The organism is Rhodococcus sp. NPDC003383, from assembly GCF_053589115.1.
Genome location: NZ_JBSFRG010000029.1, coordinates 1 through 83,222 on the forward strand (window position 1 = coordinate 1; position 83,222 = coordinate 83,222).

At 69.1% G+C, this 83,222-nt stretch carries 77 protein-coding genes; 27 read left to right on the plus strand and 50 right to left on the minus strand.

From position 1 onward, the window contains the following. Positions 1 to 143 precede the first annotated feature (143 nt). The 6 genes from ACWDTS_RS21890 to ACWDTS_RS21915 form a co-directional block, all read right to left on the minus strand. A complete protein-coding gene (locus tag ACWDTS_RS21890) occupies positions 144 to 458 on the minus strand; it encodes a DUF2469 domain-containing protein (protein ID WP_068160521.1) in 315 nt (104 codons plus the stop codon). A 37-nt stretch (positions 459 to 495) separates the two neighbouring features. Then, positions 496 to 1,194 carry a ribonuclease HII gene (locus ACWDTS_RS21895; RefSeq protein WP_450119022.1) on the minus strand — a complete coding sequence of 233 codons (699 nt, stop codon included), beginning with the start codon at positions 1,192 to 1,194 and terminating at the stop codon, positions 496 to 498. Between the two features lie 2 nt (positions 1,195 to 1,196). Then, positions 1,197 to 1,934 (minus strand): signal peptidase I, encoded by a 738-nt coding sequence (gene lepB / locus ACWDTS_RS21900; RefSeq protein ID WP_248673561.1) that lies wholly within the window; start codon positions 1,932 to 1,934, stop codon positions 1,197 to 1,199. Between the two features lie 199 nt (positions 1,935 to 2,133). After that, positions 2,134 to 2,475, minus strand: coding sequence for a 50S ribosomal protein L19 (gene rplS / locus ACWDTS_RS21905; protein WP_197251248.1), 342 nt, complete (start codon positions 2,473 to 2,475; stop codon positions 2,134 to 2,136). Between the two features lie 84 nt (positions 2,476 to 2,559). Next, complete coding sequence (locus tag ACWDTS_RS21910; protein ID WP_248673519.1) at positions 2,560 to 3,465, minus strand: hypothetical protein; 906 nt, start codon at positions 3,463 to 3,465, stop codon at positions 2,560 to 2,562. Between the two features lie 86 nt (positions 3,466 to 3,551). After that, the gene (locus tag ACWDTS_RS21915; RefSeq protein WP_450119023.1) at positions 3,552 to 5,915 is read right to left on the minus strand and encodes a Tex family protein; all 2,364 of its coding nucleotides are present in this window, start codon (positions 5,913 to 5,915) and stop codon (positions 3,552 to 3,554) included. A 109-nt stretch (positions 5,916 to 6,024) separates the two neighbouring features. Between ACWDTS_RS21915 and ACWDTS_RS21920 the strand changes: the two genes are divergently transcribed. Next, positions 6,025 to 7,020: a hypothetical protein gene (locus ACWDTS_RS21920; protein WP_450119024.1), complete on the plus strand. Its 996-nt coding sequence runs from the start codon at positions 6,025 to 6,027 to the stop codon at positions 7,018 to 7,020. 78 nt (positions 7,021 to 7,098) lie between these two features. Here ACWDTS_RS21920 and trmD read toward each other — a convergent pair whose 3' ends face one another. The 13 genes from trmD to ACWDTS_RS21985 all read right to left on the minus strand — a co-directional run bounded on the left by trmD (position 7,099) and on the right by ACWDTS_RS21985 (position 22,528). Beyond that, positions 7,099 to 7,812 carry a tRNA (guanosine(37)-N1)-methyltransferase TrmD gene (gene trmD, locus ACWDTS_RS21925; RefSeq protein ID WP_197256129.1) on the minus strand — a complete coding sequence of 238 codons (714 nt, stop codon included), beginning with the start codon at positions 7,810 to 7,812 and terminating at the stop codon, positions 7,099 to 7,101. Between the two features lie 4 nt (positions 7,813 to 7,816). Next, positions 7,817 to 8,437 (minus strand): ribosome maturation factor RimM, encoded by a 621-nt coding sequence (gene rimM, locus ACWDTS_RS21930; protein ID WP_450119025.1) that lies wholly within the window; start codon positions 8,435 to 8,437, stop codon positions 7,817 to 7,819. A gap of 10 nt (positions 8,438 to 8,447) precedes the next feature. Continuing rightward, the gene (locus tag ACWDTS_RS21935; RefSeq protein WP_068160502.1) at positions 8,448 to 8,690 is read right to left on the minus strand and encodes an RNA-binding protein; all 243 of its coding nucleotides are present in this window, start codon (positions 8,688 to 8,690) and stop codon (positions 8,448 to 8,450) included. Then, positions 8,690 to 9,145 carry a 30S ribosomal protein S16 gene (rpsP, locus tag ACWDTS_RS21940; RefSeq protein WP_197256133.1) on the minus strand — a complete coding sequence of 152 codons (456 nt, stop codon included), beginning with the start codon at positions 9,143 to 9,145 and terminating at the stop codon, positions 8,690 to 8,692. The genes ACWDTS_RS21935 and rpsP overlap by 1 nt, the downstream gene beginning before the upstream one ends. A gap of 210 nt (positions 9,146 to 9,355) precedes the next feature. Continuing rightward, positions 9,356 to 10,942, minus strand: a complete 1,587-nt coding sequence (gene ffh, locus ACWDTS_RS21945; RefSeq protein WP_197256135.1) for a signal recognition particle protein — start codon at positions 10,940 to 10,942, stop codon at positions 9,356 to 9,358. A gap of 96 nt (positions 10,943 to 11,038) precedes the next feature. Next, entirely contained in the window at positions 11,039 to 13,564 is a 2,526-nt protein-coding gene (locus ACWDTS_RS21950; RefSeq protein ID WP_450119026.1) for a [protein-PII] uridylyltransferase, read from the minus strand. Continuing rightward, on the minus strand, positions 13,554 to 13,892 hold the full coding sequence (locus ACWDTS_RS21955) for a P-II family nitrogen regulator (protein WP_068160495.1): 339 nt from the start codon (positions 13,890 to 13,892) through the stop codon (positions 13,554 to 13,556). The genes ACWDTS_RS21950 and ACWDTS_RS21955 overlap by 11 nt, the downstream gene beginning before the upstream one ends. A gap of 50 nt (positions 13,893 to 13,942) precedes the next feature. After that, a complete protein-coding gene (locus tag ACWDTS_RS21960; RefSeq protein ID WP_450109515.1) occupies positions 13,943 to 15,250 on the minus strand; it encodes an ammonium transporter in 1,308 nt (435 codons plus the stop codon). 275 nt (positions 15,251 to 15,525) lie between these two features. Further along, positions 15,526 to 17,094 (minus strand): signal recognition particle-docking protein FtsY, encoded by a 1,569-nt coding sequence (gene ftsY, locus ACWDTS_RS21965; protein WP_450119027.1) that lies wholly within the window; start codon positions 17,092 to 17,094, stop codon positions 15,526 to 15,528. Positions 17,095 to 17,125: 31 nt separating this feature from the next. Continuing rightward, complete coding sequence (gene smc / locus ACWDTS_RS21970; RefSeq protein ID WP_450119028.1) at positions 17,126 to 20,806, minus strand: chromosome segregation protein SMC; 3,681 nt, start codon at positions 20,804 to 20,806, stop codon at positions 17,126 to 17,128. A 22-nt stretch (positions 20,807 to 20,828) separates the two neighbouring features. Continuing rightward, positions 20,829 to 21,122 carry an acylphosphatase gene (locus ACWDTS_RS21975; protein ID WP_307846536.1) on the minus strand — a complete coding sequence of 98 codons (294 nt, stop codon included), beginning with the start codon at positions 21,120 to 21,122 and terminating at the stop codon, positions 20,829 to 20,831. Positions 21,123 to 21,139: 17 nt separating this feature from the next. After that, complete coding sequence (locus ACWDTS_RS21980; protein ID WP_450119029.1) at positions 21,140 to 22,057, minus strand: SMP-30/gluconolactonase/LRE family protein; 918 nt, start codon at positions 22,055 to 22,057, stop codon at positions 21,140 to 21,142. A 33-nt stretch (positions 22,058 to 22,090) separates the two neighbouring features. Continuing rightward, on the minus strand, positions 22,091 to 22,528 hold the full coding sequence (locus ACWDTS_RS21985; protein ID WP_197256146.1) for an OsmC family protein: 438 nt from the start codon (positions 22,526 to 22,528) through the stop codon (positions 22,091 to 22,093). A gap of 261 nt (positions 22,529 to 22,789) precedes the next feature. Here ACWDTS_RS21985 and ACWDTS_RS21990 point away from each other — a divergent pair, with 261 nt between their 5' ends. Then, on the plus strand, positions 22,790 to 23,146 hold the full coding sequence (locus tag ACWDTS_RS21990; protein ID WP_450119030.1) for a hypothetical protein: 357 nt from the start codon (positions 22,790 to 22,792) through the stop codon (positions 23,144 to 23,146). Positions 23,147 to 23,166: 20 nt separating this feature from the next. Here ACWDTS_RS21990 and mutM read toward each other — a convergent pair whose 3' ends face one another. The 10 genes from mutM to ACWDTS_RS22040 form a co-directional block, all read right to left on the minus strand. Next, positions 23,167 to 24,033, minus strand: a complete 867-nt coding sequence (mutM, locus tag ACWDTS_RS21995; RefSeq protein WP_197256148.1) for a bifunctional DNA-formamidopyrimidine glycosylase/DNA-(apurinic or apyrimidinic site) lyase — start codon at positions 24,031 to 24,033, stop codon at positions 23,167 to 23,169. A 6-nt stretch (positions 24,034 to 24,039) separates the two neighbouring features. After that, positions 24,040 to 24,813 carry a ribonuclease III gene (gene rnc / locus ACWDTS_RS22000; RefSeq protein WP_197256191.1) on the minus strand — a complete coding sequence of 258 codons (774 nt, stop codon included), beginning with the start codon at positions 24,811 to 24,813 and terminating at the stop codon, positions 24,040 to 24,042. 28 nt (positions 24,814 to 24,841) lie between these two features. Next, complete coding sequence (rpmF, locus tag ACWDTS_RS22005; protein ID WP_003939052.1) at positions 24,842 to 25,024, minus strand: 50S ribosomal protein L32; 183 nt, start codon at positions 25,022 to 25,024, stop codon at positions 24,842 to 24,844. 2 nt (positions 25,025 to 25,026) lie between these two features. Then, positions 25,027 to 25,641 carry a YceD family protein gene (locus ACWDTS_RS22010; protein WP_248673533.1) on the minus strand — a complete coding sequence of 205 codons (615 nt, stop codon included), beginning with the start codon at positions 25,639 to 25,641 and terminating at the stop codon, positions 25,027 to 25,029. Positions 25,642 to 25,748: 107 nt separating this feature from the next. Further along, a complete protein-coding gene (locus ACWDTS_RS22015; protein WP_197256154.1) occupies positions 25,749 to 26,507 on the minus strand; it encodes a DivIVA domain-containing protein in 759 nt (252 codons plus the stop codon). 153 nt (positions 26,508 to 26,660) lie between these two features. Continuing rightward, positions 26,661 to 27,152 (minus strand): pantetheine-phosphate adenylyltransferase, encoded by a 492-nt coding sequence (gene coaD, locus ACWDTS_RS22020; RefSeq protein WP_197256156.1) that lies wholly within the window; start codon positions 27,150 to 27,152, stop codon positions 26,661 to 26,663. Further along, a complete protein-coding gene (rsmD, locus tag ACWDTS_RS22025) occupies positions 27,149 to 27,715 on the minus strand; it encodes a 16S rRNA (guanine(966)-N(2))-methyltransferase RsmD (RefSeq protein WP_197256158.1) in 567 nt (188 codons plus the stop codon). The genes coaD and rsmD overlap by 4 nt, the downstream gene beginning before the upstream one ends. Then, positions 27,712 to 31,113 carry a pyruvate carboxylase gene (locus ACWDTS_RS22030; RefSeq protein ID WP_450119031.1) on the minus strand — a complete coding sequence of 1,134 codons (3,402 nt, stop codon included), beginning with the start codon at positions 31,111 to 31,113 and terminating at the stop codon, positions 27,712 to 27,714. The genes rsmD and ACWDTS_RS22030 overlap by 4 nt, the downstream gene beginning before the upstream one ends. Positions 31,114 to 31,328: 215 nt before the next feature. Next, positions 31,329 to 33,668 carry an ATP-dependent DNA helicase RecG gene (gene recG / locus ACWDTS_RS22035; protein ID WP_450119032.1) on the minus strand — a complete coding sequence of 780 codons (2,340 nt, stop codon included), beginning with the start codon at positions 33,666 to 33,668 and terminating at the stop codon, positions 31,329 to 31,331. A gap of 41 nt (positions 33,669 to 33,709) precedes the next feature. Further along, the gene (locus ACWDTS_RS22040) at positions 33,710 to 35,386 is read right to left on the minus strand and encodes a DAK2 domain-containing protein (RefSeq protein ID WP_450119033.1); all 1,677 of its coding nucleotides are present in this window, start codon (positions 35,384 to 35,386) and stop codon (positions 33,710 to 33,712) included. Between the two features lie 193 nt (positions 35,387 to 35,579). Here ACWDTS_RS22040 and rpmB point away from each other — a divergent pair, with 193 nt between their 5' ends. After that, entirely contained in the window at positions 35,580 to 35,771 is a 192-nt protein-coding gene (rpmB, locus tag ACWDTS_RS22045) for a 50S ribosomal protein L28 (protein ID WP_197256166.1), read from the plus strand. 89 nt (positions 35,772 to 35,860) lie between these two features. Further along, the gene (locus tag ACWDTS_RS22050) at positions 35,861 to 36,670 is read left to right on the plus strand and encodes an enoyl-CoA hydratase-related protein (RefSeq protein ID WP_450109505.1); all 810 of its coding nucleotides are present in this window, start codon (positions 35,861 to 35,863) and stop codon (positions 36,668 to 36,670) included. Positions 36,671 to 36,699: 29 nt separating this feature from the next. On the opposite strand, the gene ACWDTS_RS22055 is transcribed toward ACWDTS_RS22050, so the two are convergent. From ACWDTS_RS22055 to ACWDTS_RS22065, 3 genes are read right to left on the minus strand one after another with little or no spacing between them, the layout of a single operon-like run. Then, positions 36,700 to 37,410: a uracil-DNA glycosylase gene (locus ACWDTS_RS22055; RefSeq protein WP_450109504.1), complete on the minus strand. Its 711-nt coding sequence runs from the start codon at positions 37,408 to 37,410 to the stop codon at positions 36,700 to 36,702. 9 nt (positions 37,411 to 37,419) lie between these two features. Beyond that, positions 37,420 to 37,941: a gamma carbonic anhydrase family protein gene (locus ACWDTS_RS22060; protein WP_197256170.1), complete on the minus strand. Its 522-nt coding sequence runs from the start codon at positions 37,939 to 37,941 to the stop codon at positions 37,420 to 37,422. A gap of 10 nt (positions 37,942 to 37,951) precedes the next feature. Beyond that, positions 37,952 to 38,911 (minus strand): thiamine-phosphate kinase, encoded by a 960-nt coding sequence (locus ACWDTS_RS22065; protein WP_450119034.1) that lies wholly within the window; start codon positions 38,909 to 38,911, stop codon positions 37,952 to 37,954. Positions 38,912 to 39,010: 99 nt separating this feature from the next. Here ACWDTS_RS22065 and ACWDTS_RS22070 point away from each other — a divergent pair, with 99 nt between their 5' ends. Then, positions 39,011 to 39,619 (plus strand): DUF3515 domain-containing protein, encoded by a 609-nt coding sequence (locus ACWDTS_RS22070; RefSeq protein WP_197256174.1) that lies wholly within the window; start codon positions 39,011 to 39,013, stop codon positions 39,617 to 39,619. A gap of 25 nt (positions 39,620 to 39,644) precedes the next feature. Here the strand turns inward: ACWDTS_RS22070 and ACWDTS_RS22075 are convergent, their stop codons facing one another. Beyond that, positions 39,645 to 41,192 (minus strand): acetyl-CoA hydrolase/transferase family protein, encoded by a 1,548-nt coding sequence (locus tag ACWDTS_RS22075; protein WP_450109501.1) that lies wholly within the window; start codon positions 41,190 to 41,192, stop codon positions 39,645 to 39,647. A 330-nt stretch (positions 41,193 to 41,522) separates the two neighbouring features. On the opposite strand from ACWDTS_RS22075, the gene ACWDTS_RS22080 reads away from it, so the two are divergent. The 5 genes from ACWDTS_RS22080 to ACWDTS_RS22100 all read left to right on the plus strand — a co-directional run bounded on the left by ACWDTS_RS22080 (position 41,523) and on the right by ACWDTS_RS22100 (position 47,064). After that, positions 41,523 to 43,625, plus strand: a complete 2,103-nt coding sequence (locus tag ACWDTS_RS22080) for a RecQ family ATP-dependent DNA helicase (protein ID WP_450119035.1) — start codon at positions 41,523 to 41,525, stop codon at positions 43,623 to 43,625. 141 nt (positions 43,626 to 43,766) lie between these two features. Then, on the plus strand, positions 43,767 to 44,309 hold the full coding sequence (ectA, locus tag ACWDTS_RS22085; protein ID WP_197256195.1) for a diaminobutyrate acetyltransferase: 543 nt from the start codon (positions 43,767 to 43,769) through the stop codon (positions 44,307 to 44,309). A gap of 46 nt (positions 44,310 to 44,355) precedes the next feature. Further along, a complete protein-coding gene (gene ectB, locus ACWDTS_RS22090) occupies positions 44,356 to 45,633 on the plus strand; it encodes a diaminobutyrate--2-oxoglutarate transaminase (protein WP_197256178.1) in 1,278 nt (425 codons plus the stop codon). Positions 45,634 to 45,682: 49 nt separating this feature from the next. After that, positions 45,683 to 46,078, plus strand: coding sequence for an ectoine synthase (locus ACWDTS_RS22095; protein ID WP_197256180.1), 396 nt, complete (start codon positions 45,683 to 45,685; stop codon positions 46,076 to 46,078). Positions 46,079 to 46,128: 50 nt separating this feature from the next. Then, complete coding sequence (locus ACWDTS_RS22100) at positions 46,129 to 47,064, plus strand: D-isomer specific 2-hydroxyacid dehydrogenase family protein (RefSeq protein ID WP_450119036.1); 936 nt, start codon at positions 46,129 to 46,131, stop codon at positions 47,062 to 47,064. On the opposite strand, the gene ligD is transcribed toward ACWDTS_RS22100, so the two are convergent. Next, positions 47,058 to 48,020 (minus strand): non-homologous end-joining DNA ligase, encoded by a 963-nt coding sequence (ligD, locus tag ACWDTS_RS22105; RefSeq protein ID WP_450119037.1) that lies wholly within the window; start codon positions 48,018 to 48,020, stop codon positions 47,058 to 47,060. The genes ACWDTS_RS22100 and ligD overlap by 7 nt on opposite strands. A 71-nt stretch (positions 48,021 to 48,091) precedes the next feature. Here ligD and ACWDTS_RS22110 point away from each other — a divergent pair, with 71 nt between their 5' ends. Next, entirely contained in the window at positions 48,092 to 48,919 is an 828-nt protein-coding gene (locus ACWDTS_RS22110) for an NAD-dependent protein deacetylase (protein ID WP_197256184.1), read from the plus strand. A gap of 1 nt (position 48,920) precedes the next feature. Here the strand turns inward: ACWDTS_RS22110 and proB are convergent, their stop codons facing one another. The 10 genes from proB to ACWDTS_RS22160 all read right to left on the minus strand — a co-directional run bounded on the left by proB (position 48,921) and on the right by ACWDTS_RS22160 (position 61,515). After that, on the minus strand, positions 48,921 to 50,021 hold the full coding sequence (gene proB / locus ACWDTS_RS22115; protein ID WP_450109496.1) for a glutamate 5-kinase: 1,101 nt from the start codon (positions 50,019 to 50,021) through the stop codon (positions 48,921 to 48,923). 35 nt (positions 50,022 to 50,056) lie between these two features. Continuing rightward, positions 50,057 to 51,514, minus strand: coding sequence for a GTPase ObgE (gene obgE / locus ACWDTS_RS22120; RefSeq protein ID WP_248673544.1), 1,458 nt, complete (start codon positions 51,512 to 51,514; stop codon positions 50,057 to 50,059). Between the two features lie 172 nt (positions 51,515 to 51,686). Then, the gene (gene rpmA, locus ACWDTS_RS22125) at positions 51,687 to 51,950 is read right to left on the minus strand and encodes a 50S ribosomal protein L27 (RefSeq protein ID WP_197250142.1); all 264 of its coding nucleotides are present in this window, start codon (positions 51,948 to 51,950) and stop codon (positions 51,687 to 51,689) included. A gap of 37 nt (positions 51,951 to 51,987) precedes the next feature. Continuing rightward, positions 51,988 to 52,299 carry a 50S ribosomal protein L21 gene (gene rplU / locus ACWDTS_RS22130; RefSeq protein ID WP_197250141.1) on the minus strand — a complete coding sequence of 104 codons (312 nt, stop codon included), beginning with the start codon at positions 52,297 to 52,299 and terminating at the stop codon, positions 51,988 to 51,990. A gap of 313 nt (positions 52,300 to 52,612) precedes the next feature. Further along, positions 52,613 to 55,735: a translation initiation factor IF-2 N-terminal domain-containing protein gene (locus ACWDTS_RS22135; RefSeq protein ID WP_450119038.1), complete on the minus strand. Its 3,123-nt coding sequence runs from the start codon at positions 55,733 to 55,735 to the stop codon at positions 52,613 to 52,615. Positions 55,736 to 56,121: 386 nt separating this feature from the next. Further along, entirely contained in the window at positions 56,122 to 56,541 is a 420-nt protein-coding gene (gene ndk / locus ACWDTS_RS22140; protein WP_420753510.1) for a nucleoside-diphosphate kinase, read from the minus strand. Positions 56,542 to 56,559: 18 nt separating this feature from the next. Further along, on the minus strand, positions 56,560 to 56,970 hold the full coding sequence (locus ACWDTS_RS22145) for a DUF4233 domain-containing protein (protein ID WP_450109494.1): 411 nt from the start codon (positions 56,968 to 56,970) through the stop codon (positions 56,560 to 56,562). Continuing rightward, positions 56,967 to 58,388, minus strand: a complete 1,422-nt coding sequence (gene folC, locus ACWDTS_RS22150; protein WP_450109493.1) for a bifunctional tetrahydrofolate synthase/dihydrofolate synthase — start codon at positions 58,386 to 58,388, stop codon at positions 56,967 to 56,969. Before folC ends, ACWDTS_RS22145 begins: the two co-directional genes overlap by 4 nt. Further along, the gene (locus tag ACWDTS_RS22155) at positions 58,385 to 61,075 is read right to left on the minus strand and encodes a valine--tRNA ligase (RefSeq protein ID WP_248673563.1); all 2,691 of its coding nucleotides are present in this window, start codon (positions 61,073 to 61,075) and stop codon (positions 58,385 to 58,387) included. The genes folC and ACWDTS_RS22155 overlap by 4 nt, the downstream gene beginning before the upstream one ends. A gap of 71 nt (positions 61,076 to 61,146) precedes the next feature. Continuing rightward, a complete protein-coding gene (locus ACWDTS_RS22160) occupies positions 61,147 to 61,515 on the minus strand; it encodes a cupin domain-containing protein (RefSeq protein WP_248673546.1) in 369 nt (122 codons plus the stop codon). 73 nt (positions 61,516 to 61,588) lie between these two features. On the opposite strand from ACWDTS_RS22160, the gene ACWDTS_RS22165 reads away from it, so the two are divergent. Both ACWDTS_RS22165 and ACWDTS_RS22170 read left to right on the plus strand, forming a co-directional pair. Next, positions 61,589 to 62,029, plus strand: coding sequence for a MarR family winged helix-turn-helix transcriptional regulator (locus ACWDTS_RS22165; RefSeq protein ID WP_248673547.1), 441 nt, complete (start codon positions 61,589 to 61,591; stop codon positions 62,027 to 62,029). A 76-nt stretch (positions 62,030 to 62,105) separates the two neighbouring features. Then, on the plus strand, positions 62,106 to 62,369 hold the full coding sequence (locus tag ACWDTS_RS22170; protein WP_450119039.1) for a hypothetical protein: 264 nt from the start codon (positions 62,106 to 62,108) through the stop codon (positions 62,367 to 62,369). Positions 62,370 to 62,397: 28 nt separating this feature from the next. Here the strand turns inward: ACWDTS_RS22170 and ACWDTS_RS22175 are convergent, their stop codons facing one another. Further along, positions 62,398 to 64,389: an alpha/beta fold hydrolase gene (locus tag ACWDTS_RS22175; RefSeq protein ID WP_450119040.1), complete on the minus strand. Its 1,992-nt coding sequence runs from the start codon at positions 64,387 to 64,389 to the stop codon at positions 62,398 to 62,400. A gap of 126 nt (positions 64,390 to 64,515) precedes the next feature. Here ACWDTS_RS22175 and thiD point away from each other — a divergent pair, with 126 nt between their 5' ends. From thiD to ACWDTS_RS22210, 7 genes are all read left to right on the plus strand, one after another. Further along, complete coding sequence (gene thiD / locus ACWDTS_RS22180) at positions 64,516 to 65,307, plus strand: bifunctional hydroxymethylpyrimidine kinase/phosphomethylpyrimidine kinase (RefSeq protein ID WP_248673549.1); 792 nt, start codon at positions 64,516 to 64,518, stop codon at positions 65,305 to 65,307. A gap of 139 nt (positions 65,308 to 65,446) precedes the next feature. After that, positions 65,447 to 65,959 carry a hypothetical protein gene (locus ACWDTS_RS22185; protein WP_450119041.1) on the plus strand — a complete coding sequence of 171 codons (513 nt, stop codon included), beginning with the start codon at positions 65,447 to 65,449 and terminating at the stop codon, positions 65,957 to 65,959. 375 nt (positions 65,960 to 66,334) lie between these two features. After that, positions 66,335 to 66,526, plus strand: a complete 192-nt coding sequence (locus ACWDTS_RS22190; RefSeq protein ID WP_450119042.1) for a ferredoxin — start codon at positions 66,335 to 66,337, stop codon at positions 66,524 to 66,526. A gap of 51 nt (positions 66,527 to 66,577) precedes the next feature. Beyond that, the gene (locus tag ACWDTS_RS22195) at positions 66,578 to 67,924 is read left to right on the plus strand and encodes a cytochrome P450 (RefSeq protein ID WP_450119043.1); all 1,347 of its coding nucleotides are present in this window, start codon (positions 66,578 to 66,580) and stop codon (positions 67,922 to 67,924) included. A gap of 50 nt (positions 67,925 to 67,974) precedes the next feature. Further along, entirely contained in the window at positions 67,975 to 69,246 is a 1,272-nt protein-coding gene (locus ACWDTS_RS22200) for an amidohydrolase family protein (RefSeq protein ID WP_450119044.1), read from the plus strand. 49 nt (positions 69,247 to 69,295) lie between these two features. Further along, positions 69,296 to 70,057, plus strand: a complete 762-nt coding sequence (locus tag ACWDTS_RS22205; protein ID WP_450119045.1) for an SDR family oxidoreductase — start codon at positions 69,296 to 69,298, stop codon at positions 70,055 to 70,057. A 40-nt stretch (positions 70,058 to 70,097) separates the two neighbouring features. Beyond that, the gene (locus ACWDTS_RS22210) at positions 70,098 to 70,424 is read left to right on the plus strand and encodes a hypothetical protein (RefSeq protein WP_450119046.1); all 327 of its coding nucleotides are present in this window, start codon (positions 70,098 to 70,100) and stop codon (positions 70,422 to 70,424) included. A gap of 54 nt (positions 70,425 to 70,478) precedes the next feature. Here ACWDTS_RS22210 and ACWDTS_RS22215 read toward each other — a convergent pair whose 3' ends face one another. From ACWDTS_RS22215 to ACWDTS_RS22235, 5 genes are all read right to left on the minus strand, one after another. Next, positions 70,479 to 71,504, minus strand: a complete 1,026-nt coding sequence (locus ACWDTS_RS22215) for a heme-dependent oxidative N-demethylase family protein (protein ID WP_450119047.1) — start codon at positions 71,502 to 71,504, stop codon at positions 70,479 to 70,481. Then, on the minus strand, positions 71,501 to 72,496 hold the full coding sequence (locus tag ACWDTS_RS22220; RefSeq protein ID WP_450119048.1) for a PDR/VanB family oxidoreductase: 996 nt from the start codon (positions 72,494 to 72,496) through the stop codon (positions 71,501 to 71,503). Before ACWDTS_RS22220 ends, ACWDTS_RS22215 begins: the two co-directional genes overlap by 4 nt. After that, the gene (locus ACWDTS_RS22225; protein ID WP_197250126.1) at positions 72,496 to 72,996 is read right to left on the minus strand and encodes a dimethylamine monooxygenase subunit DmmA family protein; all 501 of its coding nucleotides are present in this window, start codon (positions 72,994 to 72,996) and stop codon (positions 72,496 to 72,498) included. Before ACWDTS_RS22225 ends, ACWDTS_RS22220 begins: the two co-directional genes overlap by 1 nt. A gap of 20 nt (positions 72,997 to 73,016) precedes the next feature. Then, positions 73,017 to 73,397, minus strand: a complete 381-nt coding sequence (locus ACWDTS_RS22230) for a cupin domain-containing protein (protein ID WP_197250125.1) — start codon at positions 73,395 to 73,397, stop codon at positions 73,017 to 73,019. Between the two features lie 192 nt (positions 73,398 to 73,589). Next, positions 73,590 to 74,207 carry a TetR/AcrR family transcriptional regulator gene (locus ACWDTS_RS22235; RefSeq protein ID WP_450119049.1) on the minus strand — a complete coding sequence of 206 codons (618 nt, stop codon included), beginning with the start codon at positions 74,205 to 74,207 and terminating at the stop codon, positions 73,590 to 73,592. A 186-nt stretch (positions 74,208 to 74,393) separates the two neighbouring features. Here ACWDTS_RS22235 and ACWDTS_RS22240 point away from each other — a divergent pair, with 186 nt between their 5' ends. The 7 genes from ACWDTS_RS22240 to ACWDTS_RS22270 all read left to right on the plus strand — a co-directional run bounded on the left by ACWDTS_RS22240 (position 74,394) and on the right by ACWDTS_RS22270 (position 83,172). Beyond that, entirely contained in the window at positions 74,394 to 76,793 is a 2,400-nt protein-coding gene (locus tag ACWDTS_RS22240; RefSeq protein ID WP_450119050.1) for an alpha/beta fold hydrolase, read from the plus strand. A 51-nt stretch (positions 76,794 to 76,844) separates the two neighbouring features. Further along, entirely contained in the window at positions 76,845 to 77,606 is a 762-nt protein-coding gene (locus tag ACWDTS_RS22245) for an SDR family NAD(P)-dependent oxidoreductase (protein ID WP_450109484.1), read from the plus strand. Beyond that, positions 77,599 to 78,984 carry an amidase gene (locus ACWDTS_RS22250; RefSeq protein WP_197250122.1) on the plus strand — a complete coding sequence of 462 codons (1,386 nt, stop codon included), beginning with the start codon at positions 77,599 to 77,601 and terminating at the stop codon, positions 78,982 to 78,984. Before ACWDTS_RS22245 ends, ACWDTS_RS22250 begins: the two co-directional genes overlap by 8 nt. Then, positions 78,981 to 79,730, plus strand: coding sequence for an enoyl-CoA hydratase/isomerase family protein (locus ACWDTS_RS22255; protein WP_450119051.1), 750 nt, complete (start codon positions 78,981 to 78,983; stop codon positions 79,728 to 79,730). The genes ACWDTS_RS22250 and ACWDTS_RS22255 overlap by 4 nt, the downstream gene beginning before the upstream one ends. Before the next feature lie 26 nt (positions 79,731 to 79,756). Continuing rightward, positions 79,757 to 80,551, plus strand: a complete 795-nt coding sequence (locus ACWDTS_RS22260) for a MaoC/PaaZ C-terminal domain-containing protein (RefSeq protein ID WP_450119052.1) — start codon at positions 79,757 to 79,759, stop codon at positions 80,549 to 80,551. Between the two features lie 82 nt (positions 80,552 to 80,633). After that, entirely contained in the window at positions 80,634 to 81,989 is a 1,356-nt protein-coding gene (locus tag ACWDTS_RS22265) for an MFS transporter (protein ID WP_450119053.1), read from the plus strand. 34 nt (positions 81,990 to 82,023) lie between these two features. Then, positions 82,024 to 83,172, plus strand: coding sequence for an acyl-CoA dehydrogenase family protein (locus ACWDTS_RS22270; RefSeq protein ID WP_197250117.1), 1,149 nt, complete (start codon positions 82,024 to 82,026; stop codon positions 83,170 to 83,172). Positions 83,173 to 83,222 lie beyond the last annotated feature (50 nt).

Here is an 83,222-nt window from a genome sequence, read left to right on the forward strand (position 1 = left end):
ACGGTTTCACCGTCGCCCGCTCGCGCCACAGCTCCCCGTCCTCACCGGAATCAACATCAACCACTACCTGTCTCAGGCAGGTTGACAACTACCGTACAGCGTGAGCGGATTCCGAATCGCGTCGTGGATCGGAACGAGCGCCGTCAGCCCAGCTTGTCGGGCAGCCGCAGTTCCGGCTTGTCCAGCTCCTCGATGTTGACGTCCTTGAACGTGATGACTCGGACGTGCTTGACGAAGCGAGCGGGGCGGTACATGTCCCACACCCACGCATCCGACATGCGCACTTCGAAATAGACTTCGCCACCGACGTTCTGCGGGATCAGCTCGACGGCGTTCGCCAGGTAGAAGCGGCGCTCGGTCTCCACCACGTAGGCGAACTGACCGACGATGTCCCGGTACTCCCGGTAAAGCGAGAGTTCCATCTCGGTTTCGTACTTCTCGAGATCCTCGGCACTCATCGGTCTCGGTGTCCTCCCGTTCTGGTGTGTCCTGCCATCATCCCGCATCCGCCTCGTCGGAATCGAATCGCCGGGAATTCTCCCGCGCGCCGACGACCGCCCGGACGTTCGCCCAGGACCGCCGATGCTCGTGGCTCGGTCCCAGCTCGCGCAGCGCGGCCATGTGGAAGGCGGTGCCGTAGCCCTTGTGGACGGCGAACCCGTAGCCGGGCAGTTCCTCGTCGAGTTCGATCATCATCCGGTCACGGGTGACCTTCGCGAGGACACTCGCCGCGGCGATGCAGGCCGCGGCCGCGTCCCCACCGATCACCGGCAGCGACGCCGCCGGGAGGCCCGGCACCCGGAAACCGTCGGTGAGGACGTACCCGAGCGGGGTCGCCAGTCCCGCGACCGCGCGGCGCATGCCCTCGATGTTCGCGACGTGCACGCCGATGGCGTCGACCTCCGCCGCGGGAACCACGACGACGCTGGACGCCACCGCACGACGCTGGATGATCGGGAACAGTTCCTCGCGCGCCTTCTCGGTGAGCTTCTTCGAGTCGTCGAGCCGCGCGAGCGACGGGTGCGGTTTCGGTCCGAGGACGCAGGCCGCGATGACCAGCGGGCCGGCGCACGCGCCGCGACCGGCCTCGTCGACGCCGGCGACGGGTCCGAGACCGCAGCGGGTCAGCGTCGATTCCATCGTCCACAGGCCCGAGGACCGGCGGACGACGGGGCGAGGTGGCCAACCGTTCACGATTACTGGATCTCCGGTGAGTCGATCATGCCCCAGCGACCGGGCGGCAGCACGATCATGCGGGCCTTGCCGATCACATTGTCCAACGGAATGGTGCCCTGGTTTTCGTCTCCGACGTGCCAGCGCGAATCCGCCGAGTTGCTGCGGTTGTCGCCCATGACCCACACGTGGCCTTCGGGAACGGTGACCGGGCCGAAGCAGCGGCCGGACTTCATCTCGGTCTCGCAGGTGAGCACGCCCGGGGTGAACGGGAAGTCCATCTTGACGTACGGCTCGTCGAGCGGCTTGCCGTCGACGAGGACCCGGCCCTGGTCGTCGCAGCATTCGACGGTCTGTCCGCCGACGGCGATGACACGCTTGACGAGGTCGTTCTCGTCCGGCGGGACGAGGCCGACCAGCGAACCCACCTCCTGGATCCCGCGGATGACGACGTTGTCCGAGCGCGTCGACTTGTATCCGGTGGACCACGAATCCGGGCCCTTGAAGACGATGACGTCGCCGGGCCGCGGGTCCCCGAACCGGTAGCTGATCTTCTCGACGACGATGCGGTCGCCGGTACACCCCTCGCAGCCGTGCAGTGTCGGTTCCATCGACTCCGAGGGAATCAGGTAGACCCGCGCGATGAATGTCTGGAGAAGGAAACTCAGGACGAGTGCGACGACGATCAGCAGTGGCAGTTCTCGCCAGAACGACTTCTGCTTCTTGGTTTCCCCCGAATCCTTCCGCTCTCGGGAACCGATGGTCTGTCGATCTCCGGATCCCCGCTGGGCGAGGCGGTCCTGCGACTCCGGCGCGGCCGGATCCTGCGGTGTTTCTGCCACCGGATCAGACTAGCGTCTGGGCTCCACTCGACTGCGCGGACACCACACACGCCACGAAGCCCGGTCCGGGAATGTCCGGACCGGGCTTCGTGTGAACCGCGGGATCAGGCGTGAGCGCTCAGCGCTTTTCCTTGATCTTGGCGGCCTTGCCGCGCAGGTCGCGCAGGTAGTACAGCTTGGCGCGACGCACGTCACCGCGGGTGACGACCTCGATCTTCGCGAGGTTGGGGCTGTGGACCGGGAAGGTCCGCTCGACGCCGACGCCGAACGACACCTTGCGAACGGTGAAGGTCTCGCGGACACCGCCGCCCTGACGCCGGATCACGACGCCCTTGAAGACCTGCACGCGCTCCTTCGAGCCCTCGATAACCTTGACGTGCACGTTCAGCGTGTCACCGGGACGGAACTCCGGGATGTCGTCGCGCAGGGACTTGGCGTCCAGAAAGTCCAGGGTGTTCATCGGTTGTTCATCCTCTTGTTCGCTCGAGCAGAGGAACCGAGCGGCGGCCGCCTTCGGGCGGGGCTCGACTGGTTCGTACCCAGGTCAGGTAGGCGTGCCCGATCCGGGCAACCCGTCAATTGTGCCAGATGCAACGCCGGTCGATGAAATCGGTGGGGGCGCTGCGTGCACGGTGCGGTCGAGTTCGGCTTCCGCGGCGACCCGCGAATGCTCCACGCTGTCCCGCACGGTGTCGAGCGTGGGCTGCCCGGCGACGAGGTCCTGCACGAAGATCTTCGCCCGGATCATCGGCCGGCGGTAGCGGCGTTCACGGGCGATCGAGCGGCGCATCTTGCGAGGCCTGCCCTGATACCGCCACCGCGCCCACGGAGCTCCCGGCCGCGACAGGCGGATCGCGCCGACGAGCAGCAACGGCAGGAAGAACAGCCCGATCAGCCCTGTCCAGATCTTGCCCTTGAGCAGCACGATCGCCGCGAGCGCCAGGTTGATCAGCGCCGATGCGATGATGCCCGCGCGAACACCCCACGAGGTGCTTTCGTTGAAATCGGTGACGTCGGCCAGCTCCAACGGCTGCACGCCGAGCAGCACCAGACCGGTCACGGCCAATGCGACGAACACCGCGTCGACCGAGACCCGCCCCTCCTCCTCCCAGTAGACGTCGTTCAGGTAGAAGATCAGCGCGAACTCGTCGAGGGTCAGGGCGGTGCCGATCCCGAAGCACGTCGCCAGCGCGGCACCGGTGACCTGGCTCCCGTTCTCGTAGACGGCGATGAGCGCACCGCCGGAGATCACCATGGTGACCACACCGAAAACGACGTGGTGCACGTGCTGACCACCCGGCGTGACGTTCCCGGGCCACCAGCGCACCTGGGCGCGGATCAGTCGCACGCTGAGCCGGATGAACAGGAACGCAGCGAGGAACCCCAGGAGGAAGAAGAGCAGGGGCAGCCGCCCTCTGTCGATGATCTCGTGCCGGAGCCAATCGCTCATGGCGCCACCACCGTCGACCGCATGGCTCCAAGCATGTCAGGCCGGGGCCGCGCCGGTGACCCGACACGAACCCCGGCCCGCCACTTTTACTTCCCGAATCCGGCGCGGCGAAGTGCGTCGGCCATCGACCCGGAAGCGGGCGCCGAGTCGGACCGGCGATCCCGCGATCCCTGCCGTCCCCCGCTCTGCCGGCCGCCGCCCGGGTTCCCACCGCCCTGCCGCGGGTTGCGGCGCTGCTGACCGCCGGGGCGGGCTCCGCCGCGCGCGGACGGGGCCGCACCGCCGTTGCCGTCGCCGGCGGGGATCTCGTCGTCGAGGCGCAACGTGAGGCTGATGCGCTGACGCGGCACGTCCACGTCGAGCACCTTGACCTTGACGACCTCACCGGACTTGACGACGTCGTGCGGGTCCTTGACGAAGCTGCGCGACATCGCCGACACGTGCACCAGGCCGTCCTGGTGGACGCCGACGTCGACGAAGGCACCGAACGCGGCGACGTTGGTGACCACGCCCTCGAGCACCATGCCCGGCTTCAGATCGGCGACCTTCTCGATGCCGGCCGCGAAGGTCGCGGTCTTGAACTCCGGCCGCGGGTCGCGGCCGGGCTTCTCGAGTTCGGCGATGATGTCGGTGACGGTCGGCAGACCGAATCGGTCGTCGACGAACTCGGTGGGCCGCACCGCGCGCAGCGCAGTGGTGTTGCCGATCAGTTCCCGCACGGTGCTGCCGGTGCGCTCGACGATGCGCCGCACCACCGGGTAGGCCTCGGGGTGCACCGCGGAACTGTCGAGCGGGTCGTCGCCGTTGGGGATGCGCAGGAAGCCCGCGCACTGCTCGAACGCCTTCGGGCCGAGCCGCGCCACGTCCTTGAGCGCCGTGCGGGTGCGGAACGGGCCGTTCTGGTCGCGGTGCGCGACGATGCTCTCGGCGAGGGACCCCGAGATGCCCGACACACGCGCGAGCAGCGGCACCGACGCGGTGTTCACGTCCACACCGACGGCGTTCACCGCGTCCTCGACGACCGCGCCGAGCGAACGCGCCAGCAGGGTCTCGGACACGTCGTGCTGGTACTGGCCGACGCCGATCGACTTCGGGTCGATCTTCACGAGTTCGGCGAGCGGGTCCTGCAGCCGCCGGGCGATGGACACCGCACCCCGGATGGACACGTCCAGGTCGGGCAGTTCCTGCGAGGCGTAGGCGGACGCCGAGTACACGGACGCGCCGGCCTCGGACACGACGATCTTCGTCAGGTTCGTCGCACCGGACTTCGCGATCAACTCGGTGGCGAGGGCGTCCGTCTCGCGGGAGGCGGTCCCGTTGCCGATCGCGACGAGTTCGACGCCGTGCTTCGCGACCAGACCCGCGAGCGTCGCGAGCGCCTGATCCCACTTGTTGTGCGGCTGGTGCGGGTAGATCGTCGCGTGGTCGACGACCTTGCCGGTGGCGTCGACGACCGCGACCTTCGTGCCGGTCCGGAAACCGGGGTCCAGGCCCATCGTCGGCCGGGTACCCGCAGGTGCGGCGAGCAGCAGGTCGCGCAGGTTCGCGGCGAACACGTCGACGGCGTCCTGCTCGGCGGACTGCCGCAGCCGCATCCTCGTGTCGAGACCGAGGGAGACGAGCAGTTTGGTGCGCCACGCCCAGCGCACGGTGTCGAGCAGCCACTTGTCGGCGGCGCGGCCCTGGTCGGCGATGCCGAACCGGGCGGCGATGCGGCCCTCGAAGTAGGTGCGCTCCCCCGGCTGCGGCTCGTCGCTGTCCGGTTCGAGGGTGAGGCTCAGCACCTCTTCCTTCTCGCCGCGCAACACCGCGAGGATGCGATGCGACGGCAGATCCGTGAACGGCTCGGAGAATTCGAAGTAGTCGGCGAACTTCGCGCCCTCGGTCTCCTTGCCCGGGCGCACGGCCGAGACCAGCCGGCCCCGCGACCACATCGCCTCGCGCAGTTCCCCGACCAGGTCGGCGTCCTCGGCGAACCGTTCGACGAGGATGGCGCGGGCACCGTCGAGTTGTTCGGCCGTGTACTGCGCGGGATCGGTCGTCGGATCCCCGATGAGCGCGTCGGCGACCGGTTCGTGCCCCGCTTCCCGCGCGATCTGCGCCTTGGTGCGCCGCTTGGGTTTGAACGGCAGGTAGATGTCCTCGAGCCGCGCCTTGGTGTCGGCGAGCATGATCTGTCCGCGCAGGTGGTCGTCGAGCTTGCCCTGGCCCTCGATCGATTCGAGGATCGCTGCGCGCCGCTCGTCGAGTTCGCGCAGATAGCGCAACCGTTCGTCGAGCTGCCGAAGCTGGGCGTCGTCGAGGGCTCCGGTTACTTCCTTGCGGTACCGGGCGATGAACGGCACCGTGGCTCCGCCGTCGAGCAGGTCGACCGCTGCGGCCACCTGATTCTCCCGGACGTCGAGTTCTTCGGCGAGGCGCTGGTTAACGGTCTTGAGAGCAGTCGTCACGACGTCGAACCCTACCGCTATCCTCATCGCGTCATCCTCGCGCGACGCGCGAGGAAAACTGGATACCGGGGACGTCGGCGTCGCCGCACAATGGGAGTAGGAGCACCTGATGTCCGGGCCTCGGGGCACACGCCGCCGATCGATCGTCTCGTTGCTGTTCGCGGCAGCAACCGCGGTGGCCTGCGGCTCGGTGTCCTCCGATTCCGAGGTTCTCATGGTCGGGGTCACCGCCCCGAATCCGACCGTGGAGATCCTTCCGGTGCCCGCTCCCGAGGTGCCCTACACGATGAAGGTGCAGGCCCTGACCGACCGGGTGGTCGCTGCCGCTGCCCTGGCCGACGCCCAGCGAGGCGCGCGGGTCACGGTCGCGCTGCTCGATCGCGAAACCGGGTCGCGGACGGTGGCCGGCGCGGACGAGCCGATCGAGACGGCGTCGGTGGTCAAGCTGTTCATCGCCGACGACCTGCTGTTCCGGGCGGGCACCGGCGAGATCGCGCTCGGCGAGGGGGAATACGACGAGATCGCGGCCATGCTCTCGCGCTCGGACGATTCCGCGGCGAGCGATCTGTGGTCGCGCTACGGCGGCAGCGAGATCGTCGATCGGGTCGTCCATCGGCACGGCCTGACCGACACCAGCGCCCCGTACGACGGGAACTGGTGGAACACCGTCACCACCGCGTCCGATCTGCTCACCTGGTACGACGCCGTGCTGGGCGGCACCTCCGGACTGGACGAGCGCGGCACCGCGACGATCGTGGGCCATCTGCTCGACTTCGAACCAGCCGGTTCCGACGGATACGACCAGCGTTTCGGACTGCCCGACGGGCTGCCCGAGGCGACGGAGCTGGGCGTAAAGCAGGGCTGGATGTGCTGCGTGGACGGCAACTGGATCCACCTGTCGACCGGATTCTTCGGCGACGACCACCGTTACGTGGTCGCGGTCCTTGCCCGCGAGAAGGTGCACTACGACGATCCCGACCTGGCGGAGTGGACACCGTTGCCGGACACTGCGCTGGTCGATGTCACCGACGATGCGAGCGCGGCGCACGCGCGTGACACGGTGACCCTGGTGGTCCAGGAGGCGTTCGGGCAGCCGGCGCACTGATGCGGGCGATCCGGCCCTCGTCCGAGACCCCCTCGTCCGAGGCCCGTAGTTCCGAGACCCGCTGAGCGGGAAGCGGATTCACTCGCCCGGCGTGTCCGCCAGGAGGTCGGGGCGGCGTTCGCGGGTGCGGATCAGGGACTGTTCGCGGCGCCACTGCGCGACCTTGGCGTGGTCGCCGGACAGCAGCACGGGCGGCACGTCTAGACCGCGCCAACTCGCCGGGCGCGTGTAACTCGGTCCCTCGAGCAGGCCGTCGGAGAACGAATCCTCTTGGTGCGACTGCTGATTGCCGAGCACACCGGGCAGCAGCCGGACGACCGCCTCGACCATGACGAGGACCGCGACCTCCCCGCCGATGAGCACGTAGTCGCCGATGCTGACCTCTTCGACGCGCACGCGCCGCGCGGCGTCGTCGAACACACGCTGGTCGATGCCCTCGTAGCGGCCGCACGCGAACACGATCCGCTTCTCACCGGACCAGCGGTGCGCGGTTTCCTGGGTGAACGGCACTCCGGCCGGGGTGGGGACGACGAGCAGCACGTCGGGGTCGGGTTCACCGTCCGGTCCGGCGAGGACGTCGTCGAGCGCCGGTCCCCACACGGTCGGCTTCATCACCATGCCGGGCCCTCCCCCGTACGGGGAGTCGTCGACGGCCTTGTGCACGTCGTGGGTCCAGTCGCGCAGGTTGTGGACGCCGACGGAGATCAGGCCCTTGTCGATGGCTTTGCCGAGCAGCGCCGCGCGCAACGGCTCGAGGTACTCGGGGAAGATGGTGACGACATCGAGTCGCACGGAACTACTTGTCTCCCTTGTCTTTTCCACGAGCCTGGCCTTTTCCACGAGCCTGGCCTTTTTCACGAGCCGGGGGCTCGCCGAAGTCGGGGTCGAGCAGCCCCTCGGGCGGGTCGATCTCGATGATGCCGGTGGCGATCGAGACGGTCGGCACGATCGCCGTCACGAACGGGATCAACAGCTCGCCCCGATCCGAACCGGCCGGCCGGATCGCGAGCAGTTCGCCCGCGGCGGTGTGCAGCACCTCGCGGACGGTACCGACCTCGGTGCCGCCGTCGGGCCGTCCCTCGACGATCCGGACGGTGAGCCCTTCGAGTTCGTGATCGTAGAACTCGTCGGGATCGTCGCTCGGCGGCAGCTCGGAGCTGTCGACGACGAACAGCGTGCCACGGAGGGCATCGGCGGCATTGCGGTCGGCGACCTGACGCAGACGCAGCAGAAGCCGCCCGGAGTGTTCCCGGGCGGCTTCCACCGTGTACGTGTGCAGGGTCTGCTCGCGGGGCTTGCGGCCACGCAGCTCGGCGCCGACGGCGAAACGCTCCTCGGGTTCGTCGGTGCGAACCTCGACGACCACTTCACCCTTGATGCCGTGCGACTTGACCACACGGCCCACGACGAGCTCCACTGCCGCTCGCCTACTGGTCGGTGTCGACGACGTCGACGCGGATCCCGCGACCACCGATACCGGTGACGAGGGTCCGCAGTGCGGTCGCGGTGCGCCCACCGCGACCGATCACCTTGCCGAGATCGTCGGGGTGCACGTGCACCTCGACGGTGCGCCCCCGACGGCCGGTGATCAGCTCGACCCGCACGTCGTCGGGGTTGGCGACGATCCCACGAACGAGATGCTCGACGGCATCGGCGACAACGGCACTCATTACTCGGCAGCCTCGGTGGACTCGGCGTCGGCGGCCTCGGCGGGAGCCTCGGCAGCCTCGTCCTTGGCGGCCTTCTTCTTCTTGGGCGTGATGGCCTCGGCAGCGGGCTCGTTCTCGGCCTGCGCGAGCGCGGCCTGGAACAGCTCGAGCTTGGTCGGCTTCGCCTCCGCCTTCTTCAGGGTGCCCTCGGCGCCCGGCAGGCCCTTGAACTTCTGCCAGTCACCGGTGATCTTGAGGAGGTTCAGGACGGGCTCGGTCGGCTGCGCGCCGACACCCAGCCAGTACTGCGCGCGCTCGGAGTCGACCTCGATCAGCGAGGGCTCTTCCTTCGGGTGGTACTTGCCGATCGTCTCGATGGCCCGGCCGTTGCGGCGGGTACGCGAGTCCGCGACCACGATGCGGTACTGGGGGTTGCGGATCTTGCCGAGGCGGGTGAGCTTGATCTTGACAGCCACTGCTGTTTTCCCTTCGAGCGCGCGAACGCGCATGTCACGTGCAATTCGGACGACGCGCCCTTCTGGCACGCCCGGTTTTGCCTCTAACCTGTGACCGCCGCGCGGTACGGAACCGGATGCGACGACAGCGAACCATTCTGCCAGATCCCACCCCGCCCGGACGAATCCGGCATCGGGGTGGGCTCCGGCAGCGTCGGTTCTTCGGTGGATCTAGTTCTTCGGCAGCTTCAGTTTCGACAGGTCGAAGCCCTCGAGGCCCGGGGGCAGTTCGTCGAGACCCTTCGGCATGTTGGACAGATCCGGGAAGCCGGCCGGCATGCCGCCGCCCGCACCCGGGAACCCGGCCGGGAGCCCGCCGGGGAATCCGCCCTTGATCTTCGGCGGGGTCGGTCCGCGACCGCCCTTCTTGCCCTTCTTGCCCTTCTTGTTGCTGCGCTGGTTCTTGCGGGCGCCGGGCATGCCCATGCGACCGGCCATCGCCGCCATCATCTTGCGGGCTTCGAAGAAGCGGTCGACGAGCTGGTTGACGTCGGAGACCTTCACGCCCGAACCGTTCGCGATGCGCAGCCGCCGGGACGCGTTGATGATCTTCGGATCGGCGCGTTCCTCCGGGGTCATGCCGCGGATGATCGCCTGGATGCGGTCGAGCTGCTTCTCGTCGACGTTGGCGAGCGCGTCCTTCATCTGGCCGGCGCCGGGGAGCATGCCCAGCAGGTTCGCGATCGGGCCCATCTTGCGGACGGCCATCATCTGCTCGAGGAAGTCCTCGAGGGTGAGTTCCCCGGAGCCGATCTTGGAGGCGGTCTTCTCGGCCTGTTCGGCGTCGAAGACCTGCTCGGCCTGCTCGATGAGGGTGAGCACGTCGCCCATGCCGAGGATGCGGCTGGCCATGCGCTCGGGATGGAAGACGTCGAAGTCCTCGAGCTTCTCGCCGGTGGACGCGAACAGGATCGGCTGCCCGGTCAGCTCGCGCACGCTCAGCGCCGCACCACCGCGGGCGTCACCGTCGAGCTTGGTGAGCACGACGCCGGTGAAGCCGACACCGGCGCGGAACGCCTCGGCGGTGCTCACCGCGTCCTGGCCGATCATCGCGTCGAGCACGAACAGGGTCTCGTCCGGCTGCACGGCATCGCGGATGTTCGCGGCCTGCGCCATCAGCTCCTCGTCGATGCCGAGGCGGCCGGCGGTGTCGACGATGACCACGTCGTACTGCTTGTTGCGGGCTTCCTCGATGCCGGACTTCGCGACGGCGACCGGGTCTGCGGCCGACACACCGAGCTCGTTCTCGCCGCCACCGATCGAGGTCCCCGGGTGCGGCGCGAACACGGTCACTCCGGCGCGCTCACCGACGATCTGGAGCTGGCTGACAGCACCGGGACGCTGCAGGTCGCACGCGACCAGCATCGGGGTGTGTCCCTGGCCCTTGAGCCAGGCGGCGAGCTTGCCGGCAAGCGTGGTCTTACCGGCACCCTGCAGACCGGCGAGCATGATCACCGTCGGCGGGTTCTTCGCGAGCCGCAGGCGGCGGGTCTCGCCGCCGAGGATCCCGACGAGTTCCTCGTTGACGATCTTGACGACCTGCTGGGCCGGGTTCAGCGCGCCGTGCACCTCGGCACCCTTGGCGCGCTGCTTGATCTTCGCGATGAACGCGCGCACCACGGGCAGCGCGACGTCGGCCTCGAGCAGGGCGAGACGGATCTCGCGGCACGTGGCGTCGATGTCGGCATCGGAGAGGCGCCCCTTGCCGCGCAGGTCCTTCAGGACCCCGGTCAACCTGTCGGAAAGGGATTCGAACACCGAATGCGCTCCTGGGTTCTGGCGAAAGACGGACAGTGCTGCGATCCAGGGTAGCCGCTCGCCGCGATCGTGACGTCACGGCGGGCGGCTACCCGGTCAGGCGGTCGTCTCGGGTTTCTTCGGTTCGACGCCCGGCACCACCGCGAGCACGGCCTGCTCGAGCTGCTCCCGGGTGGCCCGGGTGTCGGTTCCGGTGAGGTCGATGCAGAACGCGTCGACGACCGCGGTGCCGAGGGTCGTGACCCGCGCCCACCGCACGTCGGCCCCGACCGACTCGAACGCTTCGGCGAGCCGGCAGAGCAGCCCGAGACGGTCCTCGGCGCGCAGCTCGAGGATGACCTGCCCGGGATCGGGAGCGTCGAACCAGATCACGCGGGGCGGTGCCTGCGCATACACGACCGGCACGGCCCGTTCGGGCTGTTCCGGCAGTTGCGCTTCCCGCGCGGCCTGTTCCTTCGCGTCCAGCGCCGCCGGCAGATCCAGGTCGCCGCCGCGTGCGCGGATCAGCTCCTGCCGCAGCAACCCGGCCTCGGGCGGTGTCCCGAACCGGGGTGCCACCACGAAGCTGTTCACGGCGCTGCCGGCGTGGCTGCCGAGCGAAGCGGACAGCACCCGCAGGCCGTGCAGCGCCAGCACACCGGCCGCGTCGGCGAGCAGTCCCGGTTCGTCCGGCGCCACCACCGACACCGTGTACGAGTGCGGGCCCTCGCCCTGCTGCAGCGCCACGTGCACACCGCCGTCGGCGGCGAGCTGCGCGAGTTCCGGGTCGATCGGATCGGGGGTGGGCAGCTCCTCCCCCGCCATCACCATGCGGCAGCGCCGGACCAGTTCCCGGATCAGCGAGGCCTTCCAGTCACCCCACACCCCCGGACCGGTGGCCAGCGAATCGGCCTCGGCGAGGGCGTGCAGCAGTTCCAGCAGCACCGGGTCGCCGTCGAGGGCGTCGACGACGGACTGCACGGTCGCCGGATCGTCGAGGTCGCGGCGCGTCGCGGTGTGCGGCAGCAACAGGTGGTGCCGCACCATCGCGGTGAGCAGCGCGAGATCCGACGGCCACAGTCCCATCCGGCGCCCGATCTGCGTCGCCAGCTCGGCGCCGACGACGCTGTGGTCGCCGCCGCGGCCCTTGCCGATGTCGTGCAGCAGGGCGCCGAGCACCAGCAGGTCGGGTCGCGCGACCCGGGTCGTGAGCCCGCCCGCGTACACCGCCGTTTCCACCAGATGCCGGTCCACGGTCCAGGTGTGCACCGCGTCGCGCGGGGGCAGATCTCGCACCGCACCCCATTCCGGCAGGAGCCGGCCCCACAGTCCGGTGCGGTCGAGGGACTCGATGACGTCGACGGCACGCCGGCCGGAACCGAGCAGAACCAGCAGGTCGTTGAACGCCGACCGCGGCCACGGTTCACGCAGCTCGGGAGCGTTGTCGGCGAGCCGGTTCAGGGTCGAGGCGGAGATCGGCAGCCCGGCCTGCGCGGCCGCGGCCGCGACCCGCGTGATCAGACCCGGATCCTTCCGCGGATGCGCGTCGCGGGCGAGCGCGACCTCCCCCGCGTGTTCGACGACACCCTCGTCGAGTGGGCGCCGCACCGGGAGCCGGCGCAGCCTCGACAGTCCGCGCCGCGGCAGCGCGTTGCCCGCGGTGCGGATCCCGACCTCGACGGAGTAGCTGACGGTGCGCGCGGACTCGGTGAGCATCCGGGCCAGATCGAAGCGGTCGCCGATGCGCAGCGCGGCACCGATCTCGTCGGCGTCCTGGGCGCGGAGCTGGTCGCGGGCGCGTCCCGCGACGCGATGCAGCTCGGTGCGCACGTCGAGTAGCCGGCGGTGCGCGGCGGCGAGTCCGCCGCCGGGCACGTCCGGCCCCAACCCCGGCATGCCGTCGGTGAGCTGCGCAACGGACAGGGCATTGAGCAACTGCACGTCCCGCAACCCTCCTCGGCCGCTCTTGAGGTCCGGTTCGGCGCGGTGCGCGATCTGCCCGCTGCGCTGCCAGCGTGTCTCGGTGAGTTCGATGAGTTCGTCGAAACGCGCTCGGATCCCGGTCCGCCACTGCCTGCGCACCCCGCCGATCAGCAGGTTGCTCAGCTCGATGTCCCCGGCGATGTGCCGGGCCTCGAGCATGCTCAGGGCGGCGGTCACGTCGGACGCCGCGACCTGCAACGCCTGCGGGACGGTGCGGACACTGTGGTCGAGTTTGATGTGGGCGTCCCACAACGGGTACCAGAGCCGGTCGGCGATGTCGGACACCACGGCCGGTTCCATGTCGTCGTGCAACAGGATGAGGTCGAGGTCGGAGTACGGCAGCATTTCGCGGCGGCCCAGCCCGCCGACGGCGACGATCGCGAAACCGCAGTCGGGGACGATCCCGACCTCGGAGCCTTTCGTCGTGAGCCAGAATTCGTGCAGGTCCACCAGCGCGTGCCGCAGCGCAGCCGAATCGAGGCGGCGGTTGCGGACACCACCGGCGAGCAGTTGGTCGCGGGCGATGGCCAGGTCGGCGGCGGCACCGCCCGCGGTGGCGAGGGACGCGTCCGGCCCGGAGGACACGGGCGGCCCCGATCCCGCTGCACGAGCAGCGGGATCGGGGCCGCGCGTTCCGGACCCCTTGGGGTCAGAGTGCATCCGTGCCTCGTTCTCCGGTGCGGACTCGGATCACCGACTCGACCGGGGTGACCCAGACCTTTCCGTCACCGATCTTCCCGGTCCGCGAGGCCTCGACGATCGTCTCGACCACCTTGTCCACGGCGGCGTCGTCGACGACGACCTCGACGCGCACCTTGGGCACGAAGTCGACCGAGTACTCGGCCCCGCGGTAGACCTCCGTGTGGCCCTTCTGGCGTCCGTACCCCTGGACCTCGCTGACGGTCATGCCAAGCACGCCCGCCTGCTCGAGACCCGCCTTCACGTCTTCGAGGGTGAACGGTTTGACAATTGCCGTGATCAGCTTCATTTCCTCTTCCTTCCCAAGTCTCTGCCGTGCCGCTACTTCGTCTTCTTATCTCACCGGAGCGCCGAGACGAAGTCGTATGCGGATTCCGCGTGCTCCGACTCGTCGATGCCGCGCGCCTCTTCCTCGGGCGACACACGCCAGCCGAGCGGCTTGAGCGCGAATGCGATCACGGCGGTGACGATGGCGGTGAACACCACGGCGACCAGGGCGATCACGATCTGCACGACCAGCTGCTTGTAGTCGCCGCCGTAGAACAGGCCGGTCTCGGTGGCGAGGAAGCCGATACCGATGGTGCCCCACAGGCCGGAGACCAGGTGCACGCCGACGACGTCGAGCGAGTCGTCGTAGCCGAACTTGAACTTCAGGCCGACCGCGAGGGCGGACAGCACACCGGCGACGACACCGAGGGCGATGGAGCCGACCGGGCTCAGCGCGCCGGCCGCGGGGGTGATGGCGACGAGACCGGCGACGGCACCGGAGGCGGCACCGAGGCTGGTGGCCTTGCCGTCCCGGATGCGCTCGGTCAGGAGCCAGCCGAGGATCGCGGAAGCGGTCGCGGTGGTGGTGTTGACCCAGGCCAGGCCGGCGACACCGTCGGCGGCGAACGCGGAACCGGCGTTGAAGCCGAACCATCCGAACCACAGGAGCGCGGCGCCGAGCATCACGAACGGCAGGTTGTGCGGACGCATCGCGACCGTGCCGAAGCCGGCGCGCTTGCCGATGACCAGGGCGAGAACCAGAGCGGCCATACCGGCGTTGATGTGCACGACGGTGCCACCGGCGAAGTCGATCGGGGCGACCGCGGCGGTCAGGCCACCTTCACCGTCGTCGACCGTGCCGAACAGCTTCGCGGCGATGCCGTCCTCGGAAGCGGACAGGAGGCCGCCACCCCACACCATGTGGGCGAGCGGGAAGTACGCGAAGGTCACCCACAGGCCGGAGAACGCGAGCCACGTTCCGAACTTCACGCGCTCGGCGAGAGCGCCGGAGATGAGCGCGGTGGTGATGATTGCGAAGGTGACCTGGAAACCGATGTCGATGATCTGCGGGTAGTCGCCGAGGCCGGGGAGGAATCCACCCTCCTCGTCGTAGATCGCGCCCTGGAGACCGAAGAATTCGAACGGGTTGGCGAAGATGCCGCCGACACTCTCGGTGCCGTAGGACATCGACCAGCCCCACAGAACGTAGATCACGCCGATCACAGCCATGGCGCCGAACGACATCATCATCATGTTCAGCACCGACTTGGCGCGCGACATGCCGCCGTAGAAGAACGCCAAGCCCGGTGTCATCAGCAGCACCAGCGAGGCCGCCATCAGCATCCATGCTGCGTCGCCGGTGTTCACCACTTCCTCCACTTGCAACCTCCCTAGATACCGCGCCGGTCAGCGCATGATTGAGGAAAGCTTGCTGCCGAGATGTTTCCGTGGAAGCGCCGTGTTGTTTCCACGAAGTGAACGGGATCCCGCTTCGTGTTTCTTCTCTGTTTCCCGGTTTGCGTTCTTCGTCCGAAGCGTCCGAAAAATGGGAAAAACCGCGCGCGACACGGGTTCCGCGCACCCCTGCCGGGGATGCGGATCGTATCGTCGCGCGGCTTCCCTTTCGCCGTCGACTGCGACGAGCGGGCGTCCGCTCAGCCGAGCAGAGCGTCCACGAAGGCGCCCGGTTCGAATGGCGCCAGGTCGTCGGCACCCTCCCCGAGACCCACGAGCTTCACCGGCACACCCAGTTCGTGCTGGACCTGGAAGACGATGCCACCCTTGGCGGTCCCGTCGAGTTTCGTCAGGACGACACCGGTGATGTCGACGACCTCCGCGAACACGCGGGCCTGCGTGAGCCCGTTCTGACCGATCGTCGCGTCGAGCACGAGCAGGACCTCGTCGACCGCGGCCTTCTTCTCGACGACCCGCTTCACCTTCCCGAGTTCGTCCATCAGACCGGTCTTGGTGTGGAGCCGGCCGGCGGTGTCGATGAGCACGGCGTCGACCCCGTTCTCGATGCCGCGGGAGACGGAATCGAACGCGACGGCCGCGGGGTCACCGGCCTCCTTGCCGCGCACCACCTCGGCGCCGACGCGCTCTGCCCAGGTCTGCAGCTGATCGGCGGCGGCGGCACGGAACGTGTCGGCGGCACCGAGGAGCACGCGGCGCCCGTCCGCGACGAGCACGCGCGCCAGCTTGCCGGTCGTGGTGGTCTTGCCGGTGCCGTTGACACCGACGACCAGCAGGATGGACGGGTGGTCGTCGTGTGGCAACGCCCGGATGGACCGATCCAGCTCGGGGTGCAGTTCGTCGACGAGCACGTCACGCAGGACCGCGCGGGCGTCGGCCTCGGTGCGCACGTTGCGCGCGGCCATCTCGTGCCGCAGCCGCTCGACGATCTTGGTGGTGGTCGCGGCACCGAGGTCGGCGATGAGGAGGGTGTCCTCGATCTCCTCCCACGAGTCCTCGTCGAGGTCGCCGCCGCCGAGCAGGCCGAGCAGGCTCTTGCCCATCGCCGACTGGGAGCGGGCCAGCCGGCCACGCAGCCGGTCGAGGCGACCGGCGGTCGGAGCGATCTCCTCGATCGCGGGTGCGGGGGCGGTCTCCGGCACGGCGGTCTCCGGCGCCGTCACGACCTCGGGCTCGATCACCTCGGGCTCGGGCGTGACCACTTCCGGTTCCGGCGCGGCCACCTCGGTTTCCGGCACGGTCTCCGCCGGAGCAGTCTCGGTCGGCGCTGTCTCGGTCGGCGCTGTCTCGACCGGGGCAGTCTCGGCCGGGGCGGTCTCCGCGACCGGTGCTTCCTCGACCGGCGCCTCGGGCTCGGCGGGTGCTTCCTCGGGAGCGGGCGCTACCTCGGTGGGTGCTTCCTCCGCGACCTCTTCCGGCGCAGGCGCAGGCGCGGGCGCCGGGACCGGCTTGGGAGCGGGCGGCGCCTCGGTGACCTCCTGCGGCAGCTTGACCGTCGGAGGTTCCGGCCGCGGTGCGGGCGCCGGCCGTTCGACGGGTTTCGGCGCCGTCGCGGTCGAACCCTGACTGAAGGAGAACCCGCTCTGGGCCTTGTACCCACCGGATCGGTCCTTGGGTTCGGCCTCGATCTCCTTGGTCGGCGTCGAGGTCAGCGACACCTGCCGCCTGCGGTACAGCGTCAGACCGACGACGAGTGCGACGAGGACGACCGCCAAGACGGCCGCGATGATTATCCAGGCTGCGGTACTCACGCACCCATACTGTCAGGCCCGACCGCGGGTTTCAGGCGCGGGGAACGAGATCACCGCCCGTGGCGTGCTCCTCGGCGACGTCCGTGTCGGTGCCGTTCACGTCCTGACCACCCACATCCTGACCACCGACATCCCGACCTCGCAGCCGCTGTGAGATCACCCGGGTGATGCCGTCGCCGCGCATGCTCACGCCGTACAGCGCGTCGGCGATCTCCATGGTGGGCTTCTGGTGCGTGATCACGATCAGCTGCGACTTCTCCCGCAACTGTTCGAACAGACCGATCAGACGACGCAGGTTCGTGTCGTCGAGGGCGGCCTCCACCTCGTCCATGACGTAGAACGGGGACGGCCGGGCGCGGAAGATCGCCACGAGCATCGCGACCGCCGTCAGGGACTTCTCGCCACCGGACAGCAGCGACAGGCGCTTGACCTTCTTGCCCGGTGGCCGCGCTTCGACCTCGATACCGGTGGTGAGCATGTCCGACGGGTCGGTGAGCACCAGTCGGCCCTCACCGCCGGGGAACAGCTTCGCGAAGACCTGCTCGAATTCGCGTTCCACGTCGGCGTACGCCTCGGTGAACACCTGCAGGATGCGCGCGTCGACCTCCGCGACCACCGACAGCAGGTCCTTGCGGGCGTTCTTGACGTCCTCGAGCTGGGTGGCCAGGAAGTTGTAGCGCTCCTCCAGCGCCGCGAACTCCTCGAGAGCGAGCGGATTGACCTTGCCGAGCGTCGCCAGGTCCTTCTCGGCCCGCTTGGCGCGGCGCTCCTGGGTGGCCCGGTCGTACGGGACCGGCTGCGGTGCGACCACCTGTTCGCCGCGCTCGCGGGCCTGCTCGTACTCGGCGATCTCCAGCGGACTCGGCGGCATCGGGACGTCGGGACCGTACTCGGCGATGAGGTCGTCGAGGCCGATGCCGTGCTGCTCGAGGATGGTCTGTTCGAGTTGTTCGATCCGCAGCGCCGCCTGCGCGCGGGCCACCTCGTCGCGGTGCACGGCGTCGGTGAGCTGGTCGCGCTGTGCCGTCAGGTCGCGGACCAGTTCCTTGACGCGGTCGAGTTGCTCGGTGCGTTCGGCGCGCTGGCGGGTGAGGGTGTCGCGGTGCTCGAGCGCGGCGGCGACCACCTCGTCCAGGTGCGCCGCGACCCGGGCACCGGATTCCGCGACCGCGGCGGCGACGGCCGCGGCCTGCTTGCGGGCGCGCATCGCGCGTTCGGCGCGGGCACGGGCCTCACGTTCGGCCTGCGCGGCGCGACGCAGCGAGTCGGCCTTGCCGCGCAGGGCCTCGGCGCGTTCCTCCGCGGTGCGCGCCGCAAGCCGGGCTTCCACCTCGACAGCTCGGACCTCGGCGAGCGCGGCGGCCGCGACCTCGCGTTCCGCCGCGGTCGAATCGGTGCCGGAGTCGTCGCCGGTACCGGATTGTTCGCTCTCGGCCCGGCGCAGGCGTTCCTCGAGTTCGACGAACTTCTCGCGTGCCGCGTCGCGTTCCGCTTCCGCCTTGGCGCGCTGCGCGGCGAGCCGGTCGGATTCGGCGTGAGCGTTGCGCGCGGCCTGTCCGAGCCGGCCGAGCTGCTCGTACACCGCGGACATCTCGGCGTCCGACTCGTTGAGCGCGGCGAGGGTCTGTTCGGCGATCTCGGCACGCGAGGCCTGCTCGGCGAGCGCCCCGGCCAGCGCGGCGGCGAGGTCCTCGGAGCGGCGGACGGCCTGCTCGAGTGCGCGTTCGGAGGTTTCGATCGCGGCCTGGATCTCGAGGGTGCTGGGCGCGCGGTCGGAACCGCCGAGCACCCAGCCGGCACCGGCGAGGGCACCGGCGCGGGTGACGGCACGCAGCTCCGGACGCCGGGCGCACAGGTCGGTGGCGGCGGCGAGATCGTCGACGACGACGGTGCGTGCGAGCAGTGCGTCGACGCCGCCGCGCAGGTCGGCGGGGCAGGAGACGACGTCGCGTGCCCACCGCGCACCGGCCGGCAGATCACCGCCGTCCTCGGAGGCGGCACCGCCGGCGACGACGAGTGCGACACGACCCTGATCGGCGGCATCGAGAGCGGCGACCGCGGCGAGGGCGGACTGGATCGACTCGGCGGCGACCGCGTCGGCAGCCGGACCCAGCGCCGCGGCGACCGCGGTCTCGTAGCCGGGTTCCACCTGCAGCCGCTCCGCCAGCGGCCCGAGCAGACCCGCGTCGGGTCGGTGTTCGAGGAGCCAGGCGGCGCCGTCCTTGCGTTCGAGGCCCATGGACAGCGCTTCGATGCGCGCGCCGAGGGACGCGACCTCCTTACCGGCGGCACGCTCGGCGTCCTGCAGTTCCTTGACGCGTTCGTCGGCGATGCGCAGCGCTTCGAGCGCGCGCTCGTGCTGGGCGTCGGCGTCGATCTCCCCGGCGTCGAGATCGTCGATGCGGGCCTGCGCGGTCTCGAACTCGGCCTGCGCCGCGACACCGCGCAGCCGGGCCTCCTCGATGGCGACGGTCAGCCGCGCGACTTCGGCGTCGATCGATTCGGCGCGGGTGCGCATCGTGTCGACCTGGCCGGACAGCCGGGCGAGGCCTTCGCGGCGGTCGGCGACGGCACGCACCGCAGCCAGATGCGCCCGTTCCGCGGTGGCGGCCGCCTCCTCCTGCACGGCGAGCTGTTCCCGGGCGGCCTCGAGGGTGCCGTGGGCGATCTCGACGGCCTCGAGGAGTTCGGCCTCCTCTTCCGCGATGCGGTCGGCGCGGGCCTCCATCTCGTCGGGGTCCTGCCCGGACCGGGCGACCGGGGCTTCGTCGAGGTGGCGGGCCCGTTCCTGTGCGATGCGCACGGTCGCCCCGAGCCGTTCGGCGAGCGCGGACAACCGGAACCAGGTCTGGGAGGCCGCTTCGGCGCCCGGGGTCAGGCGCGCCACGGCCTGCTCGTGCCGGGCGAGTTCGGCGTTCGCCTCGTCCAGCGCGGCCAGGACGTGGTCGAGGCGTTCACGGACGATGCGTTCCTGCTCGTCCTGTCCGGCGAACTCGGCACGCCGGGTGACCAGATCGTCGGCGGCCAGCCGGAGCCGCGCGTCGCGCAGATCCGCCTGGATGGTCTGGGCGCGCCGCGCGACCTCGGCCTGACGTCCGAGCGGTTTCAGCTGGCGGCGCAGCTCGGCGGTCAGGTCGGTCAGGCGCGCGAGGTTCGCCTGCATCGCGTCGAGCTTGCGGACCGCCTTCTCCTTGCGGCGGCGGTGCTTGAGGACGCCGGCGGCCTCCTCGACGAAGGCACGCCGGTCCTCGGGACGCGACTCGAGAATCGCGGAGAGCCGGCCCTGCCCGACGATGACGTGCATCTCGCGGCCGATGCCCGAGTCGGAGAGCAGTTCCTGCACGTCCATGAGGCGGCACGAGGTGCCGTTGATCTCGTACTCGCCGGCACCGTCGCGGAACATGCGGCGGGTGACGGACACCTCGGAGTATTCGATGGGCAGCGCGCCGTCGCTGTTGTCGATGGTCAAGGTGACCTCGGCGCGGCCCAGCGGCGGGCGGCCGGCGGTGCCGGCGAAGATGACGTCCTGCATCTTGCCGCCGCGCAGCGCCTTGGCGCCCTGCTCCCCCATCACCCAGGTCAGGGCGTCGACCACGTTCGACTTTCCGGAGCCGTTGGGTCCGACGACACAGGTGATGCCGGGTTCGAAACGCAGAGTCGTCGCGGACGCGAAGGACTTGAAGCCCTTGAGCGTCAGACTCTTCAAATACATGAGGAAAAACCCTACCTGCGTGCTACCGCTCGACGAATCCGGTCAGATCTCCGCGTGCCGGTTCCCACGATTCGACGACGAGCCGCACCTCGCCGGGGGTCTGCCCGGAACGCAGCCACGCGAGGAGGTGTTCGAGTGCGGGACGCGGTCCTTCCGCGATGACGAGTACCCGGCCGTCCGGGTGGTTGGTGGCGTGCCCGACGAGACCGAGTTCGAGGGCCCGGGCCCGGGTGAACCACCGGAAGCCCACACCCTGCACGCGTCCGTGCACCCACGCGGTCAGACGTTCGGCCGAGCCGGATGCAGGGGTGGTCACGGTTGCCTCCTCTTCCTCTATCCGGCCGCGGGGCGTGCAGCGCGGACGGTGCCGTCGAATCCGGTGGTGTAGATGGTGTTCGGATCCCAGCCCGGTCCTGCGCCGAACGCGACGGACGAGACGAGCGGGATGCCCTCGGCGACGCGGCAGGTGTCCCCGGTCTCCGGGTCGACGCGCAGGATGGTTCCGGCCAGGTTCAACGCGACGTACAGCGCGCCGTCCGGTCCGAGCGTCAGGTCGTCCGGTACCTGCAGCAGGCCGGGACCGGGCAGGTCGATGCTGCGGACCGGCCCGGTGAGGTCGCCGGCGTCGAGGACGTGCAGCCGGTTGACCCCTTCGAACGTGGTGACGGTGTAGACGGTGTCGCCGTCCACCTCGATCCCGTTGACGGAGCCGAGGTCGGTGCGCAGCACGGTGCCCTCGCCGCCTCCGGCCGGAACGTGGGACAGGCCCACCACGCCCAGGTCGCGCGACGTGAGGAACGAACCGTCGGGCAGCACACCGAGACCGTTCGGCATGACCAGTCCGGTCGCGACCGTGCGGCGTTCACCGGTGTCCAGGTCGACGGCGTCGATGGTGCCGTCGGGCGTGTCGCCGAGGCCGGCCGCGGTGGTGTTGCCGACGTTCAGGTAGGTGGTGTCGCCGTCGACGACGATGCCGCCCGGCCCGGTGACGTCGTCCACGACCGTGTCGACCGTGCCGTCGGGTGCCACACGCCGCAGCGCGCCGTCGCCGGCGAGGGTCCCGTCGGAGACGAGCAGCCCACCGCGCCCGTCGAATGCCAGATTCTCGAGCACCCCGAGTCCGGACGTCACCGTGGTGACGGTGCGCGGTGCGCAGGCTGCCGGTTCGGCGGTCGCGGTCGGCACCGCGACCATTCCCAGGACGGTCACGGCCGCAGCCCCGACCGCGATCCGTATCTCGTTGTTCCCCATCTGCTCCCCCTCCGAGCTACTGCCTGCGGCCGATCACGAGTCCGCGGTGATCGTGAGGCTCACCTTCGTGCCGGACTTGAGGGTACGGCCGACGGTGCACACCTTGTCGACGGACCGCTCGACCAGCGTGAGCAGGCGCTGCTGCGCGTCGGCGTCGAGTTCGGACAGGTCGAGGATCATCTCCTCCTCGAGGTGCGGGTACACCTCGTTCTCCCGGTCCGCGGGGCCGGAGACCTTGATGGTGGCCTCGTAGTCGTCGCCGAGCCGGCGCGAGAGCGGGAAGTCCGAGCTCATGCCGGAGCAGGCGGCGAGCGCGATCTTCAGCAGCTCACCGGGGGTGAACACACCCTCGACGGTCTCGGAGCCGATGAGTACTTCGGCGCCGCGCGAGCTGCGTCCCGTGTAGCGGCGGGTGCCGGTGCGCTCGACCCACAGTTCGGTGGGCGGGGTGTCGGGAGTCTGGTCAGCCATGGCTCGAATCCTGCCACGGCACACCGACGGCACCGTCACCGAGGACCGTCGGAGTCCGATCGAGGACACCGGAACGGGTCGAGGCGGGATCCGGCGGCGACGATTTCCGTGGCCACGGGCACCAGCGGGATGTTGCGTTTCTGCGACAGGCGCCGAGCAGCGGATTCGGCGTGCGCCGGGAAGGGAACCCTGGGGCCGGACGTCCTACGGCGCTGTGCCGTCATCGCGTCCGTCGCCCGGGTCGCGAACCGAGGAGCGAGAATGAGGTACCTGTCCGACGGTGAACATCGGCGCCGGTTCCTGGCCGCGGTGCGCGCCACCGGACTGTCCCTCGAGGAACTCTGGCTGCGCTACTTCGGCCTCGGCGGCGACGCCGGCAAGATCGAGATCGACGCGTATCTGAGCGGTCTGGCACCGTTGTCGTCGCTGCAGCACGATCTGCTGGCGCACGCGATCAACGAGCGGCTCGACGAGATCGCGCCGCCGCGCGCCCCGTATGCCGAGGAACTCGTCCGGCCGACGGAGCCCACGCCGTCGGAAGCCGGGGACGACGTCGACGCCGGCGGCGGACAGGGTTCGGAACCCGGGGCCGGTTCTTCCGACGCTTCCGGTGAGTGACGCAGCGCAGGCGCGGTGCGTCAGATTCGACGAACCCGCGGGCGGGGCTGGCACTTCGGGCAACTGTAGGACGAGCGGTTCATGAACTTCTCGCGGCGGATCGCGGAGCCGCACCGCGAGCACGGCCGGTTCTCCTGGCCGTACACGTCCAGGGAACGGTCGAAGTAGCCGGATTCACCGTTGACGTTGACGTAGAGCGCGTCGAACGACGTACCGCCCTGCGCGAGCGCCTCCCCCATGACCTCATGCGCCGCCGCCAGCACCGCCTTCAGCTTGGGCCGCGACAACGTGTCGGTGATCCGGTTTCCGTGAAGCTTTGCCCGCCACAAGGATTCGTCCGCGTAGATGTTGCCGACACCGGAGACGACGGTCTGGTCGAGCAGCGCGCGCTTGATCTCGGTGTGCTTGTTCCGCAGGACCTTCACGACCGCGTCGGCGTCGAATCGGGGATCCATGGGGTCGCGGGCGATGTGCGCCACCGGCACCGGCAGCAGGTCGCCGTCGACCTCCACGAGCGGGGCGAGCGCCCAGCCGCCGAAGGTCCTCTGGTCCACGAACCGCAGATCCGCGCCGTTATCCAGCACGGCGCGGATGCGCAGGTGCTTCTCGTCGGCGACGGACGGCGGCTGCACGAGCATCTGACCGCTCATACCCAGATGCACGACGAGCGCCATGTCGGCGGGCTCGAGCACCAGCCAGAGATACTTGCCGCGTCGCTGCACGTCGACGAGCGTCTGCCCGGTCAGCTGGAGCGCGAGATCGCGCGGACCGGGTTCGTGCCGGCGCACCGCACGCGGATGCAGCACCTGCACGGATTCGATCGCCGCACCGAGCACATGCTCGTGCAGACCACGGCGGACCACCTCGACCTCGGGGAGTTCGGGCACCGCGGATCAGTTCTGTTCGGTGTCGGTCTCGTCGTTCCCGGCGACCGCGTCGCCGGCATCGGAGGTCGCGCCGTCGGTCAGCGCCTGCCACGCCGCGGCCGCCGCCTTCTGCTCGGCTTCCTTCTTGGTGCGGCCGACGCCGACGCCGTACGGAGAACCGGCGACGAGCACCGTCGCCGTGAATTCCTTGTCGTGGTCCGGGCCCGTCGCGGAGATCTCGTAGACGGGGACACCCACACCGCGTTCGGCGGTGAGTTCCTGCAGGCTGGTCTTCCAGTCCAGTCCGGCTCCGAGCCGCGGACCGCGCTCGAGGAGATCGGCGAACAACCGGAGCACGACGCTGCGCGCGACGTCGATGCCGTGTTCGAGATGGACTGCGCCGAGCAGCGATTCCATGCCGTCGGCGAGAATGCTGGCCTTGTCGCGGCCGCCGGTCAGTTCCTCACCCTTGCCCAGCAACAGGTGCACACCGAGACCACCCTCGCCGAGACCACGGGCGACCTCCGCGAGCGCGTGCATGTTCACCACGCTCGCGCGGATCTTGGCGAGTTCGCCCTCGGACCGGTCCGGGTGCGTGAGGTAGAGCTTTTCCGTGACGGTGAGGCCGAGAACCGCGTCGCCGAGGAACTCGAGGCGCTCGTTGGTCGGCAGTCCCCCGTTCTCGTAGGCGTACGACCGGTGCGTGAGCGCCAGCCGCAGCAGTTCGGGGTCCAGTGTCACGCCGAGGGCGGCGAGGAGAGACGCGTGATCCTCCTCGCCGCCCACGGACGGTGTATTCATCGACTTGTTCGCCACGATGCCTACCGAATCAGACGGCAGCGGTCACCTGACGGCCGTTGTACGTGCCGCACGACGGGCACGCCACGTGAGGCAGCTTCTTCTCGCCACAGCCACGGTTCGGGCAGGTGACGAGGGTCGGCGCAGTGGTGTTCCACTGGCTGCGCCGCGACCGGGTGTTGGAACGCGACATTCTGCGCTTGGGGACGGCCACGTCTACTTCTCCTCGTTGTTCTTGCTGTCAGGTGCACTGCTGGGTTCTTCGGATCCTGCGCCGATGGCAGCTGCCAACCCAGCCCAGCGAGGATCGATTATTTCATGCCCGTGCCCGGATTCCGCAATCGCCAGGCGAATGCCGCATTCCGGGCACAGTCCCGCGCAGTCGTCGCTACACAACGGCCGCAGCGGAAGCTCCAGTCCGACGGCGTCGACGATGACCGGCTCCAGGTCGATCTCGTCGTCCACCATCCGGTAGACCTCGTCCTCCTCGGTGGTCTGTTCCGTGACGCTGTTCGGGTAGGCGAACAGCTCCGTGAGATACAGGTCCACCGAGCCGGTGAACGGCTCGAGGCACCGCGAGCACTCGCCGACGGTCTCGGCGCGGACGGTGCCCGTCACGAGCACGCCCTCCGACACCGCCTCGAGCCGCAGATCGAGTTCCACATCCGTGCCCTCTTCGATCGCGACGAGGTCGAGACCGATACGCGAGGGCGACGGGACGACCCGGCTCACCGTTCGCATCGAGCCCGGGCGACGGCCGAGAGAGATCACGTCCAGCACAAGACCCTCGTCCCGGGCGGGACGAGACGCACTGTGATGACGGGAAGACACGGCAACTCGCTTTCGGATCGACGGCACGAAGCCGTCAGTTGTACTGGGCAACCCCCCAATGGTACGCGACGCGGCGCGCCACAGGGAAATCCGCCCGGTGCGCGAGTTCAGCGGCGGCGTTCGGCGCGCCAGTCCGCCTCCGCGTAGTCCGGGGCCCCGGCGGTGCGCAACTGCTGCCGGCCCCGCCCGACCGAGCGAAGCGTCGTGTTGAGGATCTCCTCGAAATCGGCGAGTTTGCCGTCGACGTACTCGTCGCATTCGGTGCGCAACCGGTCCGACTCCGCGTGGGCGCTGTCGATCACCCGCGCCGATTCGGCGTGCGCCGCCTGCACGACCTCGGTCTGGGACACCAGCCGTGCCTGCTCGGCTTCACCGTCCGCGACGGCCCGCTCGTAGGACGCCTTCCCGGACTCGATCATGCGGTCCGCCTCGGCCCGGGCCCGGCCGGTGAGAGCCTCGTACTGCCGCTTGGCCTCGGCGACGGTGTCCTCGGCTTCGGCACGCGCGTCCTGGACCAGTTCGTCGGCGTGTGCCCGCGCCTCCTGCACCATCCGGTCGGCCTGGGCCTTCGCGTCGGCGAGCATGCGGTCGGCGTCCGCCCGGGCCCGCTCGAGCAGTTCCCGCGCCTCTTCGTCGGCGTCACCGACGGTCTTGTCCGCCAGGGCCCGCGCGTCGCCGACCAGACGGTCACGGTGGTCGAGGACGTCCTGCGCGTCGTCCAGCTCGCTGGGCAGCGCGTCCCGTACGTCGTCGAGGAGTTCGAGAACGTCCCCTCGCGGGACCACGCAACTCACGGTCATCGGCACACCACGTGCTTCCTCGACGATCGCGACAAGTTCGTCGAGTGCCTCGAAAACCCGATACACGCCCAACCCCATTCCTCGTCCGGTCCGGCCGGTGCGGCCGCGGCCAGCTGCCAGTCTGCCGCAGGTGGCGCGGTGCGGCGCGACCCTCGGGGGCGTGTCGGCGAACCCGGTGCCCGTGTTGTCGAAACCGTTACCCGGCGGACGTGATCCGGGCTACTTGCCCGCGGCCCGTTCGGCGATCCGCGCGAGCAGCCGCTTGTGCACCGTCGCCGGCAGCATGTCCGCGACGTCGCCACCGTAGGTCGCGACCTCCTTGACGAGCGAGCTCGACAGGTAGCTGTACGCGGGATTGGTTGCGACGAACAGGGTGTCGACGCCGGTGAGCTTGTGGTTCATCTGCGCCATCTGCAGCTCGTAGTCGAAGTCGTTGGCGCCGCGCAGACCCTTGACGATCGCGGTGATGCCGTTTGCCTTCGCGTAGTCGACGAGCAGACCCTGCCAGGCGTCGACGCGGACGTTGCCAAGATGCGAGGTGGCCTCGGCCAGCATCTCGAGGCGCTCGGGCACGGTGAACATGCCCTGCTTGTTCGGGTTGACCAACACGGTGACGACGACCTCGTCGAACTGCAGTGCGGTTCGGCTGATGACGTCGAGATGTCCGTTGGTGACAGGGTCGAAGGATCCAGGACAGACGGCGCTGCTCATGATTCAGAACCGTAGCAGGTGGCGACCTCGATCCGGGTCTCCCCGTACTTGCGGACGCGCCCAGCCTCGAGGGCTTCCGGCCACACCGTTTCCGGTGACCGCGAGGACCGTTCGAGCACGACCACCGAACCGTCCCCGACCCATCCGCCGTCGACGAGAACGGTCAGCACCCGGGACACGGCGTCCTCGTCGATCGCGTACGGCGGATCCGCCAGCACGAGGTCGTAGACGCGGTCCGGGGTGCCGGCCAGCACGGTCGACACCGGTGCCGCGCGCAGCACGGCACCGGGCAGCCCGACCTCGGCGATGTTCTGCCGGACCACGGCCGCGGCCTTGGCGTCGGACTCGACGAGCAGCACGTGCGCGGCGCCCCGCGACAGGGCCTCGAGACCGAGGGCACCGGATCCCGCGTAGAGGTCCAGTACCGCGGCCCCGTCCAGGTCCATCCGCGCATCGAGCGAACTGAACAGTGCCTCGCGGACACGTTCGGAGGTGGGCCGGGTACCGCGGGGCGGCACCTTCAGGCGCCGCCCCCCGGCCCGGCCCGCGACGATCCGTGTCACTCGGCGCTTTCCTCGGTGGACACCACCACCAGCAGATCGCCACCCTCGACCTGCTGGACACCACCGATCGCGAGGCGGGTGATCTGCCCACCGCGCGGCGCGGTGATCGCCGCTTCCATCTTCATGGCCTCGATCGTGGCGACGGTGTCACCCGCGGCGACCTTGTCGCCCTCACCGACGACGAGGGTGACGGTGCCGGCGAACGGCGCGGCCACGTGACCGGGGTTGCTCCGGTCGGCCTTCTCCGCCGCCGGGACCTCGCTGGCGATGGACCGGTCGCGCACGGAGACCGGACGCAGCTGTCCGTTGAGGATGCACATCACGGTCCGGAAGCCGCGTTCGTCGGCGTCCGAGATCGCCTCGAGGCCGATGAGCAGTTCGACGCCCTTGTCGAGCTTGACGCGGTGCTCCTCACCCTGGCGCAGGCCGTAGAAGAACTGGTTCGCCGACAGTTCGGAGGTGTCGCCGTAGGCGTCGCGGTGCTCTTCGAACTCGCGGGTCGGGGCCGGGAACAGCAGCCGGTTGAGGGTGCTGCGACGCTCGAGCGAGCTGCCGCCGAGCGCCTTCTCGTCCTCCGATGCGAGCTGCGCTTCGGCCTTCGGTTCGCCGCGGCCGGCCAGGGCCTTGCTGCGGAACGGCTCGGGCCAGCCCCCGGCGGGGGTGCCGAGTTCGCCGCGCAGGAATCCGACGACCGAATCCGGGATGTCGAAGCGGCCCGGATCGGCGGCGAAGTCGTCGACGGACACACCGGCACCGACGAGGTGCAGCGCGAGGTCGCCGACGACCTTCGACGACGGGGTGACCTTGATCAGCCGGCCCAGGAGGCGGTCGGCGCCGGCGTAGGCGGCCTCGACGTCCTCGAAGCGGTCACCGAGGCCCAGCGCGATGGCCTGCTGACGCAGGTTCGACAGCTGACCACCGGGGATCTCGTGCGTGTACACGCGGCCGGTCGGGGCGGGCAGCCCGGACTCGAACGGCGCGTACACCTTCCGCAGCGCCTCCCAGTACGGCTCGAGATCGCACACGGCCTGCAGGTCCAGGCCGGTGTCGTACTCGCTGTTCGCCGCGGCCGCGACGATCGCGGACAGCGCGGGCTGGCTGGTGGTCCCGGCCAGTGCCGCCGACGCGCCGTCGACGGCGTCCGCGCCCGCCTGCCACGCCGCCAGGTAGGTGGCGAGCTGACCGCCCGGGGTGTCGTGGGTGTGCACGTGCACCGGCAGGTCGAAGTTGCTGCGCAGCGCCGAGACGAGGGTCGCGGCGGCGGGGGCGCGCAGCAGCCCGGCCATGTCCTTGATCGCCAGCACGTGCGCGCCGGCCTCGACGATCTGCTCGGCCAGCTTCAGGTAGTAGTCGAGCGTGTAGAGCGTCTCGTTCGGGTTCGACAGATCGCCCGTGTAGGACAGCGCGACCTCGGCGATCGTGGTGCCGGTCTCGCGGACCGCGTCGATCGCCGGTCGCATCTGGTCGACGTTGTTCAGGGCGTCGAAGATCCGGAAGATGTCGATGCCGGTGCTCGCCGCCTCCTGCACGAACGCCCGGGTCACCGCCTCCGGGTACGGCGTGTAGCCGACGGTGTTGCGACCGCGCAGCAGCATCTGCAGGTTGATGTTCGGGATCGCCTCACGCAGCGCCGCGAGCCGCTCCCACGGGTCCTCGTGCAGGAAGCGCAGCGCCACGTCGTAGGTGGCACCGCCCCACGCCTCGATGGACAGCAGTTCCGGGGTCATCCGCGCGACGTGCCCGGCGACGGTGAGCAGGTCCTTGCTGCGCACCCGGGTGGCGAGCAGCGACTGGTGGGCGTCGCGGAAGGTGGTGTCGGTGACGCCGAGGGCCTTCTGCTCGCGCAGTGCACGCGCGAAGCCTTCGGGACCGAGTTCGAGCAGCCGCTGCCGCGACCCGGCCGGCGGCGCGGCCGTCAGGTCGATCGCGGGGAGCTTGTCGTGCGGGTAGACCGTGGTGGGGCGCTGGCCGTGCGGCTTGTTGACCGTCACGTCCGCGAGGTACCGCAGGATCTTGGTGCCGCGGTCCGCGGAGGAACGCAGCGTCAGCAGCTGCGGACGCTCCTCGATGAACGAGGTGGTCACGTTGCCGGCCCGGAAGTCCGGATCGTCGAGCACCGCCTGCAGGAACGGGATGTTCGTGGCGACGCCGCGGATGCGGAACTCGGCGACCGCGCGCCGGGCCCGCGCGACGGCGGCCTCGAGGTTGCGCCCGCGGCAGGTGAGCTTGACCAGCATCGAGTCGAAGTGCGCCGAGACCTCGGCACCGACGGAGGTGCCGCCGTCGAGGCGGATGCCGGCGCCGCCGGGCGTGCGGTAGCCGGTGATGCGGCCGGTGTCGGGCCGGAAGCCGTTGGCCGGGTCCTCGGTGGTGATGCGGCACTGCAGCGCCGCTCCGCGGATCGTGACGGTGTCCTGCGACAGACCCAGATCCGACAGGGATTCACCGGATGCGATGCGCATCTGCGCCTGCACGAGGTCGACGTCGGTGATCTCCTCGGTCACCGTGTGCTCGACCTGGATGCGCGGGTTCATCTCGATGAACACGTGGCGGCCCTGCTTGTCGAGCAGGAACTCGACGGTGCCGGCGCACTGGTAGCCGATCTGCTCGGCGAACGCGACCGCGTCCGCGCAGATCTTCTGCCGCAGCTCCTCCGGCAGGTTCGGGGCCGGGGCGAGCTCGACGACCTTCTGGTGCCGGCGCTGCACCGAGCAGTCCCGCTCGAACAGGTGCATCACGTTGCCGTGCTTGTCGGCGAGGATCTGGACCTCGATGTGGCGCGGGTCGACGACGGCCTGCTCGAGGAACACCGTCGGATCACCGAACGCGGCGTCGGCCTCACGCGAGGCGGCTTCGATCGCTTCGCGCAGCTGGGCGCGTTCGGCGACGCGGCGCATGCCGCGTCCGCCACCACCGGCGACCGCCTTGACGAACACCGGGAACTCCATGTCCTCGGCGGCGGCGAGCAGCGCCTCGACGTCGGACGACGGCTCGGACGAGGCGAGCACCGGCAGACCGGCCGCCTTGGCGGCGGCGATCGCGCGGGCCTTGTTGCCGGTCAGTTCCAGCACCTCGGCGGGCGGGCCGATGAAGGTGATGCCGGCTTCCGCGCAGGCTGCGGCGAGGTCCGGATTCTCGGACAGGAATCCGTAGCCCGGGTAGATCGCGTCCACGCCCGCGGACTTCGCGGCGGAGACGATCTCTTCGACCGACAGGTAGGCGCGGACGGGATGTCCCTCGACACCGATCTGGTACGACTCGTCCGCCTTCAGCCGATGCAGCGACTTGCGGTCTTCGTAGGGAAACACCGCGACGGTCCCGGCACCCAGTTCGTAGGCGGCACGGAAGGCGCGGATCGCGATCTCGCCACGGTTGGCGACAAGCACTTTCGAGAACATTGGACGAACGTACCCTGCCGCAACATGCCGATTTTCACCCCCGTCCCACATTCTGGGATGTGGGACGAATGTGGCAAGACTGAAACGATGCAGTTCCGCGTACTGGTAACCCGCAGGTAATACGGAAGGTGCTCTCGTTTTTACCTCACAGCCGGATCACGCCTGCCGTGCGCGGAACGTTACCTCGTCCGCAGGTTTTCCGCCGGGCGCGCGGCTCAGGATTTCTCGAGGTATTCGACCCGCGTGCTGTCCAGGGCCGCGGTGACCATCCGCGCGAGTCCGGGATGCTCGTCCAGGCCCGGATCCTCGTCGGTGACCGCACGCGCGAACGCCTGGGCGGCGGCGATGACCTCCACGTCGTCGACGAGCGAGAGCAGCCGCAGCGTCGACGCCGTGCCGGACTGCGCGACGCCGAGCACGTCGCCCTCGCGACGTTGCTGCAGGTCGAGTTGTGCCAGCGCGAACCCGTCGGTGGTGCCGGCCACCGCGTCGAGCCGCATCATCGCCTGCGACCCCGGGCGGCTGTCGGTGACGAGCAGGCACAGCCCCTGATGTCCGCCTCGCCCCACGCGACCGCGCAGCTGATGCAGCTGGCTGACCCCGAACCGGTCGGCGTCGACGATCACCATCACCGTCGCGTTGGGCACGTCCACACCGACCTCGACGACGGTCGTGCACACCAGCACGTCGATCTTCCCGGCGCCGAAGTCGCGCATCACCGCGTCCTTCTCGTCCGCGGGCAACCGGCCGTGCAGCAACCCGACGCGCAGGTGACTCAACGGGCCGGTGGACAGCTCCTCGTACTGCTGCAGCACCGACTTCGTGTCCGGCGGCTCGGCACCGGCCCGCGCCCCCTTGCCGCCGCTTTTTCCACCACGACTCTTCGTACCGCGGGCCGGCTCCGCGTCCTCGAGAACGAAGAAGTCGGCGTCGGCGTCCTCGTCCGCGTCCCCGTCCCCGATCCGGGAGCACACGACGTAGGCCTGCCGCCCCTCCGCGACCTCCTCGCCGATCCGCTCCCACGCGCGGTCGACCCAGCTCGGATGCACCTTCGCCGGCACGACCCGGCTCACGATCGGTGAGCGTCCGCGCGGCAGTTCCGTCAGGGTCGAGACCTCGAGGTCGCCGAGGACGGTCATCGCGATCGTCCGCGGAATCGGGGTCGCGGTCATCACCAGCACGTGCGGGCTCGCACCGTCACGGCCGCGGTTGCGCAGTGCGTCCCGCTGTTCGACCCCGAAGCGATGCTGTTCGTCGATGACGACGAGGCCCAGGTCGAAGAACTTCACGCCCTGCTGGATCAGGGCGTGGGTGCCGATGACGATGCCGGCGTCGCCGTTGACGGTGTCGAGCAGCGCCTGGCGTTTGCGGGCCGCGGACATCGAGCCGGTCACCAGCGTCACCTTGGTCGCGAGTTCGTGGGCGCCGAGCTCACCGGCGGCGGCCAGGTCCCCGAGCATCGAGGTCAGCGACCGGGCGTGCTGCGCGGCGAGCACCTCCGTCGGCGCGAGCAGTGCGCACTGGTGTCCCGAGTCGACGACCTGCAGCATCGCCCGCAACGCCACGATGGTCTTGCCGGAACCGACCTCGCCCTGCAGCAGCCGGTTCATCGGGTGCGCCACCGACAGGTCGGCGGCGATCTCGCCGGCGACGGCGAGCTGACCGGTGGTCAGCTCGAAGGGCAGGCGCCGGTCGAATTCGGCGGCGATGCCGTCGTCGCGGGGCGCGCAGACCGGCGCGGTGCGCACGGCCACGTCGTGCCGGCGCCGCGCGAGCACCAGTTGCAGAGCGGTCGCCTCGTCGAAACGCAACCGGGCCCGCGCGGCGGTCACCTGCTCCTTCGTGTCGGGCAGATGAATGGTGCGCAGCGCCTCGTCCAGGCCGACCAGGCCGTGCTCGCGGCGCACCCAGTCCGGCAGCGGGTCGTCGACGACCTCGAGTTGGTCGAGGATCTGCCGCACGCAGCGCATCACCGTCCACGACTCGACGTCCCGGGTCGCCGGGTACATCGGGATCAGCGCCCGGTCGAAGATCGACATGTCGATGCCGTCGCTGCCCTGCGCGCTGCGGGCCATCCCCGCCAGCGCGCCCGCCCCGCGGACCCGGGTCGGCGCGGGTGTCGCTCCCCCGACCTCCGCGTCGCGCGGCTCGGGAAGGATGACGTAGCTCGGATGGGCGAGGCTCCACTTGTCCCGGAAGTACTTCACGGTGCCGGAGAACATGCCGCGCACGCCGGGCTTGATGTTGTATTTGACCTTGTGCGGGTTGAAGAACGTCACGTCGATCTTCTGCCGGTCCGAAACCAGCACCACCGCGAGCCGCGTCCCGGGCCGGCTCTTCATCCGCACCTCGTCGGCCTTCTCGACCCGCGCGATGATCGTGACGTGCTGGCCTTCCTCCGGCTGCGCGTCGCCGAGTTCGGCGCCCTGGGTCGCGTAGCGGTGCGGGTAGTGGCGCAGCAAATCCTCGACGGTGGACATGCCGAACGCGTCGAACAGGGCGTCGGCGGTCTTGCGTCCGAGAAGATGATCGAGTCGGTCCGCGAGTGTCGCCACTGCCGTCCTTTCGCCGTGTCCGCTTCTGCCCGGTTCGGCGCCTACTCGACGCCGAGTTGCAGCAGGTCGCTGCCCTGTCCCCCGTGATACACCACGACCTCCACCTCGGGATGGTGCGCGTCGAGGTGGGCGGTCAGCTGTTCGGCGAGGCCCTCGGGAGCACCGGACCCGACCAGCATCGTCACGAGTTCTCCACCCGCGGCGAGGACCTTGTCGAGGAGCGACGCGCCCGCTGCCACCAGATCATGCTCGATGACTACGACATCGTGGCCGGACAAACCGAGGCTGTCGCCGGGTTCGCACGTTCCCACCCAGGTCAGGGCGCGTTCCTGCGCGATGCGCAGCGAGCCCCAGCGGGTCGTCGCGGCGGCCTCGGTCATCGTGAACGCGTCGTCGACCGAGTCCCGTCCGGCGTCGTGCACGGCGAGGGACGCGAGCCCCTGCACCATCGACCAGCTCGGCAGGAACATCACCGACCGATGGTCGTCGCGGGTCGCCGCCCCGACGGCGATGAGGTTCTGCTCGCTGAGCGCACCGTTGGGCAGCACCAGCACCTCGGGTGCGTCGACCGCGCGGATGGCGTCGAGCAACCCGGGGATGGTCATCGGGCGGTCGGCCCGGACGACGACGGCCCCTTCGGCCTCGAACAGCTCGGCTGCGCCGTCGCCCTCCACGACCGCGAGCACGGCCCGGCCCGGCGAGGCCGGGGGCTCCCCGTGCCCATCGCAGTTGTCCCGGCTGCAGTTGTCCCGGCGCACCGCGTCGAGCGCGAAACAGGTGATCTCGATGCGGTGGACGGTTCCCGCCGCCAGACCCGCCTCGACCGCCGCACCGGCGTCGCAGCAGTGCACGTGCACGGTCCAGGTGCCGGCGCCGTCGCCGACCACCGCGACGGAGTCGCCGAGTGCGTCGAGCCGCGTCCGCAGCGTCGCCATCCGCTCGTCGTCGGTGTCGCCCACGAAGTACATGACCTCGTAGTCCTGCGCGGTGTCGTCGTCCGCAGCCGGGTCGTCGTGCCGGGAGGCGTCCGGGCGCGCGGCGGACCGCACCGGCGGAACGGGCCGGGTGGTGAGGGTGAGGCGGCGGTCGGGTCGCTCGCCGGTCACGACCTCGACGAACACGTCGAGCAGGATGAGCAGGCCGAGGCCACCGGCGTCGACGACGCCGTTCTCCGCGAGGACGTCGAGCTGCGTGACGGTGCGCTGCAGTGCGGCCGCGGCGGCGTCGGCGGCGGCGAGCGCCACGTCCGCGGGTGTCGCGTCGGCACCGAGCCGGGACGCGCCGGTTGCGGCGGCGTGCAGAACGCTCACGATGGTCCCGTCGGCGGGGGTGCTCAGCGCCCGCATCACCGCGGCGGCCGCGCGGTCCAGCGCGTGGACGATCCCGGGCGCATCGAGCTGCTCTTGGGTCGCGGTGGCGTCGGCCATTCCGCGCAGGATCTGCGCGAGGATCACCCCGGAGTTGCCGCGGGCTCCGGTGAACGCGCCGCGCGCGAGGGCGTCGAGGACCCCGGCTGCCGTCTGCTGCGTACCGGACGCGCGGAGACCCTCCACCGCGGATCGCACGGTGATCAGCAGGTTCGTGCCGGTGTCACCGTCCGGGACGGGGAAGACGTTGAGGACGTTGATCTCGTCGTGGCGCTCCTCGATGGCCTTGAGCCCGAGCTCCGCCCAGCGGCGCAGCGCCTGTGCGTCCACCACGTCCCCCGCTTCGAACAACTGTGGACACCTCTTCCGCAACCCGCCGATTTCCGATGCCGAAAGGGTAACCGTGCGGCCGGAAGGCGGCCGGTTTGGTCATCGGCTGCCGCATTCGCTACGCTTGCAGGGTTGCCTCGCACGGGCGACGACAGTTTCCCGTGTTCGCAGGACAAGAATGACAATATCCACTACATAACAAGGAGTTCGCGACATGGCTGCCGTCTGCGACGTATGCGCCAAGGGCCCCGGCTTCGGGAAGTCGGTCTCGCACTCGCACCGGCGTACCAATCGTCGCTGGAACCCGAACATCCAGAGCGTGCGTGCCCAGGTTGCCCCGGGCAACACCCGCAAGATCAACGTGTGCACCTCCTGCCTGAAGGCGGGCAAGGTCGTTCGCGGCTGATCGAGCCGAGACCACGAATACCCCCGGCGTCCGTCGCCGGGGGTATTTGCCGTTTTGTGAGGTTCGGCCCTGCGGCTAGGGTGCCGAAGGTGACCGAAACTTCTGTGACCGATACCTCCGCCTCGCACGTGAGCGTGACCGACGGAGTGCTGCGCATCGCCGTGGCGACCGCCGAGAACGGCACCTCGCTGTCCCCCGCCGGAGTCGATCAGGGCACCGCCGCCCTGCGTGCCGCCGGACCCGAGGTCGGCGCCGTCCTGCTGGTGGGTGAAGGCGCCAACTTCTGCGCGGGTGGGAACGTGCGGGGATTCGCCGCCGCCGAGGACCGCAGCGCGCACGTCGCCGACATCGCCGGCCGATTCCACGAGTTCGTGCTGGCCCTCGACGCCGTGGGTGTGCCCGTCGTCGCGGCGGTGCACGGCTGGGCCGCCGGTGCCGGGATGAGCATCGTGCTGCACGCCGACATCGCGCTCGGCGGCCCGTCGACGAAGCTGCGCCCGGCGTACCCGTCGATCGGATACACGCCGGACGGCGGGATGTCCTGGACGCTGCCGCGGGTGGTCGGGGTCGCCCGGGCCCGCGAGATGATCCTGACGGACGCGGTGGTCGCCGCAGACGAGGCGGTGCGCCTCGGACTGCTGAGCCGGCTCGTCGCCGACGACGAGATCCAGAGCGAGGCGCTGCGCGTCGCGCGGACCCTCGCCAACGGTCCGACCGCGGCCTACGCCGGCATCCGCCGCCTGGTGGCGGACTCCCAGCACCGGACGCTCGCCGAGCAGCTCGACGCCGAACTCGCGTCGATCTCGGCGGCGGCGGTGTCGCCGACGGGTCTCGAGGGTGCGGACGCATTCGTCGAGAAGCGCCGCCCCGATTTCGCCTCGCTGAAGCAGAACCGCTGAAACAGAACCGATCCGGCGCGGGCCGGTGGTCAGGCCAGGCGCCAGTCCACCGGCTCGCCGCCCTGCTGTTCGAGGAGAGCGTTCGCGCGGCTGAACGGTCGCGAGCCGAAGAATCCGCGGGATGCGGACAGCGGCGACGGGTGCGCGGACTCGACGGTGGGCACGTTCCCGAGCATCGGCTTCAAGGTCGCCGCGTCACGGCCCCACAGGATCGCCACCAGCGGCGTGCCGCGCGCGACGAGCGCCCGGATCGCCTGCTCGGTGACGACCTCCCATCCCTTGCCGCGATGCGAGGCGGGCTGCCCCGGCTGCACGGTGAGCACCCTGTTGAGCAGCAGCACACCCTGCTCCGCCCAGGGCGTCAGGTCGCCGTTCGCCGGCACCGGCAGGCCCAGGTCCTCGGTGTATTCGCGGTAGATGTTGGCAAGGCTGCGCGGCACGGGGCGCACGTCGGGTGCGACGGAAAAGCTCAGGCCCACCGCATGACCCGGCGTCGGGTAGGGGTCCTGTCCGACGATGAGCACCCGCACCCGGTCGAACGGCTGCGTGAAGGCGCGCAGCACGTTGCTGCCGGCCGGGAGGTAGCCGCGGCCGGCGGCGTTCTCCCGGCGCAGGAACTGCCCCATCGCCGCGATGTCGTCGGCGACGGGTGCCAGGGCCTGCGCCCAGCCGGCCTCGACGACCTCGGCGAGCGGTCGCGGCCCGGTCGGAGTGTCCGGATCGGCGAGTTGGTCCGTCACGAATTTCCCCTAGTCGATGCGGCGCAACGCGGTGCGGTAGTAGTCGGCGTTCGCCGCGTACATCTTCGCGTTCTCCTCGAAGCTGCCCTCGGGGAGCTCGAAGCCCTCCCGGACCTTGGCGGGCACGCCCATGGCCATGCGTCGTTCCGGCAGTTCGAACCGCGGCGGGACGAGCGCGCCCGCGGCGACCTGCGATCCGGCCCCGAGCGTCGCGCCGTTGAGCACGAGCGACCCGGAGCCGACGAGGCAACCGTCGCCGATGGTGGCGCTCTCGATGTGGGCGTTGTGGCCGACCACGCAGCGGGCGCCGATGATCGTCGACTGGATCGCCGTGGTGTGGATGATCGTTCCGTCCTGGATGTTGGTGTACTCACCGACGGTGATGGAGCCGTAGTCGCCGCGCAGCACCGCCGTCGGCCACACCGAGGCGTGTGCACCGAGGGTGACATTGCCGATCACCACGGCATCGGGGTGCACCCACGCATCGGGGTGGATATCGGGGACACGATCGCCGAGCGCATAGACAGCCATACGCAGAAACCTATCTCGAGAAACTCTGCCAGCCGCCGGGACCCGCGCGGTCGCGGCCGTCGACGGTGATGCCCGCCCCCGCACGCACCGAGCCGATGCGGTGCCAGCCCTCGGGAAGCGCCACCTCCGGCGGGAAACACGCGGCCAGCGCATGGTCCTCTCCCCCGGTCAGCACCCACTCCCACGGATCGGCGTCCAGGTCCGCCGCGGCAGCGCGCAGATCGTCGCCCGGTCCGAGCAGGGCCGACTCGACGTCGATGGCCACGGCCGACGCGGCCGCGATGTGCCCGAGATCGGCGAGCAGACCGTCCGAGATGTCGGTCCCGGCGCGCGCACCCGCCCGCGCCGCCGCCGGCCCCGCTGCGTACGGCGGGGCCGGAACGCGGTGGGCCTCCACCAGATCGGGGTGACCGCCGTGACCGGCGAGCAGCAGCGCCAACCCCGCGGCGGACCGGCCCAGGGTGCCGGCCAGCGCGAGGACGTCACCGGGCCGGGCCGCGGTGCGCAGCAGCGGCGCCCGGCCTTCGAGGTCGCCGAGCACCGTCACCGAGACGATCACCTGATCGGCCTGCACGAGGTCGCCGCCGACGACCCCCGCGCCCATCTCCTCGGCGGCTTCCCCCAGACCGGCGGAGATCCCCTCGAGCACGGCCACGGGGGTACCGGGCGGGCACCCGAGTGCGACGACGAACGCGGTCGGGCGGGCGCCGAGCGCCGCGACGTCCGCACCGTTCTGCGCCGCAGCTTTGCGTCCGACCTGCTGTGGACTCGACCAGTCCAGCCGGAAGTGCCTGCCCTCGACGAGCATGTCCGTGGAAACGGCGACGCGGCCGTCGGACGCGGCGACGAGTGCTGCATCGTGTCCCGGCCCGACCAGGGTCGTCGCGGGCTGGCGACGGCCGGCGGTCGCGCGATCGATGACGGGGAATTCGCCGAGTTCGGCGACGGTGGGGCCGGTGGGGTCGGGCACGGTGGCAGAAGTCTCCTTCCGGCTCTGGCCGGTGCGGTCCGGTGCCGTGACAGGCACTGATAGGTTCGGGTCACGCTACCGCTCCCGAAGATGGACCTGATGATCGAATCCGATTCTTCTCCCGAACCCGAATCCGACGCCGCCGGTGCCGACGCACAGGTGGCCGAGGAGGAACGCCGCCATCCCGCGGTGATCGCGACGGCCATCGCACTGCCGGTCGCGTTGCTCGCCGGAGTCGTCGTCGCCGCGGTGATCATCGACCGCAATCCGGTGCTCGGCCCGCTCGCACTCGGACCGGTTCCCGCGCCGCAGGCCGAATCCGCCGCGTGCGCAGACCTGCTCGCGGCACTGCCCGAGAAGCTCGGGGACTACACGCGCGCCGAACTGGTCGATCCCGCTCCGCCCGGCACCGCGGCCTGGCAGACCGCCGATGCGGAACCGGTGGTGCTGCGGTGCGGTCTGGATCGTCCCGCCGAATTCGATGCGGCGGCGGCGCTGCAGGTCGTCGACGGCGTGCAGTGGTTCGAGGTGTCGGGCGAAGCCGAGGGCATCGCCGCGAGTACGTGGTTCGCGGTGGACCGGCCGGTCTACGTCGCGTTGACGGTGCCGAACGGGTCCGGACCGTCCCCCTTGCAGGAGGTGTCGGCCGCGCTCACCGAGTCGCTGCCGCAGCAGCAGATCGATCCCGCGCCGGTGGGTGGAAACTGATCCACCGACCGGCGCGGGTGGACGATCACGGGAGCATGGACCCGGTTTCCACGAACCGCTGATGGAACGACAGTGCCTCGCCGAGGAGGTGCGGGGTGTGCCCGCCGGCTTCGGCCTCGGCACGCGCGACATATTCGTGCAGCGCGTCCCGGTAGTCGGGGTGGGCGCAGTTGTCGATGACGACGCGTGAGCGGCGACGCGGAGACAGCCCGCGCAGATCGGCGAGGCCCTGCTCGGTGACGATCACCTGGGTGTCGTGCTCGGTGTGGTCGACGTGCGGCACCATCGGCACGATCGCCGAGATGCTGCCGCCCTTCGCGGTCGACGGGCTCAGGAACATCGACAGATAGCCGTTGCGAGCGAAGTCGCCGGAACCACCGATGCCGTTCATCATCTTGGTTCCCATGACATGGGTGGAGTTGACGTTGCCGTAGATGTCGGCCTCGAGCATGCCGTTCATGGCGATGATGCCGAGGCGGCGGACGATCTCCGGGTGGTTGCTGATCTCCTGCGGCCGCAGCACGATGTGCTCCCGGTAGAAGTCGATGTTGGCCACCAGCTCGTCGACACCCTCCGCGGTCAACGCGAGCGACGTCGCGGATGCGTACTTCACGGTGCCGTGCTTGATCAGGTGCAGCATCCCGTCCTGGATGACCTCGGAATAGCAGGTCAACCCCTTGTGCGGTCCGGCGTCGAGGCCCTGCAGCACCGCGTTGGCGACGTTGCCGACACCGGACTGGAGCGGCAACAGCGAATCGGCGGGCAGACGTCCCTTGGAGACCTCGAACTCGAAGAAGTCCAGTACGTGCCCGGCGATCGTCTTGCTGACGGCGTCCGGCGGAGTCAGCGGCATCGCGCTGTCGCGCAGGTTGGTCTCGACGACGGCGACGACCTTGGCCGGGTCGACGCGCAGGGTGGGCTGGCCGATGCGGTCCTCGACGCCGGTCAACATGATCGGCTTGCGGTTCGGGGGCAGCGCGGTGCCGTAGTAGACGTCGTGGATCCCGTTCATCGCGTCCGGCACCCAGGAGTTGACCTCGAGGACGACCTTCTCGGCGACGTCGAGCCAGGTCTTGTTGTTGCCGATCGACGTCGACGGGATCAGTTCACCGCTCTCCGTGATGCCGGAGACCTCGATGACCGCGACGTCGATGTGCCCGTAGTACCCCTCCCAGACCTGCTGGGCCACGTGGGACAGGTGGATGTCGAGGTAGTCCATGCCACCGGAGTTGATGGAGCGGCGTGCCGTCGCCTCGGACTGGTAGGGCATGCGCAGCGAGATGCCGTCGACCTCCGCGAGCATGCGTTCGGTCTCGGCGGCGACGGAGGCACCGGTGAGAAGGTTGATCGTGAAGTCCGTACCGCCGGCGCGGGCGTGCCGGATCCGCTCCGCGAGCGCGGGTGTGACGGCCTTGGGAGTGCCGGCACTGCCGAACCCGCTGATCGCGACCGTGTCACCGGGGTGGATGTACCGCACCGCCTCCTCGGCAGAAACGATCTTGTTCCGAAACGCGGAGTGGTGAATTCGGTTCGACTCCGACGTGACATCGGAAAGAAGGTGGTGCCCGTTCATGCGCCCAGATTAGCCGCCGCAAGGAAAGGCCCGTCACATTCTTCCGGCCCGAGGGACCCACACCACTCGCCTGCCCTCGAGCCCGGCCCAGGACACGCGAGGGGCGTAACCTACTGTTGCGCAACGGCTTCTACAATTGCGGCACTGCGTGCCATCGGGGCGACCGGCTGGTCTGTTACCGGAAGCGCGATCGTAGGATCGTTGCGCGCTCGTCGCATGGTTGTGACCGTTCACCGCGCCGGGCCGTGCGTTCGACGCGGCACCGCCCCACCGGCACCGGGAGCCACCGTCCGGCGTTCCGTGTCACCCTGTTCCGGCACGATGGTCCGCATGAGTATCGCGACGACGAATCTGCGTGACGAGGCCGAACGACTCCTGCGCGAACTGGCCGGCCCGCACGCGCGCCTGCGCGAGGACCAGTGGACGGCGATCGAGGCGCTGGTGGTGCAGCGGCGCCGCGCGCTCGTGGTGCAGCGCACCGGGTGGGGCAAGTCCGCGGTGTACTTCATTTCCGCCAAACTGCTGCGTGCCCACGGGCACGGTCCGACGGTGATCGTCTCGCCGCTGCTGGCGCTCATGCGCAACCAGGTCGAGTCCGCCGAACGCGCCGGGGTGCGGGCGGCGACGATCAACTCCGGCAACGTCACCGAGTGGGACGAGATCCACGAGCGCATCGCGTCCGGTGAGATCGACGTCCTGCTGGTCAGCCCGGAACGGTTGAACAATCCCGACTTTCGCGATCAGGTGCTGCCCGCCCTGGCCCGCGATGCCGGTCTCGTCGTGGTCGACGAGGCGCACTGTGTGTCCGACTGGGGTCACGACTTCCGCCCGGACTACCGGCGGATCCGCACGCTCGTCGCCGAACTCGGCGAGGGCATCCCCGTGCTGGCGACGACCGCGACCGCGAACGATCGCGTCGTGGCCGACGTGGCCGCCCAGTTGGGCGTCGGCGAGGGCACCGCGGAAACGCTGGTGCTGCGCGGCGGCCTGGACCGCCCCTCGCTGCACCTGTCGGTCGTCCGGATCGACGAGCCCGCACGCCGCGCGGCGTGGCTGGCCGAGCATCTGGGTGAGCTGCCCGGCTCCGGCATCGTCTACGCGCTGACCGTGTCGGCGGCGCAGGATCTGGCGGCGTTGCTCGCCGAGCGGGGTTACGCCGTCGCCGCGTACACCGGGCAGACCGACACCGCCGAACGCGAGCAACTCGAGGCGGATCTGCTGAACAACCGCGTCAAGGCGCTGGTGGCGACGTCGGCGCTGGGCATGGGCTTCGACAAACCGGACCTGGGGTTCGTGGTGCATCTCGGGGCACCGTCCTCCCCCATCTCCTACTACCAGCAGGTCGGCCGCGCGGGCCGCTCCACCGATCGTGCCGAGGTCGTTCTCCTGCCGGGCCGCGAGGATCAGCAGATCTGGAAGTGGTTCGCGTCGGTCGCGTTCCCCGACGAGGCGCTGGTGCGCCGGGTCGTGGAGGTGCTCGACACCGACCGTCCGCAGTCGACGCCGGCGATCGAGCCGCTCGTGGATCTGAACCGGTCGCGGCTCGAGATGGTGCTCAAGGTGCTCGACGTCGACGGTGCGGTGCGCCGCGTCAAGGGCGGCTGGGTCGCGACCGGGCAGCCGTGGCACTACGACGCGCCGCGCTACGCCCGGCTCGAGGAGGCCCGCGCCGCCGAGCAGGCCGCCATGCTCGAATACGAACGCACCACCGAGTGCCGGATGCTGTTCCTGCGCCGGCAGCTCGACGACCCGGAGCTCATGGCCTCCGCCGAGGGCTGCGGCCGCTGCGACAACTGCTGCGGCCCGCGCTGGAGCACCGACGTGGACGAAGCCGGTGTGGCGCAGACGGTGGCGCGCCTGGACCGGCCGGGTGTCGATCTCGCGCCGCGCAAGCAGTGGCCGACGGGCATGGCGAAGCTGGGGGTGTCGCTGTCCGGGCGGATCACCGACGGACCCGAACCCGGGCGGGTGCTGGGCCGGTTGTCCGACCTGGGGTGGGGTCCACGACTGCGCGCGCTGCTGGACGGTCCGGACGCCCCCGCCCCGGACGAGCTCATGCGGGCCGCGATCTCGGTGCTCGCCGCGTGGGACTGGGCACAGCGCCCGGTCGCGGTGATGGCCGTGGAGTCGGAGTCGCATCCGCTGCTCGTCGGCTCGCTGGCCGCGGGTCTGGCCCGGATCGGCCGCCTGCGGGATCTGGGCACGTTGCGGTCCCGTCCGGGGCGGCCGCCGGTGACGGCGGCGAACTCGGCCTATCGCATCGCCGCGCTCGTCGATGCGTGGATCCCGCCGGACCTCACGGGTGTCGACGGTCCGGTGCTGCTGGTCGACGCCGTCACCGACACGGGGTGGACGCTGACGATGGCGGCGCGGACGCTGCGCGCAGCGGGCGCCGAAGCGGTGCTCCCGTTCGCGCTGGCGAGCCCGAAGTAATCGGTGGGGCCGCACCGATCGCTACACGATGTGGCCCATCTCACTCGAGTGCTCTTACCTGCGTGTAACCGGGGGTTCCGAAGATCGATTTCCGCGACGCGCGTGATTTCGGCACACGTGGTTGTTACGTTGCCATTACTTATGACGCCCGTTACGGAGAGAAGTACCCCGACCCTCGCACCGGCCGAACCGAGCTTGCGAACGCCGGCCGAATTGCAGTTCAGGACACCTCGCATCGCAGACGGAATTCGGATCTGGGAAATCGCTCGCGATTCCCGGGTGCTCGATGTCAATTCCTCGTATGCCTATGTGCTGTGGTGCCGTGACTACGCCGCGACCTCGCTCGTCGCGACCGACGAGTTCGACCGGCCGGTCGGGTTCGTCACCGGCTACCGCCGCCCGGAGGCGCCCGGCACGTTGTTCGTGTGGCAGGTCGCCGTCGACGAAGATCAGCGGGGACGCGGCGTGGCGGCCCGGATGCTGCACACGCTCCTGGACCGGCTCCGCCACTGCGGTGTGACCCGCCTGGAGACCACCATCAGTCCGGACAACTCGGCCTCCATCGCGTTGTTCACGGCCGTCGCCCAGCAGCGCGGCACCTATATCACGCGCACCGATCTGTTCGCAGCGGACGATTTCCCCGATTCCCACCTGCCCGAAGATCTCTACACAATCGGCGACTGAAATTTTCGGTCCCGATCACAATTCAAAACAGGAGGAGCACGCAGAAATGACCATCCTGGAACAGCGTGAAATTTCTCGGACCGACATTTTCGAGAATCTCGAATCCGAGGTACGCAGCTACAGTCGCTCCTGGCCCACGGTTTTCGAAACCGCATCGGGCTCGTGGCTGCGCGACGAGAACGGCAAGGACTACCTCGACTTCTTCGCCGGCGCCGGCGCCCTGAACTACGGGCACAACAACCCGGTGCTCAAGACCGCGCTCGTGGACTACATCATGAACGACGGCATCACCCACAGCCTGGACATGCACACCGTGGCCAAGCGGGAACTGCTCGAATCGTTCGAACGCACGATCCTCGATCCGCGCGGACTGGACTACAAGGTGCAGTTCCCCGGCCCGACCGGAACCAACACCGTCGAGGCAGCGCTGAAACTGGCCCGCAAGGTGACCGGCCGCGAGTCGATCGTCAACTTCACCAACGCTTTTCACGGTATGACGCTGGGCTCGCTGTCGGTGACCGGAAATTCCATGAAGCGCGCGGGCGCCGGTGTGCCGCTCGTGCACGCGACCCCGATGCCGTTCGACGGCTACTTCGACGGCGCCACCGAGGACTTCCACTGGTTCTCGCGCGTCCTCGACGATTCGGGCAGCGGCCTGAACCGGCCGGCCGCGGTGATCGTGGAAACCGTGCAGGGCGAGGGCGGCGTGAACGTCGCGCGCCCCGAGTGGCTGCGCGCGCTGGCCGATCTGTGCACCGAGCGCGGCATCCTGCTCATCGTCGACGACGTGCAGATGGGCTGCGGCCGCACCGGACCGTTCTTCTCCTTCGAGGCCGCCGGCATCACGCCGGACATCGTGACCCTGTCGAAGTCGATCGGCGGTTACGGACTTCCCTTGGCGCTGACCCTGTTCAAGCGCGAACTGGACGTGTGGGGCCCGGGCGAGCACAACGGCACGTTCCGCGGCAACAACCCCGCGTTCGTGACCGCGCGGGCCGCCCTCGACCACTACTGGTCCGACGATCGCCTCGAACGCGACACCCTGCGGAAGGGGGAACGGATCCGCCAGACGTTCATGAACCTGGCGACGATGTTCGACGGCGTATCGACCCGCGGTCGCGGTCTCGTCCAGGGTCTGGTGTTCGACGATCCGAGCGACGCGCAGAAGGTGTGCGCGTTCGCGTTCGAGGAGGGTCTGCTCGCGGAGACCGCGGGACCGTCCGACGAGGTCGTCAAGCTGCTGCCGCCGCTGACCGTCACCGACGACGAGCTCGAGTACGGGCTCAACATCATCGCCGAGGCCACCGCGAAGGTCTGCGCCTGATCCACAGCCGCAACCCTGAAGCGAAAGTCTTTACAGCAGAGGATTTTTCATGATCGTACGCACCACCGACGAAATCACCGGCACCGACCGCGACGTCGAGGCCGAGAACGGGAACTGGCGCAGCAAGCGCATCGTGCTCGGCGGCGACCGCGTCGGATTCTCCTTCCACGAGACCACCATCCAGGCCGGCACCGTCAACGAGTTCCACTACGCGAACCACGTCGAGGCGGTGTGGCTCGTCGAGGGCACCGGCACCCTCACCGACCTCGAGACCGGCACCGTGTACCCGCTGGCGCCGGGCACGATGTACCTGCTGAACGGCCACGAGCGGCATCGCGTCGAACCGGACACCCGGATGCGGATGCTGTGCGTGTTCAATCCGCCGGTGACCGGACGCGAAGTCCACGACGAGAACGGGGTCTACCCGCTCGTCGAGGTCGTCTGAGCACAGCACGAGGGATGACCCGGGGCGGGCGCGCGAATAGAGTCGGAACCATGACCTTCACGCGTCCGCCCCGCATCGCTGTCGGTCCCGCACCGGACGTGTCGTTCGAGGAGGCGATCGTGCGCGGCGGCGGCGTGCCGTGCCGGCTCGACGAGCAACCCGACGCGCTGGTGTGGACCGGTGGACCCGCCGAGTTCCCGGCGTCGCTACCCGAGTCGGTGCGCTGGGTGCAGTTGCCCGCCGCAGGGGTCGAGCAGTGGCTCGAGGGCGGCACCGTGAAGGCGCATCCGCAGCCGACCTGGACCTCCGCGGCCGGAGCCTTCGCCGCCACGGTCGCCGAGCACGCCCTGGCGCTGCTCCTCGCCGGAGTGCGGGCACTGCCCGCCCACCTGGCCGCGTCGTCGTGGACGCCGACGGAGTTCTACCCGCTTCTCGGCACACTGCGCGGCGCGACCGTCGGCATCGTCGGCGCCGGCGGTATCGGCCGGGCGCTGATCCCGATGCTGGCCGGGATCGGCGCACATTCGCTCGCGGTGACCCGCAGCGGCCGTCCGGTCCCCGGCGCCACCGAGACTCTCCCGGTCGAACGGATCGACGAACTCTGGCCCGCTGCAGACCATTTCGTGATCGCCGCCCCCGCGACCGCGAAGACCGTGCGGCTGGTCGGTGCCCGTCAGTTCGCGGCGATGAAGCCGACGGCGTGGGTCGTCAACGTCGCCCGCGGATCGCTCGTCGACACCGACGCGCTCGTCGACGCCCTCTCCACCGGAACGATCGCCGGTGCCGGTCTCGACGTCACCGATCCCGAACCCCTCCCCGACGGCCATCCCCTGTGGTCGCTGCCGAACGCGATCATCACCCCGCACGATTCGAACCCGCCCGCGCTACGGGTGCCCGCCTTCGTCGAACACGTCGTCGAGAACGTCACCCGCTTCGCCTCCGGCGCCGAACTCATCGCAGTCATCGACACCAGCGCGGGCTACTGATCCGGCTCTCCGAGACCGGACGCCTCGTCCCGGTCCGCCCACTCGAACAGCGGATCGAGCGCGAACACCGCGTCGTCGATCCCGGCGTGCAGATCGCCCAGTTCCGCGAACCGGTCCGGCACCGTCCGCATCGTGAGGTCCCGGGGGTCGACGTCGTCGATCTCGTCCCACCGCACCGGCGTCGACACGGTCGCTTCCGGGACCCCGCGCACCGAGTACGCCGCGGCAATCGTGTGGTCGCGCGCGTTCTGGTTGTAGTCGACGAACAGCTTCGTCGGATCCCGGTCCTTGCGCCACCAGGTGGTGGTGACGTCCTTCGGAGCCCGCCGCTCGATCTCCCGCGCGAACGCGAGTGCGGCCCGGCGCACGTCACCGAACTCCCACCGCGGTTCGATCCGCACGTACACGTGCAGACCCTGACCACCCGACGTCTTCGGCCACCCGGTCGCGCCCAGTTCGTCGAGCACCTCGTGCACGACACCCGCGACGCGCCGCACGGTATCGAAATCGCACTGCGGCATCGGATCCAGATCGATGCGCCACTCGTCGGGGCGTTCGACGTCCGCGCGCCGCGAGTTCCACGGGTGGAACTCGACCGTCGACATCTGCACGGCCCACACCACGTCCGCGAGATCGGTGACGCACAGTTCGTCGGCGTAGCGGTCGTAGCGCGGGAAGTGGACCTGCACGGTCTGCACCCAGTCCGGGGCGCCGCGCGGCAGGCGCTTCTGGTGCACCTTGTCCCCGTCGAGCCCGTCCGGGAAGCGGTGCAGCATGCACGGCCGTTCCCGCAGCGCCCGCACGATGCCGTCGCCGACCGCCATGTAGTACTGCGCCAGGTCCAGTTTCGTCGCGCCCGTCTTCGGGAAGTACACCCGGTCCGGATGCGTCAGGCGCACGGTCCGGTCGCCGACGACCAGCTCGACGGCGTCGGACGACTTGCCTGTCGGTGCCATCGGTCCATTGTGTTCACTGCCGGCGCCGCGCGGGACGGAACGCGCGGATCGGGCGCGCTACCGTGGACGACGTGATCGACGAACTGCACTCGCTGCTGGCCGGGCGTCGGGTCGCGGTTCTGACCGGCGCCGGACTCAGCACCGATTCCGGCATCCCGGACTACCGGAGCCCGACCTCTCCCCCGCGCAACCCGATGACCTTCCAGCAGTTCGTCGGCGATCCGGTGTTCCGCCGCCGCTACTGGGCGCGCAATCACATCGGCTGGCGTCACATGGACGCCGCCCGCCCCAACGACGGGCATCGCGCACTCGCCGCACTGGAGCGTCGCGGCACGGTGCTCGGGGTGATCACCCAGAACGTGGACCTGCTGCACACCAAGGCCGGCAGCCGCCGCGTGGTGGACCTGCACGGCACCTACGCGCAGGTGCGCTGTCTCGCCTGCGACCATCGCATCTCGCGGTTCACGCTCTCCGAACTGCTGACCGCCGCCAATCCCGGATTCCTCGAACACGTCCACGCGACAACGGGTTCGGAGGTGGCGCCGGATGCGGATGCGGTGGTCGAGAACACCGACGACTTCCGGATCGTCGACTGTGTGCGGTGCGGCGGGATGCTCAAACCCGACATCGTGTACTTCGGGGAGTTCGTCCCCCGCGACCGCGTCGAGCGGGCGTACGCGCTCGTCGACGAGGCCGACGCGCTGCTCGTGGCGGGCAGTTCGCTGACGGTGCAGTCCGGGCTGCGGTTCGTGCGGAGGGCCGCCGCGGACGGTAAGCCGGTCGCGATCGTCAATCGCGGCCGCACCCGCGGCGATCGCTTCGCGGATGTGCGGGTCGAGGCGGGCTGCTCGGAAACCCTCGCCGCCCTGGCCGCGGCTCCGCTGCAGGCGGCTTCCTGACCTAGAGGCGGGCGAGGTCGTCGGCGTGCACGACGGGCCGCTGCAGATCCGGCGGCAGGTTCTGCGTCGAGAAGCCGATCATGAAGTCCAGTTCGCTCGCGTCGTAGGCGACGACGCCGCGCGCCACCGTCCGCCCGTCCGGCCCGACCAGCCCGACGACGTCCCCGGCGTGGAACGTTCCGCTGATGCCGGTGACGCCGGCGGCCAGCAGCGAACGCCGCCGCTCGACGACAGCGCGGACCGCCCCGGCGTCGAGGTGCAGCTCACCGTGGACGTCGGCGGCGTGCCGCACCCAGAACCTGCGGGCGGACATGCGGTCCGGGCGGGCCGCGAAGGCGGTGCCGACGTCCGCGGTCTTGAGCGCCCGATCGGCCTGCGAGGCGGCGGTGAGCAGCACCGGCACCCCCGAGTCGGCGGCCAGGCGCGCCGCGGACAGTTTCGACGCCATCCCGCCGGTGCCGAGTGCGCCGCCGGATCCGGCGACGACCCCGTCGAGGTCCTCGGGGCTGGTGACCTCGGGGATCAGCGTGGCGCTGCCCTTGCGGGGATCACCGTCGTAGAGACCGTCCACATCCGACAGCAGGATCAGCGCGTCGGCGCCGACGAGGTGCGAGACGAGCGCGGCGAGCCGGTCGTTGTCGCCGAACCGCAGTTCCGTGGTCGCGACCGTGTCGTTCTCGTTGACGACCGGAACGGCGTGCAGCGCCCGCAGCCGGTCCAGGGTGCGCTGTGCGTTGCGGTGCTGGGTCCGGCGGCCGATGTCGTCCGCGGTGAGCAGCACCTGACCGACGGTGCGGCCGTAGCGGGCGAAGGACGTGCCCCACGCGTGGGCGAGCGCGAGCTGCCCGACGCTGGCGGCGGCCTGCTTGGTGGCCAGGTCGCGAGGCCGGCTGGTCAGCCCGAGTGGCGCGAGACCGGCGCCGACCGCCCCGGAGGACACGACCGTGACGTCGGATCCCGCCTGCATGCGGGCCTCGATCGCGTCGACGAGTCGGTCCAGGCGGTCACGGTCGAGGCCGCCGACCACGCTGGTGATGGCCGACGAGCCGATCTTCACGACTACGCGGCGTGCGGAAGCGATGACCTCGCGGGTGTCGCTCACGGTGGTTCTGGCCTGCCTTTCGGGTGGGCGCCGATCTAGAATTCGTCGTCGTCGGTGGCGAGACCGCGACGGACCTTCTTCGCGTGACGACGCTCGGATGCGCTGACGCGGTCGACCTGGTCGAGCCGCGCGTCGGTGCCGCGTCCGGTGGGCACGATGTCGACACCGGCCTGGGTCTGCGGCTCCCATTCGAAGCTGACGTCGCCGATGGTGACGTAGCAGCCCGGTTCGGCGCCCTGCTTGACGAGTTCTTCCTCGACACCGAGCCGCGCGAGCCGGTCGGCGAGGTAGCCGACGGCCTCGTCGTTGTCGAACGCGGTCTGCCGCACCCAACGTTCCGGCCGGGTGCCGCGGACGATGAAACCGCCGGGGGTTTCCGGGTCGGCGATGACGCTGAAGCCGGATTCGTCGCGGGCCACCGGCCGGATGACCGGACGCTTCGGTGCCGCCGGCGGATGCGCGGCCCGGTACTCCTCGACCATCCGGGCCAGCGCGAACGTCAGCGGACGCAGACCTTCACGGCTGACCGCCGAGATGGTGAACACCGGCCAGCCGCGGGCCTCGAGTTCCGGGGTGACGAACTCGGCGAGTTCGGCGGCGTCGGGCACGTCGGCCTTGTTGAGGATGACGATCCGGGGCCGGTCGGCGAGATCGCCGAGGCTGCTGTCCCCCGACAGCGCCGGCTGGTAGGCGGCGAGTTCGGCTTCGAGTGCGTCGATGTCGGAGATCGGGTCGCGGCCCGGTTCGAGGGTCGCGCAGTCGACGACGTGGGCGAGCACCGCGCAGCGTTCGATGTGCCGCAGGAAGTCCAGGCCCAGGCCGCGGCCTTCGCTCGCGCCCGGGATCAGGCCCGGCACGTCGGCGACGGTGAAGGTCGTGTCGCCCGACTGCACGACACCGAGATTCGGGACCAGCGTGGTGAACGGGTAGTCGGCGATCTTCGGCTTCGCCGCGGACAGCACCGACACCAGCGACGACTTGCCCGCGGACGGGAAACCGAGCAGGCCCACGTCGGCGACGGACTTGAGTTCGAGGACGAGGTCGCGTTCTTCGCCTTCCTCACCGAGCAGCGCGAAGCCAGGGGCCTTGCGGGCCTTGGAGGCGAGCGCGGCGTTGCCGAGACCACCGCGGCCGCCCTTCGCCGCGACGAACCGGTTGCCGACGCCGATGAGGTCGGCGAGCACCTTTCCGTCGGAGTCGAGGACGACGGTGCCGTCGGGCACCTTGAGCACCAGGTCGGCGCCGTTCGCGCCGTCGCGGTTGCTGCCCGCGCCCTGCGCGCCGTTGGTGGCCTTGGCGTGCTGGTGGAAGTGGAAGTCGAGCAGCGTGTGCACGTTGCCGTCCACTTCGAGGATCACGTCGCCGCCGTTGCCCCCGTTACCGCCGTCGGGGCCGCCGAGCGGCTTGAACTTCTCGCGATGGACGGAGGCGCAACCGTTGCCGCCCTTGCCGGCGCTGACGTGCAGCACCACCCGGTCGATGAAGCGGGACATGGGTGGACCTCTCTCCGTCCGAAGAACCGATGACATTGGGCATCGGGGTGTATACGAAAATCAAGGGTGTAAACGAAAACAGTAGGGGCGGACCGGGTATGCGACCCTGGTCCGCCCCTACTGGGAGTATGTCGCGAGGGACACCCTCGCAGCGTCCGAATCGGACGGCAGATCAGGCGTCTGCCGCGACCGGAACGATGTTGACGGTCTTGCGACCGCGCTTGGTGCCGAACTCGACCGAGCCGGCAGCAAGGGCGAACAGCGTGTCGTCGCCGCCGCGTCCCACGTTCACGCCGGGGTGGAAGTGGGTGCCGCGCTGACGCACGAGGATCTCGCCGGCGTTGACGGCCTGGCCGCCGAAACGCTTGACGCCGAGTCGCTGCGCGTTCGAATCGCGACCGTTACGGGAGCTGGATGCACCCTTCTTGTGTGCCATGACGAACCCTCCTGGGGTTGAAGCTGGAAGTCTCGAGTTACTTGATGCCGGTGACCTTGACGACCGTCAGCTTCTGACGGTGGCCCTGGCGCTTGTGGTAACCGGTCTTGTTCTTGAACTTGTGGATGCGGATCTTCGGGCCCTTGGTGTGCTCGACGATCTCACCGGTGACCGAGACCTTGGCCAGCTTGTCGGCGTCGGTGGTCAGCTCGGACCCGTCGACGACGAGGACCGGAGCAAGCGAGACAGCCGTGCCGGGCTCACCCTCGATCTTCTCGACCTTGACGAGGTCGCCCTCAGCGACCTTGTACTGCTTACCGCCGGTCTTGACGATCGCGTACGTTGCCATCGGACGGCTACCCCTTGCTAGTTCGAACGTGCTCGCGCCACGGTGTGCAGCGCGACTGGTCTGTGTGGTTGCTGACTCGGAGCCCGCAAGCTTGCCCGATTTCTCGGATTTCCCGGAATCCAGGCGCAGCACGGCTCTATCGCGAGTAGCGACTGTGCAAGATTACGGGAAGGTGACTGCCAGGGTCAAACCGGCGACACCCGACTGTGTCGAACGACGCCCGGGCCGTGTCGGACCACGCCCGGCACCCCGGCAGCCGCCGTCACCGGCCCGCACACAACGGGCCGGTGACAGTTTCCTACGCCTCGGATTCCTACGCTTCGGCGTCGACCGGCGGGCCCGCGGGCCGGCCGGCGGCGCGCCGGCGCCGAGGCCGGCGTTCCACGACCACGGCCGCCGGTTCGCCGTCTCCGGCGGCGACGGCCGGAGCCGGTGCCGCCACGGGTTCCTCGACGACCGTGGGCGTCGGGATGACGAACACGGTGCCGGCGCCTTCGCTGTCGCCGGCCGGTGCAGCGGCGGCACGGGAGACCCGGCGGGCCCGGCGACGACGCGGCGCCACCGACTCCTGTGCTTCCGCTGCCTGTGTTTCAGCCGCCGGGGCTTCCGGCTCGGGTGCCGGCGCCGCGGTCTCGGTGACCTCGGCCTCCTCGGCTGTCTCCTCGGCCGGCGCGGCGGCGGTCGCCACGTCGGCGGCGGCCGCGACCGGCTCGGCGACAGCCTCGGTGGTCGTCACGGCCTCGGTCGGTGCGGCCTCGGCTGCGACCGGTTCCGGAGTGTGCTCGGCCGATTCGGCAACCTGCTCGCCGTTGGTTTCGGTCGCGTGGTGGGCGGCCATCGCCAGCGCGACGGGGTGGGCCCGGCGCGCCGCTGCCTCTTCCGGGGTCACATGGTGGTGTGCCGCGGGTTCCGCAGGCTGCTGCGGTTCCTGGCTCGCCGCGCGATCACGGCCGCGCTTGCGGCGCGATCCGCCCTCGCTCTTCGAGCGCCCGGAATCCTCGGCCGGCTTCGACTCGATCGGGTCGGAGTGGACGATGATGCCGCGACCGTGGCAGTGCTCACAGGTGGTCGAGAACGCCTCGACCAGACCGGTGCCGAGCCGCTTGCGCGTCATCTGGACCAGGCCCAGCGACGTCACCTCGGAGACCTGGTGACGGGTGCGGTCGCGTCCGAGCGCTTCGGTGAGGCGACGCAACACCAGGTCACGGTTCGATTCGAGCACCATGTCGATGAAGTCGACGACGATCATGCCGCCGATGTCGCGCAGCCGCATCTGCCGCACGATCTCCTCGGCCGCTTCGAGGTTGTTGCGGGTGACCGTTTCCTCGAGGTTGCCGCCGGCACCGGTGAACTTGCCGGTGTTGACGTCGACGACCGTCATGGCTTCGGTGCGGTCGATGACGAGCGTGCCACCGGACGGCAGCCACACCTTGCGGTCGAGCGCCTTGGCGAGCTGTTCGTCGATGCGGTGGGCGGCGAAGACGTCGACGCTTCCCGGGTTGTCGTACTGCTCCACGCGCGGCAGCAGGTCCGACGCCACGGTGCGGATGTAGTTCTCGACGGTGCGCCAGGACTTGTCGCCCTCGATGACCAGCTTGGAGAAGTCCTCGTTGAACAGATCGCGGACGACCTTGACGAGCAGGTCCGGCTCCTCGTACAGCGTCTTGGGCTGGCCGGACGCCTCGGACTTCGCCTTCTCGGCCTGCTCCTGGATGGCGGCCCACTGCGTCTGCAACCGGGTCACGTCCCGCGCGAGTTCCTCCTCGCTGACGCCCTCGGCGGCGGTGCGGATGATGACGCCGGCGTCGGCCGGGACGATCTCCCGCAGGATCTCCTTGAGACGCTTGCGTTCGGTGTCGGGCAGCTTGCGGCTGATACCGGTCGACGATCCGCCCGGCACGTACACCAGGAAGCGGCCCGCGAGGCTGATCTGCGTGGTCAGACGAGCACCCTTGTGCCCGACCGGGTCCTTGCTGACCTGCACGACAACCTGATCGCCGGGTTTGAGCGCCTGCTCGATCTTGCGGGAGTTGCCACCGAGGCCGGCGGCCTCCCAGTTGACCTCACCGGCGTACAGCACGCCGTTGCGGCCGCGGCCGATGTCGATGAACGCGGCCTCCATCGAGGGCAGCACGTTCTGCACTCGGCCCAGGTAGACGTTGCCCACCATGGATGCCGAGTTGGCGCTGGTCACGAAGTGCTCGACGAGGATGCCGTCCTCGAGCACCGCGACCTGGGTCATGCCGGCGTGCGCACCGTCGGTCCGCTCCCGCACGACCATGACGCGGTCGACGGATTCGCGGCGGGCGAGGAACTCGGACTCGGTGAGGATCGGCGGGCGGCGGCGGCCGGCCTCGCGGCCGTCGCGGCGACGCTGTCGCTTCGCTTCCAGGCGGGTCGACCCGGTGATGCCCTGGACCTCGTCCTTGACCGCACGGGACTTGCTGCGCGGTTCGCGCTCGTGGATGACGGTGGGGACGGAGTCGTCCTCGACGGTGGTGTCCGCGGCCTCGCTGCCCTTACGGCGGCGACGACGGCGGCGACGACGGGACGTGCCCTCGCCCTGCTCTTCCTCCGAGACGCCCTCTTCGGATTCGGCGGCTTCCTCCGCGGCCTCGGCGGCCGGGGTCTCGGTGACCTCGGCACCTGTCTCCGCTTCGGCCCCGCCGCGGGTTTCCCCGGTCTCGGAGACCTCGGCGGCCTCCGTCTCCTCGGCGGCCTTGGATTCCTCGGTGGTCTCTCCGCCCTCGGCGCTGTCACCGCGGCCACGACCGCGGCCACGACGCCCACGCCGGCGACGACGGGGATGTTCCTCTTCGGCCTCGGCGGTGGTCTCGGCGGGCTCTTCCTCGACAGCGGTCTCTGCGCTCTCCTCCGCCGCGACGACCGGCTCGGCCGGGGTCTCGGCACCGCGACGGGTGCGACGGCGGCGCGGGGTGCTCTCGACCGGAGCCGTCAGGTCCGGCTGCAGGAACAGCGGTGCTTCCACGATCGGCTCGACGGTCGGCGCGGGCTGCGGAACCTCGAACAGCGGGGTGTCCTGCACGGGAGCGGTGAACAGGGAACCGGGACCGGCGAGGTGCGTTTCGGTCTCGGGTTCCGGCGCAGCCTCGGCCTCGACTGCCGGCGCAGCCTCCGCCTGGGGTTCCGGCGCAGCCTTGGGCTCGGCTACCGGGGCAGCCTCGGCCTCCGCAGCGGGAGTGGTCTCGTCCGTCGCCGGGGCGGGCGCGACCAGCGCGTCGCGTATCTGCTCCGCGGCGTCACGGTGGAGCGTCGAGTGCGCACTGCGCAGCTCGTGGCCGAACTCCGCGGCCTTGGCGATGACCTCTTTGCTGGTCAGTCCGAGCAGCTTGGCGAGGGCGTGCACGCGAATCTTCGCGGGCAGCTCCGCTGCGGCTTCGGTGGAATTGTCGTTCGGCGGCACTTGATCTGCCACGTAGGTCTCCTAAGACCCCCGGGCGCGTCCATCACCGTCGGCGATGTGACGCGGCCACGCGGGGGCGCAGTCTGTGTGCTCGCGCCCTCTGGCGCGAGGTCTCCGGTCTCGCATCGCGCGGTCGTCCGGTGCCCGTTTTCACTGCACGGCCGAGCGGTGCCTGGCTTGATCGCGAATCGAGCGCCGGAACATCCAGCATGCCGCCGAGCGAGGTGTCTCCTGCGTTTCTCGGCCACAGCGATGTCGGGCATCGTTCCGTGATGTCGTCGGTCGCTCCGCACTCGTTCGTATGGAGCAACCTTCCCCAGTATCCCACACAGGAATGCCCGGATACGCCAACGGCGCCCCGAAGGGCGCCGTCGACTGTTGTCCGCTTCGGCGAACGACTAGGCGTTCGCGAGCTCCGGGAACCAGAGTGCGATCTCACGCTCGGCCGATTCGACCGAATCGGAGCCGTGCACGAGGTTCTCCCCGGCGTCGAGGCCCAGGTCACCGCGGATCGAACCGGGAACGGCCTTCTCGACCGGGTCGGTGCCGCCGGCGAGCTGCCGGAACGCCGCGATCGCGCGGGGGCCTTCGAGCACCGCCGCAACCAGCGGGCCACCGGTGATGAACTCGATCAGACCCGGGTAGAAGGGCTTGCCCTCGTGTTCGGCGTAGTGGGCCGCGGCGACCTCCTCGGTCGCGGTACGCAGCTCGAGCGCCACGATGTTGAGGCCCTTGCGCTCGATGCGCGAGAGGATTTCTCCGACATGACGGCGTGCGACGCCGTCGGGCTTGATCAGTACCAGAGTCCGTTCAGTCACGCCGAACAGCGTAGAGGTTCACTCGCGCTGGCCTGGGAGCAGACCCCGCGCCTCCCGCTCCTTGATGTCTTTGCGCAGGTAGAGCAGGTACGCCCAGACCACCGAGAACAGCACGCCCACGGCGCCGAGCGCCGGGTCGACGAAGAAGCCGAGGAGGGTCAGCACCTGCAGGCCCAGGTTGAACGGGATCGCCCACGAGCGGCCCTGCACCCCTGCGCCGAGGAACATCAGAACCGCCAGCACGATGATGTAGGTGCCGGAGAACGCGTCCAGACCCCCGCCGACGGCGGCGACGACCGGCAGCACGAGCAGCACGACGATCGCCTCGAGCACCAGTGTCCCGGCCATGACGCCGCGGAAACCCTTCCACGGGTCCTTCGCCGGAGGCCGGATCTCGGGATCCTTCCCGGCCGGGTTTTCGTTGCTCACGCGGGGTCCTTTCCGAACAGACTGCGGGCGGCACCGGCAGTGACGACGGAGCCGGTCACCACGACGCCCGCTCCCGATACTGCCTCACCGGGCTCGGCGACCTCCTCGGCGATCGCGATCGCCGTTTCGATCGCGTCGGGCAGTGTCGCAGCCGTCACCACCCGCTCGTCACCGAACAGGGCGACGGCGAGGTCGGCCAGGTCGTCGACGTCCATGGCACGCGGCGAACCGTTGTGGGTGACCACGATCTCGTCGAACACAGGCTCGAGGGCCTCGAGCAGACCGCGGACGTCCTTGTCGGCCATCACCGAGACCACGCCGACCAGCTTGCGGAAGTCGAACTCGGCGGCCAGCGCGGCCGCGAGCGCCTTCGCGCCGTGCGGGTTGTGGGCGGCGTCGAGGAACACCGTCGGCGCACTGCGGACGCGCTCGAGCCGGCCGGGGTTCACCACCGAGGCGAACGCCTCGCGCACCGCGTCGGCGTCGAGCTGCCGGTCCGGTCCGGCCCCGAAGAACGCCTCGACCGCGGCGAGCGCCAGCGACGCGTTGAACGCCTGGTGCTCGCCGTGCAGCGGCAGGAAGATGTCGCTGTACACGCCGCCGAGACCCTGCAGCTCGAGCTGCTGGCCGCCGACGGCGATCTGCCGCTGCAGCACGGCGAACTCCGAACCCTGCCGCGCGACGGCGGCGTCGGCCTCGACCGCCTGACGCAGCAGCACCTCCATCACCTCGGGTTCCTGCTGCGCGATGATCGCGACCGTTTCCCGCGACACCAGGTCGTCGGGGCGGGCCCGCTTGATGATCCCGGCCTTCTCCCCCGCGATCTCCGTGAGGGTCTCGCCGAGGTAACCGGTGTGGTCGATGCCGACCGGCGTGATCACCGCGACCTGGCTCTCGACGACGTTGGTGGCGTCCCACCGGCCGCCCAGGCCGACCTCGACGACCGCGACGTCCACGGGAGCGTCGGCGAACGCGGCGAACGCCATCGCGGTGGTGACCTCGAACTTGCTCATCCGGGGACCGCCCGCGGCCTCGGACTGCTGGTCGATCATCCGCACGTACGGCTCGATGTCGCGGTAGGTGTCGACGTAGGTGCGCGGCGAGACGGGCACCCCGTCGATACTGATCCGCTCGGTCGCGAGCTGCAGGTGCGGGCTGGTCGTGCGGCCGGTACGCCGGTGCAGGCGGGTCAGCAGGGCGTCGATCATCCGGGTCACCGACGTCTTGCCGTTGGTGCCGGCGACGTGGATGACCGGATAGTTGTGCTGCGGGGATCCGAGCAGGTCCATGAGCGCCGCGATCCGGGTCAGCGACGGCTCGATCTTCGTCTCGGGCCAGCGCTGGTCGAGTTCGGCCTCGACCAGCGCCAGTTCCGCGAGATCCACCGGGGACGGTTCCCCGGGTCGTTCGGTGCTCACGCCTGACCCAGCTCCGCCAGTCGCGCGGTGAAACGGGCGATCTCCTCTTCGGCGATCTGCTTGCGCGCGGTGATCTTTTCGACGACCTGCGCCGGGGCCTTCGCCAGGAACGCCTCGTTGCCGAGTTTCGCGGACGTGCCGGCCAGTTCCTTCTCGGCGACCGCGAGATCCTTGCGCAGGCGCGCGATCTCGGCGGCGACGTCGATGGTGCCGGAGGTGTCCAGCTCGACCGTCACGGTCGCGCGGGACAGGCGCACCTCGACGGACGCGGTCGCGGCGAAACCGTCCTCGGGCTCGGTGAGGCGCGCCAGCGAGCGCACCGCCGGGACCTGCGAGGCGAGGTCGGCGGCGTCGATCTCGTTCAGGCGCGCAGCGACCTTCTGCGACGGCTTGAGTCCCTGGTCGCTGCGGAAGCGGCGCACCTCGGTGACGAGCTTCTGCATGTCCTCGATCCGGCGGGCCGCGTCGGCGTCGGTGGCCACCCCGGTCGTGGTCGGCCAGGACGCGATGACCAGCGACTCACCACCGGTGAGCACCTTCCACAGGGTTTCGGTGACGAACGGGATCACCGGGTGCAGCAGGCGCAGCAGCGAATCCAGCACGGCACCGAGCACGGCCCGGGTGTGTGCGGGACGGTCGCCGACGACGGCGGTGCCGTCAATCGAGGAACTGTCGGCGAGCTGCACCTTGGCGAGCTCGAGGTACCAGTCGCAGACCTCGTCCCACGCGAAGTGGTACAGCGTCTCGCAGGCCTTGGAGAACTCGAACTTCTCGAAGGCCTCGTCGACATCGGCGCGGACCTGCTCGAGCCGGTCGAGGATCCAGCGGTCGGCGTCGGTGAGCTCGCCGCGCGCGGGCAGCTCGGTCACGACGGCGCCGTTCATCAGCGCGAACTTGGTCGCGTTGAACAGCTTGTTGGCGAAGTTGCGCGAGGACTGGGCATGGTCCTCACCGACGGCGAGGTCGCTGCCCGGGTTCGCGCCGCGCGCGAGCGTGAAGCGCAGTGCGTCGGCACCGAAGCGCTCGACCCAGTCGAGCGGGTCGATGCCGTTGCCACGCGACTTCGACATCTTCTTGCCGTACTGGTCGCGGACCAGGCCGTGCAGGAACAGATCCTTGAACGGAACCTTCCCGTCGCCCAGCGCGCCGTCCCCCGCGACGTAGGTGCCGAACATCATCATCCGGGCGACCCAGAAGAACAGGATGTCGTAGCCGGTGACGAGAACACTGGTGGGATAGAACTTTTCGAGCTCGGGGGTCTTCTCCGGCCAGCCCATCGTGGAGAACGGCCACAGGCCCGAGGAGAACCAGGTGTCGAGGACGTCGGGGTCCTGCTCCCAGCCTTCGGGTGCGGTCTCGTCGGGGCCGAAGCATTCGATCTCGCCGTTCGGGCCGTACCAGATCGGGATGCGGTGACCCCACCACAGCTGACGGGAGATGCACCAGTCGTGCATGTGGTCGACCCACGCGAACCACCGCGGTTCCTGGCTGGCGGGGTGAATCACCATGTCGCCGTTGCGAACTGCGTCGCCGGCGGCCTTGGCGAGCGACTCGACCTTGACCCACCACTGCATCGACAGACGCGGCTCGATGGTCTCCCCGGAGCGTTCGGAGTGGCCGACGCTGTGCAGGTAGGGGCGCTTCTCGGCGACGACGCGGCCCTGCGCGGCGAGTTCCTCGCGGATCGCGACGCGCGCCTCGAAACGGTCCATGCCGTCGAAACGCGTTCCGGTGTCGGCGATCTTGCCGGCCTTGTCCATGATGGTGGGCATCGGCAGGTTGTGCCGCAGACCCATCTCGAAGTCGTTGGGGTCGTGCGCCGGGGTGATCTTCACGGCGCCGGTTCCGAACGTGGGGTCGACGTAATCGTCGGCGATGACCGGGATCTGCCGTTCGGTGATCGGGTGGTGGATCGTGGTGCCGACGAGGTGCTTGTAGCGCTCGTCGTCGGGGTGCACCGCGACGGCGGTGTCGCCGAGCATCGTCTCGACACGGGTGGTCGCGACGACCACGTGCGGTTCGTCGTCGTTCAGGGAGCCGTAGCGCAGGGAGACGAGCTCACCCTCGACCTCCTCGAACTTGACCTCGATGTCCGAGATGGCGGTCTGCAGCACCGGCGACCAGTTCACCAGGCGCTCGGCACGGTAGATGAGCCCGTCGTCGTACATGCGCTTGAAGATGGTCTGCACAGCGCGGGACAGGCCCTCGTCCATGGTGAAGCGGTCGCGGGACCAGTCGACGCCGTCGCCGATGCGGCGCATCTGGCCCTGGATGGTGCCGCCGGACTCGCGCTTCCAGTCCCACACCTTCTCGACGAACTGCTCGCGGCCGAAGTCTTCCTTCGTCTTCCCGTCCGCGGCGAGCTGCTTCTCGACGACGGTCTGGGTGGCGATGCCGGCGTGGTCCATGCCGGGCAGCCACAACGTCTCGAAGCCCTGCATGCGCTTGCGGCGTGTGAGCGCGTCCATCAGGGTGTGGTCGAGGGCGTGGCCCATATGCAGGCTGCCGGTGACGTTCGGCGGCGGCAGCACGATGGAGTAGCCGGGCTTCTCGCTCGTCGGATCGGCCTGGAAGTACCCGGCATCTACCCAGCCCTGGTACAGCTCGGCCTCGACAGCGCTGGGGTCCCAGCTCTTGGGGAGGGCGTCGGCGGGATTCTGCGGGTTCTCTGGCGCACTGGTCACCAGGCAATCCTAAGCGCCGCGCACAAATCGCCTGGACATGCCCCGTCGCCCGGACGGCCCGCGCCCGGTCGCGATCACTGCGCCCAGGGCGGGGTGAGTTGCGTGCCGTCGTTCAGGGTCGCGGTCAGCCCCGGGGTGGTCGTGACCCAGACGGTGGTTTCCCGTGGTCCGCCGTCGACGATCATCTCGGCACCGGCGCGCACCAGTGCGACGTTCCCCTGTTCGACGCGGTTGCGGGAGCCGTCGATGGTGACGTGCAGCGTTCCGTCAAGGACGAGGAGCACCTCGTCGCGGCTCGGGCGGTGGGCGACGCCGCGCGTTCCCGCCGGCACCGTCAGCTTCCACGCGCACAGCTGTGTGCTGTTCCGGGACGCCACGTAGGACGCGAACGTGCTGCCGTGCGCGTCGAACCGGACGGCGTCCGCAGCTCCGAGGACCGACATCTTCTCCCCCTCATATAGTCAAGTTACTTGTCTATATGGTCAAGCTTCTTGACCTTTCTGTCAAGATGAGTCCATGACCGACTTCCCGGATCTCCCGGTACTCGTCCTGCGGGCCGCGAGCCAACTGGTCGACGCCATCCAGGAGGGCGTCGCCGCACGCGGGTTCACCGACGTCCGGCCGTCGCACGGATTCGCCTTCGCCCGGATCAGCTCCGGCGACGCCACCGCGTCCGACCTCGCCGAGCACCTCGGCGTCACGAAGCAGGCCGCCGGACAGCTCGTCGACCAGCTCGTCGACCGCGGCTACGTCACGCGGGAAGCGGACCCCACCGATGCGCGAGCACGGCTGCTGCGTCTGACCGACCGAGGGTGGGCCTGCACGCGTGCGGCGGACGACGCGGCGCGCGAGGCGGTCGAGCAGTGGCGGGACCGGCTCGATCCCGCGACCTACGCGGCGCTCGGCACCGCACTGCGGACCGTGGTCACGCCGGGACGACTGCGTCCCGCGTGGTGACCGCGCCGCGTGTGAATCCGCCCCCGATCGGGTACTCCGTGAGCCCGCAACCGGTCGACACGAACGGGAGACCACGATGATGCGAGCACTGATGCTGGCGGCGGGCGCGGCCGCAGCCGGATACGTCCTCGGCTCGAAGTCGGGCAGAGGCACCTACGACAAGCTGGTGGGTCAGTCCGCGGACCTGTGGCACAAACCCGCGGTCCAGGACAAGGTGCACGAGGCGTCCAAGGTCGTCAAGGACACCGTCCCCCAGGTGTCGAAGGTCGTGAAGGACACCGTGCCCCACGTCCAGGAGACGGTCGGCTCACTGGCGAAGAAGGCCGGCCACAAGCACTGATCGCTCGACCCCGCCGAGCCGGTCGATCTCAGCCCAGCAGTTCCGGCAGGTCGATCGGCCGGCCCAGCACGTGCTCGGACAGGAACGCCTCGACCGTCCGGTACCAGATCGCGGTGTGCTGCGGGCTGAGCACCCAGTGGTTCTCACTCGGGAAGTAGAGGAAGCGATGCACGGTCGTGCCGTCGTCGTCGGCGGGCAGGCCGGATTCGGACAGCAGTTCGTACCACAGACGCAGGGCCTCCCCGATGGGAACGCGATAGTCCTTGTCGCCGTGGATCACCAGCATCGGGGTGACGATGCTGTCGACGTACAGGTGCGGTGAGTTCTCCACCGCCATCTCGGGGGTCATCTCGCGCTGCCAGTACCAGGCGGCGTCGGTCGTGGGCGCGAACTGGTCGAGCGCCCACAGACTCGCGTGGGTGACGATCGCGCGGAACCGGTCGGTGTGCCCGGCGATCCAGTTCGCCATGTAGCCGCCGAACGATCCGCCCATCGCGCCGGTGCGTTCGGAGTCGATCTCGGGCAACGCCTCGGCGGCGTCGGTGATCGTCATGAGATCGGTGAACGGTTCCTTGCCCCAGCGACCCCAGCCGCGCTGCACGAAGGCGCGACCGTATCCGGTGGACAGTGCGGGGTCGGGCAGCGCCACCGCGTAGCCGCGGGCCACGAGCAGCCACGGGTTCCACCGCCACGACCAGGTGTTCCACGAGTTCAGCGGGCCGCCGTGCACCCACAGCAGCAGCGGCGCCGGCGTAGCGGCCGCCGCCCCGGCGGGCAGCGCCAGCCAGGCGCGCACCGGCGTGCCGTCGGCGGCGGTGGCGTGCACCTCGGTGAGCCGTCCGGGAAGCTCCGGCAACTCGCTCGGCGCCCGCAACGGCACGACGGTGCCGCGGTCGTCGCCGGTCAGGGCGATCCGCACGGGATGCGGGGGTGCCTCGTAGGACGCGCGCAGCGCATACGCGAACCGGCCGTCCGGCGCGACCTTCACGTCGGTGTAGGCGGCGTCGTCGGTGGTGAGCCGGACGGGCACGTCGGTGCCGAGCGTGAACGCGAAAATCGGTGCGCGGCCGTGGTCGTCGGCGGTGAGCAGCAGACCCGAGCCGTCCGGCAGCCACGCCGACGATGTGGGCCAGCGGTCCCAGCCGACGGTCGTGTCCACCGTCTCCTTGGTGGCAATGTCGCACACCCGCAACGTGATCCGCGGCGGATCCTCGGGAGTGGTGACGGTCTGGTGCAGGTACGCCAGGCGGGTGCCGTCCGGGGAGATCCGGGGCGCGGTGGACTCGGCGTCCTCGTCGTCGACGATCGAGGTGCGCAGGCCGGTTTCGAGATCGACGCGCACGAGCGTGCTGCGGCGCGATGCGAGCGGGCCGGGTACCGACCATGTGGTGACGGCGAAGCTGCCGTCGGCGGCGATGTCGAGGTCGGCGTTGCGCAGCGAGCCACGGATGCCGGGCGTCAGGTCGGCGAGGGTCTTCTCGGTGCCGACCGAGAGCAGGTGCGGGCGGTCCGGGCCGAGGTCGGCGTCCCAGTAGCGGACGGGATAGCCGGTGTGCAGGACGGCGGAGACCTTGGCGTCCTTGCGGGCCGAACGGATGCGCTCGTCGTCACTGTCGGAGTGGCCCAGCACGTTCGCGGTCACGACGATGCGATCGGCGCGGGTTGCCGTGCGCACCGCGGAGATTCCGCCCGCGCGCTGCGCGATCTGCTCCGCTTCTCCCCCGCCGGCGGGCAGCCGCCACAGCGACGCCGGATCGTCGTCGCCACCGCGCGCGGCGGTGAACAGCAGGTCGCCCGACGCGGTGAAGACCGGGTTCGATTCGCCCTTCGCACCGTGGGTGAGCCTGCGCGCCGGGTTCTGCCCCTGAGGATCGAGTTCCCACAGCGCGCCGACATAGGCGGTGGACTTCTCGTCGAGTGTGGACTGTGCGATCACCACGCGCGTGCCGTCCGGGGACAACGCGAGAGTTGTGACGCGGGGAAGGGCGAGGTAGTCGTCGAGGTCGTCGAACGCCGTCATGGCGCACACAGTAGTGCCGCGACCGTGCAGTTCCGGGACTCTGCGGGGCGGGTGTGCGGAAAGTGGCGTGGCGGCCGGTTGTAATCTGGTTGCCGATCATCCCCACCTCGAACGGAGAACACCGCTGTGGTCGACCTCGCCTTCGTCATCGCCGGTTCGGAAGCGACCGGTGGCGCCGGCCTGCAGGCGGACCTGAAGACCTTCCAGCAGCTGGGCGTGTACGGCCTGGGCACCACGACGTGCATCGTCTCGTTCGACCCGGAGAACAACTGGGGACACCGGTTCGTGCCGATCGATCCGCAGGTCATCGCCGACCAGATCCAGGCCGCGACCGCCGCGCACAACCTCGACGTCGTGAAGATCGGCATGCTCGGCACGCCCGCGACGATCGACGTGGTCGCCGAGGCGCTGGGCCGGCAGTCCTGGCGGCACGTGGTGCTCGACCCGGTCCTGATCTGCAAGGGTCAGGAACCCGGCGCCGCCCTCGACACCGACAACGCGCTGCGCACCCAGGTGCTCCCCTACGCGACGGTGGTGACGCCGAACCTGTTCGAGGCCCGGACCCTGTCCGGCATGGACAGCATCGCGTCCGTCGACGACCTGATCGAGGCCGCGCGGCGTATCCACGACCTCGGCCCGCAGTACGTCATCGCCAAGGGCGGTGTCGAGCTCGACGGCGACGACGCGGTCGACGTGCTGTTCGACGGCACCGACGTCACGCTGCTCACGGCACCGAAGATCGGCAACGAGCGCGTCTCCGGCGCCGGCTGCACCCTAGCCGCGGCGATCACCGCCGAACTCGCGAAGGGCACCGACGTCGCCCAGGCCGTCCAGATCGCGAAGGATCTCGTCACCCGCGGCATCAAAGGCCGGGTGTCGGCGAACACCCCGTTCGACACCGTGTGGCAGGGCGCGTAGCCCCATCCCCTCCAGGGGCAGCTGATCAGGCGAGGAAGAAGTTGCGGACGAGTCCTCGCTCGATCGCGCGTCCCCGCCGCAGGTTCCCGCCGCAGTACTCGACCGGTGGATCTAACCGGCGATGATGGAAAGTGGAACAGTGACAACGACTTCAGCGCTTGGCCAGTCCGAGTGGAACGGTAGCGACTGGTACGTCAATGTCGGCGAGGCGAACGCCTCACGCAATTGGGACGATGCCCGCAAGTACGGTTTCGTATCCGCGGGCGGACGCAGGTGGTACTCGGACAGCCTCCGCAAGATTCCGGTCGGCCACCGCATCTTCGCCTACATTCCCACGGTCGGCTACGTGGGTATCGGCACTGTCGCGGGTGAAGCCGCCCCCGCCGACCAGGCCTCGCTGACCGTCGACGGTGAGCAGGTGAGCTTCCGAGACCTCGATCTCAACGCCCCGTACGGGAAGGAAGTCTCCGACCCAGATCCCGACGAGGACTACCGCGAGTGGATCCTGCCGGTCGTCTGGGAGCGGGCCGTCGACCGCGAACGGGCCTTGCGGATCCCCGGCTTGTTCGCGAATCAGAACTCTGCCTGCAAGCTCCGCGACCAGTTCACGATCGACCAGGTGACAGCCTTCATCGACAGCCTCGGCAAATAGCCGTCGAACCACCCGCTCCGCGGACGACATCCGCTCGGCCGCCAGTCATTCTTCCCCGCAATCGTCACTGCGGATGACTGGCAGCCGAGCGGATTTTGTCGTTCATGCCCTCGATTCCCCCTTGCACACAACACCATCTCAGAATACGATTCTGCCCTAACGGAAGGGGGTTCTCATTTCTGAGACTGACAATCTTCCCGCGTCGGCCACAACCCGGCACCCAGCCTCGACCCATTCCGCCCCAGATCCCCGAAGACCGATCGACACGAGGACGAATTCCGCGTCCACGCCCAGCCGGGACGGCGTCGCCGAATCACCATCTACTCGTTGAACATGTTGCAAGAGAAGAGAACTCGAAGGACACGGAGGACAGCAGTGAAAGTCGAAGTGGATCCGAAACGCTGCCAGGGCCACACACTGTGCGCCATGGCCGCCCCGACGCTGTTCGAACTGAGCGACATCGACGGCCACGCAACAGCTGTCGGCGCCGACATTCCGGCTCATCTCACCGACTCGGCGCGGGAAGCCGTCCGCAGTTGTCCCGAACAGGCGATCTCCGTCCTGTGACCCGCTGGGCCCCAACACCACCCACTACCGGACGTAAGAGAGGGCAATCCCGTGAGCGCTGACGAGGCCGTCATCGATACCGGTCACCGAACACCGGTTTTCCAGTTCGACAGGCACGCACCGGACTACCGCCACAACTTCTCGGAGATCACCGAGGAGATGCACTCCAAGTGCCCCGTGGCCTGGTCCGACACACACGGTGGCCACTGGGTCGCCGCAGGTAGCGAGGCGGTGTTCGCCCTCGCGCGCTCGGCCTCCATCTCGAACGATCACGACGTCAAGGGGGTTCGCCGCGGATACAAGGGCATCATGATCCCGACCGCCGTCAGGGCATCGGGAGTCCGCGGCGGAATCCTGGAGATGGACGACCCCGAACATCGCGAGTTCCGGGCCGTGCTCAATCCGTACCTGTCCCCCGCGGCCGTCGAGAAGTGGGTTCCGCTCATCGACGAGGTGATCCGCGCGTGCCTCGACGAGAAGATCGAAACGGGCAGGATCGATTTCATCGACGACCTCGTCAATATCGTCCCGGCGGTGATCACGCTGGCCATGCTCGGCATCCCCGTCGCCAAATGGAAGGTGTACTGCGAACCCGTCCACGCCGCGATGTACACACCCCCGGACTCACCCGACGTCCATCGAGTGGCCGAGCTACACCGCGTCATGGGTTTGGATCTCCTCTCCAGCCTCCACGAGATCCGTGAGAACCCCCGCCCCGGCATGGTGGACGCGATCGCGAGGGCCACGATCGACGGCGAGAAGCCCGACGACCTCGAACTGCTCGGCGTTCTCAGCCTCCTTATCGGTGGTGGCTTCGACACGACGACCGCTCTGACCTCGCATGCGCTCGAATGGCTCTCCCAGAATCCCGACCAGCGCGAAATCCTCAGCGCCGAACGAGACACCCTCCTCGATTCGGCCACCGAGGAGTTCCTGCGCTTCTTCTGCCCGTCGGCCGGGGACGGACGCACGTTCTCCGCAGACGTCGAGCTCGACGGTGTGCAGTTCAAGGAGGGCGAACGTGTCTGGCTTTCCTGGGCGATGGCGAACCGGGATCCGGCACTGTTCACGGACCCCGAGGAAATCGACCTGGAGCGTAAGGGCAACCGGCACTTCAGTTTCGGACTCGGCGTCCATCGCTGCATCGGGTCCAACCTGGCGCGCACGATGTTCAAGCGGATGCTGATCGCGGTGCTCGACCGCACGCCGGACTTCGAGTGCGACCCCGAAGGCACGATCCACTACGACTCCATCGGTGTCATCCAGGGCATGCGCCGGCTTCCGGCCAACTTCACACCCGGTCCCCGGCTCGGCGCCGGACTCGACGAGACCCTCGCTGCGATCCAGAAAACGGTCGACGAACAGGGTCTCGCTGCGCCGGTGACCGCACGCGGATGAGCGCCGACGCCCCATGGACGGCGTCACTCCCCGACCTGATCAGGACTTCGATGAACATCGACGACATGGTGATGATCAGCATCGACGACCACGTGGTCGAACCCGCTGACATCTTCGAGAAGCACTTCCCCAAGAGCCTGATGGACCAGGCTCCCAAACTCACTGCCAACCCGCGCAACCCCAACGTGCAGGCATGGCAGTTCCAGGGCACGATCGTCGGCAGTTCCGGCCTCAACGCCGTGGTCTCGTGGCCCAAACAAGAATGGGGCATGGATCCCACGGGCTACGCCGAGATGCGACCCGCCGTCTACGACATGGATCTGCGGGTGCGCGACATGGATGCCAACGGCACCCTCGCCGCGACCCTGTTCGCGACCTTCCCAGGCTTCGCAGGCACCCATCTGGCGAGCCTGCCCGACAAGAAGCTGTCCCTCGCCGCGTGCAAGGCGTTCAACGACTGGGTCGTCGGCGAGGTCCCCGACGCCCATCCCGGACGGTTCATCCCGATCGGCATCATCCCGTTCTTCGACGTGGGCGAGTCGGTCGCCGAAATCCACCGCATCGCCGCGATGGGATGCCGCTCGATCAGCATTCCCGAGACCCCCTACGGCGTCGGCGAGGGATTCCCCGACTTCAAGTCCGGCTACTGGGATCCGATCTTCCGGGCGTGCGTCGAGCACGGCATCGTCCTCAGCCTGCACATCGGCGGCGGCATCAACCTGGTCAAGAGATCCCGGAGCTTCGACATCGACGACATGCTGATGCTGACTCCGCTGATCTCGACCATCGCCGCCACCGACATCATGCTCAGCGGAGCATTCCGGAGGTTCCCGGAGCTCAGGGTCGCCATGAGCGAAGGCGGCGTCGGGTGGGTCGCACCGTGGCTCGACCGGCTCGAACGCCACATCGTCAACCAGTCCTGGACCGGAGTGAGCTTCCTACCCGACGGCATGTCCCCCACGGAGGTCTGGCGGAACAACTTCCTGGCCTGCTACATCACCGAGCCGAGTGGCCTGAACAACCGCCACCGCCTGGGAATCGACACGATCGCATGGGAATGCGACTACCCCCACTCCGATTCGACCTGGCCGAGATCGCCGGAAGTCCTGAAGGCCGAGCTGGACGCCGCCCGGTGCACCGACGAAGAGATCGACAAGATCACCTTCGCCAATGCCGCGCGGTTCTTCGGCTGGGATCCGTTCGCGCACATCCCGCGCGAGCAGGCCACCGTCGGCGCACTGCGAGCACGGGCCACCGATGTGGACATCAGCGAGACGTCCAAGGAGGAGTACCGCCGGCGCTACGAGCTCGCGCACCCCTGAGCCCTCCGGGACTCGACATCCGATCCGCTTCGACCGAGAAGGAACATCCATGACAGACACCCCACAGCTGTCCGGCAAGGTCGCGATCGTCACCGGCGCCGGAGGCGGGATCGGCCGGGCCTATTCCCGGGGTCTCGCCGAAGCCGGGGCAGCGGTGGTTCTCGCAGACGTCAACCTCGATTCCGCGACCGCGGCCGCCGAGGAAATGACAGCCGCGGGTCATCGCGCACTCGCGGTCCGTGTCGACGTCAGCGACGAAGCGAGCACGACCGAGATGGCGGCAACCGCGGCGGAACACTTCGGGTCCGTCGACATCCTGGTGAACAACGCGGGCCTGATGGCCGAAGTCGTCGGCGAGGGGACGCTCACCACGATGGAGCTCGACCTCTGGAACCGCACGCTCGGCGTCAACCTGACGGGCCCGCTGCTGTGCACCCGCGCCGTGGTGCCGTACATGAAGGAACGCGGCTACGGCAAGATCGTGAACCAGTCCTCGAGCGGTGCCTTCATGGCCGCACAGGCATACGGCATCACCAAGCTCGGGCTGGTGAGTATGACCGTGTCGCTGGCCCGCGAGCTGGCGCCGTTCGGAATTCGCGTGAACGCCATCGCACCCGGAATGGTCAACACCGAAGCCGGTTCGATCGCATCACCGCCGGAACTCAAGGAAATGGTCAAGCACGCCATCCCGTTCCCTTTCGGCGAACCGGAGGAACTCGTCCCCGGTCTGCTGTACCTCGTGTCCTCGGGAAGCGACTGGGTGACCGGCCACACCCTCAACATCGACGGCGGCTGGGTCATTCGCGTCTGAATCCCTTGTTCGACACAACTTCTCACAGACAGGAACACCAATGAAGCACTACCTGCTCGTCGAGTCGTACCCCTCCCACCCCGAGCGGCTGGAAGAGTTCAACAAGTGGTACGACGAGGTCCACATCCCCGAGGTGGTCGCGCTCGACGGATTCGTGGGCGCCACACGCCTCAGCCCGGCCGACGCCGACGGCGGCCCGTCGGTCACGCTGTACGAACTCGAGGGCGATCCCCACGTGGCCAAGGCCAACGTCCATGCCGCGGCGGCGGCGAAGCAGCTGAACATGTCGGACTCGTTGAGCTACGGTCCCATCCCGAAGATGCGGATCATGGAGGTGAAGTCCGTGTACTCCAAGTCCTCCGGATAGCCCGTGCCCGTGCGTGGTTTCGGTAGTCACCGCTACCGAAACCACGCACGAGGGTCAGGGGCGCACACCTCCGAATTCGCGCAGCCACTTCAGGCCCGGCTCGCGGGTGCGGGTGATGCCCTTGTAATCGGCCATGTCCTCGGGCAGTTCGTCGAGCACACGGTAGAGACGGTCGGCCCATTCGGGCACCCGGGCGATGTCCTCGAACGGCAGCAGGTACGTGCGGATGAGGAACATGATCGCGCCGGATGTACCGAGGCGCACAAGGTGCTGGACTTCGACGCGCAGGTGCAGCCGCCGCCCCACGTCTTCGAGAGGTCCCTCGGCGAGCAGTCGCCGGTCCCGGCCCCATTCGGGATAGGTCTCGGTGGACTGGTCGAGCCGGCGATCGACGCTGAGCGACCAGTTGGTGCGCCGGTAGCACTGTCCCGGCTGCAGCCCCATGAGGAACTGCTGGGCGCGCGGGATCACCCCTTCGGCATGGACACGCGGTACCGGACCGTGGATCTGGAGAAAACTCATGCCGACGTCGAAGCGCAGCGACCAGTCGGCCGCGAAGGTCACCAGGCCTGCGTCACCCCACAGCGCTCCCTCGCGCTGGTCGAGCAACACGACGTCCTCCTGGATCTGCCTGCCGATGAAGCGCAGCGGAGACTCGGGAAGCGTGGACCGCTCACCGAAGACGAAGGCCTGCTCGACGTCGAGCACCCGGTTGCTCCAGCGCAGGATCGCGCCGTCACGGTCGAGCGCGAACGTGCGCGGGTCGGCGTCGGTGAGCATCCGCATGAGCGTGACCATCGCGTCCCACTGCGCGATCTCCATGTGCGGAAGGGATTGGAAGCGAGTGTGATCGGCAGCGAGAATGCGCTCACGCTCGGCGAGGTCGTCGAGGTAGCAGCCGTCGACGTCGACGGGATGCCTGCCCCATCCGCCCGCAGCAGTTTCCACCACGCTTCCGGCGGGTTCGACGTTGGTACTGTAGCGGTAGGTGTCGCGGGCGAACGGAAACGGGAAACGTGCAATCCGATCCGGAAGGTCGGTGCCGCTGTCACGGATCGCGAAATCTATTGTTGCACTCACAGATCCAACTCCAATCTCTCTGCGCTCGCGCGGGAGACACACGGCATCAGGCAATCCCCCGCTTCCTTCTCCGCCTCACCGAGATACAGGTCGCGATGGTCGATCCCACCACCGGTAGCGGGCAGGCGGCATTCGCCACACACGCCCTGCCGGCAGAGGTTGGGTACCGCGATCCCTTCGGATTCGAGTGCTTCGAGCAGGCTCACGCCGGAGTCGACCACGACATCGAGACCACTGCGGCGCAGGTGCGCGGTGAACGGCGCGCCCGGGTCGAGCGCGCCGACACCGAAGTGCTCGTAGTGGACCCGCGCGTCGGGCCATCCGGCGGCCCGGGCACGCGTTGCGAGGTCGTCGATGAGACCGGACGGGCCGCAGACGTACATGTGCGCCCCGATGGGCTGATCCAGCAGCACGGAGTCCACGTGGGCACGGAAGCGATCCTTCGAATCGTAGGTCCGCAATCGGTCCCCGCAGAGTTTCCGCAGTTCTTCGAGGTGGGGGCCGTCCCCGTCGCGGAAAACGTAGTGCACCTCGAACGAGCGCGCCCACTGCACGGCGGCGCGGACGTGGGACAGTATCGGGGTGACTCCGATGCCACCCGCGACGAGCACGTGGTGCCGGGCCGTGAGGACCGGAGCGAAAGCGCTACGCGGGGTGGAGATCGAGACACGATCGCCGACCCTCAGGTCCTGGATCCACCGCGACCCGCCGCGTCCGGATTCCTCGAGCCGCACCGAGATCGCGTAGTGGTCGGGTTCGAACGAGGGACCGGTCAGCGAATAGGAATTGCGCCGCGCTCGCCCGTCGGGTCCCGTGCCGCACGCGACGACGACGTGACTGCCGGGAGTGAAGGACGGCAACGACCGACCTCCCGGATCGGCCAGGCGAACGTGCCGGACGGTGGGAGACAATTCGATCGTGTCGGTGACCGACAGATACAGGTCCGTCTCGGCACGCGCATGCCCTGCCGAGGCATCCGACATCAGCGTCATCAGAGTTCCTCCGCATCGATCATGTAGCCGAGATAGGCGCCGTGCAGGCGCGAAACATGGTGGTAGACGACCAGTTCCGATGCACAGGTCGGACATGTCGTGCACTGTCCGATCCCGACCTCCGCGAGATGCGTGGCGTGACAGTGCGCGCAGTAGACGCTGCGCGTCGTCACGTCGATCGGAACGGGGAGGATCTCGGCGTCGAGAAGTCCTCCGGCCACGGCCGCCGCTCGCGCCGACAGCACTGCAGCCTCCGGCCCGACGAGAACCAGTCGCCACCCCACCCGGGCGGCACTCAGTTGACGTTCGAGGACCTCCGCCGCGGTGTCACCCCACACGGTCGGCAGTCGTAACCAGCCGACTCGACGGCCTCCGAAGGACGACACGAGACTCCGCGCTTGCGCGAGTGCGGCGTCACCGAAGGACAGAATGGTCACCGAGCGTCCGCCCTCTGCGATGCGCCGCTCTTCCTCCCATCTCGGCACGCTGGTGGTATCCATACAGACGCTCATCGCATCACCTACGGCGCGAAGGACCGGTGGCCGACGTAGAACGCGAGCGCGCCCTCGGGGGTGGTGAAGCGGATGCGAGATCCCTTGGGAAAGAAGATCGCATCGCGAGCTCGCGCGATCTCGACCTGCCCGGTGTCGAGGTTCTCGAGGCGGAACTCGCCGTCGAGAACCACCTTCATCTCGTCGTACTCGTACATGTAGTCGAGCGGAGCCTCGGTGGGTTCGAGGGCGAAGTACCCCGCCGCCATCTCCGATCCGTCGGGGTTCGGATAGACGTCGTCGATGTACCCCTTCGTTCCCGGGAATTCGTCGAGCGACATCTGCGGGAGCGTCTTCCAGAATCCGGAGGTCACCCGGAAAACGGGTGCTGTGGTCGTGGTCTCGGACATGAGAACTCCTCGGAAAGGAATGCGCGAACGCGCGCTGTGCGGCGAAACGTCGATCGCTGACGTGAAACACACGATAATGCGAAGAAACGCAGCGATGGGTTGCCGCTCGGTTAACGCGTGTAACCGATTCCTCTCGGAAGCACGACTTTCGGGCCGCGGGCCATGAAGCCCGCGGCCCGAACGAAGAGTTCGTCAGTGGCCGGATCCGAAGAAAGCGCGGTGCCAGATGCGCGTGACGATCTGCGCTCCCTGCTCGACCGGCATCGGAGACCGCTGGAGAGCATCCTGGGCATACCAGACGTAGGCGGACTGTTCCACCATGCACGCGGCGGCCTCGACCACGCCCCGCACGTCGAGACCGCCGACCGTGTCCATGCCACACTTCACCTTGAGCACGGTGGTGAACCGGTCGATGTGCCGATTGCGCATCGACCACCAGATCTCGCGGAAACGCGGGTCGACGCTCGCAGCCTCGACGAGAGTCCGCATGATGTCGCGGTTTTTGTAGTAGTGAGACAGGTAACCGGTGTTCGCTTCGAGCAGCGCCTGGTACGGATCGTCCTCGATGCGGTGCTCGGTCGCACCACTGGCACGGAACAGATCGTCGTGCGTGTCGGCGATCAACGTCGCAAACAGGTCCTCCTTGTCACTGAAGTACCTGTACAACCCCCCGAGCGACATCCCGGCTTCCGTCGCGACGCCACTCATGGTGGCGCCGACGTAACCGTCGCGAGCAAAGACCGAGCGCGCCGCTTCCAGCAGCTTGGTGCGGGTACGGCGCCCCTTGGTGGTGTTCGGCAGGTGCGACATGTCCCTCCTTTCGTTGCGGGCATCGTAGCCGTTCAACACAATGTTCATCAGAGTTAACAAAAAAGCGACGTCACTCTCTTGACGTGAGCCACGTTACTACTCCAGAATCGTTTCATCGACATCGCGTCCCTTCCCGCGACGCCTCTTTTGCTTCTTCATCCGGCTTCCACCGAAACGGAGTCCCCCGTGAATTCCCGCGCAACCACTCTCGCCACCGTCGTGCCGGGCCACACCGCCGGCACCCGGACTCCCCTCGAACTCTTCCTCGACCACCTCGAGCGCGATCCCCACGCCCTCGCCGTCTGCGACGACCGAGGACACGCCCTGTCCCGCGCCGAACTGTGGGAGCTGGCCGGCGAGGTCGAGCAGGAACTTGCCGTCCATGGTCTGGGCGAAGGCGATCTCGCCATCGTCTGCATGCCCAACTGGACCGAGTGGATGACGTCCTATCTGGGTGTCGCGCGACGCGGGATGATCGCCGGCACCCTGCCGGTGACCACCGACCCCCGATCCATCGCCTACACCGCGAACCTCGTGGGTGCGAAGGTTGTCGTGCTTCCCCTCGAACATCGCGGCCGCGACTTCGTCGCCGAATCCGAGGTTCTGGCAGAAGAACTCGGACGCGAGGTGAAGATCCTCCTCGTCGACGGTGACGGAACCCGCACCTGGCGCACCTTCGGCGGCGCACCGGTGACGATCCCGGCCTATCCGGACGACCTGGTCCACGTGCTGTTCTCGTCGAGCACCACCGGAAAGTCGAAGGCGATCGCACATTCCGAGGCGAGCCTGAGCGCCTACAACCGGATGGTCATCGACCGCTACGAGGTCTCCGGTGAACGGCCGATCTTCATGCCCTCCCCGCTCGGTCACAGCACGGGCTTCTGGCACGGCGCCCGGATGTCGCTGATGACGGGTGCCTCCCTCGTCCTGCAGGATGCCTGGAAGCCCCGCCGGGCGCTCGAGCTCGTCGAGAAGTACGGCTGCGAGATCACCGTGGCCGCAACTCCTTTCCTCAAGGACATCGTCGACACCGAATGGGATTCCACAGCACCCAAGCTGGCCGGGATGCGGATCTTCCTGTGCGGCGGCGCCCCCGTCGCCCCGAGCCTCATCGAACTGGCGCAGGAACAGATGCCCGACACCCGTATCGCGGCGATCTGGGCGATGAGCGAGGGCGGCGCGACCTCGAGCCTGCCGGGCGACTCCACGGAGCTCGTTGCGCACACCTGTGGCAAGGTGATGCCCGGCGTGACGCTCGAGACGATCCGCGAGGACGGCACGCTCGCACCGCGCGGGACCGACGGTGAAATCGTCATGCGTACCCCGTCGCTCTTCCTCGGCTACATCGGCCAGGAACAGCTCTACCGCGAGTCGTTCACGAACGACGGCTGGTTCCGCACCGGCGACACCGGAATCGTGGACGACAACGGCTACCTGCGTCTGACCGGACGTCTCAAGGACCTCATCATCCGCGGCGGCGTCAACATCTCCCCCGTCGAGATCGAGAACGCCGTCTCGGGGCACCCGCAGGTCGCGCGCGTGGCCGTCGTCGGCAGCCCCGACGACCGGCTCGGTGAACGGATCTGCGCGGTGATCCAGCCGCTCGGCGCCGCCCCGACCTTCGACGAACTCGTCGGATGGCTCGCGGATCGCGACGTGCCTCGGAGGTTGTGGCCGGAGTCGATCCGCATTCTGCCCACCATGCCGGAGACCCCCGCCGGGAAGATCCGCAAGAACGTTCTCAGAGAACTGATCTCGTCAGGAGAAGATATGACCAGCAGCACCGTCGACCTCACGACGCAGACCGTCACGCTCCGCGACATCGACGTGACCTACACCCGCGCCGGTGAGGGCCCCGCGGTCGTGCTGATCCACGGACTCGCCGAAGATCACCGCAGCTGGCGCGCCGTCCAGGAAGCCGGACTGCCGGTGACCACCTACGCCTACGACCTCCGTGGGCACGGACGCACCACCGTCGGCTCGCCCGCCGGCACGCTCGCCCAGCTGCGCGACGATCTGATCGCCTTCCTCGAAGAGGTCACCGGTCCCGCGATCTGCGTCGGCTTCTCTCTCGGCGGCACCGTCGTCCTCTCCGCCGCAGCCGAGCGCCCCGACCTCGTGACGAAGGTCGTCGCACTGGGCACCTCGAGTGTCGTCGGCCGCGGAGCGGCAGGCTTCTACGCCGGCCGCATCGAACTCTTCCGCGGCACCGACGCCGAGGAGCAGCGCACCGCCCTCCGCGCCGATACCGCTGCTGCCCTGCACAACCCGGACTCCGACCTCGACGCCGTCACGGACTTCCGGCTCGAAGCCGTCGGCGAGGCGCAGGGTTACATCAACGCCTCCACCGCCATGGCCGCACTGGTCGAGTCGCCGCTCACCCCCGAGTTGGCCCGGATCGGGAGCGAGACCGAGGTCGCGATCGTCGGTGCCGACCACGACACCTTCTGCCCGAAGAAGGCCGCGGACATCATCCTCGGCGCGATCGAGCACGCCACCTACTCCGAGATCACCGGTGCCGGCCACCTGATGCTCGTGGACCAGCCCGAGCAGTCGATCGAGACGCTTCGCCGACTTCTCCCCTGAGAAGCCCCACCGATCAATCACTTCCAGAACACCGTCCTTCCGAAAGGCTCCATGATGCAAGAACGTCCCACCGCCCTCGTCACCGCCGCCGCGGGCGCAGGAATCGGCGCCGCCATCGCCACCCGCCTCGCCGCCGACGGTTTCGATGTCGTCATCACCGACGTCCACGAGCGCCGCAGCCACGAACTGGCCGCGAAGCTGGCCGGCGAGCACGGACGCGACTTCGACAGCTACGTCCTCGACGTCACCGACGAGGCCCGGGTCGAGGCCGTCGTGTCCGAGATCGCCGCGAAGAAGGGCCGCCTCGACGTTCTCGTCAACAACGCCGGCTGGAGCAAGATCGAGCCCGTCGCCGAGATGTCCTCCGAGACCTGGAAGCGTTGCCTCGATGTCGACCTGAACGGCACCTTCTACACCATGCGCTACGCGCTTCCGGTGATGCAGAAGAACAACTCCGGCGCAATCGTCAACATCAGCTCGATCGCCGCCTACGAGACCAGCACGGAGCACGGCGCCGCCTACTCCGCAGCCAAGGCCGGTGTCCTCGCCCTCACCCGCGTCGCCGCCGCCGAGAACGGCAAGCACGGCATCCGGGTCAACGCCATCACCCCGGGCCTGATCTACAACGACTTCCTCCGCAAGATCTACCCGGACGAGTTCTTCTCCGGCTACGCCGAGAACCGCTCCCTCGTCGGCCGTGTCGGCCGCCCCGAGGACGTCGCCGGGCTGGTGTCGTTCCTGGTCGGACCCGACGCCGGTTACGTCACCGGCGAGGTCTACGGCATCAGCGGTGGGGTGCACCCGCATGGCTGAGAACCCGCTGCACCTGCCCATCCGTGAGCTCACCGACGCCTACGCGCGTGGTGACCTGAACCCCATCGACGTCACCGAGGAGGTCCTCGACCGGATCGAGCGATTCGATCCGGAGGTGCGCGCCTACGTGACGGTCACGGCCGATCTGGCTCGTTTCCAGGCGGCCGACGCGGCCGATCGGTACTCCCGCGGGGAGCGCGCCCCGCTCCTCGGGGTCCCGGTATCCATCAAGGACGCCTTCCACCTCGCGGACACGGAGACCGGCCTCGGATCGCTGACCCAGCGCGGGCGCGTCGCCCGGTCGGATTCCGGTGCCGTCGCCCGCCTGCGTGCAGCGGGTTCCGTGATGCCGGGCAAGACGAGCGTTCCCGAGTTCTGCCAGTCCGCCACCAGCGACAACCTGCTCGGTCCCGAGACCGGCAACCCGTGGGATCCGACGCGGACCCCGGGCGGTTCGAGTGGCGGCGCGGCGGCCTCGGTCGGTGCCGGCCTCGCCACGATCGGACTCGGTTCGGACGGCGGCGGATCCATCCGGATCCCCGCGGCCTTCAGCGGCCTCGTGGGATACAAGCCGACCACCGGTTTGTGTGCGGACGAGCGCGGCTTCCGGGCGATGACGGACTTCGTCACGGCCGGTCCGCTCGCCTGGACGGTGGACGACGCCCGCATCATGACCGAGATCCTCGCCGAGACGAGTTTCGCCCGTGCCTCGGTACCGAACCGACGGATCGCCTTCTGCCCACGTCCGGACGGACGTCCCGTCGATCCCGCCGTCGTCCGCACGGTCGAGGCCGCCGCCTCCATCCTGTCGGATCTCGGTCACGAGGTCGTCGAGACCGACATCCCGATCCACGGCTGGAACGAGATCTTCGGGCCCCTCGTGCTCGACGACGAACTCCGCGAGCGGGCGCATCTGCTCGAACGTCCGGAACTGCTCACCCCGTACGAACGCGCAAGCCTGCGCGCCGCGGAGCAGCTGACCAGCGCCGAGGTCGCCCTCGCACGCGAGGCACTGGGTGATTTCCGCCGCCGTGTCGACAGCTTCCTGCACGACTTCGACGCGATCCTCACCCCCACGGTCGCGACCGTTGCGTTCCCCCACGAACAGCGGCCGAAGACGATCGACGGCGAGAAGGCGGACTGGTTGTGGGGCGCCTTCCCCTTCACCTCGCCGTTCAATGTCGCTGCAACACCTGCGATCTCGCTTCCCGCGGGGACCTCGGAAGGACTGCCGATCGGTGTCCAGCTGGTCACCGCTCGCGGCCGCGACGCCGACCTGCTGAACCTCGCGGAGTCCCTGGAGTCGGCACTCGGTTTCGACTACGCTCCGGTGCGCGAGCGCTGGGCGTCCCGGCCGGTCCCGGAGCCGGTGTCGTGACCGCCGGGCTCGACTGCCGGCGCCACGGGGGCGTCCTCGAGATCGTCCTCGACCGTCCGGACCGGCGCAATGCTCTCTCCCGGGAACTTCTCCGCGAACTCCGCCGGGTCTTCACCGACCTGCCGGACGGAATCCGTGCCGTGGTCCTCACGAGTTCGGGACGGGTGTTCTGTGCGGGCGCGGACTTCGCCGATCTGACAGGCACTTCCGCCGACCTCGACTACGACCGGGATCTCGAGGACGCATGCGCCTCGATCCGCAACAGCGCGGTTCCCGTCGTCGCCGTCGTCGACGGGGCATGCGTCGGCGCCGGTGTCGAGCTCGCCACCTCGTGTGACGTCCGGATCGTCGGCCCGCGAGCATGGTTCCGGGTCCCGGCCGTCGAACTCGGGTTGCTGTACAACCCGGCGTCGATCCGCCGGGTCCACGCCACGCTGCCCCGCACGACGGTCACCCGGCTGCTGGTGCTCGCCGAACGATTCGACGCCGACGACGCGGTACGCAGCGGACTGGCCACCCATTCCGCGGACGGGGATCCGCGCGAGCACGCTCTGACGCTTGCGGAGCGGCTCGTCGGTCTCCCGGAGGACGCCCTCTCCGCGACACGGGACCTGCTCCGCAGACTCGACGACGGAGACTACGACGACGCCGCATGGCAGGCCACTCGAATCCGCTTGATGGACAGCACCGCTCGACACGAGGCCGTCGCCGCGGCCTCCGAGCGGCACGGCGCCTCCGCCTCCTGACACCCTCTCCACCCCAAGGAAAGCTCATGAACGCAGTTGCCTCCCTGAAGGGCTACGACCTCGGTAGCCGTGTCGTCTCGTACGACGAATCCGACGCGATCCTCTACGCGCTGTGCGTCGGCGCGCGCCCGGACCAGCTGCCGCTGGTCTACGAGCGGGATCTGCACGTGTTGCCGACCTTCGGCCTGGGTCTGGGCCTGTGGGCAGTCGAGGAGGCCGGCGAGCTCGGCGCCTACGACCGGCTGAAGTCGCTCCACGCGGCACAGCAGCTGACGGTCCATGCGCCCTTCCCTCGCTCGGGCAAGCTCGAGATGCGTGCCCGCGTCGCCGACGTCTGGGACAAGGGATCCGCGGCGACCGTCGACATCGCCGTCGAGTGCGAGCAGTTCACCGCGACCTACGCGATCCACCTGCCCGGCTCGGGCGGCTGGGGCGGTGAACGCGCACCCTCCGCGCCGCGGATCGATCTCGAATCCGCTCCGTTCCGGCAGGATTCCCACATCGCCGCGAACCTGCCGGCCCTGTACCGCCTCACCGGCGATCTGCATCCCGTCCACATCGACCCGGAGGTCTCTTCGGGCTACGGCTTCGAACGACCCATCCTGCACGGTCTGTGCACGCTGGGCATCGCGGCACGCACGGTCGCCGAGGCCGCCGGAGCCCAGCCGTGGGAACTCCGGGAGCTCCGAGCCCGGTTCGCGGCGCCGGTTCTGCCCGACGCCACGCTGACCGTCCGGGCACAGGCCGCCGGCACGAACGTCGACTTCGACGCACGCATCGGCGACACCGGTGTCCTCTCGGGCGGGCACGCGGAATTCTGACCGCACCACCACGTTCGACCCCCAGCTCTACAGAAGGAAACTCCCCCGCTCCACAGGAAAGTCCCGCCGAAAGGGCACATCCATGACCGCACACGCCGCTTCCAGCTTCGGAACCAAGCAGCAAAAACGCGCGTTCCTCGCCAGTCTCGTCGGCACCACCGTCGAGTGGTTCGACTTCTTCATCTACGCCACGGCCGCCACGCTCGTCTTCTCGACGATCTTCTTCCCGAAGCTGGGATCGAATGTCGGCATCCTGGCCTCCTTCGCGACCCTCGGTGTCGCCTTCCTCGCCCGCCCGGTCGGCGCGTTCATCTTCGGCCATCTCGGTGACCGCCTGGGCCGCCGCACGACGCTGATCACGACGCTGACCGTGATGGGTGCCTCCACCGGCCTCATCGGTCTGCTGCCCACCTGGGAGCAGGTCGGCATCTGGGCTCCCGTCATGCTCACCGCCCTCCGCTTCCTGCAGGGTGTCGCGGTCGGCGGCGAGTGGGGCGGTGCCGTGCTCATGAGCGTCGAGAACGCGCCAAAGGCCCGGGAGCGCTTCTACGGATCCGCTCCGCAGATCGCCAGCCCGCTCGCGCTGGTTCTGGCGACCGTCGTCATGTACTTCGTCGCCCGGATGCCCAACGAGCAGCTGATGTCCTGGGGATGGCGGATTCCGTTCCTCGCCGGCTTCGTTCTCGTGGTCATCGGCCTGATCATCCGGCTCGGTGTCGAGGAGTCGAGCGAGTTCACCGAGGTGAAGGAGACGGGTTCGGTCACGGACCGCCCCATCCTCACGGTTCTGCGGACGTTGCCGGGTCGAGTCCTCGCCGGCATCGGCCTGCAGGCCAGCGTGATCGTGCTGTTCTATCTGATCACCACGTACATGCTCACGATGGCGACGAACGTCCACGGGTTCTCCAAGAGCGACACACTGATGATCCTGCTGGTCGCCGCGACCATCGACCTGTTCGCGATGGTCGGCGTCGGCATCCTGTGCGACCGCCTGTCGGCGTGGACCGTCTTCATCGGCGGCGTGGTGTTCACGGGCCTGTTCGCCTTCCCCCTCTTCCTGCTGTTCAACACGGGAAACATGGGGCTGATGATCGTCGCGTTCTCGGCTGCCCTCGTCCTCGGTCACGCCACCACCTATGCCGTGGTGTCGAGCATGACCGCCGACCTGTTCCCCACCGAGGTCCGGTACAGCGGTGTCGCCCTGTGCAGCGCGTTCTCGGGCGTCGCCTGGGCGGCTCCTACGCCCCTGGTCGCCGCTGCTCTGGTACCGACGGACGGATCGAAGCACTGGTGGCCGCTCGCCGCGATCCTGGTCGTCACCGCCGTGATCTCCTTCGTCGCAGCGGCTTCCATGCGCCGTCATTTCACCTCCGGAACGGCGGGCGATCACGACGACGAGTCCCGGGACACCCGAGTCCGCGTCGGCGAACCCGCCTGATCGGCACCCTTTCCATTTCGACCAGGAGATCTCCATGACTGTGATGCTCAGCGAGGAGCAGCGCGAGTTCGGGACTGCCGTCCGCGAATTCTGCCGCCGTGAGGTGGGCACGCGCGAACAGCGCGACAAACTCACCGACTGCGGCCGGGAAGGGCACAGCCTCGAGCTGAACCGGCGGATCGCCGAACTCGGCTGGGCTGCGATCAACATCCCCGAGGAGTACGGCGGAGCCGGCGGCAACCACGTCGATCTGTGCGTCCTGCTCGAGGAGCTCCACCGCGGCCTGGCCCCGGTCCCGTGGCACGGCACGACTCTCATCACCGCCGGGATCTACACCAAGTTCGCGAGCGAAGAGCTCAAGCGGACGGTGCTGGGCCGGCTCGCCGAGGGTGCGGCGCTGGCGATCGCGATGTCCGAGCCGGAGGCCGGATCCGATGTCGCAGCGCTGTCCTGCCGCGCCGAGCGCACCGCGGACGGCTGGGTGATCAACGGCCAGAAGACGTGGATCACCAATGCTCATCAGGCCGACAGCATCCTGCTGGTCGCCCGCACCGAGCGGGGCGAGAAGAAGCACCACGGGCTCACCATGTTCCACGTTCCGGCCGACACGCCGGGGCTGACGATCAAGGGCATCGACACGCTGGGCGGCACCGAGGTCAACGACCTCTACTTCACCGACTGCGTGCTGCCCGCCGACTCGGTGGTCGGGGAGGTCGGCCAGGGATGGGCCCAGCTCATGCCCGGCCTGGCGACCGAACGGCTGATCCTCGCCGCGCAGATGCTCGGCGTCGCCGAACGCGCCTTCGACGACGCTCTGGCGTTCGTCTCCGAGCGCATCCAGTTCGGCAATCGGGTCGGCTCGTATCAGGCGATCAAGCACCGCATCGCCGATCTCGCCACGGAGCTCGAGTGCACCCGTCTGCTCGTCTACAGCGTCGCCCACCGCGCCGATGCCGGTGACGATCCGCAGGGCCTGGCCCGCGCGTCGTCGATGGCGAAGCTCAAGGCGACGGAGGTCGCGAAGAACACTGCCCTCGAAGGCATGCAGATGATGGGCGGCTACGGCTACTCCACCGAGTTCGACATGGCGCAGCACGTACGAGCTGCTCTCGGCGCCACGATCTACGGCGGCACCAACGAGATCCAGCGCGACATCATCGGGAACTCGTTCGGCCTCCGGTAGAGCACCCTTTTCCGAACACCGCAGCGGCGGGACGGCCATCGGCCGTCCCG

Excerpts from the sequence above, each read along its gene's own strand:
- ACWDTS_RS21980 (WP_450119029.1), bottom strand. The coding sequence starts at position 22,057 with ATGGGGAACAACGAGATACGGATCGCGGTCGGGGCTGCGGCCGTGACC.
- ACWDTS_RS21950 (WP_450119026.1), bottom strand. The coding sequence starts at position 13,564 with ATGCACTCTGACCCCAAGGGGTCCGGAACGCGCGGCCCCGATCCCGCT.
- ACWDTS_RS21910 (WP_248673519.1), bottom strand. The coding sequence starts at position 3,465 with ATGAGCGATTGGCTCCGGCACGAGATCATCGACAGAGGGCGGCTGCCC.
- ACWDTS_RS22060 (WP_197256170.1), bottom strand. The coding sequence starts at position 37,941 with ATGGCTGTCTATGCGCTCGGCGATCGTGTCCCCGATATCCACCCCGAT.
- rplU (WP_197250141.1), bottom strand. The coding sequence starts at position 52,299 with ATGGCAACGTACGCGATCGTCAAGACCGGCGGTAAGCAGTACAAGGTC.
- ACWDTS_RS21990 (WP_450119030.1), top strand. The coding sequence starts at position 22,790 with ATGAGGTACCTGTCCGACGGTGAACATCGGCGCCGGTTCCTGGCCGCG.
- ACWDTS_RS22100 (WP_450119036.1), top strand. The coding sequence starts at position 46,129 with ATGACCTTCACGCGTCCGCCCCGCATCGCTGTCGGTCCCGCACCGGAC.
- ACWDTS_RS21890 (WP_068160521.1), bottom strand. The coding sequence starts at position 458 with ATGAGTGCCGAGGATCTCGAGAAGTACGAAACCGAGATGGAACTCTCG.
- ACWDTS_RS21920 (WP_450119024.1), top strand. The coding sequence starts at position 6,025 with ATGTCCGGGCCTCGGGGCACACGCCGCCGATCGATCGTCTCGTTGCTG.
- ACWDTS_RS22270 (WP_197250117.1), top strand. The coding sequence starts at position 82,024 with ATGACTGTGATGCTCAGCGAGGAGCAGCGCGAGTTCGGGACTGCCGTC.
- coaD (WP_197256156.1), bottom strand. The coding sequence starts at position 27,152 with ATGAGCAGCGCCGTCTGTCCTGGATCCTTCGACCCTGTCACCAACGGA.
- ACWDTS_RS22170 (WP_450119039.1), top strand. The coding sequence starts at position 62,106 with ATGATGCGAGCACTGATGCTGGCGGCGGGCGCGGCCGCAGCCGGATAC.
- obgE (WP_248673544.1), bottom strand. The coding sequence starts at position 51,514 with ATGTCCCGCTTCATCGACCGGGTGGTGCTGCACGTCAGCGCCGGCAAG.
- ACWDTS_RS22200 (WP_450119044.1), top strand. The coding sequence starts at position 67,975 with ATGAACATCGACGACATGGTGATGATCAGCATCGACGACCACGTGGTC.
- rnc (WP_197256191.1), bottom strand. The coding sequence starts at position 24,813 with ATGAATACACCGTCCGTGGGCGGCGAGGAGGATCACGCGTCTCTCCTC.
- ACWDTS_RS22075 (WP_450109501.1), bottom strand. The coding sequence starts at position 41,192 with ATGAACGGGCACCACCTTCTTTCCGATGTCACGTCGGAGTCGAACCGA.
- ACWDTS_RS21955 (WP_068160495.1), bottom strand. The coding sequence starts at position 13,892 with ATGAAGCTGATCACGGCAATTGTCAAACCGTTCACCCTCGAAGACGTG.
- rplS (WP_197251248.1), bottom strand. The coding sequence starts at position 2,475 with ATGAACACCCTGGACTTTCTGGACGCCAAGTCCCTGCGCGACGACATC.
- ACWDTS_RS21985 (WP_197256146.1), bottom strand. The coding sequence starts at position 22,528 with ATGGCTGACCAGACTCCCGACACCCCGCCCACCGAACTGTGGGTCGAG.
- ectB (WP_197256178.1), top strand. The coding sequence starts at position 44,356 with ATGACCATCCTGGAACAGCGTGAAATTTCTCGGACCGACATTTTCGAG.
- ligD (WP_450119037.1), bottom strand. The coding sequence starts at position 48,020 with ATGGCACCGACAGGCAAGTCGTCCGACGCCGTCGAGCTGGTCGTCGGC.
- rpmB (WP_197256166.1), top strand. The coding sequence starts at position 35,580 with ATGGCTGCCGTCTGCGACGTATGCGCCAAGGGCCCCGGCTTCGGGAAG.
- ACWDTS_RS22070 (WP_197256174.1), top strand. The coding sequence starts at position 39,011 with ATGATCGAATCCGATTCTTCTCCCGAACCCGAATCCGACGCCGCCGGT.
- ACWDTS_RS22245 (WP_450109484.1), top strand. The coding sequence starts at position 76,845 with ATGATGCAAGAACGTCCCACCGCCCTCGTCACCGCCGCCGCGGGCGCA.
- ACWDTS_RS22225 (WP_197250126.1), bottom strand. The coding sequence starts at position 72,996 with ATGGATACCACCAGCGTGCCGAGATGGGAGGAAGAGCGGCGCATCGCA.
- ectA (WP_197256195.1), top strand. The coding sequence starts at position 43,767 with ATGACGCCCGTTACGGAGAGAAGTACCCCGACCCTCGCACCGGCCGAA.
- rpmA (WP_197250142.1), bottom strand. The coding sequence starts at position 51,950 with ATGGCACACAAGAAGGGTGCATCCAGCTCCCGTAACGGTCGCGATTCG.
- ACWDTS_RS22210 (WP_450119046.1), top strand. The coding sequence starts at position 70,098 with ATGAAGCACTACCTGCTCGTCGAGTCGTACCCCTCCCACCCCGAGCGG.
- ACWDTS_RS22205 (WP_450119045.1), top strand. The coding sequence starts at position 69,296 with ATGACAGACACCCCACAGCTGTCCGGCAAGGTCGCGATCGTCACCGGC.
- ACWDTS_RS22230 (WP_197250125.1), bottom strand. The coding sequence starts at position 73,397 with ATGTCCGAGACCACGACCACAGCACCCGTTTTCCGGGTGACCTCCGGA.
- ACWDTS_RS21935 (WP_068160502.1), bottom strand. The coding sequence starts at position 8,690 with ATGAGTGCCGTTGTCGCCGATGCCGTCGAGCATCTCGTTCGTGGGATC.
- ACWDTS_RS22265 (WP_450119053.1), top strand. The coding sequence starts at position 80,634 with ATGACCGCACACGCCGCTTCCAGCTTCGGAACCAAGCAGCAAAAACGC.
- ACWDTS_RS22095 (WP_197256180.1), top strand. The coding sequence starts at position 45,683 with ATGATCGTACGCACCACCGACGAAATCACCGGCACCGACCGCGACGTC.
- ACWDTS_RS22220 (WP_450119048.1), bottom strand. The coding sequence starts at position 72,496 with ATGACGCTGATGTCGGATGCCTCGGCAGGGCATGCGCGTGCCGAGACG.
- ACWDTS_RS22175 (WP_450119040.1), bottom strand. The coding sequence starts at position 64,389 with ATGACGGCGTTCGACGACCTCGACGACTACCTCGCCCTTCCCCGCGTC.
- ACWDTS_RS22030 (WP_450119031.1), bottom strand. The coding sequence starts at position 31,113 with ATGTTCTCGAAAGTGCTTGTCGCCAACCGTGGCGAGATCGCGATCCGC.
- ACWDTS_RS22260 (WP_450119052.1), top strand. The coding sequence starts at position 79,757 with ATGAACGCAGTTGCCTCCCTGAAGGGCTACGACCTCGGTAGCCGTGTC.
- ACWDTS_RS22160 (WP_248673546.1), bottom strand. The coding sequence starts at position 61,515 with ATGTCGGTCCTCGGAGCTGCGGACGCCGTCCGGTTCGACGCGCACGGC.
- ACWDTS_RS22250 (WP_197250122.1), top strand. The coding sequence starts at position 77,599 with ATGGCTGAGAACCCGCTGCACCTGCCCATCCGTGAGCTCACCGACGCC.
- ACWDTS_RS22235 (WP_450119049.1), bottom strand. The coding sequence starts at position 74,207 with ATGTCGCACCTGCCGAACACCACCAAGGGGCGCCGTACCCGCACCAAG.
- smc (WP_450119028.1), bottom strand. The coding sequence starts at position 20,806 with ATGTATTTGAAGAGTCTGACGCTCAAGGGCTTCAAGTCCTTCGCGTCC.
- ACWDTS_RS22165 (WP_248673547.1), top strand. The coding sequence starts at position 61,589 with ATGACCGACTTCCCGGATCTCCCGGTACTCGTCCTGCGGGCCGCGAGC.
- ACWDTS_RS22080 (WP_450119035.1), top strand. The coding sequence starts at position 41,523 with ATGAGTATCGCGACGACGAATCTGCGTGACGAGGCCGAACGACTCCTG.